Consider the following 115,343-nt stretch of genomic DNA (forward strand, 5'->3'; position numbering starts at 1 on the left):
GTGCCCAAAGGGGCGTCCCGTCCGCCCCGTTCGACCGAGTGCTCGCGAGCGCCGAAGCGATCCACCGGCTGGCCCGTCCGCGCGTTCCGGGGAGCGCGTCGGAGCCGGTGCGGTCCGTGCGGTGGCGGTCACAGCGACCGAGAGTACGGTCGGGACTCGGTCGTCGGCCCCGGCGCGGGGCAATAGTCGCAGGTCAGACGGATGAGACGAGCAAAGCAGCGACTGAAGCGACTGAAGTCTCTCATGTTCATGACGAAGGGCACGCGTGCCCGAGTGCCTTCATGTATCCGAACCTTCAGTCGCTTCAGTCGCTTCGGTCGCTTCGGTCGCTGTGTTGCGCCGGGATCACCTTGTGATGTGCACGTTCTTGTGTTCTGTGCCGTTGTCGGCGGGCCTTCCGGTCCGGGTGCCCCGGGGTCGGGGCCGCTGCTCGGGGTCGGTCCGGGGCCGGTGTTCCTCAGGAACCGGTGCAGCCGCCGTCGACCGGCATCGCGATGCCGGTGACGAAGGACGAGCGGTCGCTGCAGAGCCAGGCCGCCGCCTGTGCCACCTCGGTGGGTGCGGCCATGCGTTTCTGTACGGTCCGTGCGACGAATTCATCCTCCAGCGCCGGGTGGGCGGATATGACCTCGTCCATCATCTCGGTGCGGGTGCCGCCCACGACCAGGGCATTGACCCGGATTCCCCGTTCCCCGTACTCCAGGGCGGCGGCCTTCGTCAGGCCGATGACGGCGTGCTTGGCGGCGACGTACGGCGCGGACGCCCCGGTCGCCTGCAGGCCCGCGACGCTGGAGGTGTTCACGATGGCGCCGCCCGGACCGGACTTCAGCATCACCGGGATCTGTTGGCGCAGGCAGTTCCAGACGCCTCGTAGGTTGACGTCCATGGTGTGCTCGTAGATCTCGTCGCTCAACTCGTGCAGGTCCGTGCCGGCCGTGGCGAAGCCCGCGTTGTTGAAGGCCGCGTGCAGTCCGCCGAACTCGGCGACCGCGGTGTGCACCGCGCGAGCCACGTCGTCGCTCTGCGCCACGTCCCCCGCCACGGCCACGGCTCTGCCTCCCGTCCGCGTGATCTCGGTGACCACGTCGTCCAGGTTCCGCCGTCTTCGTGCCATCAGCACGACCGCGGCCCCCTCGGCGGCGAACAGGCGGGCCGCCGCCGCTCCGATACCGCTGGAGGCGCCGGTGATCATGGCGACCTTGCCGTACAGCATTCCGTGATCGGTACCCATCGTGTGGACTCCTCCGACGCACCCTGGCCCACGGTGCGCGTCGTCTCTCACCGGGTGGCGGGACGGGGCCGTGTCCCGTTTCGCGCAGGTTCCGTCGACGAAACGGAACGGAACCCGAGGGGCTGTCAGTCGCGCCAGACCGTGCCTGCCGCGGCCTCCTCGTCCAGCGACCGCAGCAGTGCGTCGTCGATGGCGGTGAGGGAGCCGACGACGTGGCGCACACCGGTCTCCCGCATCAACTGCCGCTGGAAACTGTGCTCGAAGGGGCTCGGATGCCCGATGAACGGCATGTTCAGGGACTTCGCGGCCTCCGCGACGCGGGCGACGTCGTCGATGACGAGTACCTGGTCGTGACCGAGGCCGAAGAACTCCGTGGCGATCTCGTGGATGCCGGGGCGGAAGGCATCGGTGCAGATGTACCCGGGGGCGTCGAACAGGTCGGCGAACTCGCCGAGAAACGTGTCGAAGTGTTCCTTCCCCAGCCCCCCGTAACACACCGTCTTCAGCCCCAGGGCCCTTGCCCTGCGGACGAGTTCGACGGCGCCCTCGTTGATCCGGACCGGGTGTGCGGTCAGGAACTCCGCCCGTTCCTCGAAGTACCTGGCCATGATGGAGCCGGAGCCGGAGCCGGAGCCGGAGCCGGAGCCGGAGCCGGTTTCGGCTCCGGTGTCGGTGTCGGGACCGAGGATCGAGGCGATCTCCCGTGCCGCGATGTGCCGTGGCTGGGAGAAGATGCGGCGCTCGACATCCGCCGTGTACACGGCGCCCCGACGGGTGAGGAAACCGTGGATCACCGGGCTGAAGGTGTCGTTGAGCAGGACACCGTCGATATTGAGCGCAGCCAGGCGGATCTGCCGAATCTTCGTGACCATGACACTCCTATGCTGACGGCGGGAAGAGGAGAAGTGCCTTGCGAGGACGGCGGTGCGTGTTGCGCGCGGTCGGCGCGCACCGGCCCTGTTCAGTCCTGTGCGGGAACGAGATGCTTCAGGCGGTCGGTGCTCACGTCGGTCCGCATGATGACGCTGGGTACGGCGATGCCCGGCAGCAGCAACTGCCACATGCGTGCGACCCGGTCCCCGAGGTCCTCGCGTCTGCTGACCACCGCGGCGACGGTCTGCATGCCGGTGCACGCCTCGACGACGAACTGGGCGACGGCGTCCGGTTCGACCCCGGGCTGCAACTCGCCCTTGTCGGCGGCGACCACCAGGCAGTCGGCCATGATCTCCGCCCAGCCGCTGTATGGGCTGGAGTCCTGCACGCCGAAGGTCGCCTGCTCGCCGGTCAGTCGCACACCGGCGCGCAGCAGCGGATCCTCCTGGAGCTGCTGCGACCAGATCAGAGTGAAATCGACAAGGCGCTGGAGACCTGTCGATCCCACCCACGGGACGATCGCCTCGGACTGGGCGTTCATCAGCGCCCGGGCCAGCGCCTCCTTCGACTCGAAGTGGTGATACATGGCGCCGGAGGTGACCTCGGCCCGCTTCAGGATCCGGTTGATGCTCGCGCCGGCGAAGCCGAACTCGTCGAACACCTCCGCGGCCGCCCGCAGGATCGTCTCGCGGGTCTGCATGGCCCGCTCCTGCTTCGGCCTGCCCATGACCACCTCCATAAAAAAAAGAGAACGGTCTTTATCGTATAGGCCGTCCTCTTGTCCCGGAAGGGAAACAGGACGGGCCTCGTTTTTTTGCCGTCATCACGTTGTCACCCGTGCCGGCCGGTCTGTGTCGCATGGCTTTGACCTGCGAAGATGGTGTTCTGGTGGCTTGTTCGTGGCCTCTCGGAGGACCAGGGCGGGCGCAGTGGGAGAAGGTCTTGACGAGGCATTCATCACCAAGAGAGCGAAATGAACGTCATGAAACCATTCGTCAGTTGATGCCGTCTTCGTTGGCGCGACGAAGGCCCGCTTCCCCTGCGAAAACCTGTCACGAGGTCATGATCTTCGCGGTACGCCCGGCAGGTGGCTTCCGCCGCCTATGAGGGGAGCAGGGCGGCGGAGCGGGCGTTGTACGCCTGCGCCAGGTCCTCCGCGAGCACGGACTCCGTCCTGGCGCCGAACGCGACGCCGTGGACGGCGCAGCCGATCACCCAGCGTTCGTCCGTGACGTGGACGAGACAGACGCGCCAGACCTCGCCCTCGCTCAGCGCCATCGGGTCCTCGGCGGCCTCCCGGACCGTGGTGAGCGCGCTGCCGAGGTCGGGTACGGAGGCCAGGACCTCGACGGCGGGGGCCGGCGCGTCTGCGGGCCGTGCCACGGGTTCCGGGTCGTAGAGGTAGGCGGAGCACAAGGCGTCGTGACGTCGGTGGACATCGGCGACGGCCGCTTCGAGCGCGTCGAGATCGAGCGGCCCGTGAACCATCCACGCCAGTACGCAGTGTGCCGACGGATCGTCCTCCGGAGCGAGCAGGTGGGCCGTCAGGAAGGCCGCCTGTTCGGGGGTGAGCGGTGCGCCGTCCACCGGCGGGGCCACGGCGACCGGGTGCGTGTGCGGGACGTGTGCGATCGGGCGACCGAGGCGGTCGGCCGGCCCCCTGGCGTCCCGGCAGTGGGCCGTCGTCGTGCCGACGGTCCCCGTCCGGACCGGTTCTCCCGGCGTCTGCGGGAACTCCGGGTTCGACGCCGCCACCGGCAGCGCGCCCAGAGGAACGGCGATCGAGTGCTGAGCGTCGCGTTGTCCGTCTCGCATGCTTCCTCCTCGTACCGCCCCGGGCTGAAGCCGTTCCCGCTCGGCAGATCCTGCTTTCCAAGCGCTTGGCAAGAGGTTGCCACGAGGTGGCGAGGCTTGGCGACAACGGCGGGGCGACTCCCGACGACCGTGGCAAGTCGTTCCCGTGAACAGGAGCTGTGATCAGGAAACGGTCTGTTCGTCGCGCTGGGCAAGCGTCTCGGCGAGAAGTTTCCAGATGTCCGCGGTCAGCTCGATGTTGGACGACTGCTGGGCCTCCCGGGCCAGGGCGCGCATCCGGTCGAGTCCGACGTCCGGGCGCCCGCCCAGTATCAGCAGACGGCTGTCGAGGATCTCCAGCCTCACCCGGTCCCGGTAGGTCAGGCGCGGACCGGTTTTCCGCACCTCGTCCACCAGCACCCGCGCCTTGTCCAACTCGCCTTTCTGGAAGGCGAGTTCAGCCTTGAGGGCGGTCACTTCCTGGGCGAACGAGGGAACCCCGACGTAGACGAGGGCGCTGTCGGCCTGATCGATGCAGCACTTCGCGGCGTCGAGGTCCGGTGGGCTCTTGCGCAGATGCAGTTTGGTCGCCGCGATCCGCAGCCGCAGCCACAGGCGCAGGTCGACGGCGCGGTCGAAGCCGTCCAGCGCGGTGAGGAGCAGCTCCTCCGCCGCGGCGTTGTCGCCCTGGTGCGCGCGGACCGCGGCGGCGGTCCACAGCGCCTCGGCCCACAGCGCGTCCGACCGGCCCTCGGTCATTTCGGTGAGTTCGTCGGCGTGCTGCCGGGCCCGGGTGAGATGTCCCGTCTCCGCCTCCGCCGACACGAGCGCCAGCAGGACGTTGACGACGTCACGGGCGGGGAGGCGGTGCTCGCGCGCCAGCCGGTACGCGGCGGTGGCGGCGTCGGTGGCGGGGGCCGTATCACCGCGTGCGCGCAAGCAGCGGGCGAGCTGCGTGAGGCCGCGGGCCTGAAGGGCGGGAACGGCGAGTTCGTCACCGAGGCGCACCATTTCCTCCAGATACACCCGCTCCCGGCCGTGGTCGTTGTGCCGCTGTCTCCAGCGGGCCAGCATCCACAGGGCCTGCCAGCGCAGCGCGTCACGGCTGTGCGAGCCGTTCAGGGCGCGGTCCAGCGCCTCCAGATTCTCCTCGGTCTCCGCCGAGGCCACATGGGCGAGTGCCTGGGGCAGCGTGTCGGCGGGCTCTTCCTCGAACGTCGAGGGGGACACACCGAGTTGGCGGGCCAGGTGGTCCACGGCCCGGTCGGTGGGGTGCCGGGCCCCCGATTCGAGGCGGGAGAGGTAGCCGGTGGACATCCCGTCGCCCGCGAGTGCCGCCTGGGACAGCCCCCGTTCGAGCCTCAGCTGTCTGAGTCGACGTCCGAACAACGGCTGTTCCCACATGACCGACACCAACTCCTGAACCCGCGTGAGACAACAGGTGACGCCGCCCGGAGGCGACGCCCACCGCCCTGGGGCCGCGTGGCGGCAGTGGGCAAAGTATTGCCGAAAATCGGCGCTCGCGCAGCATGCATGGCGAGTTGTGCAACTGCCTTCTGATTGCCAAGGTGTTGGAAACGATTGCCAAGGTATCGAGAATGAATTGCCAAGGTGCTCCGGAACGGTCGATTTTCCGAATGGGGCAACGAAATGAGACACCTGACGGGGCCGGCCCATGTGAATATTTTGTCCGCCGTGCCGATCCCCGGTCGCTCCGCCCGTTCGGCGCGGGCTGCGAAGGGCGTCCGGGAAATGGTTGCCCGGGGGGCGGTTCGGGGCAGGTTCGCGAGGTTTCCCTCGCCCTGTGGATTTCTTTCCTCGGTCTCGATTCGCGTCCGTATTCGGAGGGTGGGCCGTATGTGGTTCCCCCTCCCGTTCCGGGTATGGGACGGCAGCGCCGGCCGGTCCTTCTCCCGTCATCCGGAACGGAATTCCGGACGGCAGGAGAAGGAGCACTCATTCCGTGACGGCAATCGGGTGCCGATGATGTCGACACGTTCGGGAATGTGCCAGCCTGTCGAAATCTCCGGCCGTCCTCCAGCCGTCCTCCGACCGCCCTCCGGAAGGAATCCGGGGATGACGGATCAGAAGGACGGCGGAACGGGAGAACGGCGGATCCGGAGGGGCCTCAGGTCCCGGTCAGATCGGTCATGCCGGTCTGCGCCGTGAGGACGGGCGTGCCGTTCTGGTGGGCGTCGACCCGCACACCGCGGTCCGTGCGGTCCGCCGGGGACGCGATGGCGGTGCCGTCGATCCAGCAGGGGGAGCCGAACTCCACGTACTGGTGGAAGCGGACGTCCATGAAGGTCGGCGTCTCGGGCGCCGGAGCGGTGGCCAGGGCGTGGCCGGCCTGTCGGACCGCCTCCAGGAGCAGCATGCCCGGCACATGGTCGACGGGGTGGTCGAACAGGACGGGGTGGGACGTGTCGACGCGCAGTTGCCAGTGGCCCTCCCGTCCGGTGGATGTGAGGACGACGTCCTGCGGGCGATGGCGGCCGACCGCGTCGTGGTGCACCGGGGCGGTGGGGGAAGGCGCCCGGCCGTAGGAGCGGGGTATGTCGTCGCCGTGGCCCCGACGCAGCCACTGGTAGACGGCGGGGGCGTGGATGCCGGACCGGGCCGAGGCCACGGCCAGCAGCGTGTTGTCACGGACGGCCTCGATGTCCATCCGTATAGACGAGGGCACCACCCTCTGGCGTCTGATCTCCGAGCAGCGTATGTGGAGTTCGATGTCGGCCGGGGTCGCTCCGGCCCGCATGGCCTCGGGAATCACCCGGTATCGGAAGTGCGACCAGCTGAGCTGGTGTCCGAAGGGCACCCCGTATGCGGCATGGGTGAGCAGCGGAAAGGTCTGCCGCACCGATTCGCAGAGCAGCAGTGGATCGTGAAAGCCGTGTTCGGACGCGTAGAAACTGTGGCTGCGCGGCCACTGGGCGGTGACGACGAAGTGATCGTCACCCATTTTGTGCCAGCCGGTCAGGAACACCTCCGCGAGTGCCGCCCGGTGTACGTACTCCTTGGCGACCGTGGTGGTCAGAGCGGGACGCGGTACGGCAGGACGTTCAGTCGTGATGAGCATGCCTCTCCCCTGGGGCGTGCCGATGTGGAACCTCCGGGCGCCGGGGCCCGTGAAGGTGCTCAGTAAAATAAAGGATGCTCGTTTTGTTTGTCGAGTAGGACGTGTGAATATGGTGTTGAGCAGGGGATTCCCGTGTGGGGGCGGTGAAGGAAGTCCTGCTTCGATCTTGCTTCGTGCGGGAGATTTCCGTACTGCCGTCGGCGATCGTGCGGTCGGTGATTCGGATGGAAGATCCTCTGTCGAATAGCGCGCAGTCGTCCGGGCCGTGTCGGTGATCGTCCCGGCGAATTCGTGGTGACATTTTGGGGACGGGATCACCGTTTAGGGGCTGTCCCGCAGACCGTGCGTCACGCGTATTCCGGCGGAATATCCCACCGGGTGACGCCGCGTCCGGATGCCGTCCGCCCGGACGGACGGACCGGCGGTCGGGGGCGGCGAGGTACGCGGGGGAGCGGCGGCGGGGTGCCGGTTCAGACGGCTTCGTCGGTGGCCGATACGCCCGCGAGAGCCACGCGCCAGACCCGTTCGAAGGACTCGGTGGCGTCGCGCACCTCCTTCGATGCGTTCAACTGGGCTTCGGAGCCGGCCGCCAGGTACTCCACGAGTCTCGTGACGTCGTCCGGCAGTGCGCCCTCCCGCAGTTCCCCATCCCGGGACGCCTTGGCCAGGAGCTCGCGCACGGTGGGGAGCCAGATCTCCGACCACTCCTCGAACGCCTGCCGCTCGCGTGCGAGGCGCACCGCAGACCGTACGAGAGGCTCCTTGTCGATCAGTCGCGTCAGTTCGAGCGTCAGTCTGACGACCGCGCGCAGCGCCGAACCCGGCTCGCTGCCGAGCTTGTCGAGTGCGGCTTCCACCAGTTCGCGACCGCCCTCGTGGACCGCTTCGGCAAGTTCGGCCTTCGATGCGAAGTGGAAGGACAGGGCGCCCATGGAGATGTCGGCCGCTCTGCTGATACGGGCCAGGCTCGTACGCTCGTAGCCGTCCTGGGCGAACTGTCCGGCTGCCGCGTGCACGAGCGCGGCCCGGGTCCGGACGGCCCTCGCTTGTTTGACCATGTTTTCTCCGAAGTCATTCGTGGGGGCGAGCGACGCCGCGGCTCGCGCCTCGCGCCGCGGCCTCCGCGTCGTCAGGTCATGGCGCCCGCGGGGCCCAGCCTGCGTCGGCGGTCCGAGATCTACAACGCGGAGTTGCTGAAGACGTATCGGGCTTCTGCCGGACTCGTTCGGAAATTCCCCGCGACGCCGCGGCTCTGCGTGATCGCGCACGCTCCGGTCTCGCGGCGGTGATCGCCCCGCCGGACGACGGGCGCCATGCCGCGTCCCGGCGCCGCCGCGTGGCAGGCCGGGGCGGGAAGACACCGATGGTCAGGTAAAAAAATCATAGAGATCGCTATGTCAAATGTGGTTCCGGTGGTTTCGGGTGCGATGCCTCCCCGGAGGGTTCCTCATCGAGTCGTCAGCGGGTTCCCGCATGTCTTGAGGGCGTCTGGCCAGGTGAATTGATCACTTCCCGCCAGTTTCGGCCGTCGATCGAGCCCTTGGCGGGGGAGTCTGCCGGAGGTCTCACGGACTTGGCGAAGTCGCAAAGTTGGCTCCGAGGGCTCATAAAACAAAGAGGTCGTTCGCTATTGTTTCTTGATGCTCGTCGTGGTCGTCGGCTGTCGCAAGGAGGGAACGTCATGGTCACGAGTGCCGCCACGCGGTCACGCACTTCGGTGCCTGTGTTCGCCGAGGCCGTCTTCGAGAATCTGCCACGCACCGATCAGCGCAGGTGGGCCCATGTGTACCTGCAGAGCCTGCTGACCACCAACGGGAAGAAGTCGGTCCGCCGTCTCGCCGCCACGGCCTCGCAGTCGCCCACCGCCTCGCAGTCGCTCCACCAGTTCATCAACGCCAGCCCCTGGGACTGGGCGCCGGTACGGGAGGAACTCGCCCGCTGGACCGCCCGGCGCATGACGCCGTCGGCCTACGCGATCGACCTGGCGGTCATCCGCAAGCGCGGCGAGCACTCCTGCGGGGTCCACCGCCGTTTCGTCCCCTCGACCGGACGCTCCGTCACCTGCCAGGTCGGCATCGGTGCCTTCCTCACCGACCGGAATCTTGCGGTGCCCGTCGACTGGCGGCTGATGCTGCCGGGAGCCTGGGTCAAGGACCCGGACCGGCGGCGCCGGACCCGGATCCCGGACGACATCGGCCAACGCCCCCTGGAACAGCACGTTCTCGACCTGGTCGACCATCTGACGCCCGCGAGCGGTGCCGCGTCCGTTCCGGTGCTGGCGGACCTGAGCACCGAACCGGGTGCGGCCGCCCTGGTGCGGGGGCTCGCCCGGCGCAACCGGGACTTCGTCGTGGCGGTGCCGGGCAGTCTGCCGGTCGTGGCGGGGCGTCACCTGCGGCTCACCCCGCACGGCGGTACGGGCGAATCCGGCCTCGTCCTCACCGCGCGGAGCCTGTTCGAGATCGAGACCGGCAGCCTGGCACGTATCGAGACGATCGCTCCCGGGGGCGGGGCTGCCCGCCCGACCACGGTGCTCACCGGCTTCGTCGCTCTGCCCGGTACGGCGCCCGCCCGCAGCGTGCTGCCGCGCCGCACCTACCGCCTGTTCGCCCTACGGGACCAGGCCCGCAGACCGGCTCAACTGTGGCTGACGAACCTGACGCACAGCCGGATGGAGTCCCTGCTGACGATCACCCGGTTACAGGGCCGCACGACGGAGACGGTGCAGCAACTGGAGGACGATTTCGGCCTCGCGGACTTCGAGGGCCGCTCCTTCCCCGGCTGGCACCACCACATGACCCTGGTCTCCGCGGCCTTCGCCTACAGCCGGCTCAACGGATCGGGCCCCGAGCCCGACGAGACCCCCGCCGCGGCCTGAGCCCCGGGCATCCGTGACCGCCCGGGGCGAATGACGGTCCCGGAGCACCCGGGGACGTGGCGACCGCCGGGACGGCGTATCGGCGGGCCGGTCACGACCGCAGGCCCGCGTCGCCCGCCGGTGAGGCCGTGTTCGCCGTTGCCGGGCCCAACGCGCTGATGATCCGGGCCAGGTCGTCCGGGGCGACGGCGAGGTCCCCGGCGGCCAGCATGTGCTCGTGCCACACGTGGTGCTCACCGGCGACCGTCCGCACCGCGCCGCGCCGGACGGTGCCGGGGTCGTCGGGCGACCGACTGTGCGGCAGTGGCAGGAGCCGTTCGCGCCCGTCGCGACGCTGCCGCCTTCGTACGCGGAGCGACCCGGTCCGGCCGGTGCTGCCGACGGCGTACGGAACGGCCCCGGGAGCAACGGAGATCCGCTGCTCCCGGGGCCGGGGCCGGGGCGTGCACGGGAACTCCGCCCGTGGCGGGTGGAGTTCCTCGGGTCAGGCCTGCTTGGACCGGCGGCGGGCCACGACGACGAGGCCGGTGCCCGCGGCGAGTACCACGGCGGTGCCGATGACCAGGGGGATGGTGCCGCTGCTGCCCGTCGACGCGAGGTCACCGCCGGAGCCGGGGGCGCCGGAGGTGCTCTGCGACGGGGCGGGGGCACCCGGCGTCTCGGTCGTCTCGGTCGACTCGGAGGGGCCGGTGGTCGGCGTACCGCTCGCCGAAGGCGGCGTCACGGAGGCGGAGGGCGTGGCCTCGACCGGCGGGGTGGTCTCCGGGCTGCCGCTGGGCTTCGGCGTGACGGGAGGGGTGGTGCCGGTCTCCGGGAGGCAGCCGCTGAACGGGAAGTGGTGCGTCTCGGCGCCGCCCGAGCCGTGCAGCGAGGCGACCCACACCGAGCCGTTGATCGGTGCGGCGGTGCCCAGCTCCAGGTGCGCCCTGGGCGCCAGCACGCTGCCCGGCCAGGCCGCCTTGCTGCTCTTGGTGACCGTGGTGGCCTCGGCGAAGTTCCACAGCAGCCGGGCGCGGACCTTGCCGTCGGCGGCGCTCTGGAGCTTGTCGTCCAGCATGAAGCCGCCGCCGCTGGACAGGAAGAACCCGGTGGTCCCGCCCTTCGTCATGTCGTAGGTTCCGCCGCTGACGTCGACGATCGTGGTCGAGCCCGCCGGGACCTTGAGGAAGACCTCCTTGGCCTGCTCCAGCTGACCGGCGGTCACCTTGAAGATGTTGCGGTCGGAGTCCTTGCCCTCCAGGGTGAGCCTGCCGCCGCTCAGCGTCACCTTGGTGCCCTCGGTCGCCGGCATGGCAGCCAGCGCCGAGGAGTAGGACCGGAGCTTGGCGAACTCGCCGTCGAAGTCGATCAGGTCGGCCTTCTGGCTGAACGTGCCGGAGTGGAGTTCGACCGCACGGTCGCGAACCTTGCCGCCGACGACCGCGTTGCCCTTCATCACCACAGTGGCGGACTTGTCGTTGAGCAGGTCGCCGCGGACGACGAGCGAGGCCCGGTCGGGCAGGGCGTCGACCTCCGCGGCCGTCAGCTCGTTGGCGGCGCTGAAGCCGCCCCGGAAGTCGGCGTTGCCGCCGACGGCCACGGCACCCTCCGCATCGGGGGTGTGGACGTCGTCGCCGAGGACGAACTCACCGTACTTTCCGGCGATACCGAAGGCGTCGGTGGAGCATCCGGCCGAATCGGAGGGCGCGGCAAGTGCTGCCGGAGCAGCGGTGAGGCCGAGTACGAGGGCACCACCGAGCGCGGCGGCTGCGGCGGTTGCGGATATGCGCATGGGGCTTGGTTCTCCCGCGAAGGTGAATGAAAAGATTCTGTGGCGGCTTTGTCCATACTTTTCACACACAAGGACATTGGTCAAGACCAATGCTCGAAGTGCTGATGGGGCGCCAGGAATAAGAGGTTTTGTCTGGTATTGCTCCTGGATGGGGCGTCGAACCCCGCGCCGAACGTCGGCCGCTCGCCCGCTCCTGGTCACCGGCGCGGTCGGATCGACCCGGCCCGGACATGCCTGTCGGTGCCGCCCCTTACACTCGGCACCCGTTGCCACATCATCCGCGCGACGCCGAACCGAAGGACATGCACGTGTTTGAACAGGCTCCCATCTACGCACGACTGGTCGAGGAACAGGGGGACGTTCCCACGCAGGTGCGCCAGGAAGCCGAGAGGATCGAGGACGACCTGCGCAGGACCATGCAGCCGCTGCAGAACCTGTCCGGCCGCACTGCCCCGCAGGGCCGGCAGCCCACCCACCTGATGCCGTGACGGCGCGCGGCGCCCGCCGCCACATGCGCCGGGACCGGCCGTCGCGGACGGCCGGTTGCCGGATCGTGCCCCACGGGCGCCGCCACGGACGTCTTCGCTGTCGGACCCGTCCGCCATGCTCTGCGGCATGAACGAGGACGCCTTCTGGCAGCTCATCGAAGAATGCAGACCTTCGGCCGCGGACCCGGACGGTGATCTGCTCGCGGCCGCTCTGACGGCCCGGCTGGCGAACGGTCCCGTGGCCGACGTGATCGGCTTCGCCGAACAGCTCTCCCGGCTGCTGTTCGAGCTGGATCGCCGGGAATACGGTGACGAGCTGTCCGGCGACGCGTTCCTCTACACCCGAGCGGCCGTCGTCGCCGCAGGCCGCGAGGTGTACGAGGGCGTTCGTCGGGATCCGGAGCTGTTCGTGCCGTTCGCCGAGGACCTCGTCTGGGCGGAGGCGCTGCTCCGGGTGCCCGACAACGCGTACCGGTGCGTCACCGGCGACGCATGGGACCGCGGCACCGCGTACGACTACGAGTCGTACTCCAACAAGGCGGGGTGGACCGAGGGCTGAAGGCCGCTCGGCCGAAACCTCTTCGGCGTTCCGGGTGCAGGCTCCGGGATTCGGTCTCCGCGCCTCGGGTTTCGAGCCCCGAGCTCCGGCGTCGGGATCGGTTCACTCGTTCGGGTGGGGAGTGGCGATGCGGGAGGCGGTTGAGCTTCGAGAGCCGTGCTGCCCACGGCGTCGGCTGCCCATGTCCTCACGAGTCGACTGCGCGGCCTGCTCAAGGGTTCCTGACGGCCGATCGCCGGGTCGGCCGTCAGGGGGAGTGCGGGCGGTGGCGGCGGCAACCGCTCGGCGGACGGCCGGTGTCGTCGGCGCCCGGCACGGCTGCATGTGCCGGGCGCCGTTTCCGGTCCTGCGGGTGAACCGCCCCGTGTGCCGCCGACCCTCAGGAACGGCCCGCCAGCGCGGGCTCGCGCGACACCTCCTTCCGGCAGGTGGGGCAGTGCGTCGCCGCCGTCGCAGGGACGGTGGCGGCAGGGGCCCCGGCCCCGCCACCGGGAAGCGCATCGGGACCGTCGTCACGGGCCGGGGAGGGACCGTCGTCGCGGACCGGTTCGAAGCCGGCCTTCACACTGCGCCGCTCCTTCCACAGGTGATACACGGAGATGGCCATGATGGTGGTGCCGACGGCGTTGGCCACGAAGTGCCACCACACCCGGTACGTCACCAGCCCCGGGCCCGGTTCGAGGGCCCCGAACCAGGTGGACAGGCCGATGGCGCGGCTCGCGCCGAGCGCGACGGACAGGGTGAGGACGACGTGCTCGATGCCGTGGATGCCCTGCATCCACACGCCCATCCTTGCCCACTTGCGGGACGTGAGCTGCCCGCTCGCGCGGCGTGTGATCTGCATGATGCCCACCAGGCCGGCGAGGAACATGAAATTGCCGACGAGGTGCAGGATCTCCATGCCGAGCGACGGCTTGGTCATGTCGATCTGTCCCATGCCCCGGGCCAGACTGTCGCCCCAGGGCGTCATCCAGGCCGGTGAGTTGGGGTGGGCGATCCAGTAGCCGGCCTGCGCCACGTGTTCCTGGAAGTGGCCGAACTGGCCGATGACGCCCAGTGCGACCAGGGCGACGGACACCCGGTACGCCCACGGGCGCACCGGTCCGCGGTTGGCGTAGGCGAGGACGGCCACGGCGGCCCACATCGCCGCGGCCCAGAGAACGAACAGCACGGCGCCTGCCGTGTCCACCGAGGTCACGGTGGTACTCATGCCGGGCATGCCGGGCATGCCCGGCATGCTGGATGTGGAGTGATCCATAGAAGCCTCCTGGAGTGGGAGTGCCCGACGCTAGGAAAGGGGCGTGCGCGTCCACTACTCCTTCTGTGCGGGGTTGCCCGGCCCGTCCGATGCGTGGCCCCCGGCGCGGCCGGTACGGCGGGTTCCGGACGGCCCCGTGCGGGGTGCTGGGGATGCCTGACGTCATGCCAACAACCCTGCGGGCGTGCCGACTTCACGAAGTCGCGGCTTCGTCGACGCGGTGAGCGGATCGGTCCTTTCACGCAACCCGGGCGCGGCTAGGGTGAGCCCATGCTGAGACACACCTACGAGGGGCAGGACTGCTCCCTCGCCCGGACGCTCGAAGTGGTCGGTGAGCGCTGGACGCTGCTCATCGTCCGGTCGGCACTTCTCGGCATCAAACGGTTCGACGGTTTCCTGGAGAGCCTCGACATCGCGCGCAATGTGCTGACCAGCCGTCTGACCAGGCTCGTGGAGCACGGCCTGATGGAGCGGGTGCCGTACCAGGACAAGCCCGTCCGGCACGAATACGTGCTCACGCCTGCGGGCCGCGACCTGACCTGTGCCGTCGTCGCGCTCATGCAGTGGGGCGACCGCAATCTTCCGCACGAGGCGGGGCCGCCGCGGCGGGCCGACCACCTCGGCTGCGACGGCACGGTGCTGGTGGAGATGCGCTGCACCGGGTGCGGGCGGGCCGTCGACGACGCGGAGGTCCACGTACGGCACCTGCGCTGAGGAGCGCGTGACGCCGGGACCGGACGTCCGCGGTGGCGGTGCCGGGGCACCGGCGGTCGTGCGGCGAGGTCCGTGACGGCTGGGCCCGAGGCAGCCACCGAGCACGTGGTGTCGTGCTGTTCCGCGTGCGTGCTGAACCCGTCGCGGCCGGATTCCCTTCGCACATCGGAAGATGCCCGTCTTCTCGCCGCCATCTCACCATGAGCCCTCTGCCGCCCATGGGGGCGGCCCGTGGCTGGAGGCATCGATGGCATCCGTGTGGGGAGCGTTGCGCAGGCTGGTCCTGGCCCCGTCGCTGGACGAGGTGGGCTTCGCGGGGAGGGGGTTCGACCTCGAACCCACCGACGCGACGCGACGCCTGGAAGCCGTGCCGCAGGCCGTGGTGTGCGGCTTCGAGTGGGGAATTTCCGATCGCGATCTCGCGGCGACGGAGCGGCGGCTGTCCATGGTCGACCAGGAGCTCAGGGGTTTCGCCTACGAGGGCGCGACCATGGCCTGCGTCGTCCGGGACGCGATGGGGCCGCGTGGCGGCGATCGCACCAGGGCGCTGCTGGAGGGCGGCGGCAGGCCGCACATCTTCCTCAACTACATCGGCATCGGCTTCGCCATGGCCCGCCTTCCCCGCCCGCTGTGGAAGAAGGCGCTGCCCGTGCTGACCGATGCCGACCTCTATCCCGCCATGAGCTGGCTGGCCGTCGACGGCTACGGCTTCGACCTCGCCTATTTCCACACCGGACGCTGGGTGGGTGAACAGCGGATTCCGGAGCCCTACGCGTTCGAGGGCGACACCGGGTACTTCCCGCGCGCCGTCGACCAGGGCGTCGGGCGTGCGCTGTGGTTCATCCACGGCGGCGGCACGGACCGGGTCGCCGCGGCGGTGCGTGCCTTCGCCGCGGAGCGGCAGGCCGACCTGTGGAGCGGTGTCGGGCTCGCCGCGACCTTCGCCGGCGGTTCCGCCCCCGCCGGGCTGACGTCCCTGCGCACGGCAAGCGGCCACCACGCCGCGCATCTCGCGCAGGGCTCCGCCTTCGCCGCCAAGGGCCGCCACCGCGCCGGGTTCGTCCCGGAACACACCCGGCAGGCCGCGTACGCCCTCACGGGCCTCGACGTGGAATCGGTGGCACGGCTCGCCGACGACTGTGCCCCCGACGGCGCGGCGACCGGAAACGGCCCGGCCTATGAGACCTGGCGCCGGAATATGCGCGAGCGCTTCTTCGTGAATGCTTCTTCGTGAACGTCGTTTGAGCACAACCGAAGTAGACGCCCCTCCGGGCCGCTTCGCTACCTTCGAAAGCAACTCCCGAGAAATGCGGGGAGATCCTCAAGAGGGGCGGTTGATTGAATGTCCACGACGTTTCGTGTGCTGCGGCGTCGCCTGCTCACGCCGAATATTTCGGCGACAAAACTGGAAGTGCGTGGCTTCTACCGGAAGAATCCCGAGGCCCAGGAACTGCTGGAGACAGTCGGCCGGTCGTTCCTCCGGGGATACGGGTACGCCGTCGAGGCGCGTTCGACCGAGGAGGCCGAGGAGTGGCTCGCCTCGGTGCCCCGCGCCTTCCGCGGGTTCGCCTACGAGGGCGCCGCCATGGGAGCGGTCGTCCTGGACGCGCTGCCGGGCCACAAGGGCCGACTGGCGGGGCTGCTGGCCGGTGAGGGCCGCAACCACATCTACATGATCTACGTCGGCATCGGCTGGGCCCTGGCGCGCCTCCCGAAGTTCCTGTGGCCGGACGTGACCCGGACCGACCCGCTGCTGCGCTGGCTCGTCCTCGACGGATACGGCTTCCACCAGGCGTACTTCCACACCGACCGGTACGTCCACGACACCCGCAGACACCCCTTCAGCTGGGCGAACGGTCCCGAGTCGTACGCGGCGCGCGCCATCGACCAGGGGATCGGACGCGCCCTGTGGTTCGTCGGCGGCACCGACACCGACCGGGTGAGCGACCTGATCGCCGCGTACCCGGCCCACCGTCACGCCGACCTGTACGGGGGCGCCGGGCTCGCCGCCACGTACGCCGGGGGAGCGGACCGCGAGGAACTGGAGCACCTCGCGCAGCGGGCCGGGGAGCACCTCGTCCACCTCGGCCAGGGGGCCGCGTTCGCCGCCGAGGCGCGCGAGAGGGCCGGTCTCACCATCGCCTCCACGCATCTCGCCACCGACGTCCTGTGCGGTACCACCCCGCAGCGGGCCGCCCGGGTCTGCACCGACCTGATGCCCGATCCGAAGGACCGCGGAGACGTTCCCGCCTTCGAGTTCTGGCGGCAGGAGATCGCCGCGGCGATAAGGGATCGACGCGATGGAATCGGTGTCGAGGAAAACGACAACACGCTCACCACGAAAGGTGTCGGTCAGTGAGGGAAAAGAATAATTGGGTGCGCCGCAACGTGCCAGGAATTGTTGCCTTCGCTCTCATGGTGGGCGTTTTTGCGGGAGTTCGGCTGCCCTCCGTCTCCGCCCAGGAAAAGCAGGATGTGGCATCCGATTTCGCTTTCGAGGCGATGTCCATAGCCGCGCCGCCGGGATATCCGGTGCAGACCGTCCGCCAGGTCAACAAGGCATACAAGCACATCGAGGCATGGATCTCCTCGGTCGGTTCGGGCATCGCCATGAACGACATCGACGGCGACGGGCTCGCCGACGACCTGTGCGTCACCGATCCCCGGATCGACCAGGTCTACGTGACCCCCGCCCCGACCCGCCCCGGTCGCTACGAGCCGTTCGTCCTCGATCCGGCGCCGCTGCCCAAGAGCTCCACCATGGCCCCGATGGGCTGCGTACCCGGCGACTTCGACGAGGACGGCACCACCGACCTGCTCGTCTACTACTGGGGCCGCACCCCGGTGCTCTTCCTCGCCGACCGGGCCGCGGGCGGGACCATCGGCGACGGCGCCCGCACGCTGTCGGCCGACTCGTTCACCCCGACCGAGCTGGTACCCAACGGCGGCGGGACCCCGTACGACGGACCGCTGTGGAACTCCAACGCGGCCACCGTGGCGGACTTCGACGGCGACGGCCACGACGACATCTTCATCGGCAACTACTTCCCCGACAGCCCCGTCCTGGACCCGGAGAAGGACGGCGGCGTCACCATGAACGACTCCCTGTCCCACGCCATGAACGGCGGCGGGGGCCACTTCTTCCGCTGGACCAGGAACGGGTACGTGGCCACGGGCGACGACACCCTGCCCGCCGACGTGCGTGGTGGCTGGACCCTGGGCGCCGCCGCCACCGACCTCGACGGCGACCACCTGCCCGAGCTGTTCCTGGCCCACGACTTCGGCACGTCCGGGCTGCTGTACAACAAGTCCCGTCCGGGGAAGATCGAGTTCGCCGAGGTCAAGGCCGTCCACAGCCCGCTGGTGCCCAAGTCCAAGGAAATGGGACGCAGCTCCTTCAAGGGCATGGGCGTCGACTTCGGCGACCTGGACAACGACGGCCTGTACGACATGTTCGTCAGCAACATCACCACGTCGTTCGGCATCCAGGAGAGCAACTTCGCCTTCTTCGACACCGCCGACGACAAGCAGGGCGTGCGCGCCGCGCTGAAGAAGGGCGAGGCGCCCTTCCACGACAAGTCCGCCGACCTCGGCGTCGCCTGGTCCGGCTGGGGCTGGGACACCAAGACCGGCGACTTCGACAACAGCGGCGACCTGCAGATCGTCCAGGCGACCGGCTTCGTCAAGGGCAAGACCAACCGCTGGCCCCAGCTCCAGGAACTGGCGACCTCCAACGACGGGCTCGTCAAGCACCCCGGCGCCTGGCCGCACGTCCGCGAGGGCGACGACCTGGCCGGCAACCAGACCCTGCGCTTCTTCGCCAAGCGTGAGAACGGCAGTTACGTGAACATCTCCGATGAGCTCGGCATGGCCGTTCCCATCCCGACCCGCGGCATCGCCACCGGCGACACCGATGGCGACGGACGGCTCGACATGGCCGTGGCCCGACAGTGGGGCGAGCCCGTCTTCTACCGCAACATCGCCGAGAACCCCGGCCACTACCTCGGGCTGGAGCTCACCCACCCGTCGGGTTCGCCCGTCGTCGACGCCCAGGTCACCGTCACACTGCCCGACGGCAGCACGCGCGTCGGCCGCGTCGACGGCGGCGGCGGGCACTCCGGCAAGCGAAGCTTCGACGTGCACATCGGACTCGGCGACGTCGCCGGGCCGGTGAAGGTCGCGATCAGCTGGCGCGACCGCTCCGGAAACGTACACGACCAGGACATGCGACTGAGTTCCGGCCGGCACTGCCTGGAACTCGGCACCGAGGCCAAGGAGATGAAGTGACCGTGTCCGTACAGCAGGCGGCACAGCCCGCTCCCACCCCCGCCCCCACCGGTGCCACCCCGCCCCGCCACGACCCGAAGGTCGTCACGGCACTGCGCCGGTTCGCCATCTCGATCTCGGTGCTCAACATCTTCGGCTACACCGTGCTGGGCTTCGAACAGCCCTGGCTGTGGCCCTTCATCGCCCTGGTCACCGCCTACGCGCTGGAAACCGCCCTCGAAGCGATCAGCGCCCACTTCGACGGGCGCACCGCCCGCTTCCGCGGCAACGGCAAGCGCGGCCTGATCGAGTTCCTCTACCCCGCGCACATCACCGCCCTTGCCGTGAACATGCTGACCTACGTCAATGACAAGGTGTGGGTCATGGTGTTCGGCGTCATCGTCGCCGTCGGCACCAAATGGGTGCTGCGGGCCCCGGTCCGCGGCCGGATGCGCCACTACATGAACCCGTCGAACTTCGGGATCGCCGTCATCCTCGTCCTCTTCCCGTGGGCGAGCATCGCGCCTCCGTACCACTTCACCGAATACGTCGACGGTCCGGTCGACTGGCTGGTCCCGGCGATCATCCTGACTCTCGGCACCATGCTCAACGCCAAGCTCACCAACCGCATGTGGCTGATCGGCGCCTGGGTGATCGGTTACGCGCTCCAGGCCGTCGTCCGCGGCATCCTCTTCGACACCTCCATTCCCGCGGCCCTCGGCATGATGACCGGCGTGGCGTTCGTGCTGTTCACGAACTACATGGTCACCGACCCGGGCACCTCGCCCTCCAAGCCCTTCGCCCAGGTCGCCTTCGGCGGCGGTGTCGCCGCGGCCTACGGCGTCCTGACCGCCGTCCACATCGCCTACGGCATCTTCTTCGCCACCGCGATCGTCTGCCTCATCCGCGGCGGATACCACTGGGCGGTCCACTTCCAGGCCAAGCGCCACGCCGCCGCACAGCCGCCGGCCGCCGCCGCCCCGGTCCCGGCCGCCGCCGTCCCCGTCGACCGGGACAAGGTCGTGGTCACGGTATGAACAGGATCGCCATCGTCGGCATGGCCTGCCGATACCCCGATGCCACCGGTCCCGCCGAACTCTGGGACAACGCGGTCGCCGGACGGCGCGCCTTCCGCCGCCTGCCCGATGTCCGGATGCGCCTCGACGACTACTGGGACGCCGACCCGGCCGCCCCCGACCGGTTCTACGCGCGCACCGCCGCCGTCCTGGAGGGCTACGCGTTCGACCGGGTCGGGCACCGGATCGCCGGCAGCACCTACCGTTCCACCGACCTCACCCACTGGCTCGCCCTCGACACCGCCGCCCGTGCCCTCGCCGACGCCGGATTCCCGGTCGGCGAGGGGCTGCCCCGGGAACGCACCGGCGTCGTCGTGGGCAACACCCTCACCGGGGAGTTCGCCCGCGCCAACGTCATGCGGCTGCGCTGGCCCTACGTGCGACGGGTGATGGCCGCCGCGCTCCGCGGCCAGGACTGGGACGAGAACCGCGTCGCCGACTTCCTCGCCGACGTGGAGACCGCGTACAAGCGTCCCTTCCCCGACATCGACGAGGACTCCCTCGCCGGCGGCCTGTCCAACACCATCGCGGGCCGCATCTGCAACCACTTCGACCTGAACGGCGGCGGCTACACCGTCGACGGGGCGTGCTCCTCGTCGCTCCTGTCCGTCACCACGGCCGCGACCTCGCTGCTCAACGGCGATCTGGACGTGGCCGTCGCCGGCGGCGTCGACCTGTCCATCGACCCGTTCGAGATCATCGGATTCGCCAAGACGGGTGCCCTCGCACGCTCGGAGATGCGCCTGTACGACCGCGGCTCCAACGGCTTCTGGCCGGGCGAGGGCTGCGGCATGGTCGTCCTGATGCGGGAGGAGGACGCGCACGCCGCCAACCACCGCGTCTACGCGACGATCGCGGGCTGGGGCATCTCCTCCGACGGGCAGGGCGGCATCACCCGGCCCGAGATCGGCGGATACCGCCTCGCCCTGCGCCGCGCCTACGCACGGGCGGGTTTCGGCATCGACACCGTGCCGCTGTTCGAGGGCCACGGCACCGGCACCGCCGTCGGCGACGCCACCGAACTCGGCGCCCTGACCCAGGAGCGGGCGGCCGCGGGGTCCACCGGACGGGCCGCCATCAGCTCCATCAAGGGCATGATCGGGCACACCAAGGCCGCCGCCGGGATCGCCGGGCTCATCAAGGCGGCCATGGCCGTCGACAGCCGGACCCTGCCCCCGGCCATCGGCTGCGTGGACCCGCACGACCTGCTCACCGCGGACGACGCCAACCTGCGCGTGCTGCGCAAGGCCGAGGCATGGCCCGACGCCCCGCGCCGGGCGGGCATCACCGCCATGGGCTTCGGCGGCATCAACACCCACGTCGTCCTCGACGCACCCGCCACCCGGCGGCGCACCGCCCCCGACCGCCGCCTGGCGGGCCTTGCCCACTCGCTCCAGGACAGCGAACTCCTGCTGTTCGACGCACTGAACGCGCAGGAACTGCGCGCCCGCGTGCTGGAGGTTGCCGACTTCGCCGGCCGCGTCTCCTACGCCCAGCTCGCCGACCTCGCAGCCACCCTGCGCGGCGAACTGCGCGGCACCGCCCACCGCGCCGCCGCCGTCGTCACCTCGCCCGAGGACGCCGAACGGCAACTGCGCCGACTCGCCGCGGAACTGGAATCCGGCACCACCGACCACCTCCCCGCCGACGGCCGGATCTTCCTCGGTCACACGACGACCCGCGGCCGGATCGGCTTCCTCTTCCCCGGTCAGGGCTCCGGGCGCACCACCGGCGGCGGCGCGCTCGCCCGCCGCTTCCCCGAGGCGGCCGAGGCGTACACCGCGGCGGCACTGCCCACCGGCGGGGACATGGTCGCCACCGATGTCGCCCAGCCGCGCATCGTCACCGGCTCCACCGCCGGGCTGCGCGCACTGGACCTGCTCGGCATCGAGGCCACCGTCGCCCTGGGCCACAGCCTCGGCGAACTCTCCGCCCTGCACTGGGCCGGATCGTTCGACGAGCGGACCCTGCTGGAGGCCGCCCGGGTACGGGGTGCCGCGATGGCGGAGCACAGCGCCTCGGGCACCATGGCGTCGCTGGCGGCCACCGCGGAGCGGGCCGGGGAACTCGTCGACGGGCTCGCCGTCGTCGTCGCCGGTCACAACGGACCGGCGCAGACCGTCGTCGCCGGTCCGGTGGCCGACATCGAGGAAGCCGGGCGGCGTGCCGAGGCGGCGGGGGCCGGCTTCACCCGCCTCGCGGTCTCGCACGCCTTCCACTCACCGCTGGTCGCTCCCGCCGCGGAGTCCTTCGGCGCCTGGCTCGCCGACGCACCCCTCGTACCGCCGCGCGGCCGGGTCGTCTCCACGGTCACCGGGGCGGAACTCGACGGTTCCACCGATCCGAAGGAGCTGCTGCGCCGTCAGATCACCGCGCCCGTCCTGTTCGACCGGGCCGTCCGGGCCGCCGCCGAGCACGTCGACCTGTTCGTCGAGGTCGGACCGGGACGGGTCCTCACCTCGCTCGCCGCCGCGGTCACCGGGGTTCCCGCCGTCGCGCTGGACACCGACGACGAGTCGCTGCGCGGACTGCTGCGGGTCGTCGCCGCCGCGTTCGTCCTGAACGCACCGGTCGCGCACGAGCGACTCTTCCACGAGCGGCTGATCCGGCCGCTGAAGGTCGGCGAGGAGTTCTCCTTCCTCACCAGCCCGTGCGAGCAGGCGCCCGAGATCGTCCTCCCGGCCGCCCGGCCGGGCACGTCCGCGACCACGTCCGCGAATGGGGCCCCGGACGTCACGGACGCGGGAGCCGCGGACGCGGGGGGCGCGGCCGCCGACACCGCGGCCCCCGACGTCCGGGACGCGAGCGCCCTGGACGTGCTGCGCGCCCTGGTCGCCGAACGCGCCGAGCTGCCCGTCGAGCTCGTCGAGGACGGCACCCACCTCCTCGACGACCTCCACATGAGCTCCATCACCGTCGGGCAGATCGTCAACCAGGCGGCCACCGGCCTCGGTATCGCCGCCTCCCGGATCCCCACCAACTTCGCCACCGCCACGGTCGGCCAACTCGCCGAGACACTTGACGCGTTGACGGAGTCGGGGGAGACCGGGACGGAGACCGGCCTGGTCACCGGTGCGGCGCCGTGGGCCCGCCCCTTCGCCGTGGACCTCGACGAGGTCGCCCCGCCCCCGCTCCCCGCCGCCGACGGCACGGGCGGCACCTGGGAGCTGTACGCGCCCGGTCACGTCCCGCACGCCGAACCGCTGCGCCGGGCGCTGGAATCGGCCGGTACCGGCTCCGGGGTGCTGGTGTGCCTGCCGGACGCCTGCGACCGGACGGACGTCGACACCGCGCTCACGGCGGCCAAGGCGGCCGTGACCGGCGACCGCGACCACAGGTTCGTCCTGGTCCAGCACGGGCGGGGCGCCGCCGGGCTCGCCAAGACCCTCCACCTGGAGGCCCCCCACCTGCGCACCACCGTCGTGAACGCACCGCCCGGGGGCGATCTCGTCGAACGCGTCGTGGCCGAGGTCGCGGCCACCACCCGGTTCAGCGAGGTGCACTACGACGCGCGCGGCGTGCGCCGGATACCCACCCTGCGCGTCCTGCCCGTCGCCCCCGAGCGCACCGACAGCCCGCTGGACGCCTCGGACGTGCTCCTGGTGACGGGCGGCGGCAAGGGCATCTCGGCGGAATGCGCCCTCGCCGTCGCCCTGGACAGCGGGGCGCGACTGGCGGTCCTGGGCCGCTCCGATCCGGCCGCCGACCAGGAACTCGCCGACAACCTCCGGCGGATGGCCGACAGCGGCGTCACCGTGCACTACGCGCGGGCCGACGTCACCGACACCGGCCAGGTCGAGCGCGCCGTCGCCGAACTCACCGGCGCCCTGGGCCCCGTCACCGGCCTGCTGCACGGTGCGGGCCGCAACGACCCCGCCGCCCTGACCGCACTGGACGCCGACGCGCTGCGCCGCACCTTCGCCCCCAAGGTCGACGGACTGCGCAACGTGCTCGACACGCTCGACCCCGCCCGGCTCAAGCTGCTGGTCGCCTTCGGCAGCATCATCGGCCGCGCCGGGCTGCGCGGCGAGGCCCACTACGCCACCGCCAACGAGTGGCTCGCCGACCTCGCCGAGGACGTCGCACGGACCCACCCCCACATCCGGGTGCGCTGCATGGAGTGGTCGGTGTGGTCCGGCGTCGGCATGGGGGAGCGGCTCTCGGTCGTCGAGACCCTGACGCGCGAGGGCATCGTCCCGGTCTCGCCCGACCGCGGCGTGGAGATCCTGCTGCGCCTCATCGGCGACCCGGACGCCCCCGTCGTCACCGTCATCAGCGGGCGCACCGAGGGCATCGGCACCGTCCGGCGCGACCTGCCGCCGCTGCCGCTGCTGCGCTTCCTCGGCAACCCGCTGGTGCGTTACCACGGGGTCGAGCTCGTCACCGAGGTCGAGCTGAACGCCGGCACCGACCCGTACCTCGTCGACCACCTCCTCGACGGCAACCTGCTCCTGCCGGCCGTGCTCGGCCTGGAGGCGATGACCCAGGTCGCCTCCGCGCTGCTCGGCACCGAGGACACGCCCGTCATCGAGGACGCCAGGTTCCTGCGGCCCGTGGTCGTCCCGCCGAACGGCAGCACCCGCATCCGGATCGCCGCGACCGTCACCGCCCCCGGCACCGTCGCCGTCGCCGTCCACGCCGAGGACACCGGATTCGCCGCCGAGCACTTCCGCGCCCGGCTGGTGTTCCCCGGCACCCCCGTCGCCGACGGGGCACCGCACCAGGTCGACGCGGACGTGCCGCCCGCCGCCCTGGACCCGGCGGCGGACCTGTACGGGGACGTCCTGTTCCAGGGCCCCCGCTTCCAGCGCCTGCGCCGCTTCCACCGGGCCGCCGCCCGGCACGTCGACGCGGACGTGGCCGTGCGGGGCGGACCGGGCGACTGGTTCGCCGGGTTCCTCCCCGGCACCCTGCTCCTCGCCGATCCCGGCATGCGCGACGCGCTCATGCACGGCAACCAGGTGTGCGTCCCCGACGCCACGCTGCTGCCGTCCGGGGTGGAGCGCATCCAGCCGCTCGGCGCCCGCGGCGACCTGCCCGGCGAACTGCGCTACAGCGCGGTGGAACGCGGCAGGGACGGCGACACGTACGTGTACGACGTCGTGGTCCGGGACGCCGACGGCACACCGGTCGAGCGCTGGGACGGGCTCGTCCTGCACGCCGTGCGCAAGGGCGACGGGGCGGGGCCGTGGGCGGCACCCCTGCTCGGCCCGTACCTCGAACGCGCGCTGGAGGACGTCACCGGGGCGCACGTGTCCGTCGCCGTGCACCCGCACGGCGAGCAGCCCGCCGGATCGGTCGAGGAACGCCGCGCCCACACCCGGACCGCGGCCGCCCAGGCCGTGGGGGCGCCGGTGACGGTGCGCCACCGGCCCGACGGGCGCCCGGAACTGGACTCCGGGCGCCGACTGTCCGCCTCGCACGGTCTCGGGGTGACGGTGGCCGCCGTCGCGGACACGGCCGTCGCCTGCGACGTCGAGGCGGTCTGCATGCGTTCCGCCGACGACTGGGACGCCCTGCTCGGTGAGCACGCCGCTGCCGCCGCGCTCGTCGCCAAGGAGACCGGCGAGGCGCCCGACACCGCGGCCACCCGGGTGTGGAGCGCGGCCGAATGCCTCCGGAAGGCAGGGATCCTCGCGGGCACCCGGCTGACGGTCGAACCGGGCCGCAAGGACGCGTGGGTGGTCCTCACCGCCGGTGACCTGCGGATCGCGACCTTCGTCACGGCGCTGCGCAACGCGCTGGAGCCTGCCGTCTTCGCGTTCCTGACTCTTCCCGAATCGCAAGACGAAGGGCGGTCCTAGACCATGTCGGAAGACTACTTCGAGTACCAGCACACCGTCGGATTCGAGGACACCAACCTCGTCGGCAATGTGTACTACGTCAACTACCTGCGTTGGCAGGGGCGTTGCCGGGAACTCTTCCTCAAGCAGAAGGCGCCCGGCGTCCTCGCCGACATCCAGCACGACCTGAAGCTGTTCACGCTGAAGGTCGACTGCGAGTTCTTCGCCGAGATCACCGCCTTCGACGAACTCTCCATCCGGATGCGCCTGTCCGAACTCGGCCAGACCCAGCTGGAGTTCACCTTCGACTACGTGAAGGTGAACGGGGACGGGGCCGAGACCCTGGTGGCCCGCGGACGCCAGCGCATCGCCTGCATGCGGGGTCCGAACACGGCCACGGTGCCGTCCCTCATCCCCGCAGACCTGGCCCGCGCCCTGGAGCCCTACGCGACGACCGGGCGGCAGCTGACCGGGCGGCCGGCATGAGCGCCCCGCCCGTCCGCCGGGCCGCGGCCCAGCGCCCGCCCGTGCCGGCCCCGCCCTTTCCGGCGGCGCGGCTCGCTGCGCCGGGGGAGGGGGCGGGGGAGGAGCGGCGACTGCGCCGGGCCTTCGGCTCCTTCCCCACAGGGGTGACGGTGGTGACCGTGGGCGGCGCCGTCCCCCGGGGGATGACCGCCAACTCCTTCACCTCCGTCTCCCTCGACCCTCCCCTCGTCCTGGTCTGCGTCGCCAAGGAGGCGCGGATGCGGGGCAGCCTCGCCGCCGCCCCCGATTTCGCCGTCTCGGTGCTCGGGGCGGACCAGGAGCACGTGGCCCGCCACTTCGCCGACCGGTCCCGGCCGCCGGGCGCCGACCAGTTCGACGCCGTCGACTGGTTCCCCGGCCCGGCGACCGGTGCCCCTGTCCTCACCGGTGCGGTGGCGCACTTCGAGTGCCGTGCCTGGCGCTCCTACGACGGCGGCGACCACACCCTCCACGTCGGCAGGGTGCTGTCCTGGCAGGAGGCCCCGGACCGGGACACCCTGCTGTTCCACCGCGGACGCCTCGGCAGCATCGGGCGGCCCGGCCGGAGCCCGGGAGCTGTCGCATGACCGGCCGGGTGGCGTCGCCGCCGCTGTGGGCCCTGCCCGGACTGCTGCGCAAGCTGGCGGTGGACCGGCTCGGGATGATGCGCGACGCCGCCGAACTCGACGACGTCGTACGGGTGTCCATGGGGCCCAAGAAGATGTTCATCCTCAACCACCCCGACCACGCCAAGCACGTCCTCGCGGACAACAGCGACAACTACCACAAGGGCATCGGCCTCGTGCAGGCCCGGCGCATCCTCGGGGACGGGCTGCTCACCAGCGAGGGCGACATCTGGCGCGCCCGGCGCAGGACGGTCCAGCCCGCGTTCAGGCCCGGCCGGATCGTGGCGCAGGCGGGCGTCGTCGCCGAGGAGGCGGCCGCGCTGGTGGCCACGCTGGCGGCGGCCGAGGGCGGGCCACCCGTCGACGTCCTGCACGAGGTCACCGGCCTCACGCTCGGCGTCCTGGGCCGTAGCCTGCTCGACTCCGACCTCTCCGCGCACGACTCGATCGCGCACGCCTTCGAGGCCGTTCAGGACCGGGCGATGTTCGACATGGTCACGCAGGACCTGGTCCCCGACTGGGTCCCGTTGGCCGGGCGGCGCCGCTTCCGCCGCGCCGAGGCGGAACTCTCCCGCGTCGTCGAGGTCCTCGTCGCCCGGCGCGCGGAACGGATGCGTTCCGAGGGGGAGGGCGACGACGCCCTGTCCCGGATGATCGCGGCGGCGTCGCGCGTCGAGGACCCGCGGGCGGGCCGACAGCAGTTGGAGGAGGAGCTCATCACGCTGCTCCTGGCCGGTCACGAGACGACCGCGAGCACCCTCGGCTGGACGCTGCACCTGCTGGAAGGCCATCCCGGCGTACGGGACCGGGTCCGGGAGGAGGCCCGGCGCGTCCTGGAGGACCGGCCGCCCGACGCGGACGACCTGCACCGGCTCACGTACACCACGCAAGTGGTGCAGGAGGCGATGCGGCTCTATCCGCCGGTGTGGATCCTGCCGAGGATCGCCCGGGCCGACGACGTGGTCGGCGGCCACCCGGTGCCGGCCGGTGCCGATGTGCTCGTCTGCCCGTACACCCTGCACCGGCATCCCCGGCTGTGGGAGCACCCCGAGCGGTTCGACCCGGACCGCTTCGACGTGCAGCGGGTGGCGCGCAGGCCGCGCTACGCGTACATCCCGTTCGGTGCGGGTCCGCGCTTCTGCGTCGGCAGCAACCTCGGGATGATGGAGGCGGTGTTCGTGACCGCGCTGGTCACCCGCGACCTGGACCTGCGGGCCACGCCCGGGTACGCGGCGGTCGCCGAACCCATGATGTCGCTGCGCCTGGGCGGCGGTCTTCCGATGACCGTCGCGCGGGCCCGGTAGGACGTCGCACCGCAGGAAGGGGGGAGGGGGCCGGACACCAGTCCGGCGCCCTCCCCACGTCGGTGTGCGTGCGGTTCGCGGATCCCGCACGGTCCCGGCCCGGTCGGCGCCCGGCACGCCGTTCAGCTGGCGATCGCCGCCAGGGCCGCGGTGCGCATGTCGAGCAGGGCCATGAGGACCGGCGGATCCAGCGCGTCGAGCGGGCGCAGGGTGATGTCCGCGGGCAGCAGGAGCGTGTCGGTGTCCGCGGTGACCGGACCGTAGTGGCCGACGGACACGGCCTGGGCGTCGGCCGTTCCGGAGGGGACGTCCTCGGTCCCGTACGGCACGGAGTGGACCAGGAGGTGCCAGGTGCCCTCGGGGATGTCGCGCAGCTCGAAGGAACCGGGGCCGTCCAGGACCAGGCAGCGGGCGGGCCTGCCCTGCGGAACGGGTTTGGGGAAGAGCCCCACGAAGCAGTAGCCCGGTCTGCGGTCCTGGGCGAGGTGTATGCGCCCGCGCAGGACGGTGCCGGTGGGGGAGGCGGCGTCCAGGGCCTCCAGTTCGGAGGCGAAGCCGCCGAGTTCCCGGAACATGCTGGGGGACACCCCCACACAGGACTTGAAGCGGGAACTGAAGGTGCCGACGCTGCTGTAGCCGACCTGACTGCTGATGTCCGCGACACTGAATTCGGTCTCCATGAGGAGTCGTTTCGCCTCCTGGAGGCGCAGCGCGGAGAGGAAACGGCCCGGAGAGGTGCCGGTGACGTCGCGGAAGATCCGGGTGAAGTGGAACTTGCTGAACATGGCGGTGCGCGCCATGTCGTCGATGGTGATTTCCTGGCCCAGGTTGACGTGCATGTCGTCGATAACCCGGCGTACGGCCCGCTCGATGGAAGTGGTGGTCACCGTGTCTCCTGGTTGATGGATGGTTGTCGATGTCGGGATTCCGAAGTCGATTTCGGTCCCGGGGCGGCGGACCGATCGCTGAACCGTCGTCGGGACAAATCCTCGGCGAACCTTTTCCAGGTGTCGGAACATTGCAGGGCGAGTTCCGCCACCGTGTCGGTGCTGTGGGACGGTACGGCTGCTGCCAGGCTTCGCCAGGCATCGTCCGTCACGAAATGTGTGTGGATCCAGCGGACGAATGCGCGGCCGTTCTCGGAATGCCGGAGCGAGGGGTCGCCGGCGAGTTTGCGCAGTGTCTCGAACGAGGCCCGGGTGCGGGCCGGGTGCACCGGGGGCTCCGGCCTCCGTGGCGAATTCGGTCCGGCCCGGGGCGTGGACGCGGGAGGCGACGCGGAGGCGGTGGAGGGGGCGGAGCCGGTGGAGGGGGCGGTGAGGGCCGGTGCGGTCCGGGGGGCGGAGCGGCGGCCTGCCGGTACCGGGGTCTCGCCGCGCAGCAGTCGCTGACGTACGTCGTGAGCCGTGCCCAGGGACAGCCCGGTCCGGGCGACGACGGTGCGCAGCGGCAGCCCGGGGCTGTTGGTGAGGAGTTCCGCGGCGTGCAGGCGCTCGGCGGTGCGGTCCAGGGGGTGGGCCCTGCCGTCGCTGCCCACGCGCACGTTCACGCGCGGAGAATCCCCGGTTGAACGACGCACCGCCGCCACGGTCTTCGCGTCGAGGCCGACGCACGAGGAGATGGCGCGGTCCGACAGCTTCGGATGGGAGGCGAGGATGCGGACGGCCGCGGCCTTGCGCTCGGTCCCCGACAGCGGCAGGCCGTGCGTCACATTGGCGGCGACCGCCCTGAGGAAGAGTTCCGCCTCGGCCCCGTCGAAATACTGCACGTCGACGGTCTCCCGTCCGAGGATGCCGGCCGCCGCAATCCTGTGCATTCCGTCGATCACCCGTCGGGTGGAGCGGTGGACGAGAATGGGGGGCAGCGTCTCGTATATCTCGCAGAGTCGTTGCACATGGTCGCTGTCCAGGCCGTTGAGGCGCGGTGAATCCGCGGGGAGAAGGCTGTCGACCCTGACCCTGTCGATGAAATGGGCGGGTAACTGAAGGGTTCTGTCGGTGTTTTCCAACGTTCTCCCCCGTGTGTTCAAGGCGGCCTGTCCAGTTGTCCCGAATTCCGCGTCGGAACGTCTGATTGCGCGTTCTCTCTACACGTTCGAAGGAAGCGTACCGGCCGCTCCGTTTCTTCTTGAAACTCTGCGCACACGATGTTTCGACTCCGGTTAGTTGCTTGAAAAGACTCACTGTGTTCGCTGAACCCACCTGCTCAGTTGCTTGAAAAGACTCGGCGGTCCTAGCTTTCTTACGTGCCGATCGGCACCCCACGAATCCCACCCACGGAGGCCGAGTTGCCCGACAACGACGTAACCGAGGAATCGCGGAACGACGAGCGGTCGGAATCGCGGAACGGCGAACCGGAGGCCCGGACGGACCGTGCGGACGAGCGGGAGACGTGGACGCTGGAGGCGTACGCGGACACCATCGTCCCGGGGGAGAAGCGGTGGCCCGGCGACCGGGCCGTCGCCGGTGCCGTCGAGGGCGGCGGGGCCGTCGCGGCCGGGGCGCTGGAACTGCTGCGCTGGGATGCCACCGGGATCTCCGAGGGGCTCGGCGACCTCGCCCGCCTGGTCAACGACCACGCCGAGGTCTACGCCATGGAGAACGGCCTCGACCTGGACGGGGACGTCCCGCCCTTCGTCGCCCTGGACTTCGCCGACCGCACCGCGCTCATCCAGCGGCTGACCCGGCCCGGCCACCCCGAGAAGGACTTCTGGGTCCTGCTGTCCCTCTTCTGCAACATGGCCTTCGACTCGGCCGCCCACCTGCACACCGCCGAGGCGTTGCGGGACGGGCACCCGGGACTCGCCGCGATGGGCATCACGCAGCCCGACGCGGACGGGCTCTGGCGCTTCGATTCCTTCGGCTACGGCCGTCCCCTCGCCCGCCTGCACCCCGCCACCACGCCCTCAGGGAGCCCGGAATGAGCAGCACCACCGTCGAACGCACCGACGTCCTGGTGATCGGCAGCGGCTTCGGCGGCGCGATCGCCGCCTACCACCTGGCCGCCGGGGGCGCGAAGGTCACCGTCCTGGAGCGCGGACCATGGCTGAGGAGCCAGGACTTCGAGCACGACTACAAGCTCGGCTCCTCCTACACCAGGGCCTTCGACTTCGTCGTCGGCGACGGGATGAGCGTCCTGGGCGGAAACTGCGTCGGCGGCGGCAGCGTCGTCTACTTCGCCGCGATGCCCCGGGCCCCCCGCTTCGTCTTCGACCGGCGCGGCAGCATCGGCCGCCGGATGTGGCCCGCGGCGGTCAGCCGGGACACCCTCGATCCCTGGTACGACCGCATCGAGGAGTCGCTCTCGGTCACCAAGCAGCAGTGGAGCGACGTCAGTTACGCCGGCGGGCTGTGGGCGGCGGCCTGCGACCACGCGGGTCGCACCGCCAACCCGCTCGCCGTGGCCATCGACAACTCCAGGTGCACCAACTGCAACTGGATGATGGCCGGCTGCCGCTTCGGGGCCAAGCAGTCGCTGACCGTCAACTACCTGCCCGCGGCCGTCGCCCACGGCGCCGAGATCCGCCCCCTGCACGAGGTGCAGTACCTCGCACGCACCTCGGACGGCGACTACCGGGTGCACTACGACATCGTCGACGACGAGGACTACCGCCTCCGGTCCGGCAGCGGCGTCATCGAGGCGAAGATCGTGGTCATGGCCGCCGGGGCCGGGGCCACCCCCGTGATCCTCCAGCGCAGCGAGGCCACGCTCGGCGCCATGCCGCACGCCGTCGGCCGCTACTTCTCCGGCAACGGGGAGCGCCTCAACACGGCCATCCTCAACGAGGACAAGGTCGCCGAACTCCTCGGCCTGAGCCGCGGGGACGGCCTCGCCTACGCGGCCAACCAGATCGGCAAGGGCCCCACCGTCGCCAGCTGGGACCGCCTGGACGGATCGCTCCCCGAGTACTCCCGCTACTCGCTGGAACAGCTCTACTTCCCGCCCGGCCTCGGCACGATCCTGGCCCAGGTGCCCGACGCCCACGGCCCCTCCTGGTTCGGGACGGAGAAGAAGGAGATCCTCAAGCGCTGGAAGTCCTGGCTGACCATCTTCTCGATGACCGAGGACGACAACGAGGGCATCTTCGGACCGCCGCCGGCCACCGGCAACGCCCACCGCATCTCGCAGCAGATGCTCGGCCGCGGCACCCTCAGGTACGTGCCCACCGCGAACACCCTGCACGGCTGGGCCCAGTCGGACGCCGAGGTCAAGGAGATCATGGAGAAGGACGGGCTGGCCCGGGTCATGCCGTGGACCAACGACCTGGTCGGTGCGTACACCGTGCACCCGCTGGCGTCCTGCCGGATGGGGGACGACCCGCACACCTCGGCCCTCGACGACCGCAACGAACTCCGCGACCACCCGGGCATCTTCGTCACCGACGGCTCCGCGGTCCCCGGCGCGCTCACCGTGAACCCGGCCATGACCATCGCCGCCCTCGCGGAACGCGCCATCCCCGGCATCGTCAACGCCGCCCGCAGCAGGGGAGTGGACGTCACCTACGGCGCCCCCGCGCCCGACGGCTCGCGCAACGGCCGCCGCAGGGTCCTGCCCCTGGTCCCGGCCCTGACCGGCTCCTGATCGCGGATCAGTTCATTCCGCACACGCCGACGAGTGAGTTGCTTCACAAAACCAGCAGTCCGCGAGCGGCCCCCGCCGACCGCCCCACACCCCAGGAGGTGACCTCCATGCGCACCCTGATCAGAGCGGCCCTGCGCCAGTCCACGGGCGACATCCGCCATATCACCCCCGTCGCCCCGGCCGCCGCCCACGGACCCGTCGCCCGCGTCTACCACGAGGCCGAGCGCGACTTCGGCCTCCTCGCACCGCCCCTGGTCCTGCACTCGCCCGCCCCCGCGGCGCTCGCGGCGAGCTGGCTGCTGCTGCGCGAGACGCTCCTGGCACCCGGCCACGTCGACCGCGCACTCAAGGAGACCGTCGCCACCGCCGTCTCGCGGGCCAACACCTGCCCGTACTGCGTCGAGATCCACCAGGCGAAACTCGACACGCTGCCCACCGCCGACGACGGCGGACGGGCCGGGGTCCTCGCCTGGTTCGACGGCGAACCCGGCAGCGTCGCCGACCGCGACATCCCCGAACTGGCCGGTGTCGCCACCACCTTCCACTACCTCAACCGCATGGTCGCGCTGTTCCTGCCCGCCTCGCCGCTGCCCCGGCAGGCCCCGCAGGCCGTCCGCGACCCGATGCTGCGCATGGTCGCCCGGTCCATGCGCCCCACGACCCCCGGCCCGCTCCGGCCCGCCGCCTCCCTCGACCTGCTGCCCCCGGCCCCGCTCCCCGCCGACCTCGCCTGGGCCGCGGGACATCCCGCCGTCGCCGGAGCCCTGGCACGGTCCGCCGCCGCACTCGACGCCGCCGTCGCCCCATGGCTGACGGAACCCGTCAGGAACACCGTGGACCGGCACATCGAACGGTACGACGGCACCGCCCCCGGGCCGGGCCGCGCCTGGCTCACCGAGGCGCTCGCCGCACCGGCTCCGGACCGACTGCCGCCGGGGCAGGGCCCGGTGGCCGCCCTCGCCCTGCTGACCGCCCTCGCCCCGTACCGGATCACGGACGACGACGTCCGGGCCTTCCGCACCGTGCGCCCCACCGACCGCGACCTCGTCGCACTCACCTCATGGGCCGCGCTGCGCGCCGCCCGCCACCTCGGGACCCGCCTCGCCACACCCGCCCACCAGGCCGCTTCGTCGAACGGCCCGACCACCAGGAGCTGACCATGACCGTCACCACGACCACCGTCCACGGCCACGACCTCGCCCGCGCGCTCGACGCCGTCCTCAAGGACCTCACGGCCGACATCGAGGAGACCGCACGACTCGTCCAGGACCTCGACGAAGCCGCCTGGGCCACCCCGACGCCCGCCCCCGGCTGGAGCATCGCCGACCAGATCGCCCACCTGACCTTCATCTTCCACCTGGCGGGCACCGCCGCATCCGACCCGGAGGCATTCAAGACCATCGCCGCGGGCGCGGCCCACGACTTCGCCGGATCGGTCGACGCCGCGCTGGAGCAGTTCAACGCCTTCCCGCCCGCCGTGCTGCTGGCCCGGTTCCGGGCCCTGGGCGACGCGTCCGTCGCGGCCCTCGCCTCCGTCCCCGCGGACCGGGTCGTCCCGTGGCTGGTCAACCCGCTGCCGCCGGCCGTGCTCGCCTCCGCCGGAATCATGGAGCTCTTCGGCCACGGCCAGGACATCGCCGACGCGCTCGGCGTGCGGCGCGAACCGACCGAGCGGCTGCGGCACCTCGTCCGCTTCGCCGTCCTCACCCGCGACTTCGGCTACCTCTCCCACGGCCTGACCCCGCCGGCCGAGCCGTTCCGCTTCGAACTCACCGCCCCCTCCGGCGAGATCTGGGCCTTCGGCCCCGAGGACGCCGCACAGCGCATCACCGGCCCCGCCCACGACTTCTGCCTGCTGGTCACCCGGCGGCGCCACCGGGACGACCTCGCCCTCACCGCGACCGGCACCGATGCCGACCACTGGCTCGGCATCGCCCAGGCCTACCGCGGCCCCGCGGGCGAGGGACGCACGCCCGGCCGGTTCGCCCCCCACCACTGATGTCCCGACGGAGACGGGCCGCCGAGACGCACTCGCGGCGACACACCGCGGCACGCGCACGACATCGGCCCCGTCCCCGAGGCCCACCAGGAGGAGCGACCATGACCAGCCCCACCGCCCCGCGCACCGCGACCGTGATCGGATGCGGCACCCGCGGCCTGGCCGTCGCGTTCGCGCTGCGCGGGGCCGGGGCCCAGGTGCAGCTGCTCGACAGGGATCCACGCGTCGTCGCCCGCGCCCAGGAACTCGGCGCCGGCAGCCTCTGGCTGCCGGGCCTCCCGGCGGCCGACGTGGTCGTGGTCGCCACCCCGGCCGCCACCGTCGTCGACGTCCTGTACGAAGCACAGGCGCGGGGCCTCGGCCGCGCGTACACCGACATCGCCGCGACGGACACCAAGGAGGCCGTCGCCGCCGAGGCGCGGTTGCGGGGCTGCGACCTCCTCGGCTACGTACCGGGCAACCCGCTGATCGACCCGGGGCACGTACCCCACCGGCCCACCACGGCCGCGAACGGCCCGTTCACCGGCCGGATCTGGATCCTGTGCCCGTACCAGGACGCGGACCCGACGGCCACCGCGGCGGTCGACGCCCTCGTACGGCTCTGCGGGGCCCACCGGCGCGATCTCACCCCCGCGCAGCACGACCGCGCCGTCGCCGCCCTCACACACACGCCGACTCCGGGCGTCGCCGCGCCCGCCGGGTGCCCGTCGGGGCCGCTTCGACCCGCACGATCCGGCCCCGACGGGCGGGCCGGAACAGCTGAGCAACCGCGGAGATGACCTCTCTCCGGGGCCGCTCGGACCATGAAACGCGAATCGCCCGCCAGCGCCTTGGCGGGGTGGCGACGGGGGAGGCCCCCGTCGCAGGCTCACCGGGATGAGGTGCTGAGCAGTGACCATCGACATCGCACAGAGCAACGCACGCAGCGTTGCGACCATCTACAACTCCGCCGTCGCCGCCTTCGCGATCTCCGCGGCATGGGAGATCGGGGCCCTCGACGAGCTGTACCGCGACCGCGTGCTCGACACCGCGGACTTCGCCGAGCGCAACGACCTGGACGTGCCGGCGACGACGGGACTCTTCCGGGCCATGGCCTCCGTCGGACTCGTACGGCGCGAGAACACCACCGTCACCGCCCTGCCCCGCTTCGACACGATGTACCGCAACAAATCGTTCTTCCACTGGCTGGGCCGGGGCAGCGCCGAACTGTTCCAGCAGATCCCGCGCGTGCTGCTCAACGGGAACCGCCAGGGCGACTACTACCGCCGCGACCCGGCCGCGATCGCCTTCGCCTGCCGGGAGATCGACGAGGTCACCTACGCCCCGACCTTCTGGAACGCGGTGGAGAACCTCGACTTCCCGGTCACACGCGTCGCCGACCTGGGCTGCGGCAGCGGCGGACGCCTCATGGACGTCCTGCGGCGCTTCCCCGCCGCCTCCGGCGTCGGCGTCGACATCGCCGCGCCCTCCCTCGACGTCGCCCGCAAGGAGGCCGCCGAGGCCGGGCTCTCGGACCGCACCGAGTTCGTCCGGGGCGACGTGCTGCGCCTGGCACCGCACCCCGGCTTCGACGAGGTCGAGCTCGTCACCTGCTTCATGATGGGCCACGACTTCTGGCCCCGGGACAGATGTGTGGCCACGCTGCGACGCCTGCGGGAGGTCTTCCCGGCGGCGAGGCGCCTGCTGATCGGGGACGCCACGCGCACCTCCATCCCCGACACCGACCTGCCCGTCTTCACCCTCGGCTTCGAACTCGGGCACGATCTGATGGGCACCTTCCTGCCCCGCATCGACGACTGGGAGTCGGTCTTCGAGGAGGGCGGCTGGGAGCTGATCCGCACCAACAGGATCGAGCTGACGGTCGGCGAGGTCATCTTCGAACTCGCCTGACGGCACCGGCCCGTCGGTGCACGCCCCGGCACGCACACGGACCGCGCGCACCCGCCCGGCCGGTCCCCGGCCGGGCACCGCACCCCTCACCCGGCCCTCCGACCCCAGGAGTCCTGATGAGCACCCTCGTGACCGCAGTGGCCGCCGCCCTCGCCGCCGACGGCGTACGGCACGCCTTCGGGCTCGTCGGCGGGGGCAACGTCCTCGCCACCGCCGCCCTCACCGCGTCCGGCGTCCACTACACCGCCGCCCGCCACGAGGGCGGCGCGATGGGCATGGCCGACGCCTACTTCCGGGCGACGGGCGAGGTCGCCGTGTGCACCACCACGCACGGACCCGGCATCGCCAACACGGTCACCGCGCTGGCCGAGGCCGCCAAGAACCGCAGCGCCGTGCTGGTGCTCAGCGGGGACGCGCCCCTCGCCGGACCACGACCGCACGACATCGACCAGAGCGCCCTGGTCACCGCCCTCGGCGTGCCCGTCGTACGGCTCACCGACCCCGGCACGGCCGCGACCCGGACCCGTGCCGCGCTGGCCGTCGCGCGGTCGCGGCAGTGCCCCGTCGTCGTCCTCCTGCCGAACGATCTCCTCGGCACGCGGGCCGACGCCGCCACGCCCCACGAACCGCCGCCGCTCGCGTCCGCCGCTCCCCGAACCCCCGCGGAGCACGAGACCGAGCGGCTCGCGACCCTGCTCGCCGCGGCGCGGCGGCCGCTCCTGCTGGCGGGCGCCGGGGCCTGGCGCAGCGGAGCGGGCAAGGTGCTGCGGGACCTGGGCGACCGGATCGGCGCCCTCTACACAACGACGGTCATGGCCCACGGGCTGTTCGACGACAGCCCCTGGTCGCTGGGCATCTGCGGCGGCTTCTCCGCCCCCGGCCCGGCCGAACTGATCGGGCGGGCCGACCTGGTGCTGGCCTTCGGCACGAGCCTGGACGCCTTCACCCTGCACGGCGGCCGACTGCTCGACCCGGCGGCCACCGTCGTCCGCGTCGACCTCGCCGACGCACCCGCGCACCCCCGCGTGGACGTCGCCGTGAGAGGCGACGCCGCGACCGTCGCCGCACGGCTCCTCGACGCGATCGACCGCCTCGGAGATCCCGTGTCCTGCACACCCGGTACCGGATGGCGCTCCGCGAGGACCCGGGCCCTCGCGTCCGCCGGCTGGTACGACGTCCCGTACGAGGACGCCGGGACGGCGGACCGTATCGACCCGCGCACGCTCTCCCGCGCGCTCGCCCCCCTGCTCCCCGCGGAACACACCCTCGTTCTCGACGGCGGCCACTTCATCGGCTGGCCCGTCATGTACTGGTCCGTGCCCGACCCCGCCGCCATGGTGTTCACCGGCGCCGCGTTCCAGAGCATCGGGCTGGGACTCCCCGGCGCCGTCGGGGCCGCGGTCGGACGGCCCGACCGGGTGACGGTCGCCGCGCTCGGCGACGGAGGTGCGCTGATGGGCCTGCCCGAACTCGACACCCTGGTACGCACGGGCCGTTCCTGTCTGGTGGTGGTCTACGACGACGGCTCGTACGGCTTCGAGGAGCACATGTACGTACCGCGCGGGGCGGACCGCTCCACCATGAGCTTCGCGGACACCGACTTCGCCGGTCTCGCCCGCGCCCTGGGCGCCGCCGCGGTCACCGTCCGCGAGACGGCCGACCTCGCAGCCGTCACCGCCTGGCGAGAGCGGGACTGCCCCGGCACCCTGCTGCTCGACTGCAAGATCGTGCGCCGGGTGATCGCCCCCTACCTGGCCGACCTCCTCGCCGGCCACTGACCCGGGCGCGCAGCCGTACCCGTCGGCGGGCGATCCCGTGGGTCCAGGAGGGACGGCGCCGCGCCCGGTGCCCATCGAGCACAGCCGCGGTACCGGACGGGTCGGGAACTGACATGCCATCAATTCCCAAGCGCAGCTGAGTTCTTGCGCGGCTGCCGATAGCCTGGCACGAGAAGAGGCGGAGCGGACATCGGTTCCCCGAGCCGGGGTCGTGGGCCCGGCACGTTGGCGGTCCCGCCCGGCGTCGTGGCATCGGCTCCACGAGGCTTCGAGCAGGCGCGCAGGAGCCCTCCGATCCGCCGCGGCACGAAAGGAGCGCGCGATGCCGAGTCCGGCATGGCCGGCCGATCCGGCGTCGGCGTGGGCGGAATCGAGGTCCGCGCCGCGCACCATCGCCCGGACTCGCCCCGTGCCACGTCTCGACACGGCCGAGGACGTCGGCGCGCACCTGCAGTCAGCCGTCCTCAGCACATGGGGCCCGCCGATCGTCGTGCTCGTTCTCGATCTCGGCTTCATCTGGCTTCTGGCCACCCACCCGAACGACGTCCCGGAGTTCTTCGCGGCTCGGGCCAACCCGGCGGTCCTGTGGTCGGTCGCCGTGCTCGGGCTTGTCGTGGCACCGGTGTTGTGGTGGCTGCTGCGCCTGGGGGCGGGTGTCCAGCTGGCGCACGAGTGCGAGCAGGTCATGCGGGCCGGGGTGCTCTGCGATGTGTTCGCGTCGCCGCTGTCCTGGTCCAGTGGCGACGGGGAGACGGACACCCGGATCCTCATCGACGCCACCGTGCCCGACGATCGGGCCGCGCGGATTCTCGCGGCCCTCACCCTCTGCGCGAGCCGGCCCGGCGCGGAACATGCTTTCGGTCCTGAACCCGGCTGGACCCTGTACATCGCCGTGACCTCCGCCGAACTGTTCGGCGACGAGGCCGCAGGAGGCTACCTCGTACGCGATCTGTCCGCATCGCCCGGCGAGTGGGCGTTGCTGATCCCCGAGGAGGAACCGGAATACCCCGGCCATCCCTTCGGGCGCTGCCGAACGGCTCGCGTCACGGACCCACCGCTGAGTGCGTGGGACCGCATGTGAGAGAGCGGCGTCCGCCCCTCCGCCACCCGTGGACCCGACGGCCCGGAGCCTGCTCCGCAGCAGGCGCCGCGCAGCAGGTGAGCGGTCGTGGTGCGGCGACGGCCGACGACGAACCGCGCCCCGGACGTGAGGCCCCGGTCTCCGGCAGACGTCCTGACTGGCTCGACGGCCGCGGAACCCGTCCGGGGGCTCCGCGGCCGTCTCCGTGCTCGGTGACGTACCGTCAGTCGCCGAGCAGGTTCTTGCGTCCCTCGCGCAGGGCGTCGAACGACGACAGGTCGGGCACCGTCCAGCCGTCGAGGTCGTACTCCGACAGGCACTGGTCGACCAGTGCCTTGTAGTCGTCCATCTGGCCGCTCGCGGTCTGCGCGAACAGCAGCTCGGCACGGGTGTTCTCGTGGTTCCCGGCGTAATTGCGCTCGTACAGCTCGTGCCGACCGCCGAACTCGCTGCCCACCGCGTCCCACAGCAACTTGAGCACCTTGACCCGCTCGACGGAGCCGATGCCGTTCGATCCCCGGACGTACTTGTCGAGATAGGGCCGGATCTCCGGGTTCTTGAAGTCGTCGGCGCTGGAGTTGAGATAGATCAGCCCGCTCGCCACGTCCTGCTGAATGATCTCCTTGACCCGCGGATACCCGATCTGCATGAACCAGCGGTACGCCATGCCGTACTGCGGGTTGGGCAGCACGGCACCGCCCCGCCACTCGACGGGGTTGCGGGCCGCGGCGTCCGAGAGCCCCCAGAACAGGTTCCGCCACGCAAGCACCTCGCCCAGCCGGGTCTGCACCCCGCGGAAGTCCTGCGTGCCGGTGATCTCCAGCGCCTTGGCCAGGGCCCCCGCGATGAACTCCAGCTTCACCGCCAGCCGGGTGCAGCCGTGGAAGGTGAACCGCTCCATGAAGCCGGAGTGCGAGGAGAACATCTGGATCTTCGCCATGTCCCCGTAGACGAAGACGTCCTCCCACGGGATGAGGACCTTGTCCATGACGAGGATCGTGTCGTTCTCGTCCAGGCGCGAGGACAGCGGGTAGTCGAACGGGCTGCCCATCACCGCGGATGTGGCGGTGTACGAGGGGCGGCAGATCAGCTTCACCCCGGGCGCGCCGGTCGGCACCGTCGCCACCAGCGCGAACTCCTTCTTCTTGACCGGCAGCCCGTAGTGCGCGATGAAGTTGTGGTGGGTGAGCGCGGACCCGGTGGCCACCACCTTCGCGCCGCTCACCACCAGACCCGCGTCGGTCTCCTTCTCCACGTGCACGAAGACATCCGCCACCTCGTCCGGCGGCAGACTCCGGTCCACCGGCGGGTGCACGATCGCGTGGTTCCAGTAGAGGACCTTCTCCTGCGACTCGCGGTACCAGCGGGCGGCGTTCTCCTCGAACGGCGCGTAGAAGTCGGCGTTCGCGCCGAGCGTGCCGAGGAACGCCGCCTTGTAGTCGGGGCTGCGCCCCATCCAGCCGTAGCTCATGCGCGACCAGGCCGCGATCGCCTGCTGGTCGGCGACCAGGTCCTCGGCGCTGCGCGGGGTGGTGAAGAAGCGGTGGGTGAAGCCCCCGCTGCCGGTGTCGGTCCGGGTGGTGAGCACGTCGCGGGTCGCCGGGTCGTGCAGGGAGTCGTAGAGCCGCGCGGTCATCCGCACCGGGTTGTGGAAGGCGGGGTGCGCGGTGACGTCCTTGACCCGTTCGCCGTACAGGAAGACCTGCCGGTCGTCACGGAGGCTCTCGACGTACTCGTCACCGGTGAGCGGCCGACTGCCCGGAACCCGGGCGTTCCCGTCGTCGGCGGAGCGGTGCTGGTCGGTCATGTGCCCCTCTTCCCTGAAGTCCTCGAAGTCCGGAGAACCGGCCGTGCACACCTGCCACGGACGGGTCGGGCATGCGGTGCCACCGGCCGGTCGCGCGTGCGGTGCCACCGGCCGGTCGCGTGTGTGTGGTGTGCGGGCCGGGAACACACGGCCGGTCCACCGCGACCCGGTCGGGAACGTGCCGCGAACCCGCTGCGGTCCGGCCCGGGACCCGATGTGCCGACCGGGCACTCCGGCGTGTCTGCAGACCGGCCGGACAGCCATCGTGACAGTCGACGGACAGCCGGGTCTTCTCCTCACGTGCCACACCTCACGGAGGGCCGAGTCGGCCGACCGGGCCGACGGGCGACCGTTTCGGCAGTCATGCGGACCTGCCCGGGAGCTCGCCAACATCGCAATCCAAAAGGTGCCCCGCCCCGCCTGCCGGTGTGACGGTCTCTCCAGCACGGCCCGCTCTGTCCCGTGACGTCCAGGAGGACACCGATGCTCACCGCCGACATCCCCACCCGTGCCCAACTCGTGCAGCGTGCCGCTGAGTTGGCGCCGTTGCTGAAGAAGAACGCCGCGCAGGCGGAGCAGGACCGGCGGCTTCAGGACGAGACGATCGAAGCCCTGGGCGAGGCGGGCCTCTTCAAGCTCCGCGTCCCCAAGCGCTACGGCGGATACGAGGCCGACACCCGCACCCTCGTCGACGTGGCGGCCGAGCTGGGGCGCGCCGACGGCGCCGCCGCCTGGACCACCGCCGTGTACTGGATTCCCACCTGGATGGCCTGCCTGTTCCCCGACGGCGTCCAGGAGGAGGTGTTCGCCACCCCCGACGTCCGCATCTGCGGCACCCTCAGTCCCTCGGCACTGGCCACGCCCGCCCCGGGCGGCATCACCGTCAACGGGAAGTGGGGCTTCATCAGCGGCGCCCACCACAGCCACTGGCAGGAGGTCATCGCCGTCCTCCAGGGGCCGGACGGACCCCCGCAGCCGGTCATGGCCCTCGTCCCCATCGGCGACCTGCGGCTGATCGACGACTGGGACACCTCGGGCCTGTGCGGTACGGGCAGCGTCAGCACGGTCGCCCAGGACCTCTTCGTGCCGCAGGAGCGGGTGCTGCCGCTCGGCGCGATCCTCCAGGGACAGGGCGCCTCGGAGCTCAACGCGGACGCGCCGGTCTACCGTTCTCCGCTGCTGCCCGTCGCCTCCGCCTCGTCCGTCGGCACCGCCCTCGGCCTCGCGCGGGCCGCCAGGGACGCCTTCTTCGAGCGGCTGCCCGGCCGCACGATCACCTACACCGCCTACGCCCAGCAGGCCGAGGCGCCGCTCACCCACCACCAGGTCGCCGAAGCCGCCTTCAGGACCGACCGGGCGGAGTTCCACGCACACCGCCTGACCTCCCTCGTCGACGGCAAGGGCGAGGCCGGGGAGGAGTGGTCGCTGGAGGAACGGGCCCGCGCCCGCGCCGACCTGGGCGCGGTGTGCAAGCTCGCCAAGGAGGCGGTGGACCTGCTGGCCTCCGCGAGCGGTGGGTCCTCCATCTACCGGGACGTACCCATCCAGCGCATCGTCCGCGACATCCAGGCCATCAACCTGCACGCCCTGATGAACCCGAGCACCAACACCGAGCTGTACGGCCGTGTCCTGTGCGGGCAGGAGCCCAACACCCTCTACATCTGACCGGCCGTCAGGGGCGGGCGTCGGATCCTGTCACGGCAGCCGGCCGCGAGCACCGGAACGAATCCGGGCCCAATCCTCGTCACAAACCCGAATGTAAATCTCGAAACGGGTACGAAAGCAAGCCTGTACGCAAGCACGAACGCAAACCTGAGTACAACCCTGAGCACAACCCTGAACACAACCCTGAACACAAACCCGTACGCGAACCCGGAAGTAAACCTTGTCGCAAACCTCACCGCAAACACAGGCGTAAACATCGCCACAAACATCGCCACAAACATTGCCGCAAACAAGTACACAAACCTTGATCCGATCCCGGGAACAGCCCCGCGACCAACCCCGAACGAGGAGCAGACCACCATGACCACACAGACCGCCCCCGACCCCGCTGCCGCCGTCGAGATCCCGGCCGAGGACAAGGCGGCCGTGGCCGCCCTGCCCGGTCGCATCGTCGCCGCCTGGGCCGCACACGACGCCGACGCGTTCGCCGAGGTCTTCACCCCCGACGGGACCATGATCCTTCCCGGTTTCTTCGAGCAGGGCCGGGATGCCATCCGGACCTTCATGGCGAACGCCTTCGCCGGTCCGTTCAAGGGCACCCGGGTCACCGGCACCCCGGTCGACATCCGCTTCGCCGACGCCGAGTCCGGCATCCTCATCACCCGCGGCGGCATCCTCGCCCCCGGTGAGACCGAGCCGAGCCCCGAGCGCGCCGTCCACGCCTCCTGGGTCGTGGTCAAGCGCGGCGGCCAGTGGCTGCTCGCCGCGTACCAGAACAGCCCGCGCGACACAGCCTGACCCCGTTCCGACACCCACACGAATCGAAGGAGGTGACCGCGATGGCCGTCCCGACCGGCGACCGCGCGGTGGTACTCGGCGGCAGCATGGCCGGCCTGCTGGCCGCACGGGTGCTCGCCGACACATATCGCGATGTCGTCATCGTGGAGCGCGACGACATGTCCCCCGGCGCGGAAGCCCGTCGGGGCGTGCCCCAGGGCCGGCACGTCCACGGCCTGCTCGCCCGGGGCCAGCAGATACTCGACGAACTGTTCCCCGGATTCACCGAGGACGCCGTCGCCGCCGGCATTCCCACCGGCGACCTGGGCGAACTGCGCTGGTACTTCAACGGCCGCCGCCTGCGACCGTCCACCACCGGCCTGGTCTGCGTCTCGGCGACCCGGCCCCTCCTGGAGAGCCGGGTACGGGCACGCGTCGCCGAGATCCAGAACGTCACCTTCACGGACCTGCACGACATCGTCGGCCCGGTCACCGACGACGCCCGCACCACCGTGACGGGGGTCAGGGTGCGGAGCCGTCGGCCCGGGGCGGAGGAACGCGTCCTGGAGGCCGACCTCGTGGTCGATGCCACCGGCCGTGCCTCGCGCACCCCGGTCTGGCTGGAGGAACTCGGCTACGCGCGCCCCGAGGAGGAGCGCATCCAGATCGACCTCAGCTACACGACCCGGCGGTTCCGCCTGCCCGACCCGTCGGTGCTGCACGGCGACCTCTCCATCAATCCGGTGTCCTCGCCCAGTCACCCGCGCGGGGCGTTCCTCTCCCGCATCGAGGACGGCCTGATCGTGGTGTCCCTCACCGGGGTGCTGGGCGACAGCGCGCCCGCCGAACTCGAAGGCTTCCTCGCCTGGACGAAGACCCTGCCGGTGAGCGACATCCACGACGTCCTGCAGGATGCCGAACCGGTCGGCGACGGTACGGTCTTCCGCTACCCGGCGAGCGTGCGGCGCCGCTACGAGCAACTCGACCGGTTCCCGGGCCGGTTCCTGGTACTGGGGGACGCGGCGTGCAGCTTCAACCCGGTCTACGGGCAGGGCATGACGGTCTCCGCGCTGGAGGCCCTCGTGCTCCGCACCCACCTGCGTCGCGGACCGGTGCCGGACCCGGCGGCGTTCCTCGGTGACATCGCCCGGGTCGTCGACGTGCCGTGGGACTTCTCGGCCGGTGCCGACCTCGGCTTCCCGGAGGTGGAGGGACGCCGCACGGCCAAGGTCCGGATGGGTGGTGCCTACATGGCCCGGCTCCAGGCGGCGGCCGTCCACGACGGGGAGGTCACCGGCACCTTCATGAAGGTGGCCGGCCTCGTCGAGCCCCCGCAGGCGCTGATGAGCCCGCGCATGATGTTCCGGGTGATGCGCGGTTCGCGGCAGAGCCGCCCGGCACTCGTCGCCTCCTGACACCGCACCTCGCCCATGGCACGGGGCCGGGACGCCCGACCGGTCCCGGCCCCGTGCCCGCACCCGGATGCGCCCCGGATGCGCCCCGGATACGCGTCGAATGCGTGCTGAATACGCGCGTGAGCGGCAATGAGCCGGTCTCGCGGCACCGACGTCCGCCCGTTCCCACTCGGGCGGTACTCCGCGTACCCCGCGTAACCTCGCTCCTGTGCCAGCCTCCCGCCTGTATCGCGTCGCCGTCCTCGTGCTCGAGGGCGCGAAACCGCTCGATGTCGGAATTCCCGCGCAGGTCTTCTCGACCCGCGCGAGCATGCCGTACGAGGTGCGGGTGTGCGGGGCGGCGCCCGGCCTCGTGACCGGCGGCGACGGCCTGTCGTACGGCGTCGCCCACGGCCTCGACGCACTGGCGTGGGCTGACATCGTCTTCGTCCCCGGCTACCGGAATCCGGACCGCGACGACCCCCCGCGGGCCGTCCTGGACGCACTGGGCGCCGCCCATGCCCGGGGCGCGCGGCTCGCCGCCATCTCGACGGGCGCCTTCGCGCTCGCCGCCACGGGTCTGCTCGACGGCAAACGCGCCACGACGCACTGGCACTACACCCGGGCGCTGGTGGCACGGCATCCGCTCGTGCGGGTCGACGAGAACGTGCTGTTCGTCGACGAGGGCAGTGTGCTGACCTCGGCCGGCGCCGCCTCGGGCATCGACCTGTGCCTGCACATCCTGCGCGGCGACCTCGGAGTCGCCGCGTCGAACCACGCCGCCCGGCGCCTCGTCGCGGCCCCCTACCGCAGCGGCGGTCAGGCGCAGTACGTGCCGCGCAGCGTGCCCGAGCCACTCGGCGAACGGTTCGCCGCCACCCGCGAGTGGGCGCTCCACCGGCTCGACGAGCACCTCACCCTCGAAGCGCTCGCCCGGCATGCGGCGGTGTCGCCGCGCACGTTCTCGCGGCGGTTCGTCGAGGACACGGGATACACGCCGATGCAATGGGTCATGCGCGCCCGCGTCGACCTGGCCCGCGAACTGCTCGAACGGTCGCAGCGGAACGTCGAGCAGATCGCCACCGACGTCGGTCTCGGTACCGGTGCCAATCTGCGGTTGCACTTCCAGCGGATCCTCGGCACGACGCCGACCGAGTACCGGCGCACCTTCACCCAGGGGGAATAGTCCGCTGCCCGGTGGCGGGATCCTTGTGAACCGTGGCGATCATGCCGCTGTCGCAGACGGGTGCGGCACGGGACATTGGTGGCGAACCGAAGGGACACCATTCATGACTCGCATCGCCATCAACGGATTCGGCCGCATCGGACGCAACGTGTTCCGCGCGCTGCTGGAGCGCGACAGCGACCTCGAAATCGTCGCCGTCAACGACCTCACGGAGCCCGTCGCCCTCGCGCGGCTGCTCGCCTACGACACGACGGCCGGCCGTCTCGGTCGCCCGGTGACCGTCGACGGGAACGCCCTCGTCGTGGACGGCCGACGCGTCACGGTGCTCGCCGAGCGCGAACCGGCGCAGCTGCCGTGGGCCGAGCTCGGTGTGGACATCGTGCTTGAGGCGACCGGCCGCTTCACCTCGGCCGAGGCCGCCCGCGGTCATCTCGACGCGGGTGCGAAGAAGGTGCTCGTCAGCGCTCCGTCCGACGGTGCCGACGTCACGCTCGCGTTCGGGGTGAACACGGATGCGTACAACCCTGATGCGCACACCATCGTCTCGAACGCCTCGTGCACGACCAACGCGCTGGCGCCGCTGGCAGCGGTGCTCGACGACCTCGCCGGCATCGAGCACGGCTTCATGACGACGGTGCACGCCTACACGCAGGAGCAGAACCTGCACGACGGTCCGCACCGTGACGCCCGCCGGGCCCGCGCCGCCGCCGTCAACATCGTGCCGACCACGACGGGCGCCGCCAAGGCGATCGGCCTCGTGCTGCCGAACCTCGACGGCAGGCTGTCGGGCGACTCGATCCGCGTGCCGGTCCCGGTGGGCTCGATCGTCGAACTCAACACCACGGTCAGCCGCGACGTGACGCGCGACGAGGTGCTGGCCGCCTACCGCGTCGCTGCCGAGGGGCCGCTCGCCGGTGTACTCGAGTACTCGGACGACCCGCTCGTGTCGGCCGACATCACGGGCAATCCGGCTTCGTCGATCTTCGACTCGGCCCTCACCCGGGTCGACGGGCGCCACATCAAGGTGGTTGCCTGGTACGACAACGAGTGGGGCTTCTCGAACCGCGTGATCGATACGCTCGAACTCCTCGCCTCCCACTGACCTGCCGCCGGGACGCGATCCGCCCTTCGGCGACCGCGCCGCCCGGCACCACCTGCGAGCGCTCCCGTCGGCCAGTCGGCCCGACCGGGGCGCTCGGTCATGAGGCATGGGGAGCATGAGGGAGTCCGCTCCCTCATGCTCCCCATGCCGTTGCTCGTGTCCGGCGCCGACGGCACCGGGCGCCATCCCCGTTCCCGCCTCCCGCGAGGGCGGGCGCCTGTCTGATGGTGCGACAGCGGCCGTACTCGGGCTCGTTCGTCACGGTGTGCTTGTCGCCGCGGTGCGAGGGTCCTGCCCTCGACGAACTCGATGACGGCCAAGTCGCCCGTCGGGTCCGCGACCGCCCCGTACGCGCGGTCGCTGTGGCCGGTGTACTACCGACAGCTCGGCGAGATCACACGGCGCGTCCACGATGTCCACGGCCCTGCTTTCGGCCCCGTCACCGGCCCCACCTAAGACAGTTGGAGCGAGGCGGTCGTGGCTTCCCTGGAGGACATCGCCACTGACCTGGGCAGTGTCGGCCTCGACGCATCAGATGTACGCAAAGTCATTGCGGCAGCACACCTAGAGCGCCACCGCCTCGGCGATTCGGTCGGAGTCCGGGACAGCTACGACGCGCTCGCGGGCATCCTGGCTGCCGTGGTCTGAAATCTGGCCCGACCGTCAGCAGCCGTCGCCCATCGCGGCCCGAACGGCGGACGGGCCGCTGAAGTCCTTGGCGAGGGCATCCATGACGACCTCGTCGCATACCTCGCCCAGCCAGTACCCGGCCTCGCGCAACGTTCCGGCCGTGTGGAAGCCGGCCTTCTCGTAGGCGCGGATGCCTGCGCGGTTCGGAGCGAGGACCTTGAGCCAGACCATCCGCAGGTTGGTGATGTGGAAGGCGTAGTCGAGGGTGAGTCGGGTCGCTGCGGTGCCGAGTCCGCAGCCGCGGACTTCGGAAGCAAGCATGATCACGTACTCGGCGGTCCGTACGGAATGGTCCGGCAGGAGCGTGGCGACGCCGGCAGGTGTCGGGGTGTCGGTGCTCAGGTCGTAGATGGTGAAGCGGATGTTCTCACCGCGGAGCTGGTGAGCCATGCCCTCGGTGCGGGCTTCGAGGGACTCGGGACTCTGCCGGCCGTAGCCGACGAGGAGGGCGGGGTCCTGTTCCCAGCACCAGTACGTTTCGACAAGGTCGGCGCGGTAGGGGCCCAGACCGCAGGCGTCGGCGCGGATCCACAGGGTCGGCTCAATGCTGGTGCTGATGACGGCCTCCGATGGTGAGGGCGGGCGTGTAGGCGAGCGTCGAGGTTGGCTCGGCGACGGGGGTGCCGTCCTCAGTCTCCACCCAGGCATGCAGGCGTACGGGGTCCGGCGCGACGCCGTGGCACCAGGTGACGGACAACCGCCGCGCGGCGAGGAGGACAACGGCGGCGGTGGACTCCTCCAGGCAGGCGGTTCGGGCCGGGGAATACCAGCACGTATGCCGTACGGCGAGGACCGCGGCCGTCGCTTCAGCGAGGGTGGCCGGTCGGCGGCACGCCGACGCGGCGGCGTTCAGCATGGTGATGAGGCGTTGCATCGTGCATCTCGCGGGCCCCAGGGGCTTGATGGTGAGTACGGATGCCAGAGCGGCGGCTGCGAGGGTGCTGTGGCGATGAGGGCTCCGGGGCCGGCTGACACCGGCGGGGTGCTCGGCCCCTCCCCAGCTCGGTGCCGCGGGCGAGGCCACGATGGGGGCGTCCCAGGGTGTGGCAGTGGCCGTCGGAATCAGGAACCCGGAGGTCAGGAGCTTCGTGGTCAGGGTGGCGGCCGCGGGGTTCAGCCGACCGGTTCGAGCGGCTGCCGTCCAGTGGGCTGCGGCCGCCGGGAAGAGGCACTGAACATCGTTGGAGCGGTAGTCGATCAGGACCAGGACGTGCCCGAAGTCCAGGGCTCGGACGTGGCACGGAGCGGTGACGAATCGAGGCAGGTCAGCACGGGGATGCTCCGATGGTTGCGTGGTCCACGCCGGGCTCACGGCGGTGTGATGGGAGTGCAGCCACGCCTCGGCGCTCAGCGCTTGTTCCATCGTCGCCAGGGACATCGGGATGCCGATGGCGGCCTGGCGGAGGTGGCGCCGGAAGCGGGCCGGCTCAAGAAGTCCGAGGGTAGCGAGGTGGCCGTCGGCCAGATCCATGAGCGCCGGCAGATTGGCGCGCATTCCGGCGTAGTGGTCGGCGTTGAAGCTGCCCTTGCTGCTGCGACGGGCGACGGCGGGCGGGAGCAGGTGCTCCATCGCACGGCCGAGGACGGGCTTGTAGGCGTGGACCGCCGGGCGGTGCTCGATCGGAGTACGCAGGACAGTGTCGACGACGCGCGGGTCGAGGAAGGGATTGTGCAGGGTGATGCCGTGTGCGGCGGCGAGTTCGGCGTCGGCGGCAGCAGTGCGGGCAACCTCGCGGATCTCGTCGATGAGGACCCGTACCGACGTGTCCAGGCCGAGCAGCGGGTCCGCGGTGTCGATCGCCTCGTCGGCCGCGTCGAGCAGCAGCTGTCGGGCGGCGGGCGTGGCCCAGTCGGGCAGCGGCAAGGGGGCGAACCAGGCCACGTTGCCTCGGCCGTCACCCTGGTGTCTTTCTCCGGCGACGACGCGAGCCAGGTTCTGCAGCGCGCCGAGGCGACTGCTGCGGGCCAGCGACGCGGCGTCGTGCAGAAGCGGGATGACGGAGGTGTGCCGCAGTCGTGCCCAGCCGAGGCTCTCGCTCACCGTGCGCCGCCACTTGCGGTGACGCAGGAGGTCAGCGAGGTGCGCGGGCGGCTGGAACAGGATGCTGTCGCCGCCGTCCCCGGTCAAATGGCACTGACTGCCCAGGCGTTGACGCATCCAGTCCAGCTGCCGGGCCAGGCGGGCACGGGTGAGCGTCGAGGGCGCGGGCTCCTCGGTCGGGGGGACAGCGGTGATCTCGGTGTACGGCAGGTGCTCTGCGGTCAGGGGCAGGAGATGGTGGCGGATCCGGCGGCGGTGTGCGGAGGCGGCCAGTCTGGCGTAGCGCAGGTCGGCCCCGTTCCCGTCGCCTTCGGGGTGGATCGTGATCGCGTTCAAGGTACGGGACGCGGGCAGGGAAACCGCGGCCAGGACGGCGATGCTGGTGGAGTCCAGTCCTCCCGACAGGTCGCATGACAGGACCGGGTCCCCGTTCACCCGCAAGGCCACCGCCTCGGTCAAGACCGTGCGCAAACGGTGGTGCGGGACGCCGGCGACCGGGCCGGGGCGCCAGCGGGCCGTGGCCTGCAGTCGGCTGCCGTCGGCAGGGAGCTCGATCCGGCTCCCCGGGGCCAGCTGCTCGATGCCTGTGAAGAAGGTCCTCGCACCGGCCAGTGCCGGTACCGACGGAGTAAGGACAGAGCAGGCGAGCCGCTGCGTGTCGACGAGCGGCTCGGTGAGGCCGGCGAGGACTCGCGCGGAGGTCGACCAGGCCCAACCGCCCTGCCAGGGCGTCACGTAGAGAGGGAACGCAGAGGCTGGGTCGGTGTGCAGCACAGCGCGGTCCGGGTGCTCCTCGATGACCGCGTATACGCCGGGCCATCGCCAGGTGATGTCGGTCGGCAGCTCGGCGTCGGACAGACGACTCAGTTCGAGGTCGGTGGCCCCGCAGTGCCCCAGGACCAACACGCGCCGGTGTCCGTCGCTGGACGTCATACAGCGAGCTGGGGAGTCTCCGATCTTCCAGGTCGACGAGGCGGGGCTCATGTGTTCGGCGCCCACGGGATGCATGCGCACGACTCGAGTGGTGCTGAAGCCTCCGTAGATCACGATCGTCTCCAGGCCGGTTGCAGGGGCGTGGTGGCGCGGCTGTCGAGGCCGCACCACCACAACTGGGGGATCAGCAGTTGTAGGCCCGTCGCTTGTCCTCGCTCTGGCCCCGGCCCTGGCCCTCGGTCAGCTTGGCGGTGCCGCCGACCTCGACCGGCAGCAGTTCGTCTTCGAAGACCGTCGTCTCGGTGCTGAGCAGGCTGTTCATGGTCATTCCTCTCGGAGTGCGAACGGATGGTCGCGCCGTCCAGCGACCCGCTTCGACGCACACGCCACCGGTGGATTCGCCGGAGCGGGCGCACGCCTTCTGTTCGCGGTGGACGGCGCGTGTCCAGAACACCGCGGGTCCGCCCTTGGCAGCGAGCGCGCGCCCGTTGGGCGCACGCCATTTGCGCATCACGCACACGGCCTCGACGTGCAGTTGCCGCCCGGCTACCGTGAGTTGGTTGCCGTCTGGTTCGGCCGGGGGTCGCGATGCGCACACATGCACCGAACTGGGGATCGCCCAGAGCACGGGCACTCATCGACGCGGGCGACGTCGGCGGCCTGATCCGTTGGGCACGCACTGAGCTCGGATGGCGTCAGGCCGACCTGGGCAAGGCGACGGGCTACTCGGCCTCGGCGGTCTCCCGTCTGGAGACTGGACACCGCAGCGCCACCGACCTCGACATGATCCGAAACTTCGCGCAGGTGCTGTTCATCCCTGCAAGCGCACTTGCCGCAGTTCTGCGCGTAACACCTGCTTCGCGCCACGAAAACCGGGTCGCGACCGCACAGCGTGTGACTCTTCATGCCGCCGCGAAGGTGGATGCCGCCGGGCTCAACACCCCTGTGCAGGCTGCGACGTTCGCGCAGATGCTTTGCACCGTGGCGTATGCGGCCGCGCTGGCCGACGACCGCGACCGCGCCTTGGAAATGATCAGCGAGGCCGAACGCGCCGTGAAGCTCCTTCCCGGCCAACAAGAATCCCCGCAGACATTCAGTGTGACGCCGGCGTCAGTCGCCCTGTACAAGGTCGGAGTCCTGTGGGGGCTCGGCGATGCCGGCGCGGCCGTCCGCGCGGGCAGGAACCTCCACCCTGGTCAGTTCCCCACCGCCGAACGCCGGGGCCGGCTGCACACGGACATGGCGCGGGCCTGGTGGCAGTGGGGCAAGCCGGAGGAGACGGCGGTTGCCCTGCTCTCCGCTCACCGGGAAGCGCCCGCAGAAGTCCGGGACCGTCCCAGCATGCGCGCCCTCGTCGCCGAGCTCACTGAACGCCACCCACGCACCAGCACCGTCCGCCAGCTGGCTGCGGCCGTGCACACGCGGAGTGTCTGAGTACCGCTGCCATGATTCCCGCGCCCAGGTCGACCGCAGAGGCAGTCACGGCCGCAGGGCCGAAGGCACTGCGGCAGATCTCCGCGATCTCCTGGGCGGTCAGTGACTGCTGGAACGCTCCGAGGCGCGCTCAACCGGCTGGAAATCCATGCCCGCGGCAACGCCCGCCGCCCGCCGACCGCAGCCCGCGTCGAAGACATCCGAGACCGCCTCCGCGATCCGGCCGTGGCCCGCGGCATCCTCGACCTCAACGGCCTGCACGCCCGGGTCCGGCAGGTCGTGCTCGGCACTCCCGGGGCCCGGGAGCTGATCGGCAATCTGGTCTCCTACGCGATGCTCCCGGCTGGTCCTCAGGGCGCTGCGATCGGGTGCGTCGGCGGAAGGACCGGGCGTGCGGCCTGGCCGAGATTCTTGGCCACCGCCTTCGTGAGCTGAAGCGGGAGGTCGAGATCGAGCACCTCCACGCCCACCTGCCTCGGGTTCTGAAGTCGGGCGGGGGCGACACGAGGAAGGGGATGGCGTGGGCGCCTTCCCGGCATCAAGGCGAAGCCCTCACCACGTGGCCTCGGTGCCGTCGCGTACTGCGGTGGAAGCGATGTACTTCGAGGCGCCGGCGTATTACTGGCCTCAGCCCGCTGATCTGCCGGCGGTCAATGCTGGCCTGCGACAGCTCGCCGAACGGGGCCGGAGGCTTTCCGGGCGGGTCCGCCTTGAGTGATGCGCTCGCGGTGGAATGCCGTTGTCAAGCGGTGGCGAAGCGGTCGGGACCAGGGCACTCGCGGTCACGGGTCCGGATCGAACCGCCACCCCATCCCACTCCCGGTCTTCGGTGCCGTCGTCCTCGTCGAGATTCAGCAGCGCGTCCAGAACGTCCTCGCGCCCGGCTTCCCACCCCATGCCGTGACCGCCGTCCGACAGGGCGTGCCTTTTGCGAAGAATGGAGAATAATACAGCAGATTGCGAAGATTGCGAGCTCTCCGGCAGGCGCGCCTACCTCGCTCGACAGTCACGAAACGTTAGCAATGGATACGTAACGTGACCCCGCTTGCTGTTGGTGAAGTCTGCCCTGCTGGGGCCAGGCGGGTCATCTCATGAACTGAGAGGTAGTCGATGACTGTCGAGACGCACCCGTCAGAGACCGCGGCGGCACAGAATCAGGCGCAGGAGCAGCTCAGCCTCGGTACCGCGGCTGCGCGGAACCTCGCCACCACCACCAAGTCCGAGCCCCAGATGCAGGGGATCAGCTCGCGCTGGCTGCTGCGGAAGCTGCCGTGGGTCAATGTCCCGGGTGGTGCCTACCGGGTCAACCGGCGCCTGACGTTCACGGTCGGGGACGGAAAGGTGTCGTTCGAGAAGAACGGGTCCAAGGTGCGCGTCATCCCGCAGGAGCTGGCCGAACTGCCCCTGCTGCAAGGGTTCGACGACGGCCCGGCACTGGGCGCGCTGGCCGACAAGTTCGTCCAGAAGGAATTCGACCCCGGCCAGGTGATCGTGGAGGAGGGCCGCAAGGCCGATCACGTCTACCTGATCGTGCACGGCAGGGTCGACAAGGTGAGGCCCGCGAAGTACGAGGGCGAGTCCGTCGTGGGCCGGCTCTCCGACGGCGACAGCTTCGGCGGCAACGTGCTTGCGGGGGCGGACGGCAAGTGGGACTTCACCGCCCGCACACTGACCGCGACCACCGTCCTGGCGCTGCCGCACAGCGCGTACAAGACGGTCGCCGGCCAGCACGAGGCGCTGCGGTCGTACGTCCTCAAGCGCAGCACCGATGCGCAGAAGCCGACGAACAAGGCGGGTGAAGCCGCCATCGAGTTCCTGTCGAGCCACCAGGGCGAGCCGATCCTGCCGACCACCTTCGCGGACTACGAACTCGACCCGCGCGAGTACGAGTTGAGCGTGGCGCAAACGGTGCTGAAGGTGCACAGCCGGGTGGCCGACCTCTACAACCAGCCGATGAACCAGACGCAGCAGCAGTTGCGCCTGACCATCGAGGCGTTGCGCGAGCGGCAGGAGAAGGAGATGATCAACAACCCCGAGTTCGGGCTGCTCCACAACACCGACTTCGACCAGCGCATCCCGACCCACTCCGGCCCGCCCACCCCGGACGACCTCGACGACCTGTTGAGCATGCGCCGCGGTACCAAGTTCATCTTCGCCCACCCGCGTGCCATCGCCGCCTTCGGCAAGGAGTGCAACAAGCGGGGCATCGCCCTCAGCAGCGCCGACGTCGACGGCCACCACATCCCCGCCTGGCGAGGCGTGCCGATCCTGCCGTGCGGCAAGATCCCGGTCTCGGACCACCAGACCTCGTCGATCATCGCCATGCGTACGGGGGAGGACAACGAGGGCGTCATCGGCCTCCACCAGACCGGACTGCCCGACGAGGTCGAGCCCGGACTCAACGTCCGGTTCATGGGAATCGACGAGAGGGCGATCATCTCCTACCTCGTCAGCACCTACTACTCGGCCGCCGTCCTGGTCCCGGACGCGATCGGCATCCTCGAGAACGTCGAGGTGCATCCGCGTGACTGAGAACTCGGCCGGGCGAGCGAAGGAGGGCTGAAACGATGTCGTTGCCGTCCCGGGTGTTCGCCGCCCCCACCACGCACGAGATGACGGACCTGGTGAGCGGCCTGCGGTCCGACCCGGCACCTCCCGGGGAACAGGACCTGCCCGCCCCGCCGCCGGAACCGACGGCCGCGTGGCCGACACCCTCGGTGGAGCGGGCGACGGCGTGGCTCCCCGGCGGTCCGACCGGCCTCGGCACATCGGCGGCCAGGGCGCTCCTCCCACCGGGAGCGGGCCACAGCCGGCCCACGCCGCCCCCCGGGGGGCGGCCTCGCGCCGGTGACCCGATCCCGGGCCTGTACTGCCCACCCGCCGTACCGGCCGACCCGGCCAAGATCGCCGAGGTGGACCGGCGACTCGAAGCCTGGGCCCGAGAGCTCGACCTGTTCCCCCCCGAATGGGCGGGCGACTTCGCCGGATTCCAGGTCGGCCGCGCGGTCGTCCTCCAGCACCCGGCGGCAGCCGACCTGGAGCGCCTCGTCGTCGCGGGCAAACTGCTGGTCGCGGAGAACGTCGTCGACGACTGCTACTGCGAGGACTACGGCGGATCCCCCATCGGTCTGGGCAGTCGGCTCGTCATCGCGCAGAGTGCCCTGGACCCCGTGCACACCGCGGACGGCTATCAGCAGCAATGGCACGAGGGGCTGGACGCCGACGCCCCACTGCGCTCCTACGCCGGTGCGGTCCGTGCCTTCCGGGACATCGCCACTCCCAGCCAGGTCACCCGGTTCATCCACGACGCCGCACGCCTGCACCTGGGGTACCTCGGCGAGGCAGCCTGGGCCCAGACCCGCACCACCCCACCGGTGTGGCAGTACCTGGTGATGCGGCAGTTCAACAACTTCCGCCCCTGCCTGTCCATCGTGGACGCCGTGGACGGCTACGAACTGCCCGAGCCGTTCTACTCCCGGCCCGAGGTCCAGCGCGTCACCGCGCTGGCCTGCAACGCCACCACGCTCGTCAACGACCTGTACTCCTTCACCAAGGAGATGGCCATCGACGAGTACCACCTGAACCTTCCCACGGTGATCGCCGCCGAGGAGGGGCGCGGCCTCAAGGACGCATACCTGAAGGCCATCGACATCCACAACGAGATCATGCACGCCTTCGAGGACGAATCCCTCGTCCTGGCCGCCGAGAACCCGGTCGTGGCCCGCTACACCACCGGGCTCGCCGCATGGGTCGCCGGCAACCACGAATGGCACCACACCAACACGTACCGCTACTCCCTGCCCAACTACTGGTGAGAGAAGACACCGCATGACCACCACAGCGCACCGCGCCGACGCGGCAGCAGCCCCGGCCATCAGCCACTACCAGGAGTCCGTGGCCGACTACTGGAACCGCGAGGAGAACCCCGTCAACCTTCGGCTGGGCGAGGTCGACGGCTTCTACCACCACCACTACGGCGTCGGCGATGTCGACTGGTCGGTCCTGCAAGGGCCCCAGCACACCCGCGACGAGCGCATCATCACCGAACTGCACCGCCTGGAGAGCGCGCAGGCCGATCTCCTCGCCGACCACCTCGGTGCCATCACCTCCGACGACCGGCTCCTGGACTCCGGCTGCGGCCGGGGCGGTGGCAGCCTGGTTGCCCACAAGCGGTTCAACTGCCACGTCGACGGGATCTCCATCTCCGAGACCCAGGTGGCCTTCGCCACCGCGCAGGCCGAGAAGCACGGCGTGCACGACAGGGTGCGGTTCCACCTCAAGAACATGCTCGACACCGGATTCGGCACCGGCTCGTTCCGCGCCATCTGGAACAACGAGTCCACGATGTACGTCGACCTGTCGACGCTGTTCGCCGAATACGCCCGGCTCCTCACACGCGGCGGACGATACGTCACCATCACCGGCTGCTACAACGACACGTATGGGCTGCCGTCCCGCGAGGTCTCGACGATCAATGCCCACTACATCTGCGACATCCATCCCCGCTCCGCCTACTTCAGGGAGATGGCGAACAACCGGCTCGTGCCGATCAGCGTGGTGGACCTCACCGCGGCGACCATCCCTTACTGGGAGCTGCGCGCCCAGTCCTCCCTGGCCACCGGCATCGAGGACACCTTCCTGACCGCGTACAAGAACGGCAGCTTCCAGTACCTGCTGATCGCCGCCGACCGGATCTGACCCATCGATCGCGTGCGGGACGCACCTCGGACACCCGGGCATGCGTCCCGCAGCGCGCCCGCACCGACAGACCCCACAGGAGAGTGCGTTTCCCATGGATCCCGAACCGGAACAGTGGGTCCCGGACCTGCTCGCCAAAAGGAAGCACCACAACACTGCCGGTTGCTTCTTCGGTACGGCCTCCGGCGGGGAAGACGCGCACGACCAACTCCCGGACGCACCCGAGCCGGTCGACGGACCTCTCGACAGCGCCGCCTGCGAACGGTCTCGTCCCCGCCTCGGCCGGCCGACCGGCGAAACACCCCGCGGCTGACATCCGGCACAGGGAGCGGCCGAGCACCGGGTCGGAGCGGGTGGGGCGTTGGCGGAAGGTGTCGCCGACGGTGCCCGCCCGTGGTGTCCGACTGCGGCGTCAGCGTCCGTTCGACGATGTCCGACGCAGGTTCTCGACCAACTCCAGCAGGGTGGTGTGTGTCGGCCGGTCGGCCGCCACGAGCAGCCCGCCCGCACCGGTGTGCAACGGCTGGCCGTAGATGCCGGTCACCACACAGCCGGCGGCTTCGCACAGGGCGATCCCGGCCGCGAAGTGCACGCTGTCGCGCAGGTCGCCGTCGGTGACGTAGGCGGCCCTCCGTCCGGCGGCCACCCACGCCACCGCCAGCGTGGTGGACACGACGCGCGGCCGGAAGTTCTCGGCGAACCCGGGAGCGGTGAAGAGGTCGGCCGCCCGGAACTCCGGAGCGTTGGGGAACGGCGGGTCGAGGTTCACGTCCACCAGCCGGGAAACGGGCGACGGCACCAACTCCTCGTCCACGTCACCGTTCCGGAGCCGTGAGCGTTCGCCGTCGGTCCAGAGGACCTCGCCGCCGAACGGGTCGGCGGTCGCGGCGGCGACAGTCCTCGACCCCACCCGCAGCGCCACGTTCACCCCGACCAGCATGGTGCGCACGGCGTAGTTCAGGGTGCCGCACAACGGATCGACGAGCCACCTGCGCTCCGCGTCCCGCGCACCGATGTGTCCGCTCTCCTCGCCCGTCATGGCGTCGTCGGGGCGAGCGGCGCGCAGCACGTCGAGGATGGCCCGCTCGGCCGCGAGGTCCGCGGCCGTCGCGAAGTCACCGGCGGACTTCTCGAACCGTGCCAGGGAAGCCCCGTACATCTCGCGGACGACGGCGGCTCCGGCCCGTGCCGCGGTCACGGCCAGCTGAGCATCGGTCTGTGGCGTCGTCGTCTGCATCCGTGCAGCGTAGTCGGGCAGGTCTGGTGCCGGGGGGCAGGGGCCGGATCAACTCGGCTCATGAGCATGCAGGTTGGTTGCGTCGACGGTCCGGCGCTGCGCGCGCACGCCACGCTCGCCGAGCCGGCCGGGACACTCGGCGCCCGGCCGGAAAACGCACGGGACGTCGACGAGGGCGTGTCGGTGGCGGAGGAACCGCACGACGAGGTGTTCGGCCGGACCTTCGTCGTCACCGATCCCGACGGCAACCTCATCCGGGTCTCCCCTGTGGACTGATCGGGCGCTCCGGAACCCGGCAACGCACCCGCGACCGGCCCCTCGCCTGCGGAAACCCGGTTTCGGTGTGGTGGGCGGCGATATTACCGTGGCGCGGTGACAACTCAGGTGATCGTGTTGAACGGCGGATCCAGTTCCGGCAAGTCCGGAATCGCCAGGTGTCTGCAGGCGGTTCTGCCGGGCCCGTGGCTCACTCTCGGCGTCGATACGCTGATCGAGGCGATGCCCGCGGCCATGCAGATGTCAGAGGCGGGCATCGGCCTCGCCGCGGACGGCGAGGTGAGTGTGGGGCCGGAGTTCCGGGCGTTGGAAGCCGCCTGGATGGCGGGGGTCGCGACGATGGCCCGTACCGGTGCCGGGGTCGTCGTCGACGATGTCTTCCTCGGCGGACCGGAATCCCAGCGGAGATGGCGGAAGGCGCTCGACGGGCTGGACGTGCTGTGGGTCGGGGTCAGGTGCGAGAGCGAGGTCGCCGTCGGCCGGGAGATCGCCCGGGGCGACCGGATCGCGGGGATGGCGGAGTCGCAGGCGGAGTCCGTCCATCGGGGCGTGTGCTACGACCTGGAGGTGGACACCACACGCACCGAGTCCCTGGAGTGCGCGCGAACCATCGCCGCCCGGGTCGGGTGAACCGACCGGCGGAGCCGACCGCCCGCTCCCCTCAGGGCCCGAGGTCTCGGCCGGGAGCACGAGCACCGTGCGCTCGTGCTCCCCGTGCCGTACGGGCCGGGTCGCGCGCTGCCCCGTGCGGACGCTCAGGTCGCCGAGGCGCCCGCCGCCACCCGTGAGGTGAGGCGCACGGGCAGGCTGCGGTGGCCGTTCATGATGAAGGTGGGCAGCGGTTGGAGGTCGGCCCGGTCGACGGCCAGCGCGAGGTCCGGGAAGCGCTCGAAGAGGCGGGAGAGGCCCGTCGTGGCGACGAGTCGCGCGATGCCCGCGCCCATGCAGTAGTGCGGGCCGAGGCCGAAGGTCAGGTGCTCCTTGTTCGCGCGGGTGAGGTCGAAGGTGTCCGGGGAGTCCGGGTGCAGGCCCGGGTCGCGGCCCACCGCGCTGTAGTTGACGAGAATCGGGTCGCCCTTCGGGATCGTCACACCGCCCAGTTCGATGTCCTCGGCCGCGTACCGCAGCGGCAGGTGCACCAGCGGCGATTCGACCCGCAGGGTCTCGTCGATGACGTCGTCCCAGGTGGCGCGGCCGGAGCGGACAAGTTCCAGCTGGTGCGGGTTGCTCAGCAGGGCGGTGATGGCGTTGTCGAAGAAGTTGATCGTGGTCTCGGAGCCCGCACCCAGGATCGCGAAGATGGTGTCGGTCAGCTCGTCCTCCGACAACCGCGAACCGTCCTCGTCGCGGGCCGCCACCAGGTCGCTGGTGATGTCCTCGCCCGGCTCCCGCCGCTTGTCGGCGATCAGCTCGGCCATCGCCCCGCGCCAGCCGGCCAGGACCGCCTGTGCCTGCTCCGGGGTGGCTGTGGTGTCCACCATCGCGTCGATGACCTTCGCGGTCTTCGCGCGGGCCTCCTCCGGCATGCCGATCAGGTCGGCGACCAGACGGGCCGGCAGCGGGTAGGCGAAACGCTCGCGCAGGTCGACGACCTCGCCCGGCTCCACCGCCGCCAGGGCGTCGAGCAACTGCTCGGTGAGTTCCTCGACCCGCGGGCGGAACGCCTCGGTGCGGCGCGGGGTGAACGCGTTGCCGACCAGCTTGCGCAGCCGGACGTGGTTCTTGCCGTAGGCGGTGACCATGTTGTCCATGGCGACCCAGCTGATCAGCTCCCAGTCCGGGGGGATCTCGCCGTTGACGAAGGCCGGCCAGTGGTTGCGGGCGCTCTTGGTGACCCTCGGATCGGTCAGCACCTTCCTGATCTCGTCGTGACCGTTGAGGGACCAGGCGACGATGCCCCCGGGCAGTTCCACCCGGGCGGCGGGGCCCTGCGCGCGCAGGGTGGCGGCCTCGCCGTGGATGTCGCGTCCGGTGGTGTCGAGGGCGAACGGGCAGCGTTGCTCCATGGAGGTATCCGTCTTCTCTTCAAAGGGGAGGGCGGGGCTTTCGGAGGGGCGGGGCGGTGCGCGAGGTACGGGGCGGGGTGGGGCGGTGGTCAGGGCGCGGCGAAGTGGGCCCGGGCCAGTTCGCGGTTGGCGAGCATCGAGAGGAACACGCCGTTCCCGGCGTGGCTGTGCAGCATCGACAGATCGCGCCACACCCGTTCGATGCGGTGGCCGCTGCGTACGGAGCTGGAGCCCGCGGTCGGGAAGAGCTGCCCCTCGACCGCCCGCCAGCACAGGCGCACGGCCTCGCGGCTGATGGTGGCGAGCCGCAGTTCCTCCTCGCGGGTGAAGGCGGCGGCCTCCTTCAGGCACAGCTCCTGCCACTGGCGCACCGCGTCGCGCATGGCCGCCTCGGCGGTCGCGATCAGGCCGGTGGCCTCGCCGTAGCGGAACTGGTAGTCGGGGTCCTCGGTGCGCGACACGATGGGGAAGAACGAGGTGGTCCGGGTGCGCATCAGCTCCTCGTACGCGTCCAGCGCGCCCCTGGCCATGCCGGTGGCGAGCGCGCCGAGTTCGAGCAGCATGAAGCTGAGCGGGCCGCCGCCGTACTCGGCCCCGTGCAGGCGCCGCCCCGGTGTGTCGTCGGTGAGGGCGATCTGGCTGAGGTGGCCGCCCAGTGTGCGGTGGCCGGGCACCCGGGCGTTGTCGATGCGCAGGCTGTGCGAGCCGCTGCCCCTGAGACCGAGCTGGTCGCCCCAGTCGTCGAGGCGCTCGAACTGGTCGCGGGAGACGACGAACAGCATCGGCGCGGGGGGCAGGCCCTCGCCCTGCGGCACCAGTGTGTGGCCGATGAAGTGCGTGGCGTAGGGGGCACCGGAGCAGTAGTTCCAGGTGCCGTCGAGGATCCAGCCGCCCTCGCCGTCCGGCTCGGCGCTGCCCGCCGGAGCGACGGTCGCCGGGCAGATGAACTCCCCGGCGGCGAACAGCTCGTCCTGGGCACGCTCGTCGAACAGGGTGCCCGCGACCAGTGCGTGCGCGGCGCCGAACAGGTACATCCAGCCGGTCGACGGGCAGCCCCGGGCCAGGGCGCCGGCCACCCGCAGGAAGGTGTCCGGCCCGAACTCGTAGCCGCCGTGGCGGCGCGGTACGAGGATGCGGTAGAAGCCGGCCCGGGAGAACGCCTCGTGCGTGTCCCGGGCGTAGAAGCCGCGCTGCTCGGTCTCGGCCTGTCGCTCGACGAGGGTCGCGGCCAGCGCCTCGGCACGGGCCACGACCTCGTCCGGCGTGAGGCCGGGTTCCGGGGGTGCAGTGCCGGTGGCGGGGGTGTCGGCCAGGGTGGTGGTCATCGTGGATCGTTCCCCTTTCTCGCGGGTGGTTCGACGTGCCGGGGGCCGGGGCCCGCGGCACGTCCGGGACGAGGGAGCGGCAGCGCGCTCAGAGATCGGCGAGCGCGGTGCCGGGTGCCTCGGCGAGGCGGCGCAGCAGGGTGCGGAACTCGTCGACGAGACCGACGGCGGTCGCCTCGTCGAACCGGTTGCGGTCGAACTTGAGGCTTCCGGCGAGCTCGCCGCCCGGCAGCACGTCCATCGCCCACAGCCCGCCGTCCGGAATGGCCGAACTGACCTCCTGGGAACGGACCCTGCGGCGGATCTCGGTGAATCGCGCGCCCGCCACGGTGCGGTCGTCCAGCGGGAACGGCGACTGCAGGACCTCGAACGCGACGACGGCGAGGAACCCGTCCGCGAACGGTGCCAGCAGCGCCGGGCTGTCCTCGGCGATCCGCGCGAACGGGATTTCGTGCTCGTACGCCCCCAGGCACGCGGCACGCGCCCGGTCGAGGACATCGGCGAGCGTGGCGCACTGTGTGGTGTCGATCCGGATCGGCACGAAGTTGAAGAACGGTCCCACGGAGTCCATGAAGCGCTCCTCGGAGCGGCCCGAGGAGAACGTCGGGAAGACCACGTCCGTGACGCCGGTGCGACGGCGCAGCAGCACGCTGTACGCGGCGGACAGCACCATGAACGGGGTGCTGCGGGTGGCCTTCGCGAAGTCGACGACGCCGCGCGACAGCTCCGCGTCGAACACGAACCGGTGCACGCCGTAGGCGCTGGGCACCTCCTCCCGCGGCCGGTCGGTGGTGACACCGGTGATCTGCGCACCGGCCAGCCGGTCGCGCCAGTACGCGCGCTCGCGGTCCGTGCGCGCTCCGTCGGCCTGCTCCAGCTGCCGGCGGGCGAACTCCTGGTACTGGGGCGCCGGGGACGTCACCGGCTGCCCGTCCCCGGCCCGGACCTGGTACGCGTCGGCCAGGTCCCGCATGATCACCTGGAGCGACCAGGCGTCGGTGGCCGTGTGGTGGGTGACCAGCACCAGCACGCCGTCGTTCGCGTCGAACCGTCCCAACACGGCCCGGACGTGCGGGAGCCGGGTGACGGAGAACGGGGTGGCGTCCAGGTCGTTGAGGAACGCCTCGGCGCGTTCCTCGCGCGTACCGCCGTCGTCCGGCACGTCCACCACCCGCAGCTCGGCAGGTGCCGGGGGATGCACCACCTGGTGGCCGCCGTCCGCGTCGGCGAGCACCGACGTGCGCAGGATCTCGTGCCGCGCCACGACGTCGTCGAGAGCGGCCCGCAGGGTGTCCGCGTCCACGGTGCCGGTGACCCGCCAGCCGCAGACGAGGATGTGCCGGTGGCCGAACGCGCCGTCCGTGGCGCCCTTGTCGAAGCCGCGCAGGAATTCCTGGTTGTAGGAGAGCGGGATGCGACCGCCCGGCTCGTTCGACTCCGGCCGCACATCAGTGATGGTCACGGCAGACCAGTCCTTTCTCATTCGGTGACCGGTCCGGCATGCCGACCGGGGATGGTGCCGCGCCCGGCCGGGCACGGCGGAGGGACGGAGGGACGTAGGGGCGGATGGGCCGTACGGTTCAGCGGGTGGCGGTCATCGCCAACTCATCGATACGGACGCCGAGTTCGTTGACCGTGGGGTGGTTGAACACCTCGCCGACCGAGATCTCCACGCCGAACTCCGCCTCGACCCGGGAGACCAGGCGCATCGCCTGGAGGGACTGCCCGCCCAGGTCGAAGAAGTTGTCGTCGACGCCGATCGACGGCACGCCCAGGACCCCGGCGAAGACCCGGCACAGGCGCCGGAGCCGCTCACCGCCCGCCTCGTCGCCCGTCGGGCCGTCCCCGGCGGAGGGTCCGGCCGGGGTGGGCTCGGGGAGCGCGGAACGGTCGAGCTTGCCGTTGGGGGTCAGCGGCAGTTCGGGCAGCTCCACGAGGACGTCCGGGACCATGTACTCGGGCAGGATCTCGCCCAGTGCGGCGCGCAGGGCGCGCACGTCGCAGCCGGGGGTGCGCGCGACGACGTACCCGGTCAGCCGTTTGTCCCCGGGGCGGGGTTCACGGACGACGGCCGCGGCGTGCGCCACCTCGGGCAGCGCGGCGAGCGCGTGCTCCACCGCGGCCGGTTCCACCCGGTAGCCCCGGATCTTGACCTGGTCCCCGGACCGCCCGGCGAATTCGAGGAGCCCTGCCGCGTTGCGCCGCATGAGGTCGCCGGTGCGGTACAGGCGGTCGTGCGGGCCGCCCGCGGGGTCGGCGACGAAGCGTTCCGCGGTCAGATCCGGACGCCGGTGGTAGCCGGCCGCCAGCCGGTCGCCGCCGATGCAGAGTTCGCCCACCTCGCCGTCGGCAACCGGCACGAGCCGTTCGTCGAGCAGGCGGGCGTCGACACCGTCGAGGGGCAGGCCGACGGGGACGCCCTGGGCCAGATCATCGGCGCGGGTCAGGGCCGCCTGGGCGGCGAACGAGGAGACCTCCGTCGCCCCGTACATGGCACGTACCACCAGCCCCGGGCAGGCGTCGAGCACTCGCAGGACCGCGGTCGGGGCGATCACATCGCCGCCGGTGAGCACCTCGGACAGGGAGGCGAAGCTCTCCGGGGCCTCCTCCGCGAAGACCCGGAACAGGCCCGCCGTCAGATGGACCGCAGTGATCCTCTCCCGGACGAACAGGTCGCGCAGTGTGCGCAGGTCGAGATCGCCGGGCGGGGCGACGACCAGCCGCCCGCCGCGCAGCAGCGGCACCCACAGCTCGTACGTCGAGACCCCGAAGGCGTACGGCGCCACGGACAGGACGCACCGGTGCCCCCCGCCGTCCCAGCAGGAGTCGGCGGCGAGTCCCAGCACGCCGCGGTGCGTGACCGCGACGCCCTTGGGTTCCCCGGTGGAGCCCGAGGTGTGGATGACGTGGACGATCGCGTCACCCTCCACGACCACCCCCGGATCGCCGTCCGGCAGCGAGCCGAGCGCCTCGTCGCGGGCCGGGTCCAGTGTCCTCGTCCCCAACGCCTCGGCCCGCTCGCGCATCACGGCATCCGTGAGCACCAGGGGGCCGCCCGCGTTCCGAACGATCAGGCGCATCTGCTCCGCCGGGTACGCGGCGTGCAGCGGCAGGTAGCAGGCGCCCGCCTTGACGACGGCGAGGATCGACACGACGACGTCCGCCGAGCGTTCCATCAGGACCGCGACGGGTTCCTGCGGACGCACGCCCAGGTCGAGCAGCCGGTGCGCCAGCCGGTTGGCCCGCGCGTCGAGCTGCCGGTAGGTGAGCGACGTCCCGCCCGACGACAGCGCGACGGCGTCGGGCGTGCGGCGCGCCTGTTCGGCGAAGCGCTGCTGCACCGAGGTGGCGACCTCGGAATTCGTGGAGACCATCGCGTCCGTCCAATCCGCTCGGCCGTGGCCGCGTGCGCGGGCGAGAGCCCGGGCGCGGCGCACCCTTGGGTCTGGCGTCACGTTCACAGAGGCCGGACGGGCGTCGCATCTCCTGGATTGCCGTGCGGGGAGGCGGGCCGCCGTGACCTGGGCCTCGGGCGCGGGGGTCCGGGACGCCCACTTCCAGATCGGGAAGTCGGGGACGCGGTCGTCGCGCTCCGACGCGGTCGCGGAAGCCGCCTGACGCCGCTCGCCGATCCGCCCCTGTCGCCCCCCGGGGCGTCAGATGTTCCGGTGGTAGCGGCAGTACGGGTCGTCGCATGAGGCGGGGACTTCCCACCGGGGGCCGATCCGGTGCAGCAGCCCCCGCTCCGGGGGCTGTGCGGGCAGGGAGCAGATGACGTCGGTCGGCGTGTACACCGGCCGGGCGTCCTCCTCAAGGTGTTCGGGGTCGGTGAAGCAGAACTCGATCCGGCGGTCCCACGGAGGCGTGATACGGGGGTTCGGCAGACCGTTGCCGCCGGGGGCGAGGCGCCACTGGGTGCCGAAGGCCCGGTTGTGGACCTCGCCGAGGTACCAGGCGGCCACCGTGATGTCTGCCTCGCCGGCCTTCTCGCGTGCCCGCGCCGGGCTCGCGTACACGGCGCGGACCATCGCCTCCAGCCGGGCCAGGGAATCGACGGTGAAGTCCCACGGTCCCCACCCTTCCCGATGCCGCTTCCACGTCCCGAACGCCTGCTCCTGGGCGTGCAGCCACGCCGTCAGGGCCGGGTTGTGGGCCGCTTCCTCCTCGGCCCGCTCCTCCTCGCGCAGGTACGCGGTGTACTCCTCGGGGCCCATGTCGCGGGGATCTGTCCATGTCATGGGGCGCGAGCCTAGCCCCCGCCCCGCGCGACGGCCGCGCGGCCGGGTGTGTGCGGGGTGTGACGATCCGGTGGAACAGGGGAGTTGACGGGCACGCCGCGCCAAATACCTTATGTGTAGGGCGACTTGAGATCCTAGTGTGGGCTTTTGCTCGCACGGCACCGATCGACCACGGGGGCCCGTGGTGTCGCGCGGAGCGATGTGCTGATCCGGGCCCTCCGGGGGGTTTCGCGTGACCGAAGCGATCCGTTCCCACCGGCGAAGCTGGTGGGCAAGAACCGCAATAGCCATGGCCTGTGCCGGGGCGTTGTCCCTGACCGGTCTGCCGTCGCTGACGGCCGCGAACGCGGCGCCGAAGGGCCTCAAGCCCGGTAAACGCTGCGACGAGATGTTCAGCGACCTCTACGACTTCACCGACGTCGTGGAAGGCGCCATGCCCGACGACGGCTTCGAACGCAAGGAGTCCGACTGGGACAAGTTCGACTATGTCAACGGGCAGAAGCAGTGGGACGGCCTGAGGGAACCCACCCAGGCCGAGCTGGACGAGATCACCGACGACCCCGGCGACTACAAGAAGGGCGACAAGCGCCGCGTCTGGGCCTACTGGAAGCGGGCCAAGGAAACCAGCCGGTGGAAGGGCGCGTCCTTCACCGACTACCGGGACGACTTCTACATTCCCCAGGGCGGTCACGACCCGCGCGGCCGTGCCTACATGGCAAAGATCGTCCACGACCGCGGTCTCGTCGGGCCGGACTGGATCTGCGAGAAGGAGATCGAGGTCTACGACCCCGACACCAAGAAGACCTATGTGCGGCGCCTGGACGCGTACAACACGCGCACCGGTGAGGTCGTCGAGGGCAAGTCGAACGACAAGCCCGACCGCACGCAGCGTCCCAAGGACGTCGCCATGCTCAAGGACCCCGCCCACAAGGGCAAGAGCCTGACCTACGCCTACGGTCAGGAGCCCAAGGGCGGCGCCAGGAACCATGACGCGGAGCTGCGGAAGATCGCCCCGGACCGGGTGAAGAAGGTCTACTACCGGTCCGACCCCGTCGAGAAGGCACCCAAGGGCACCCAGAACGCGCCCACTCGCCGCGCCGACCCCTACATGAACGCCAAGCCCGGCACCTCCACCGGCTCGCGCGGCGGCGGCAACGACCTCATCAACAAGTCCGCGCCCACCCCCGAGGACATGAAGAAGCGGCTGGAGCGGATCGGGAAGATCCCCAGCATGGACCGGGGCATGAAGGGGCCGGGCGGCGTCGACTTCACCACGATGGACCTCCAGTACGTCGGAAAGCCCGTCAAGGGCCGGGGCCTGGACTACTCGTTCGCCGCGAACGAAGCCTCCGAGGGCCAGGAGATGGGCTGGGGCGGCAAGGCCCGCGCCCAGTTGATCTCGGATTCGTTCTTCACCTGGCTGGCCCTCACCCCGGACAAGTTCTGGGTCAATCTGAACCCGGACGAGCCCGGCAGGGTCACGGACACCAAACTCGGCAGGACCGACGCCGGCCGTGTCCTGCTGGAGGCCGACCTGGAGATGAAGCACGACTTCGCCGAAGCCGTGAACCCCGACAAGCACGCCGGGGCCAAGCGGTACTGGGACACCGCACCGCGCCGCAACGGGATCCCGTGCTTCCCCGGCGTGCGCATGTGGATCAGCCCCGAGACGGCGAAGGTCCGCGAGCAGGACGGCGGCATCTACATCCTGGACGCACCCCTCAAGGTGGACGTCCAGTGGCTCGACGTCGACTACACGGTGCCCGGCAGCACCGAGTGCAAGGACCTGTCCGACGCCGAGAAGAAGGCCATCGAGCGGAGCATCGGCACCAACGTCATGCCCGTCGTCGAAGAGCGCATCAACAAGGACCGGGACTACGCCGATCTGCGCGCCGTCTACACCGCCCGCGTCGCCGCCGAATACATCCGCCGGCAGGACGCCGAGAAGCCCACCGACTACCACGACATCATCAACAGTGATGACGCCTCCGCATGGCCGCTGCGCGCACCGAACCAGGACTGGACCCGCGAAGGCGTCTGGAACCGGTACATGAAGAGCATCCGCGAAGGCATCGAGTGGTTCGAGCTCCGCTACGGCGGCAAGGTCTACAACCAGGGCGTGGGCGGCGTCGACTTCTCCAAGCAGCCGAAGCGGAACGTCTCCAAGGCCGAGTTCCGCCTCGAACACCCCCACCGGCCCCGCCAGACCCGGACCTCGGTCCAGACCGTCACCAACGACAGCGGCACCGATGACCTGCTCCTCCTCGGCGGCAACAGTGCGGGCGGCAACGACGAAGGCGGCACCGAGCCCACCCCGACGCCGACCCCGACGGACACCGGCAAGCCGACGGACCCCCCGTCGTCACCGGCCCCGGACCCCACCACCCCCGGCCCCGGTGACACCGGCAAGCCGATCCCGCCGGCCAACGAGCCGGACCCGGACGGCGGCCTCGCCGACACCGGTTCCGACACCCCCGTCGGCCTCATCGCAGGCGTCGCCGCCGCCCTCGCGGCCGCCGGTGGCGCCCTGATGTGGTGGATGCGCCGCCGCAGGGCCGCCCAGGAGTAGCCCGACCGCACCGGCGAGACGACCGGAAGGGCCCCGTCCGAGGACGGGGCCCTTCACGCGTCATCCTGCCCGCCGCCGTCCTCGGCGCGATCCGTCGGGCACCGGCCATCGACGACCCCGGCCGATCACCGCCCGTGGCCGCGGCGGGGCGGGGATCGCCCGCCGGGCGGCTCAGTCGATCCGTAGTCCCTTCAGGAACCACGCCTCCGCGGCCCGGACGCGGGTCTCGCACTGCGCGCGGTCGGCGCCCGCGATGACGAAGGCGGCGAGGAAGTCGCCCGAGTGGCATGCCTCGCCGATCTCGTCGCCGATTCCGGCGAAGCAGTGGTACTTCACGACCCCGTCGGGCAGGGTCTTTGGGTCCGGCAGGGCGCGCAGCCGGCCCGGGCGGCGGGTGAACAGCAACTGGCTCGCGAGCCGGTCGGGTTCGCGGCGGTGTGTGGGTCCCACCGGCAGTCCGAGCTGGCGGCGCACCGGGTACTCGGCCGGGTCGAAGCCGAACATCGCCCGCTGGACGTCGCGGACCCCGGCGCCGCCCGCCCGGCAGGCGGCCTCGCAGAGCACCAGATCGCCGTCCGGCGTGACGAAGACCTCGATGTGGAAGGCGAAGTCGGTGCCCCCGCCGAACGCGTCGAGAAGCCGTTCCGCGAACGCCTTCAGCCGGTGCGCCAGGGGGTCGGACGCGTCCAGGGCGATGTCGACGCGGCCCTTGCGGTCCGTGTAGTCGGCCAGGACGTACTGGTACATGGACGGCCACAGGGTGGTGATGCCGCCGTCGAGGACCGTCCCGTCGACGTGGCACATCCTGCCCTCGACGTACGCCTCCGCGAGCCAGGCGGGCTCCCCGGCGTCGTCGGTCGGCTCGGCCCCCTCGCACCAGTGCGCGTACTCCTGCTCGGTGCGCAGGATGCGCAGCCCGATCGAGCCGGCGCCGCGGCGCGGCTTGACCACCACGGGGAGCCCGTGTTCGGCGACGAAGGCGTCGAGGTCGTCCGTGCTGCCGAGCAGTGCGTGCGGGGCGACCGCGATCCCGGCGGCCGTCGCGGTCCGCTTCATCACCCACTTGTCGCGGTAGGGCACGGCGGACTCCGGCTGCTGGCCGGGCAGGCCGAAGCGGCGGCGCAGCAGTGCGGCGCGCTCGATGTCGTTCTCCTGGCAGGCGACGATGTCGCTCACCCCGTACCGCTCGACGAGTTCGGCGGCGCGTCGTGCGACGTGCGCGCCGTGGTCGTAGTCGTCGAGCGCCTCGGCGTGGACGTAGGGTGCGTGGGTGGGCAACTCCTCTTCGTTCAGCTTGAGTTGTTCGGCGGAGGCGAGGAGGACGAGGTCCGTGTCGAGCCCGTCGAGCCACTTCTCGTACGGATTGGCCCGCAGGGAGCCGCGGTGCAGAACGAGCGTGGTCATGCCGATTCCCCTTCGTTCCAGATGCTGACGTAGCGCTCGCCCGTGTCGGGCAGCAGGGTGACGACGGTGCGGCCCGCCAGTTCGGGGCGGCGGGCCACCAGCGTCGCGCCGTACACCGCGGCGCCCGAGGACAGTCCGGCGAAGATGCCCTGGTGCCGGGTGAGGCGGCGGGCGGTCTCCAGGGCCGCCTCGTCCGGGCAGGTGACGACCTCGTCGATCAGGGACACGTCGGTGGTGGGGGAGACGAAGCCGCCGTTGAGGCCGGGGATGCGGTGCCGGCCGCCGAACCCCTGCGACAGGACGGGCGAGTTCTCCGGTTCGACGGCGACCACGGTCAGGTCCGGGTTGTGTTCCTTGAGGCGGCGGCCCGCACCCGTCAGGGTGCCCCCGGTGCCGACGCCGCAGACCAGGACATCGACCCGGCCGCCGGTGTCGGCCCAGATCTCCGGGCCGGTCGTCTCGTAGTGGGCGCGCACGTTGTCGGCGTTCTCGTGCTGGCGGCTGTACCAGGAACCGGGTGTGGACCGTTCGATCCGTTCGGCCTCGGCGATGGCGGCGGCGAGCCCGTCCGCGCTGGGCGTCTGCACGATCACGGCACCCAGGGCGCGCAGCAGGCCCACCCGTTCCGGGGTGGCGCTGTCGGGGAGCACCACGATGCACCGGTGGCCGCGGGTTGCTGCCATCGCGGCGAGGGCGATGCCGGTGTTGCCGGAGGTGGCCTCGATGACGGTGCCGCCCGGCGGGAGGTCACCGCGCTCCTCGGCCCCCCGCAGCATGTACAGGGCGGCCCGGTCCTTGCTGGACGCGTACGGGTTGTGCGACTCCAGCTTCGCCAGGACGTCCACGGAGGCGTCGACACCGGGCAGGGCGAGCCGGACGAGCGGGGTGTTCCCGATGAGTTCGTGCAGGTCGTTCGCGATGCGGCGGTGCGGGGCGAGTGTGGTCATGGCGGGCCTTCTGTGCGGGGCGGATGGGGCTGCCGGAAGGGGTCACCAGGAGCCGGCCGACGCGAGCAGGCGCACGGGATCCGGCGCGTTCTCGTCGTGGGGCTCGCGGATGACCGACGGCGGGGCGTGGACGCGCGCCCCCGGGCGCACGTCGCGGGTCACGGTGGCCATGGCGCCGATCAGGGCGTCGTCGCCGATGGTGACCGCGCCCAGGACGGTCGCGTTGGCACCCAGGACGACGCGGTCGCCGACCACCGGGTGGCGGCGGGCGCCCGGCGGGCGGCCGTTGTCCCTCCACCAGCCGACGGCACCCAGCGTCACCTGGTGGAAGAGTGTGACGTCGTCGCCGATGCGGGCGGTCTCGCCGATGACGACGCCGGAGCCGTGGTCGATGAAGACCCGCCTGCCGATGACGGCGCCCGGGTGGATCTCCACACCGGTGCGGCGGCGGGCGCGGCGGGCGACGGCGCGTGCGGTCAGGCGGTGGCCGCGCCGGTGCAGCCGGTGCGCGATCCGGTGTGCCCACAGGGCGGGGAGCGCGGGGTGCCACAGGCCCTCGAACCGGGTGCGGACCGAGGGGTCCCGTTCGACGACGACGTCCAGATCCTCGCGCAGGGTGCGCAGCAGACCGTGCGGTTCGGGCATGTCCATCGACTCCTGGGAACGGTCGGGTACGGGCCGTCAGAGCCTGTCGGGTGGCCATCGATCGGAAAGCGGACGCGGCATGGTGCGTGCGATTCCAAGGCGCCGGGAGGGCCCAGTAGCGGAGCTACTCGGTCATGTCGGCAACGCCGGAAGCGTGCGTGCCAGGACGTGGCCGCCCGGTCAGAGGTCACCCGACAGGCTCTCAGGCCGCGACGGGCCGCGGCGGTCCGGCGGGCCCCGGTGCCTCGGCGCCGTCCCGGGTCCGGGCCGGGTCGGGCACCCCGGGGGCGTCGTCCCGGGTCCCGGCGGCCCCGCTCACCTCGATCCGAATGGTCTGCCGGGTCAGGCGCTCGCACAGCTCGACCGCCGCGTCGGTGTCCTCGGCGCGCACCGCGACGAAGCCCGGCCGGTCCCAGTTGTCCCGCAGCGGGCGGATGGTGTCCCCGGGGCGCGCGTTCAGCTGGAGGGCCAGCACGTCCGGTCGGGCGCGGACATCGTCGACCCCCTCGACGGCGGTGACGGTGCCGGGGTCGCTCAGCACGAAACGGGTACAGGCCGCGCCCACCGGCCGCGGCGGTTCGGTCAGTGGCGCCACGTTGCCGAGCGGCCAGGCCGCCGCGCAGGCGGCCATGTTGATGCCGTAGGCGGCCTCCACCAGCTCGATGATCTGTCCGCCGCCGAGCCGGTTGTGGGACTCGATGACGATCGGGCCGCGCCCGCCGAGCCTGATCTCGGTGTGGCTGGGGCCGTCGGTGACCCCCATGACGGTGAGGAAGTCCGTCACCGCGTCGGCGATCAGCCGGTGGGTGTCCGGGGCGAGGCGGGCGGGCACGGCGTGGCCGAGCTCCGCGAAGTGGCGCTCGTCGACCAGTTTCTCGGTGACCGCCACGACCACGTGGCGCCCGGCGAAACCGAACGCCTCGACGCTGAACTCCGGCCCGTCGATGTACTCCTCCATGAGGAAGCCGTCGACCCGGAAGAGGGTCGAGCCGCGGTCGGTGCGCCGGCCGAGCAGTTCCCCGATCCGCCGCCACACCCGGTCGAGGTCGCCGGGGTTCTCTGCGCGGATCAGCCCGAAACCGGCCGTGGTGCCGGTCGGCTTGACGATGAACGGGTATCCGGCGCGGGCGCCGAACGCGTCCAGCGAAGCGCGGTCGGTGACCCGGGCGTGGTCGACGGTGGGGTGCCCGCGGTCGGCCAGGTGCGCGCGCATCAGTGCCTTGTCCCGCATGCGGCGGCTCACCTCGCCGCGCCGCCCGTCGCCGAATCCGAAGTGGTCGATGAGCCGGGCCGCCGGGGTGAGACCGCCCTCGGTCAGCGAGAGCACCACGTCGAAGCCGTACAGGGCGCGGGCCGTCTCGGCGAACGGCAGCACGATGTCGTAGTCCGTGTAGTCGATCATCAGCAGCACGTCGGCGGTCGCGGTCTGATACGGGGTGATCTTGTCGGGGTGCTGGAGGAACACCACGCGCACGCCCTGTTCCTTGACGTGGCGCAGATGCGCGTCGATGCCGCCCACGAGCAGCAGGGTCCGGGTGTCGCTCATCGGAGGCTTCCTTCGGGGGCGAGGGCGGGTGGGACATCGGCGGTCGTGTCGCGCACGGCGGTCCTGATCCCGTCACGGACGGCGGCGATGCGCGCGGCGGCCTGCTCGGGGGTGTCGCCGTCGACGACCACATATCCGTGCCGGGTGGCGGAGCTGACGGTCGGGGGCAGTTCGTCGCCCGTGGACCAGGGGAAGTGCAGGGAGTGGACGTGGGGGAGCACGGCGGCCTCCGACACCCCGGACACCGAGTCCAGGACGCCGGCCGGGAAGCCGAAGAAACCGATCGCCGCGGTGCGCCCGGGAACGGGCGCGGTCAGGGGCTCGCCCGCGAGGGCGCGGAAGACCCATGCCTCGATGTCGAAGCCCGAGGCGACGTCCACCAGCAGCGGGATGCGGTCCCCGCCCAGCCGGGCCTGCGACTCCACGACCCGGGGACCGTGCGGGGTGAGGATCACCTCGGTGTGGGCCGGACCGAACCGGTGGCCCGCCAGGTCGAGCACCGACACGGTGAGGTCGCGCAGGGCCGCGGCGTCGGCCTCGGGCAGCGGTGCCGGGAAGACGTGCCCGCTCTCCACGAAGTACGGGGCGCCGCCGGTCTCCTTCGCCGTGATCCCGATGACGTGGTGGACGCCGTCCGCGCTCAGCGTCTCCACGCTGTACTCCGGGCCCTCCAGGTATTCCTCGACGACGTAGGGCCCGCGGTGGCCGTCGCGTTCGACCCGTGCGCTCCACTCCAGGAGGTCGTCGGGCCGCCGGATCAGCGCGATGCCCCGGCTGCCGGCCAGCCGGGTGGGCTTCACCACGACGGGCAGCGTGAAGTCGTCCAGCACGTCGGCGGCCCGCGCCGCGTCGGCGACCTCGCGGGCCCGTACGACGGACAGCCCCGCCCCGTTGAGCAGACGGCGCAGCGCCGCCTTGTCGTTGAGACCGCGCACCGCCCGTGCCGGATTGGGGGCGAGCCCCAGCGCCTCGGCGGTCTCGGCCACCGGAACCATGGTGTCCTCGCTGCCCAGGTGCAGCACGAGGTCGATGCCGTGCCTGCGGGCCGTGTCGGCGATCAGCTCGCCGAGCGCGGCGCAGTCGCCGAAGTCGGCGAGGATCAGCTCCTCGGAGTGCTCCTCGACCTGGTCGAGGTAGGCGCGCTCGCGCAACGCCGGGTCCCACACGGACCAGACCCGGAACCCCGCCTGCACGGCCTTGCGGACCAGTTGGTGGTACGGCATCACCATGAGCAGTCTTCGGGGGGCGGATGCGGATGTCATGACGTGGTCCCTTCCGGGTCGTGGGCTCTGCGGCGAGTGGTGCTCATGCCGCGGTCACCGGCTCGGCGGCGGCCTTCTCCAGGGCCCGCCGTTCGTCGCGCACCCGCAGCAGGGAGCGGAAGACGAGGAGCGCGCCCACGCCCCACACGCCGTACAGCGCGCTCATGCCCAGGGGCGACAGGAAGGCGCCGACGGTGACGCAGGCCGACCCGATGAGCAGGCCGATCCGGGCGTTCAGCCCGTAGGCGGCCATGTACTTGGTGCGGGCGGCCGGGTCGACGAGATCGGCGAGGATGGCCTGCTTGACCGGGACGTTGGCCAGCTCGCCCAGGGTGAGTGCGACGGCGGCGGCGATCAGCAGCCAGCCGGTGTTGCTGACCGCCCAGACCATGTATCCGGCGGTGAACACCGCGATGCCCGCGTACAGCCGGGCCCGGTCCGACAGTTTGCCGAACATCTTGCCCGCGAACAGGGCGAGCCCCACCACCAGCGCGGTGTTGACGGCACGCAGGATGCCGAGCATCTCGACGCCGTTGACGCGCGGCGCCCAGGAACCGACGGCGGCCAGCGTCTGCGCGGGGAACTCGTCGGCGAGCCGCACCGCGATGTAGTAGCCGATCTGCACCTCGATGGCGCGCATCAGCACGGCCGCGGTGAGCAGCCGCAGGAACACCCGGTCGCGGGCGACCGCCAGATAGCCGCGGAGCATCGCGAGGACGCCGGTGGCGGCCTCCCTGGTTCCCTCCGGCGCGCTCTCGGTCACCCAGCGCCACATCACGGCGGTCGTGGCCACGCACAGGACGGTGGCGGCGGTCAGCAGCTCGAAGAAGTAGCCCTCGTAGAAGAAACCGCCGATGAGCGCGCCGAAGGTGAACGCCAGGTTGATCGACCAGTAGTTGATCGTGTAGACGAGCGTGCGGTTCTCCGGCGCCGAGACATCGATGATCATGGCGTCGGCGGCGGGGGTCGCCATGTTGGACGCGCAGGTGTTCAGCAGGAACAGGGCGAACGTCGCCCACCCGGAGCCCCACCAGGGCGAATTGGCGAGCGCGAGCAGGGCGAACGTGACCGCCGCCGCGGCCTCGCCCAGGACCAGCAGCGGGCGTCGGCCGTGCACGTCCGCCAGATGGCCGCCGAGGAAGTTGGACGCGATCCCGGCGGCACCCACCACCAGCGTCATGACCCCCGCGGTGGCCGGGCCGTACAGCTTCGCCAGATGGATGACCAGCAGGGGCATCAGCATGATGCCGAGCAGGCGCTGGACGAAGCCCACGCCGAGCCTCAACTTGATGTTGGGATGCAGCTCGCGGAATTTCACCGAAGTCTCCTGGGAGTCGGTTTCTGGCATCCATGGGCAGGACACGAAGGGCGGGACGAGCGCACAGGACGTGCAGGTTCAACGAGCTGATCACGCCATTTCCCGAGCGGGCAAGGAAAAATCCCTGCCGGGTGCGACTTTCGCAAGTCGTGCCGACCGCTGCGTGACAACCCCCCTGCCCCTGCTGCGAGTTGGTGAAGTTGCCGTGCCGGAATCCGTACGGTTGCCGCCCTGCGGCGCCCATGGTTGGCTCAGCGAGTCCCGGCCATTACAGGGCAGTATTTGGGACATCGAAATCCCCACGTGGAAGGAAAATTCCCCGTGCCCGCATTCGACATAAGGAAAGTCGGCGGAAAGATCGGTGCCGAGGTCACGGGAATCGACCTGGGCAGTGAAATGAGCGAATCCGTTTTCCGGCAGATCCACGAAGCGTTTCTCGCGCACAAGGTGCTCTTCTTCCGGGACCAGGACATCACCGACGCCGATCAGCTGGCGTTCGCCGGCCGCTTCGGCCCGCTCACGCACACGCACCCCCTGATGCGTACCGTCGACGGGGAGCCCCAGGTGATTCCCGTGGACGGCGAGGACCAACGCGCCGACCACTGGCACACCGACATCAGCTTCACCGGGACGCCGTCGCTCGGCACCACACTGCGCAGCGTCGTCCTGCCGCCCCACGGCGGAGACACCCTCGTCGCCAACGGCGCCGCCGGCTACCGCGACCTGCCCGCCGAACTCCGCGACGTCGCCGACCGTCTGTGGGCCGTGCACACCAACCACGCCGAACAGCCACAGCTGGGCACCGAACGCGGCGAACAGGTGCGCCGGGCCTTCCTCGCCAAGCGCTACGAGGCCGCCCACCCGGTGGTACGGGTGCACCCGGAGTCCGGCGAACCGAGCCTGTTCCTCGGCGGGTTCGCCCAGCGTCTGGTCGGTATGGACCTGCGGCAGTCCCGGCCCATCCTCGACGTCCTGCAGTCCTACGTCCGCCGCCCGGAGAACACCGCGCGCTGGAGCTGGCGCCCGGGGGACGTCCTCATCTTCGACAACCGCAACACCCAGCACTACGCGGTCAACGACTACGGCCGCCACCAACGCGTCCTGCACCGGGTCTCCATCACCGGGGACGTCCCGTACGGGCTGGACGGCAAGACCGGCTACGTCATCGAGGAGGGCGAGTGAGCATGCCGTCGAACCCCCATCGGCCGGCCGACTTCGCTGCTCGGCTGCGCGCCCGCCGACGCCTGGTGGGCTACTGGATCGCCTGCGACAACCCCGTCGGCACCGAGCGGATCGCCCGGCTCGGCTACGACTACATCGGGGTCGACGGCCAGCACGGAGTCATCCACCAGCCCGGCTGGCAGACCGCGATGCTCGCCGTCGACGCCGGGGGCCGTTCGGCGGGACTCATCCGCGTACCGGCACCCGACCCCGTCGCGATCGGCACCGCCCTGGACACCGGCGCCCACGGGGTCGTCGTCCCCATGGTCGAAACCGCCCGGCAGGCCCTGGACGCCGTGCGCGCCTGCCGCCACTGGCCCGCGGGCACCCGCAGCCTGGCCGGACCCGTCCGCGCCGAACTGCGCCTGGGCTCCGCCCCCGCCGAGATCGACGGGAGGGTCGCCTGCATCGTCATGATCGAGACGGCCGCCGCGCTCGACGAACTGGAGGCCATCTGCGAGACCCCCGGCCTCGACGCCGTCTACATCGGGCCCGCCGACCTGTCGATCGCCCTCGGCGCGTCCCACTTCGGCGACCCGGCCGTCGCGGGCGCCCTGGAGGACGCCCTCAAGGCCGTGACCGACGCCGCCGAGCGGGCCGGCATCGCCTGCGGCATCCACTGCCTCGACGGGGCGGGCGCGGCCCGCCGTCTGGACGAGGGCTTCACCTTCGCCACCGTCTCCAGCGACATCACCCACCTGCAACAGGCCGCCGCCGAGCACCTCGCCGCGGCGGGCGGCCCGGACACCGCCTGACCGGGCACGGCCGGACACACGCCCGATGCGGCGACGGCCCGCACGGCCCGGACCGGGGATGGTCCGCGGACGGCACCGGACCGGTGACGGTCCACATCGACGGCGGCCACCACCCACGCGACAACCACCGGGAACGACAAAGGAGTTGGGAACCGTGACCACCGAAGCCGCTCCGGTCCGCGCGCGGGCCCGCCGCGCCGTGGCCGAGTCCGTCGACGACCTCGTGGGAAACACCCCGCTGCTCCGGCTCCACCCGCACGGAATGTCCCCGCGGGTCCGGCTCCTGGCCAAGCTGGAAATGTTCAACCCGCTCGCCAGCGTCAAGGACCGCGCCGCGCTGTACATGCTGCGCCGCGCCGAGGCCGACGGACTGGTACCCGCCACCGGCGGCACCGTCGTCGAGTGCTCCTCCGGCAGCACCGGCATCTCACTGGCCGCGCTGTGCGCCGCCCGCGGCCACCGCTGCGTCATCGTGATGCCGGACAATGCCACCGAGGAACGCGTGCTGCTGCTGCGTTCGTTGGGCGCCGAGGTCGTCCTCGTGCCCCATCGGGACGGCCTGCCGGCCGCCTGGCTGCACGCCGAGCGACTGCAACGCGACACCCCCGGCTCATGGCTGGCCCACCAGGACCGCAACCCCGACAACGTCCGCGCGCACGAGGAGACCACCGGCCCCGAGATCTGGGACGCCACCGGCGGCGACATCGACGTCCTGGTCTGCGGCGTGGGCACCGGAGGCACCCTCACCGGCCTCGCCCGCCACCTCAAGCACCGCCGCCCCGGCCTGCACGTCGTCGCGGTGGAACCGGCGACCTCGGCCGTGCTCTCCGGCGGCGAACCGGGCCCGCACAACATCCCCGGCATCGGCGCCGGATACGTCTCCGACATCACCGACGTCCACCTCATCGACGAGGTCGTGGCCGTCACCGACGAGGACGCCGCCGAGGCCGCCCGCGCCGTCACCGCCACGACCGGGCTCCCCGTCGGCATCTCCTCCGGCGCGGCAGTCCACGCCTGCCGCGTCGTCGCGGACCGCATCGCCGAGCGGTCACCCACCATCGTCACGGTGCTGCCCGACACCGGGGAGCGCTACCTCTCGCTCTCCCGCGCCTGACCCGCGGCGCCGACCTCTTCCCCTCCCCGAAACCCCTCGAACCTGACCCGCAGCGAAGGACAGGCTGGCATGTGCCGGATCCACGGCTACTTCCACACCACCGCGACCCCGCACGAGATGCGCACGGTCGCCGCGCTCCAGCGCCACGGCGGCCCCGACAGCACCGGGGCGCACCACACGCCTCACGGCGGCGTGGGCAACAACCGGCTCGCGGTCATGGGCCTCGACGGCGGCCGGCAGCCGTACCACGCCGACGACCGCGTCCAGATCGTGTTCAACGGCGAGATCTACAACCACGACCACCTGCGCCGACGGCTGGAACAGCGCGGCCACACCTTCCCCGACCGCTGCGACGGCACCATCCTGCCCGCCCTGTACGCCGAGTACGGCGACGCCCTCACCGACCACATCGACGGGATGTACGCGCTCGCCGTCCTGGACCGCCGCGCCGAACCCCGGCTGCTCCTGGCCACCGACCACCTCGGTATGAAGCCGCTGTACTACCGCTTCGACCCGGCGACCCGTGCCCTGCACTTCTCCTCCGAGATCCCCGCCCTGCTCGGCTTCGACGCCGTGCGCGCAGGCGTCCGGACCTCCGGGCTCGACGCCTTCCTCGCCCTGAAGACCCCCTTCGGCGAGCAGACCATGTTCCACGGCATCCGGGCCCTGCCACCCGCCACCACCCTGGTCTGCCCCTACGGCGGGACCCCGCGCCTGATGCGCCGACCCGCCCCCGCCCCGGCCCCGCACCCCTGCGGCGACCCCCGGGAACTGCGCCGCACCCTCCACGACGAGGTGGGCCGCCTGCTGGTCGCGGACGTGCCCGTCGCCGTGATCACCTCCGGCGGACTGGACTCCGGCCTCGTCACCGCGCTCGCCGCCCGCCACCGCCCCCTGCACTCCTTCAACATCGCCTACCGAGGCCGATGGCCCTTCGACGAACGGCACTTCGCCCGCGAGACCGCCGAACACGCCGGAACCGTCCACCACCAGATCGAGGCCGACCCGGCAGGGTTCCCCGACCTGATCGAGGACACCGTCCGGCACCTGGGCCAGCCGAACGCCGACCCCATCGCCCTCAGCACCCACGTCCTGTTCCGGGCGGTGCGCGAGGCAGGCTTCAAGGTCGCCCTGACCGGCGACGCCGCCGACGAGGTCTTCGGCGGCTACGACCGCATGCGGACGGCCGCCGAGGCCGCCGCCGCGGGCGCCGACTGGACCGGCCGCTACCTCGACGCCCTGGCCGTGCTGCCCGCCGCCCGTCGCACCACCCTCTACACCGACGCCTACCGCCACCACGTACGCACCGTCGACCCGCTGCCGCCCGGTGCCCGCCACGACCTGGTCCACGGCCCCGGCACCGCCCTGGACCGCATCACCCGCTTCGAACTCGCCCACCGGCTGCCCGCCTACCACCTGCGTCGCGTCGACCACCTGAGCATGGCCCACTCCGTGGAGGCCAGGCTCCCGTTCTGCCAGCCCCGCGTCGTCGCCGCGGGCCGCGCCCTGCACGACCACCAGCGCATCCACGACGGTCAGGTCAAACGCACCCTGTACGCCGCCGCCGAGGGCCTGGTGCCGCACAGCGTCCTCACCCGGCCCAAGCAGCCCTTCACCCTGCCTGTCACCGCCATGCTCGCCCCCGGCACCCCGCTGTGGCAGTACACCCGCGACCACCTCACCCCCGCACGGCTGCGGGAGGGCGGGGCACTGCGGCCCGAGGCCGTCCAGGCGCTGTTCACCGCCCAGGCCGAACGCCCCGACGACACCACCGCCCTGACCCTGTGGGCGCTCCTCGTCCACGAGGTGTGGCGCGACACGTTCCACCGCAGGCGCACGGAACCCCCCGCCCCCGTCGGCGCCACCGCCGCCCCGCCGTCCCTCAGATCGGCGGTGCCCGCGTGATCGGCCACCTCGCCCACGCCACCGGCAGCCCCTGCCCGACCTGCGTGCTCGACGCGCAGCGGCTGCCCGACGACGAACCGCGCCTGCTCCAGCACCTCGCGGAGATCCGCCGCTACCTCGACGCGGCAGGCGGCTCGCACGTCCTCAAACTCGCCCTGGTGAAACCCTCCCCGCACCCGATGTTCGACCTCGACTACCGCTTCGTGCAGGCCCTGCCCGACGCCCCCGACCACTTCGAACTGCGCGGCTCCTGCGGGCACTCCATCCTCGCCGCGGTCACCGCCGCCGCCCGCGCGGGCATGCTGCCCCGCCTCACCGCCCGCACCCGGGTGCGGGTGCGGGTCCTCAACAACGGCGACAGCGTCGTGCTGGAGGCGGTCCGCGTCGAGGACGGCCGGGCGACGTTCACCGTCCAGTTCGTCCAACCGCGCCCCGTCCCCTTCGCCGACCTGCTGATGACCGGTGAAACCGTCACCCGGCTGGACATCGGCGGGCAGCGGGTCCCCGTCTCCCTGGTCTCCTCCGGCAACGCCTACGCCTTCGTCGACGCCCGCGCCCTCGGGATCGACGCCGCCGCGCCCCTCTTCGACTCCGACGGCGGCCTGCTGGACCGGCTGCGCCGCATCCGCGACGCCGCGGCCCACCGGCTCGGCCGGGCGCCCGGCGGTGCCTTCCCCAAGGTCGCCGCGATCCTTCCCGACGACCGCGCCGCGATCGCGGCCCGCGCGGTCTCCGTGCCCGACTGGCACCCCACCATCGCCCTGACCGGCGCGGTCTGCCTCGGCACCGCCGTCCGCATCCCGCACACCATCCCCTGGCACATCGCCCGGGAGAGCGGCGCCACCGACGGCCCCGTCGACATCCGCACCCCCGGGGGCCGGACCACCGTCACCTCGGTCACCTGCGGGAGCGGCACCGACGGCGCCCTGATGTGGGCGACCGTCGCCGACAAGCACGTCAGCTTCCAGGGCTCCTTCGTCATCGACCCGCTACGGCATCTGCAATTCGAGGAGGTGGCCCAATGCCTGGCACTGTCGACGGCCGCGTGAGCACCCGCATCACGCCCGAACTGCGGGCACGGCTGCGCGAGTCCGCCGAACGCACCGACAACACCGCGACACCCGACCACGGTGCACTCGCCGAACTGCGCCGCTCCGGACTGCTGGCCACCGCCGTGCCCCACGCGTACGGCGGCGCGGGCGGCACCGCCACCGACGTCAACCGGGTGGTGGAACAGCTCGCCGAGGTCAACCCCTCCGTCGCGATCATCGCCTTCCAGCACTTCGCGGTGAGTGCCCGTATCACCGAATGGGGCACCTCCGAACAGCACGCCCGGCTGCTGCCCGCCCTCGCCGACGGCAGTTGCCTCGCCGCCTCCTCGTGGAGCGAGACGGGGGCGGGAGCCGCCAAGCAGAACCTCTCCTCGACCGCCGTCCGGCAGCCCGACGGCACCTGGCGGATCGACGCGGCCAAGTCCTTCACCACCGGGGCCGGCATCGCCGACCTGTACCTCCTGCTGGTACGCACCGGGCCCGCACCGGCGACGGAGAGCGGCGGCTACGGGGCCCCCGGCCAGACCTTCTTCCTGGTCCCCGCCGACATCCCCGGCATCACCCCCGACCCGGGCCTCGACCTCGTCGGGATGCGCGGCTCCGCCACGGGCCTGCTCTCCTTCGACGGCTGCGTGGTCGACGACGGCGCCCGCCTCGGACCGCCCGGCCACGCCGCCACCATCATCTCCGGGGTGCGCGCCGGCGGCGCCAGCCTCGGCGCGGTGTCCGTCGGCATCGGCAGGGCCGCCCTGAACCTGGCCCTCGACCACGCCCAGCGCCGCGACCTGCTCGGCCTGCCCGCGGTACGCCGAAGCCTCACCGACCTCGCCACCCGCCTGGAGTCCGCCCGCGGCATCGTCGAACTGGCTGGTGCCCGCACCACCGAGGACCCCGGGCTGACGACCCTGCACAGCAAGGTCCACGCCGCCGAGACCGCCGAGGAGATCTGCCTCCGGGCGGCCAGGATGCTCGGCTCCGCCGGATACCTCGCCGCCACCCCCCTCAACCGGCTGCTCGCCGACGCCCGGGGCATCTCCCTCATGGGACCGACCAACGACCTGTGCCGAGACATCCTGGCGGCGTCATGGCCGAGCTGACCCGCCCCGGCCCGGCCCCCGACCTCGTCGTCACCGGCCGCCGCATCGTCACCCCCACCGGCGTCCGGGCCGGACACCTGACCATCCGCGACGGCCGCATCACCGGCGTCCACGACCACGACGACCACGCGCCGGTACCCGCCGGCACCCCACGCATCGACGCCGGCGACCGCTACGTGCTGCCCGGTCTGATCGACTCCCACGTCCACTTCCGCACCCCCGGACTCATCCACAAGGAAGACTGGGAACACGGCAGCCGCGCCGCGGTGCGCGGCGGCGTCACCACTGTCATCGACATGCCCAACACCGTCCCGCCCACCCTCGACGAGCAGGACGTCCTCGACAAGGCGGCCCTGGTGCACGGCCACTCCCTGGTCGACCACGCCTTCCACATCGGCGTCCACCCGGACCGCCCGGAAGCCCTCAAAGGACTCGACCCGCACATCGCCACCAGCGCCAAGATCTTCATGGCGGGCCACCACACCGCACCCACCGTGATCCGCGACGCCGAACAGCTCCGCCGCGCCTTCGCCGCCGCCGCCGATGCCGACGTGCAACTCGTCCTGCACGCCGAGGACGACAACGTCTTCGCCCTCCTCGACGGCTGGCGCGGCGAACCCGACGCCTACCGCGACTACGCCGCCCACCGTCCCCGCAGCGCCGGAATCATCGCCGTCTCCAAGGTCATCGAACTGGTCAGGGTGCACGGCACCCGCGCCCACATCCTGCACCTGTCCAGCGCCGAGGAAGCCGACCTGGTGTGCGCGGCACAGGCGGCCGGACTTCCCGTCACCTTCGAAGTCACCGGCCACCACCTGTCGTTCACCGACCACGACACCCGCCGCCTCGGCGCCCGTACCCGCCTCTCCCCGTCCATCCGCACCCAGCAGGACCAGGACCGGCTGTGGGAGGCGGTGTACACCGGCCAGGTCACCACCCTCGGCAGCGACCACGCGCCGCACACCGTCGAGGAGAAGACCCGCACCGTCAGCCAGTCCCCGCCCGGGCTGCCCGGGGTGCAGGAACTCGCCGTGGCCGTCTGGACCGGCATGCGCCGCCGCCGCCCGCAGGAACACCCCGACATCGCCATCACCCGGCTCGTGCGCCACCTCGCCGAGGCACCCGCCGACCTGTTCCGGCTACCCGGCAAGGGGCGGCTGCGCCCGGGGGCCGACGCCGACCTCGTCCTCTTCGACGCCGACGTGCACTGGATGCTGTCCGCCCACGACGTGCAGAGCAAGTGCGGCTGGTCCGCGTACGAGGGCTGGACCCTCACCGGCCGGGTCGACCGCACCCTGCGCGCCGGACGCACCGTCCACGACCGCGCCCGCGGCACCTACGGCGCCTACGACGGACGCCGCCTGACCCCCGGCGGCCCCGTCGCAGCCCCCGCCCGCGAGCCGATCCCGACCGGAGCCTGACATGTCCGACACGCACTCGATCGTCGTCGCGGGCGGCGGCATCGGCGGCCTCGCCGCGGCCGCGGCCCTGGCCGGACACGGCATGCGCGTCACCGTCGTCGAACGCGCCGCCGTCGTCGCCGGGGCCGGGGCGGGGCTGATGCTCCAACCCAACGGCGTCCGCGCCCTCGACGCCATCGGCACCGGCCTCGGCCGCCGTGTCCGCGCGGCGGGCAACGTCCTCGCCCCCGACGCGATCCGCATCCTGATGGACGCGGACGGCACCGTCCTGGCCCGCGAGCGGCTCGACGGCGGCCCCGAGCACGACGCCCCGCACCTCCCGATCCTGCGCACCGCCCTGCACGACGCCCTGCTGAAGGAGGCCGTCGAACGCGGAGCCACCCTGCAACTGGCCACCGCCGTCGTCGGCTGCACCACCGCACCCGACGCCGTGCACGTCCGCCTCTCCGACGACACCACCTTCGCCGCGGACGCACTGATCGCCGCCGACGGCATCAACTCCCGTATCCGGCACCGGATGCTCGGCGACGGCCCACCCGCCTACCGCGGCTACACCTCCGTCCGGGGACACGCCCCCGACACCCACCTGGGAACGCACTCGCACGTCGTCAACGGCCGCGGCGTCCAACTCTTCATCGCCCCGGTCGGCGACGGCCACCTCTACTGGACCGCGAAGATCACCGCCGAGGCCGGGGCATGGCCCGCGAAGGGCCCGGCCCGGGCTCTCGACGACCTCACCGGCGCACTGAGCCACTGGTACGCACCCGTCGCACGGACCCTCGCCGACACCGACCCCCGCGACGTCGTCGTCACCGACATCCACGACCGGGACCCCGCACTGCGCTGGACCGACGGCCGGGTGACCCTGCTCGGCGACGCCGCACACCCCATGGTCCCCGCCCTCGGACAGGGGGCCAACACGGCACTGGAGGACGCCGTCGTCCTCGCCGACACGCTCGCCGGACCCGAGGACGTCCCCGAAGCACTCCTCGACTACCAACGCGAACGCCTGCCCCGCACCAGCGCCGTCGTGCTCCTCTCGCGCGGCCAGGGCGAACTCGACCAGGGCGCCGACGCACGGCGCGAACACCTCCGCAACACCCGCATGCGAACCAGCGGACGCAAGGACGAAGGCATCGGCGACATCCTCGGATGGCGGCCCCCCGACCGGGCAGCCGCCTGACGGCTCCCCACCCACCCGACAACTCCGGAAGGTGCAGCAACCATGCCCACACCCCACATAGTCCTGGTCAGCGGATCGCTGCGCCCCGGGTCGACCAGCGACCGCGTCGCCCAGTGGTGTGCGCGACGCTGCGCCGAGCGGGGCGCGACGACCTCCGTGCTCGCCGGCGCCGACATCGACTTCCCGGCCTACCGGCCGGGACTGGCCGCCACCCACCCCCCGGTCGCGGCCTACCTGGACGAACTGCGCCGCTGCGACGGCGTGGTGCTCGTCTCGCCCACGTACCACGCCACGCTCTCTGGGCTGTTGAAGAACGCCCTCGACTACGTCAACGACATCGACGGCCCCCTGCCCTACCTGGAAGGACGCCCGATCGGCTGCGTCGCCGTCGGCTCCGGCGCCCAGGGCGCGGTCTCCACCCTCACCACCCTGCGCACGATCAGCCACGCCCTGCGGGCCTGGCCCACCCCGCTCGCCGCCGCCGTCACCAGTGCCCCCGCCCCGCTGCCGCCCGGCGCGTCCGCCACCTCCCCGGACGACGAACGCCTGGTGGACATCGTCGGCCAAGTGCTGTGGATGGCCCGCATCCGCGCCGCCGCCCACCCCTCGGACACCATCCGCGCCGCTGCCTGACCACGACCCGCCACCCCGTTCCGCGCCGCCCGGCGCCACCCCGTCACCGCACCCGTCACGTCACCCGTCACCGCACCCGTCGCACCGCCCGGAGGCACCCCGATGACCGACACGCCGCCCCACGACACCCCGGCCGACATCGGTACGATCTGGCGCGACGCCAACGTCCGCTCCGGCCCCTCCCTGCACAGCCCGGTCGTCGAACTGCTGCTCCCGGACGGCACCACCCGCCACCGGGCGGAGGGCTGGACACGCGGTGACGAGGTCGTCGAGGGCGAGAACCCGGTGGGCGAGATCGTGAGCGACGTCTGGTTCCGGCTCGGCGACCACCGCTGGTGCAGTGCCGTCAACTACGACCCGGCCCACCTCGCGACACTCCTCGGCGACCACGCACCCGTGGTGCGGCCGGAATCCTGAGATCTGTCCGTCCCGCAGGAACGAGGCGGGGCCCGTCCGGCGGATCCCGCCGAACAGGCCCCGGTCCCGAGGGGCAATCCGCTCGCCCCGTAACGACCTGGGGATCTCGTCGTGATCCGCACCTCGCCCTCGACGGACACCCGGGCAGTACGCCCTACTTCGGTGCCTGGAAGCCGCCGATCTCCTGTTCGAGCAATTCGGCCAGCCGCAGCGGGGTGCGGTCCTCGAACATCGGACCGATGATCTGCACCCCCACCGGCAGACCCTCGGGCGACCGGCCCGCCGGCACAGCGGTGGCGGGGAGACCGGGCATGGTGGCCAGACCGGCCCAGACGAGCTGGTCGAAGTACGGATACTCGACGCCGTCGATGTCGATCCGACGTTGCATCAGATCGGGGTCGTGGTCGTGCGGGAACGCGGGAGTGGGCGTGATGGGACACACCACGGCGTCGAACTCGGCGAAGAACTGCCGCCAGCCATGGCGGTGGAGCTCGCGAAGGTTGTTCGCCTCGATCCAGTCGCGGTGGCTGAACACCATGCCGCGCAGCCGCGCCGCATCGAGACTCCGGTCGTCCGCGCTCAGTCCGGCGGCGCGGGCCTGCAACTGCTCGTACGCGTCGACGGGAAAACGTGCAACGGAGCCCGAGAACAGGAACTTCGTGTAGAGCACCGCCGCTTCGGTCAGATCGGGCAGCAGCGGACTGTCCCGCTCGACGCGGGCACCGCCGTCGACGAGCGCGTCGGCCACCCGACCCACGCCCGCCCGCACGGCGGACCCGGTCGGAATGAGCGGATGCTCGTCGAGGACCAGGACCCGGAAGTCGCGGAGCCGCTCGTGGCGCGCGGCAGGCAGCGTCACGTCGTGCGCCACACCGAGCGTCAGCGGGTCCGGTCCGGCCATGACGTCGAGCAGGAGAGCGAGGTCGCGAGCGGTGCGCGCCATCGGACCGACGACGGCGAGGTCGTGCTCGACCGGCAGGGCCGGCCCGAGCGGCGGGACCATACCGCGGCTCGCCGCCAGCCCGACTGTCGGCTTGTGGGCGTAGATGCCGCAGAAATGCGCGGGGGTGCGCAATGAACCGGCGAGGTCGGAGCCGATGGACAGCGCGCCGAATCCGGACGCCAGGGCCGCCGCCGAGCCGCCGGAGGATCCGCCCGACGTACGACGGTGGTCCCACGGGTTGTTGGTGGTGCCGTAGATCTCGTTGAAGCTCTGTATGTCTTGCAGCCCCAAGGGCACATTGGTCTTCCCGAGCACCACCGCGCCTGCGGCCCTGAGCCGCGACACCTGCACCGCGTCCTCGGCGGGCAGGTAGTCCCGGTGCCGTGGCATGCCCCAGGTCGTGGGCAACCCGGCGATGTCGTAGGACTCCTTGACCGTCACCGGAATGCCCAGCAGCGGCCGGTCCTCACCGCGGGCGCGCGCCCGGTCGGCATCGCGCGCGGCGGCCCGTGCACGGTCGAAGTCCGACACACAGATCGCGTTGATCGCATCGTCGTCCCGTTCAATACGGGCGATCGCCTCGTCGGTCAGTTCCGCCGAAGTCACTTCACCGGCACGCAGAGCAGCCGCGAGTTGTTCGGCCGTCCGAAAATTCCACTCCATGAATCCGACCGTACGGGCCCGTGGATGGGGGCACGAAATGCCGCTTCGCACAACGGGGTGGATGTCTCCGTACCGATCCGCCCGGCGGTCCTCGAACCGATGGTGGTAGTGCTGGTGGGACTCGTCCGGTCCGCGGGTGTCAGCCCTCAGCAGCAGGCGGCCTCCGTGTACGGGACCGGAGATGTTCCCGTACACGGAGGCTCTCGCCGGGCACCGGGCCCGGCCGGACCCGCGGATAGCTCAGCCGAGGTAGAAGTTCTTCAGCTCGGGCGCGAGGGCCGCGGGGTCCACGGCGATGTCCTGGTCGGGCAGCGCGTGGTGGCTGCTCTCGGGCAGCGCGTCGGCGAGCGCGCGCGCCGAGGCGTGCAGCCAGGGGGCCGCGTTGCCGCCGTAGACGACGAACACGGGAACCTTCACCGCGTCGAGGCCGGTCGGCAGCGCGAGGTCGTCACCGAGGATCGTGGTGTCGTACGGCAGCGTGTGGGCCAGCGCTTCGAGGCCCTGCCAGAACGGCGCGAACCGCATCTGGGCGACCCCCTCGGCCGGGGCGCCCATGCCCTTGGTCATGAAGAGCTCCACCGCGTCGCCACGGCGGTCGGCGTCGGTCAGCTCCTTGAGCTGCTGGGTGAATCCGGCCGGCGGGCGCGGGCCGTCCTCGCCGACGACGAACGGCGGGTCGTAGAGGGCCACCTTGGTGATGCCCTCGACACCGCTCGCGACGGCCCTGAGGGCCAGCGCACCGCCCGCGGACAGACCGAAGACCCTCGCCGAACCGCCGGCCTCGGCGACGAGCGCCGCGAGGTCCTCGATCTCGCGCTCGACCGCGTACTCGGCGGCGTCGCCGCTGTCCCCGCGACCGCGGCGGTCGTAGTTGTAGACGGTGAAGTGGGCGGACAGCTCCTGCGCCAGCTGGGACATCGTCGGGTGAGCGCGCTCGCTGAACGACCCACCGATCAGGATGAGCGGCTCCCCCTCGCCGGACCGGTCGTAGGCGATCGCGGTTCCGTCGGCGGACTGGACTGTGTTCATTGTTCTCCTGAGACTCAAGGCCGTGTGCGAACGCGGACGTTCTGTCCTGACCCGTCCAGCCTGCAATGCGTCACGGAGCGTCCGCATCTTCAGAATTGCTGCGTCGCTCGCGCCCCGGCGGAGGCGCGCCGTTCCCGGGTGACTGAGCAATCCAGAAGATGCAGCAATCCAGAAGATGCCTCGGCGAAGTCGGTGTGTGAGGCTGGACGGGCTGGTCCGAACCAGAGGAAGTAGGGATAACCATGGGGAAGTTCGCGCCCGTCGAGGAGTATGTGGCAGGTCTCGCCACCGGCCCGCTGCGCGACATCGTCGAAAAGCTGCTGCCGGTCATCGACGCGGCGCTGCCCGACGCCAACTCGGCGGTCTACCACCAGGCGCCCACCTGGAGCGTCGGCGAGGCACCCGGCAAGGGGCCGGTCTGCTACGTGAGGGCGTACTCGAAGTACGTGACCTTCGGGTTCTGGCGCGGCCAGGAGCTCAAGGACCCGTCCGAGCGCCTTCAGCCCGGCGCGCGCAACATGGGGCAGGTCAAGCTGACGTCCGTCGACGAGATCGACGAGCAGCTCTTCACCGACTGGCTGAAGCAGGCGGGCGAGCTGGAGGTCGCGGAGCTCGCGAAGTCCTGACGCCTCGCATGCGACGGCGTTCGCGACACCACGGGGGCCCGGAAGCCCGATGACGGCTTCCGGGCCCCCGTGCGTCACGCGACGCGGGGGCTACCGGCCCGCCGCGGTGTGCTCGGGGACGGCGGTCTCCTGACGACCGTGCCCGTCGGGCCGGGGCCGGGCTGCCGGAACCGTCTGCGGGGCGGTGCCCTGTCGGCGCTCCGTCCACCGTCCCACCGCGTTCAGGACGGGGCGCTCGACGACGTAGTGGCTGATCGAGGCGATGAGGACGGTGCCGATGACGACGGCGGTGATCAGCTCGGGGAAGCCGATCGTGCCGCGCAGCTTGTCCATCAGCGCCGGAGTGGTGCCGAAGATGTTGCCGCTCTCGAACCAGAAGTACATGACCGCGAAGTGCCACAGGTAGATGCCGTAGGAGATGCGGCCGAGGTAGCGCGTCACCGGGTTGTCGACGATCGCGTCGATGGTGCGGGACCTCGCCTCCGGAACGGTCAGCGGCATCACCAGCAGGTAGGAGAAGGCCAGCAGCAGGAAGTACTGGACGACGGCGAGCTTCAGCTGCTCGTAGTCGCCGTAGCCGGGGCGCCCGAACGGCTGCGCGCAGTTGATGGCGTACACGACGAGTGCGCCGAACCACAACACGTTGGGCCGCCGGGCGGCGAAGCGGTACAGGGCGGGCTTCCGGTCGGGGTCGATCTCGGCACGTACGTGGACGACGGCCATCGCCATGCCGAGCGCGAACGCCCCGCCCACGGCGAGCGGCCACCAGTACTCCTTCGGGAAGGGCCCCATGACCGGCCGGTGGATGTAGTACGTCCACGCGGCGGAACCGATCACCATGAGCACCGGCGGGATCATCATCCGGCGCACCTTGCGCGCCGGGTCGGACACCCCCCGGGCCAGCCAGTGCATCACCACGGCGAGCAGCGGCAGCGCCAGGTAGTACTGCATCTCGGCGGGCACGGTCCAGGCGGGGTCCATGCCGGGTATCCACGTGTAGTCGTACACCTGGAGCATCAGGATCGGACGCAGTACGTACCAGACGCCGTCGATGGAGTCGTAGTTGATCAGGAACACGCAGGCCAGCGACAGCAGGATGTAGGCCGGCCACAGTCTGGCCAGTCGTTTCAGCAGGAAGGGGCCGACCGCGGGCCGTCGGGTGCCCCGGAGCGTCCAACGGGCGAAGGGGCGGTACAGCAGCATGCCGGAGAGCACGAAGAACGGACCGAGGACGATCGGCCGCAGCCCGGCCAGCAGGACGGCGAGCTTCTCGTTGCCCGGAGGAACGGTGTAGGCACCCATGACGCCCGCCGTGAAGGAGACGTGCACGGCGGTCACCGCGAGCGCGCACAGTGCGCGGACGCCGTCCAGCCGCCCGACACGTCTTGATCTCTGGGCCGGTGCGACGGCCCCATTGGCATTGACCACGGAGAGCTCCTCTGTTCGATGGCCCGTTCAGGATCGGCGTGGCTCAATTCCGCGGCATCCTCTGGATTGCGCTGTTGGCCGGTGAATGGCCACCCATGACAAAGGAGTTGTTCGGGAGGCACGGGAAAAGATGCGCCCACCGGCGGGCGGGGCGATCATGCCGCGGGGACCTGCGGAAGAGGGGGCCTGCGGAAGAGAACAACGGATCGCCGAACGGCGGCACTCGCCGTTCGCACGGGCCCGCGGGCGCGCGAGGCGCAGGGAAATCCCGGCATCGGGAAACTGCGGGGGCTCGCATCAGGATTCGGAGGGGGCCCGAGAAACGACGCGTACGGGAAACACGAGGGCCCGGTGCCGAGTCCCCGAAGGAACCCGGCACCGGGCGGGCCGCCTGGTGCTCGCTACCGCTTACGAGAAGGAGATGTTCTGGGAACCTCCGTCACCCGCGTCGCTGCCCAGACCCACGGCGCAGGTCCGCGTCTTGCAGTCCACGGTGCCCCACGGCTTGGCGTCCGCCCCGGTGACGGCGTCGAACTTCGCCAGCACCTTGACCTGCGCGGTCACCTTGCCGGAGGCGTCGGCGGCGATGTCCACCGAGGTGGCCGGGTTGCAGGCGGCCACGTTCGCATCGACGTACGAGCACTGCCCCACGTGGTACACGGTGCCCGGGGTCAGGCCCGTGGCCGTCAGGGTCACCGTGGTGCCGTCGGACAGGCCGCTCGCGGGGGTCACCGAGACCGCGGGGGCGGCCATGGCGGAGGACTGCAGACCCACCGCGAGACCGATCGCGACGGCGGCGGTGGCACCTGCGCGGGCAATGAGGCCGGCCTTGGTCTTCACGCTCATGTCTTTACTCCGTTTCGCAGAGGGGGAAGGAACTCGAAGTTCCGGAAAACCGTTCGCCATGAACGCTAATGACTTGGCTAAGTCGCTTTCATCTTCCAGATTGCGCTGGACGAAAGGCCGTTGGTGATGGCCAAAAGCGTCGCATGCCCCGGAAGACAGCACGTATGAAGATGTGCCGGGACTTTCGCACGCGAGAGGCTCCGACGAGGGCTGTTGCGAAATACCGGGCGGGTGCGCGAGGCGCCGGCCAGGGATTACGGGACAGTTCCCAGCCGAATGTGGAGTGCCGGGTGCGACTGAGGGTTGGCCCGACGACGAAAGCTGAGGAAGCATGACTGTTGCCGATCCGCCCAGGGCCGGGCGGAAGGAGTGGCTGGGGCTCGCGGTCCTCTCCCTGCCCACCCTGCTCGTGGCCCTCGACGTCTTCGTACTGCTGCTGGCGCTGCCGCATCTGGCGGTGGACCTCCACGCGGACAGCACCCAGCAGCTGTGGATCATGGATATCTACGGCTTCATGGTCGTCGGTTTCCTGGTCACCATGGGCACCCTCGGCGACCGCATCGGCCGCCGCAAACTGCTCCTCATCGGTGCCGCCGCCTTCGGCGCGGCCTCGGTGCTCGCCGCGTTCGCCACGAGTCCCGCCATGCTGATCACCGCGCGCGTCGCGCTGGGCATCGCCGGTGCGACGCTGACGCCGTCGACGCTCGCGCTGATCAGCAGCCTCTTCAAGGACCCCAAGCAGCGGGCGATGGCGATCAGCCTCTGGGCCAGCCTCTTCCCGCTGGGCGCCATCATCGGCCCGATCATCGGCGGTGTGATGCTTGAGCACTTCTGGTGGGGGTCGGTGTTCCTGCTCGGTGTGCCCGCCATGGTGCTGCTGCTCGTGGCCGGTCCGAAGCTGCTGCCGGAGTACCGCAACGAGGACGCGGGCAGGCTCGACCCCCTCAGCGTCGTGCTCACCCTCGGCTCCAGCGTGCCCGTCATCTACGGCATCAAGGAGCTGGCCCGCAACGGCTGGGAGCCGGTTCCGGTGATCTCCCTGGTCGTCGGCCTGGCACTCGGGGTGGCGTTCGTCCGCCGCCAGCGCTCGCTCAGCGAACCGCTGCTCGACGTCGGTCTCTTCGCGCACAGCCGGTTCAGCGCGGCGCTCGTCGGCATGCTCGCCAACAGCGTGGTCGGTGGCACGGTCATGCTCCTGATGACCCAGTACTTCCAGTCGGTGCAGGGGATGTCCCCGCTCAAGGCGGCACTCGGCCTGATGCCGAGCATGGTCCTGGCCACCGTGGGCTTCATGGTGACGCCGATCCTGGCGCGCAGGATCCGTCCCGCCTACGTGGTCGGCGGCGGACTGGTCGGTGTGGTCGCGGTGCTGCTGGTGTTCGCGAACATGGGTACCGGGTCCGGGACGGCCGTGCTGATCGCGGGCTTCGCCCTCTTCTCGTTCTTCGGTACCCCGGTGGTGGCGCTCGGCACCAACCTGGTCGTCGAGGTCGTCCCGCCGGAGAAGGCGGGATCGGCCGGTTCGATGTCGCAGCTGGGCAACGAGTTCGGCGCCGCCCTCGGGGTCGCGACACTGGGCACCCTGGGGCTCGCCGTCTACCGGAACGAGATCGCCGACACGGTGCCGGCGGGGATTCCCGCCGCGGCGGCCGACGCGGTCCGCGACAGTGTGGCCGGAGCCTCGGGCGCGGCGGCGAACCTCCCCGACAAGGTCGCCGCCACCTTGTCGGACCCGGTCCGAGAGGCGTTCACGGCCGGACTGCACAGCGTGACGGCCGTCGGCGCGGTCCTGATCGCCGCGGCCGGCATCGCCTTCGTGCTGCTGCTGAAGCACGTGCCGCCGATCGGCCAGGCGGAGCAGGACACGGAGCCGGGCGAGGCCGCCGCGCCGCAGGACACCGCATCGCAGGACGCCATGTCCCGGGGCACCGGCTCCCAGGACAGCGGCTCCCGGGGCACCGGCTCCCAGGACACCGGCTCCCAGGACACCGGCTCCCAGGACACCGGCTCCCAGGGCAGCGAAGGGGTGGGAGCGCCCGGCCGGGCGTGACCGGCCCCGGCTGCATTCGCCGACCAAGGGCCCCCGACCGGTGACACGCCCAGTGAGCGCACCGGTCGGGGGCCCTTGCGGTCACTTCCGGGAGCAGCGGGAGTCAGCTGCCCGAGGGATTCGGGTGCCTGCTTGCGGAGAAGGCCGGAGGGGGCGCGATCGGGCGAAGAGCGCGACGTACCGAGGGGAGGTGGGGCGGTGCCGCGGAAGGCGGCACGGGACGACGCCGCACGGACCCGCTTCGTGATCACACTTCCCGAGCTGCCGGTGAATCGGCGCAGACCGGCGCCACGGCACCCGCGGTCAGCAGCAAAGCGGTAGGCGCCGCCGCCAAGAGGCGGGCACGTCTCATTCTTTCCAACCCTTCTTTCGACACGACTGGTCACACGTTGTCCGAAAGAATCCGGCAGAGCCGGAAGGGCTGTCACGGCATCCTGGTGTCGCTGTTGCGACAGGTCTCAACAGCGACACCACCGCGTCCCGGGCTCGCGCACCATCCGCTACGACGACGTCGGGGCCGGGGACATGGCCGCTGCGGCGCCGGCCCGAGGCCGACGAACCGGACCCGGATGCTCGCCGACCGGGACGACGAGGGCGAGGCGGCCGTGCCGCCGACCTCGCCCTTCCTCGATGCCCGGTCTACGCCCCGTCCCGACGCCGCCCCCGCAGAGATGTCGAGGCCAAACCGGTGACTGCGGCGACGCAGCCGAGGACAGCGCACAGCACGATCGCACTCCTGGTGCCGGCCGCGTTCGCGAGCCAGCCCAGCACGTTGTTCGCCACCACCAGCGCCAAGCTCTGAACGAGCGTCAGCAGCGACTGGACCCGGGCCAGGTGCGTGTCCGGGGCACCGGCCAGGACCAGCGGGCCCACGTGACACGCGAACATGCCCGATCCCGCGCCGACGACCGCTGCCGCGGCAACGGCTGCGGCAGGGGCCGGAGCCGCCGCGAGTCCGGCGAGTCCCACCGCGGCGAGCGCCAGGCCCAGGCTCGTGCCCACGCCGATCCGGCGCATGGGGCCCAGGCGGGCGGCCAGCAGCGCGGCCAGGAGTATTCCGACACCCTGCCCTGCGGCGACCAGGCCCGCCGCTCCCGGCCCCCAGCCGTTGGAACGAGCCAGCAGCGGGCTGAGCAGGGAAACCGCCGGCAACAGCCCCGCCGCAGCCGCCGCCGTCAGCAGCAGGGCGGGCCGGAGGACGGGATCCGTGGCCGCGAGCTTCACCCCGTCGGCGATCCCCGCAAGCAGGCGCTCCGCGCGAGCGGGCCGCTCCGCCTCGGCCGCCGGACGCACCCACACCATGACGGCAAGGACGGCGGCGAAGCTGCCCGCGTCGACCAGGGCCGCCCCGCTCAGGCCCGCCGTCGCCACCAGCACCGCCCCCAGTGGGGCCCCGAGCAGGGAGGCCACCTGGCCACCGGCCTGCCGCAGGGCCATCGCCCGGGGCAGTTGTTCCTTGCTCACCAGGCGACGCGGCATGGATCCCGTCGCCGGGAGACAGAACGCATCGACGGTTCCGATCACAACGGCGAACCCGAGCAGCAGCCATGGCGGCGTCCCCCAGACTCGGGCCGCCACGGCCAGGGCGAGTACAGCCACGAGCATCGCCACATCGCCGGTGATCATCACACGGCGCGCGCCGAAGCGGTCACCCACCGCCCCGCCCAGCAACAGGAGCACGGTCCGCGGCAGTGTGATCGCGGTCAGCACCAGAGCGGCCATCTGACCGCCGTGGGCGCCTGCCGCCCAGCCGAGGGCGAAGTAGAGGGCTGCGTCACCGAGCAGAGAGGCTTGGGTCCCCGCGAGCCATAGGCGATACGGCCGGGGAAGAGCTGTTCGCGGGGGAGGGGAGACAACGGGTTCCGTGGTGCCAAGTGATGCCATGGCCGCCGACCATAGGACCCTCGACTTGGTCGAGAGCCAGTGACGATCCATCAGCAGATGCCGGACGATGCTCGGCACGCCCGCGCGGCCGCACGTGCACATGCGGCCGCACCCCCGTCTGCACTCATCGGAAAGCCGCCCGGCAAACGTTGCTCGATACGGCACGAGGGTCACGTCGGGCCCCTTCGCGTCGGCCGGGGTCGGTGTCGTGATCGACCCGGCGCACGCCGATCCGGCGTCTGCCGATCCGGCGTCTGCGCCGGGCGGGGCGAGACCCGTATTCGGCCTCGCCCACCACCTCACGCCGCGGTCAGACGCCCAGACCCTCCAGCACGACCGCGCCCGGCAGCTCGGCGAACACCTTGCCCGGCACCAGCAGTTTGCCGCGCCGCCGACCGCTGCCGACCAGGACGTAGGGCAGGCCGACGACGGCCGCGTCCACCAACAGGGGCCATTCGGCGGGCAATCCGATGGGGGTGACGCCGCCGTGCTCCATGCCGGCCTCGCCCGTCGCCGTCTCCATCGGGGCGAACGATGCCTTGCGGGCGCCAAGTTGGCGACGGGCCACGCCGTTGACGTCGACGCGGGTGGTGGACAGGACCAGGCACGCGGCGAGCGTGGTCTCGCCGCCACGCTTGCCGGCGACCACCACGCAGTTCGCCGACCGCTCGGTCAGGTCGCTGCCGTAGTGCTCCAGGAAGACGGCGGTGTCGGCCCAGCGCGGGTCGGTGTCGACGTAGAGGACCTGGTCGGCGGGGATGTCGGCCTGCCAGTTCCGTACGGCGTCGGCCACCGGGGCGGTCAGTTCGTCCAGGCAGTCAGGGGCCGGGGTCGCGGTCTCGAAGTTTCCGATGGGTGCGCGCATGGCCGCACGCTAACAACGAGCCCGGCCCGAGCGCAGAGCCGTCTCACCGTCCGGCCGGCGCGGAGACGGTCGTCATCATCCGGCTGTCGTCGGGCGGACGGTGTGGTTGTCCGCCGGGGGATGAACCGGGGAACACGGCCCGGAGTGCCGATTCCGGCCTTGCCGCGTCGGGGCGCGGCGAGCTCGCGGGGTGTCCGGCAGCCTTGTGTGTGCGCGGGGGCTCTGCTCCACGGCTCGGAGTCGGCCGTCCCGGTTTCGCGCTCACCGGTGTTCGTGTACTGCTCGACCACTGCTTCGGTGACGGCGTCGGCAAGGCGCACTCCTGTCGGCCGGGCCGCGAACGCCGCCGCGATACGTGCCTCCCGGTCCGCGGTGACGGCGGAGACGATCGCCAGCTCGCGGCCGGCGAAGTAGTTGTTGTAGGTGCGCGGCGAGACCCCGGCCGCCTCGGCGATGTCCTCGACTCGCACCTGGTCCGGTCCGCGCTCCACGGCCGGGCACAGGGCCGCCTCGCGCAGCGCCTCGCGCGTGGCCCGTTTCTTCCGCTCCCGCAGCCCAGGGGGTGGCCCGGTCGGCGGCGACACCACCGGGCCCGAGCTCGTCGGTGCCGCTGCCTGGCCCGACTCGCCCTCGATGAATGACACCGCGTCAGCGCGCGAGCCGCGACCGGCGTATGAGGGCGTTTCTGTCGGATCGTCCCGGGGCGCGGGACTTGGTGTGTATGTGATGCCGATGCGCCGGTGGCACGGGCCCGTGCCACCGGCACCCGGTCAGGGGCGCAGGATCAACCGGATCGGGTCGCCGGTCCTGCTCTCCAGCCGCTCCACCGCCTCGGCGGCCTTCGCCAGCGGGAGTTCACCGCTGATCGACCCGGAGAAGTCCAGTCGGCCGCCCTGGAGCAGGGACAGCAGCTGCGGCAGCGCGACCGGCATGTCCGAGCCGTAGTGGCCGAGGATCTGCTGCTGGAGGTAGCTGAAACGGGTGCCGTCGGTGATGGTCAGCGGCTTGTCGGTCAGGCCCACGAGAACCAGCCGGCCCTTGGGAGCGAGCACCGACAGTGCCTGCTCGCGGACGGCCGGGACGCCGGCGAAGTCGAAGGCGGCGGCGAGACCGGTCCCACCGGTCGCGCCGCCGATCCGCTCGCGCAGAGCCGGGTCGGCGGGGTCGAGCGCCAGGTCGGCGCCCTGGGCCAGGGCGCGCTCGCGCGCGGTGGGGTTGGGATCGATCGCGATGACGGGGCACGCGCCGATGGCCCGCAGCAACTGGACGGCGTGGACCCCGAGTCCGCCGACGCCCCAGACACCAACGGCCTCGGCGGGCTTCACGGCACCCGTGTCGGTGATCGCGCCCCACGGTGTGGAGACCGCGTCCGGGATGATCGCGCCCTGGTCGAAGGGGATGGCCGCGGGCAGTTCCGTGAGGGCGTCCTCGGCGGAGAGTGCGTACTCGGCCCAGCCGCCGTCGTAGTCCACGCCGCGGGTGTACGTGACGCCGTCGCGGACCTCGCCGGCGTACAGCACGACCCGCTGACCCGGGGTCCAGCGGGTGACACCCGGACCGGTCTCCGCGATGGTGCCGGACACCTCGTGGCCCAGGGTGACCGTGTCGCCGCGCAGCAGCAGCGGTGTGAGGGTGCCGTCGATCAGGTGGACGTCCGACAGGCAGACGCCCGCAGCCTCCACCTTCACCAGGACCTGGCCGGGGCCGGGTGTCGGCTGCGCCACCTCCTCGATCCGCAGCGTGCGGCTGGGTATGTGCAGCCGGGCGGCGAGCATCTGCTCCATGACATGGCCTCCTTGACGCGGCAGCGACCCCGGGGCCGCGAGCCCCTTAACGCAAGTCGCCTTGCAATGGAACCTACGCCCGCTCTCCGAGTAAAGCAAGTGGCCCTGCGTTAGGGTGGAGCCATGGCCTCGTCCGACCAGAACGCACCGCCCTTGCGCCGCCGAGGGGCCCGCATGCACTCCGCCGTTCTCGCCGCCACCGTGGACGTCCTGACGGAACGCGGGCTCGCCGGTACCACCGTCGGTGCCGTCGCCCGCGCCGCCGGTGTCCACGAGACCTCCGTCTACCGACGGTGGGGGACCCGCGAGAAGCTGATCCTGGAAGCGCTGACCGAGCAGGTCGACGCGGCGATGCCGGTGCCGGACACCGGACACGTCCACGACGACCTCACCGCCTACTTCGGCATGCTGGCGCGGCTGCTCGCGACGGCGCAGGGCGAGGCGCTGCTCCGGCTGAGCGCCGAACGCGACGACACCCTGCCGGACAGCCGCCTCCCCTACTGGACCGAGCGCCTCGAACGCGGCGCCGTCATGGTCCGCCGGGGCATCGAGCGCGGCGAACTCGCACCGGACACGGACCCCGGCCTCGTCGTCGAGATCATCAGCGGCGCCCTGTTCACCCGCGCGCTCATCAGCGGCGCCCCGCTCGACGAGAACCTCGCCGCGCGACTCGTCGCCCTCGCCCTCACCGGCGCGCTCCCGCGGCCTCCGGCCGGCACCTGACCCGGTCCCGGGATCGGCTCCCGACCCGGCCCGAAGCGGGTGACCCGGCCCGAAGCGGTCCCGAAGCGGTCTGATTGCCGTCGTCGGTGCGTCGACTGCCCGTTTGTCGGCCGCCCGCCCGCCCGCCCGTCGGGCCGGCTGTCACCTGGCCGCCCGTGAGGCATTTGGTGCGTGCGACGTCCGGTGCGTGCGATCGTCGGGCGAAGGGTCGTTCTCGCACGTGGGGTACGCGCGGAGGACGTACCGGCCGGGCGTGTGCGGGTCCCCGGACATACGAAGTCCGGCCCCGTCCGCTCACGCGGCGGGACCGGACACGGAATTTTCACCCCCTTCGAATTCCCGGGGAAACGGTCGGCCCGGAGCGTGCGGCGGGACCGACCGGGTACCTCGCACAGCCGTCCCCACCGCCGTGCGTCCGGCCGGTCGCCCCCGCCCCGGTCACTCGGAGGGCAGCTTGATCGACAGTTTGTGATGGAACTCGTCGCGCGGGTCGTAGCGCCTCTTGACCTGCTGCAAGCGCGCGTAGTTCTCCTTGTAGTACAGCGTGTACCAGGGAACTCCGGAGGTGTTCCACCGCGAGTCGGCGAGGTCGGCGTCGGGGTAGTTGATGTATGAGCCGTCGTTGATCTCATTGGGCACGGGGACGCCCCCGGTCTCCGCGTACACGTCGCCGTAGAACTTCCGCAGCTTGCCGATGTGGGTGGCGTCCTCGGCCTCGTTCGCCCAGGCCCCCATGAAGGCCGCCTTCATGATCGAGTCGCGCTGCGCGATCGCCGTCGCGTCGGAGTCGACCGTGTTCACCCGGCCGCCGTACCCGATCAGGATGAAGTGGTACGGGTTGTGCTCGCCCCCCGTCGTCAGGTGGCGGTAGACCGTCGCCAACTGCTCCCGCTTGTAGCCCTTGCGCAGGTACGCCGCCTTGATCTTGATGCGGCGCACGTCCTGGCTGCCGATGTCGCCGTAGTTCGGATAGGCGGAGAAGTACAGCCAGGGCTTGACCGACTCGTGGCGCATCGGCTCGATGCCGACACCCTCGCACACCGCGTCGAAGTACCCCTGGATCACGTCCGCCCCGCCCGGGACGGCCTCGTCGACCATGGCGCCGATCGACAGGATGCCGGCGTCGCGGTGCGACGCGTAGAAGAACGCCATGATCTGGGCGCCCGGCGCGCCGGGTGCGCTGTTGCGTTCGAACCAGTCGCCGACGTTGCCGACGATCCGGGCGAAGTCCTGCTCGGAGACCTGGTCCCACGGCCACGCCAGGTTCACGGTGCGCCAGGTGCCCGGCGCCTTCGGCAGCAGTTCGGCCGGGTCCGAGGAGGTGGCACCGGGGGAGCGGACCCAGTAACGGGTGACGACGCCGAAGCTCCCGCCGCCCGCGCCGGTGTGCGCCCACCACAGGTCATGGTGCGGGTCGGAGGGGTCGTCGGTGGCGACGACAGCACGGGCTCGGCCGTCCTCGTCGACGACCACGACCTCCACGGCGCTGATGTAGTCGACGACCGAGCCGAGCCGCCGCGACAGCGGGCCGAAGCCTCCGCCGACGAAGTGCCCGCCCACACCGACCTCGGTGCACTCGCCCGCCGGGAGCGTCACGTTCCAGCCCTTGAACAGCACGCGGTAGACGTGGCCGAGCGTCGCACCGGCCTCGATCGCGAACGCGCGCCGGGCGGGGTCGAAGAACACCCGGGTCATCTCCGACATGTCCAGCAGCACACCACCGTCCGTGGACGCGGCCCCCTCGAACCCGTGCCCGCCGCTGCGCACGGTCATCCGCCGACCCTCGGCGACAGCCCTGTTCACGGCGTCGACGACCTGATCGGTGGTGTTCACCACGCACACGTAGTCGAGGTTGCCGACGAACCGGTGGTTGCTGCCCCGCCGCAGGCTCTCGTACCTCGGGTCGTCCGAGGCGATGACGGACGCGCCGACCACCCCGGCGTACGCCTGGTCGGCATCGTCGGCGCTGCCGTTTCCGGCAGTTCGCCCGGCCTGGGATTCCCGGAACTCCACAGCGGTCACGTTGCTACCTCCAGGGCATGTGGCGGCGACGCCACAGTTCGATTGGTCGTGGTCGTGGTCGTGGTCATGAGTGTGGGTGTGGGTGTGGGTGTGGTCGTCGGTGCGGGCGGCGGGTGTGACCGATGCCGTGTCCGTGTTCCAGCCGGCATCGACGCGATGTGGAGAAGCCTGCCTTCGGGACGAACCCGATGTCTTCTCCCCGCGTGCTGTGTAGCGCGGATCGTGTGCACCGGGCGTCACGGGCGCCGGGTGCCCGGCGCCCGTGATGTGTTGTGCTGCCCGGGACGGCGCCGGGCACGGACGGCGCCGGGCACGGACGGTGTACGGGGTCCGCGTCGGCGCGGGAACACCGCAATCCAGGAGAGGACCGGCGAAGGCCCCGAGTGCCACCATCACAACCGCATCCCCCGAGTCCTGCTGGTTCACGGTGGTACTCGGCACCGGACCGATGACCGAGTACAGGAGGCGTGGCGTGAAGGTTGGCTTGGAACTTGGAGAGTTCGCGTGGGAGGGCGGTCCCGCCCGGATGGGCGAGACGGTCGCCGGAATAGCCCGCACCGCCGACGACGCCGGTTTCTCCCTCATCGGGGTCGGCGACCATCTCTGGCAGGGACCCCACGCAGGCGGCCCCGAGCAGCCGGTGCTCGAATGCTTCACCACGCTCGGCGTCATCGCCGCGCACACGAAGCGTGTGCTGCTCGCCCCGATCGTGGCCGGGGTCCACTTCCGTGAACCGGCCGTGCTGGCCAAGATGGTGACCACGCTCGACGTGCTGTCCGGCGGCAGGGCGATGCTGGGCATCGGCGCCGGCTGGTACGAGGACGAGGCCGTCGGCATGGGGATCGCGTACCCCTCGACGGCGGAGCGTTTCGAGCGGGTCGAGGAGGCCATCCGGATCTGCCTGCGTCTGTGGCACGGCGAGCGGGGCGACGAGCAGCCCTTCGAGGGCGAGCACTACCGCCTGGAACGTCCGTTGAACGTTCCGCAGAGCCTGACCCGCCCGCATCCGCCGATCCTCATCGGAGGCGGCGGAGAGCAGAAGACCCTGCGCCTCGTCGCCCGCTACGCCGACGCCTGCAACCTCTTTCCGTCGCCCGACCTGGCCGACAAGTTGGACGTGCTGCGCAGGCACTGCGACACCGAGGGCCGTGACTACGACGCCATCGAGAAGACCGTCATCCTCCCCGTCGACGTCATCGGCGACGGTGCCAAGGCCGATGAACTCGCCGCGCTGCTGAGGCAATTGTCGGGCCTCGGCATCCGGACTGCGATAGGCATCCTCTCGGGTCCCGAGCCCCTGCGACAGGTCGAGATCATCGGCGAGAAGGTGATTCCCGCGGTGGCCGACGCGTAGCGCCACCGATCGCCGTGTCCGACCCCTTTTGTGCCGGACCACGCCGGCGCCCGGCCGCACCCCCCTTCCGGCCGGTCGTCGTATCCAGCCGTGGTTGCGGCATGTGTCAGTGCCCGTGGAGCGACGTTTCCACGGGCACTGACGCATGCCGGGAACCGCGCAATCTGGAAGTTGTCCGCGTGAATGAACGCTCGGGACGATGAAGCACTGCCTGCCCCCGCACATCACCGTGGGGGTGCACAACGTCCCCATGCATAAGGAGAGTTCCCCCATGCGAGCGTGGCTCGATCGAGGGGTCGCCGTACCCGGCGGCCGTCGTGGAAAGTGGCTGGTCCTCGCGGCCTGGCTGATCGCTGCCATGGCGCTCGGCGCACTGGCGGGCAAGCTGGGCGAAGTCCAGGACACCAGCGCCAACGCCTTCCTCCCGCGCGGGGCCGAATCCGCGCAGGTCAACACGGAGCTGGAGAAGTTCCGCACCGACGACCTGCTTCCGGCGGTCGCCGTGTACAGCACCGAGGGCGCCCTCACCGACGAGGTCCGGCAGAAGGTCGACGCCGACCGCACCGCCTTCGCGGAGATCGCCGTGAAGGGCCAGCAGGTGCCGCCGGCCGTCGCCTCCGACGACGGCAAGGCGCTCATGCTCGTCGTGCCGCTGTCGGGCAAGGACCAGGCCGTACTCGCCGAGAAGGTCGACGAACTGCGCAGCGTCGCCGCCGCGCACGCGCCGCCGGGCCTCGACACCGAGGTCGGCGGCCCGGGAGGCGCCACGGCGGACGCGTTCAACGTGTTCGACACGCTCGACGGCACTCTGATGATGGCGACCGGCCTGATCGTCATCATCCTGCTGCTGCTCACCTACCGCAGCCCGGTGTTGTGGCTGGTTCCGGTCCTTGCCGTCGGGTTCGCCTCCGTGCTGACCCAGGCCGGGACCTACCTGTTCGCCAAGTACGCCGGGCTCCAGGTCGACCCGCAGAGCTCCGGCGTCCTCATGGTGCTGGTCTTCGGCATCGGCACGGACTACGCACTGCTGCTCATCGCCCGCTACCGCGAGGAACTCCACCGCCACGAGGACCGGCACGAGGCGATGAAGATCGCCCTGCGCCGCTCCGGACCGGCGATCCTCGCCTCCGCGGGCACCATCACGGTCGGCCTTGCCTGCCTCGGCTTCGCCGACATCAACTCCTCCCGCTCCATGGGCCTGGTCGGCGTCATCGGCGTCATCTGCGGCTTCCTCGCGATGATCAGCGCCCTCCCGGCGCTGCTCGTCATCTGCGGACGCTGGGTGTTCTGGCCGCTCGTGCCGCGCCACGGCACCCCGGTGCACAAGTCCCGCACGGTCTGGGAGCGCATCGGCAGCTCTGTGGCCGCTCACCCCCGCCGCTCCTGGCTGCTGTCGCTGGCCGTCACCGCTGTGCTCGCGGTCAGTGCCTTCGGCCTCGACATGGGCCTCGCCCAGACCGGCTGGTTCCAGAACAAGTCGGAGTCCGTCGTCGCTCAGGAGAAGCTGTCCGCGCACTTCCCGTCCGGCGCGGGCGACCCGGCGGTCATCATCGCGAAGACGGCGGACGCGGACCGGGTGACGAAGGCGGCCGAGGGCACGAAGGGTGTCTCCGACGTCAAGGTCGTCGGCCGCACCCCGGACGGCGACCGCACCCAGCTGTCCGCGGTGCTTCCGGGCGCACCGGACAGCGACGCCGCGAAGGACGCCGTCAAGAACCTGCGCGAACGCACCGACGCTCTGGTCGGTGGCACCGCCGCCCAGGCACTGGACAAGCAGCTCGCCACCGAACGCGACCTGTCGGTCGTCGTCCCGCTCGTCCTGCTCGTCGTGCTGATCGTGCTGATCTGGCTGCTGAGGGCCCTCGTCGCGCCGGTACTGCTGCTCGCGACCGTGGTCGTCTCCTACTTCGCCGCCCTCGGCGCCGCGAACCTCTACTTCGAGCACGTCATGGACTACTCCGGGGTGGACTGGACGATCCCGTTGCTCGGCTTCGTGTTCCTCGTCGCGCTCGGCATCGACTACAACATCTTCCTCATGCACCGCGTGAAGGAGGAGGCATCCCTGCACGGCCACCGGCAGGGCGTGCTGACCGGCCTCAGCAGCACCGGCGGTGTGATCACCTCGGCCGGTCTCGTGCTTGCCGCGACCTTCGCCGTCTTCGCCGGGCTGCCGCTGGTGTCCATGGCGCAGATGGGTGTGGTCGTCGGCATCGGCATCCTGATCGACACGTTCCTGGTCCGTACCGTTCTCGTTCCGGCTCTGGCGCTCGACCTGGGCCGCCGGTTCTGGTGGCCGGGCGTGCTGTCCAAGGCCACCGCGGATCCGTCCACGGCCCAGGCCCCGTCCACGGACGAGCCGGGGCGAGACCTGGAACGTGTCTGAGGCCCGGTGCTCCCCGTCATGACGGGGTGATCTCGCGCTCCGGGGCGCGGCGGAACACGCCGTGACCCGGAGCGCGCCCGTGCCTCGGAGTGCCCGGCCCGAGTTCGCGGGTTTCCTGCCCGGCCAGGGCCTACGGGTGTCCTGACCGGCCCGAGTCCGTTGGTGTCCTGTCCGGCCAGGGCCCACGGGTGTCCTGACCGGCCCGGATCCGTTGGCGTTCTGCCCGGTCAGCGCACCAGGTCGGACAGCGGAACCCGCGCCGCATCCGTCGCGGACCGTGACAGGTACAGCGCGGTGTGAAAGTACCCGTCGCTCTCCTTGCCACGCGGATCCTCACCCGCCGCGGTGACCGCCTCGACCGCGTACCGCTGCTCCTGCGCACCGGTGAAGCGGCGCTGCGCGAAGGTACGTCCGGTGGCCTTCTCGGTCACCAGGCCGAACTCCTCCAGACAGTCGGCAATGGGCCGGTAGGAGCCCGTGCGCAGGGCGAACGCGGCCACCCATACCGGGCCGCGCGCATTCTCCAGGAGCGGCCGGAAGGTGCGCGGGGACAGGAAGCTCGTCCCGCCGGTGATGGTGATCAGACGGGTATGGCGTACGGCCCGGCACAGGTCCGGGCCGGCCGGCCCGGACTCCAGGTTCTCGGCGAACGCCTCGTCCAGCAGACCCACCGCGCGAGCGTAGGCGATGGCACGCGGGGCGGCGTCGAGCCCGATGACGGGGACCGCGTCGGGACGCCGATGGGCTGCGTAGAACTCCCTGTCCCAATCGATCAGTTCGGCGGTGGTCAGGGCGGCGGCCCGCGCGGATGTGTAGTGGTCGTGCAGATCGTCCCAGGTGAGGTGGTGGTTGAGCAGCGCGGCGTTGAAACCGTACGAGCAGCAGATGTCCAGCACCGTCATCGGCGGGCCCGGTGCGTCCGTCGCGTTCCCGCAGGCGTCGAGCACACGTCGGAAGACGTCCTGCGCATGGTGCGGGGTCCGGTACTCCCAGGGCCCCAGCACACGGAAGTACGCTCGTGGGTCCGGCTGGTCGTAGATGTCGTCGAACGGGGTCATACCTCCGTCGGTGGCCTCGGCGTCTTCCGGGGAACCGTCGACTGCGGGCGGGCCTGAGTGCTTGGACTGTGCAGGAGCCATGGCGTGTCCCTTCTGTTCGATTCGAACCCGGTTCACGGACAGAGTCAACGCCGATCACCGCAATCCGGGAACAGGGCGGGCACGAAACCGGCCGGGCCGAGAACCGGGCGTCGGGCCCGCCTCCGATGCGGCGGAGTGGCGACGGCGGAGAAGGCCGCGGCAGAAGGGGCGGCGCGGCGGAAGGGGCGGCGCGGCGGAAGGGGCGACGGCGGAACTGCGCAGGACGCGGCGCAGGCAATGGACGCGCGAGTGACGTGCGCGGGATGTGCGGAGGCCGAGGCTGCGCGGAGGCATAGGAAGCGGAGACAGCGGAGGCGTAGGAAGCGGAGGCATAGGAAAAGGCAAGGACATCGCTCTCGCTCTCCTTGCCTCTCTCAACGTATAGCGCACTGGGGGGCTTGCGGCAAGACCCTCGTTGTGCCGCAAAATCGGCGGCCGAAAGCTGGAATCTGCAGGCATGGGAGCCGCGAAGTGCGAGTGCTGTTGACGACTTGGGGATCGCGCGGAGATGTCGAACCGCTGGTGGGACTGGCGGTGGCACTGCGCGAAAACGGCGCGCAGGTACGGGTGTGCGCACCGCCGGACGAGGAGTTCGTGGCACTGCTGGCGCGTGTCGGTGTGCCGCTGGTGCCGCTCGGTCCGACGGTGCACTCGGTGGTCGCCGGTACGAGGCCACCGACGGCGGAAGACGCGTTCCGACTCGCCTCCGAGCTGGTCGCGGCCCGGTTCGACACCCTCACCGCGGCGGCGGAGGGATGTGATGCGCTGGTGGCGACCGGCCTGATGCCGGCCGGTGCACGGGACGTCGCCGAGAAGCTCGGCCTCTGCTACGTGCTCGCGTGTTTCCACACCCTCGGACTGCCGTCGCGGCATTTCGCTCCGGGAAGGCGGCCGGGCAAGCAGTCACCACAGGGCGAGACGGACAACCGGACCCTGTGGAAGCAGGACGCCCAGCGGGTGAACGCCCTGTACGGCGAGGCGCTCAACCGCCATCGGGCGGCGATCGGCCTGCTGCCGGTGGACAACGTCCGCGACCACGTCTTCACCGACCGGCCGTGGCTGGCGGCGGACCCGCTGCTCTGGCCGTCGCAGGGCATGACAGACCTCGACGTCGTGCAGACCGGGGCGTGGATCCTGCCCGACGACCGTCCGCTCCCGAAGAAGCTGGAGGAATTCCTGGACGCGGGCGCACCACCGGTATACGTGGGCTTCGGCAGCATGGCTTCGCACGCCCCGAAGGACATCGCCCGGGTGGCCATCGAAGCGGGCCGTGCGTGCGGCCGCCGCGTACTTCTCGCCCGCGGCTGGGCGGGTCTGGCCCCGATCGACGACGCCGACGACTGCTTCGTCGTCGGCGAGGTCAACCAGCAGGCAGTGTTCCGCCGGGTGGCCGCAGTCGTGCACCACGGCGGCGCAGGCACCACGACGACGGCCGCCCGGGCCGGTGCGCCCCAGGTGGTGGTCCCCCAGATCGCGGACCAGCCGTACTGGGCCGCCCGCGTGGCCGAACTGGGCATCGGCGTGGCACACGACGGCCCGAAGCCGACTGTCGACTCCCTGTCCGCCACACTCACGACGGCCCTGACGCCGGAGACACGCGCACGAGCGGTGGCCGTGGCCGAGACCATCCGCACCGACGGGGCAACGGTGGCCGCGAAGCTGCTGCTCGACGGGCTCGACGGGCTCGACGGGCTCGACGGGCTCGACGGGGTCGATGGGGAGGAACCACCCGTGTCCGCGTAGATCACGCGAAACCTGGATGACACATGCCGCACGCCGGACCGCGGGCACCGGACCGATCCCGGACCCTGGACCGATCCCGGACCCTGGACCGGGCTCGGACGTGGGGCCCGAGGTCCGGCAAGCGACGGTGTCCGCCCCGGGACCACTTGGTCGGGTGTTCCCACTCCGGAGCCCCGGGAGGGACCGGAGCCCCGGGAGGGAGACGTACCGGTAGCGCACTCCAGAAGATGGGCCGCCACCGCTGTTGCGCGACGATGAGACGCCCGAGGGCCACGGGCCGGGCCGTGCCCGCTCATGAGGGAGGACATGCCGTGTTGGGCGACGAGGACGGGACGGCCGCCGCACTGTGGTCGATGGCGGGCCTGGGCACCCCGATGGCCGTACGGGTGGCCGCGACACTGCGGATCGCCGACCACATCGTGGAGGGACGCGACACCGCTCGGGAGGTCGCGCAGGCGGTCGGCGCGCACCCCGACGCACTCGACCGGCTACTGCGCTACCTCGTCGTGCGCGGCGTTCTGGACCGTGACGACACCACCGGCCGCTACGCCCTCACGGCCCTGGGACAACCCCTCCGTGACGATCATCCGGCCGGAATCCGGGCCTGGTTCGACATCGAGCACGGCGGGCGCGGCGAGTTGTCGTTCGTCGAGCTGCTGCACAGTGTGCGCACCGGCGAGGCCGCGTTCCCGGTGCGTTACGGACGCTCCTACTGGGAGGACCTGACTGCCGACCCCGACCGCGCCGCCTCCTTCAACAAACTCCTCGGCGACGACGTCGCGTCCCGCGCGCCCGGCGTCGTCGCCGGTTTCGACTGGGCCTCGCTCGGTCACGTCGTCGACGTCGGCGGTGGTGACGGGTCCTTGCTGACCGCCCTGCTCCGGGCCCACCCGGGCCTGCGCGGGACGGTGGTGGACCTTCCGGATGCCGCGCGTACGGCGAAAGCGGCCTTCACCGCGTCCGGCCTGGGAGACCGGGCCGATGCCGTCTCGGGCAGCTTCTTCGACCCGCTGCCCCCGGGCGCCGACGGCTATCTGCTCTCGCTGATCCTGCACGACTGGGACGACGAGGCGGCCATCGCCATCCTGCGGCGCTGCCGCGAGGCCGCCGGGCCCACCGGCTCGGTGTTCGTCATCGAGTCGATCGGCCCGGACGGTGATGCCCCGCACACCGGAATGGACCTGCGCATGCTGTGCGTCTACGGCGCCGGGGAACGAGGCATCGCCGAGTTCTCCGCGCTGGCCGGGACGGCCGGGCTCCAGGTCGTGGCAGTCCACCCCGCGGGCCCGTCCGCGATCATCCAACTTGTCGCCGCCTGAGCAAGGCTGCCTGAACGCAGCAGCATGAACGCAACCGCTCGAAGGCCAACCGTCCGGAGGCCGCCGTCCGAACACGGCCAAGCGTCCGGAGGCCGCCGTTCGAACAACGCTGCCCGAAGACGACCGCCCGGTAGCCGCACTCGAACACAGCCGCCCGGCACCGCGCCCCACAACCACCGCACCCCGTAACCACCCCGCACCGCAAGCACTCCGCAATTACCCGCACCGCAGCATCCCAGCGCCTGCACTGCAAGCACCCCACAACCACCCCACAACCACCCCACAACCACCTCGCAACCACCCCGCACCGCAACCCCGTACGAGCCGCGCACGCCACTCAGAGGAGACCTCCATGGCCGGGCCGGTCCCGTCGCCGACCGAGACGTTCACCGCCCTGGGCACCCCCGACGGACGCCAGGACCCCTACCCCCTGTACGAGGCGATCAGGGCTCACGGGAACATCGCACGGCTCAAGCCCGGCCGGCTGATCGTGACCGGCTACGAGGAATGCGCCCGCGCCCTGCGCGACCCCCGGCTGCACGTCCAGGACGCCAGTAGCTACGACGCCGCCAAACCCGGTTGGCGGGCTCACTCCTCCCTGCGCGCGTTCACCAACTCCATGCTCTACAGCAACCCGCCCGACCACACACGACTGCGGAACCTGGTCGGCTTCGCGTTCAGCCCGCCACGGATACGCGAACTGCGCACTGTCGTCGAGGAGATGACCGATCGTCTGCTCGACCGCATGGCCGGTCTCGGCGCGGGTGGCGCCCCCGTGGACCTCGTCGCGGAGTTCGCCTCACGGTTGCCGGTCGCCGTCATCAGCACCATGCTCGGCTTCCCCGAGGAGGACCAGGTCTGGTTCCGGGACATGGCATCGGCCATCGCCGTCGCCACGGACGGTTTCAGCGATCCCGGCGCGCTGCACCGGGCCGACGCCGCGATGGACGATCTGAGCGCCTATTTCGCCTCGCTCGTCGACCACCGTCGCCGCCACCCGGCCGATGATCTCGTCACCCTCATCGCCGCCACTCACGGCACCGAACCGGGCAGGCTCAGCCGGGACGAGTTGATGGGCACCCTGATGGTGCTGCTCACCGCAGGTTTCGAGACGACCAGCTTTCTCGTCGGCCACGGCGTCCTGCTCGCCCTGGACCATCCCGAGTACGCACAACGCCTGTGCTCCGAGCGGGACTTCGCCGACCCCTATGTCGAGGAGATCCTGCGCTACGAGCCTCCCGTGCACGTCACGAGCCGTCGGGCCGCCGCCGACACCGACCTGCTCGGCACCCCCGTACCGGCCGGCACCGGACTCGTCCTCGTCCTGGCGGCGGCCAACCGGGACGCCCGCCGCTACGCCGACCCGGGCCGCTTCGACCCGGACCGCCCGGCCGGGCAGCCGCTGAGTTTCGGCGCGGGTGCGCACTACTGCCTCGGCGCACCGCTGGCACGCCTCGAAGCGGGGATCGCCCTGCCCCGGCTGATCCGCCGCTTCCCGGATCTGGCCTGCGTCGAGCCGCCCGTCTACCGCGACCGCTGGGTAGTGCGCGGCCTCGACACCCTCCCCGTCGCTCTCGGTACGTCCGTCGTCGCCCCCGTCGCCAGGACCGCCCCGTCTCCGTAGCCGTCGCCCATACGCACCGTCCCCGTCTCCCCACTGGCCGCCTCCCGGGACCCCCGTGTGCCGGCCCCGCATCCATCCCGTGGCCCGGCGCGGCCCGTACGCACCGAACCACCTTGCGCCGCCGCCTCCCCCTCTCCGAACGGACCCGCGCCGGACCGGAGCCGGCCCCACACCGGCCCCACACCGGCCCCACACCGGACCCGCGTCGGGGCCGCCTCGGACCCGCGTCGAGGCCGCGCCGGACCCGCGCCGGAATCCCCGTATCCCGAAGGCAGCCCCGCCCGTGTCGAGGCTGCCTTCTTCGCGTCGCCCGCGCATCCTCGGAACTGCCCCGTTCCCATACTCGGGTTCCGAACGCCGCACAGCATTTACGGAGATGCGTCCGAATACCCCATGCCATGACGATTTCGGAAAGTCGACGGGCCACCAAGGGCGGGCGAACGACACGACGCTGACGGGCCACGGGACGCAGACGCTCCACACGACGCAGACGGGCCACGGGACGCAGACGCTCCGCGGAACACGGGGAGTGTGCCGGACCGGCGGACGACCGTCCCCCGCACGTCGGTGCGCGTCGGCCGTCCTCACTGCCGGAACCGTGTCGGTCCGCGGCCGACGCCGCCGACCGCGGCCGATTCCTTCGAAGGAGACATCTCGTGACAGCAGCACTGAAGATCCTCGCGATCAACGGATCCGAACGGGACGGCAACACCGCCGAAGTCCTGCGGCACGCCGCCCGGACCGCCGCGGCCCGCGGCGTCGACTTCGAGACCGTCGACCTCCGTTCCGTCCGGATGGAACGCTGCGGCCCCTGCGGCGACTGCAACGACCGCACGGTGCCCTGCGCACTTGCGGACGACGTGCCCGGTGTGGTGCGGAAGATGATCGATGCGGACGGCATCGTCTTCGCCGCGCCCGTGCACGGCTTCGGCACCGCCAGCCTGATGCAGACCTTCATCGAACGCGCCGGGGTCGGCTTTCTACGCTTCGACCGGCCGCTGACGAACAAGGTCGCCGGCGTCATCTCCGTCGCCCGCCGCTACAGCTCCGGCGAGGTTTGGGCCCAACTCACGGTGAACGCCCTGCTCAACCGCATGATCGTGGTCGGCAGTGGATTCCCCGCGACCGTGCACGCCCTGCACCGCGGGGATGCCGCCAAGGACGACGAGGGCCTCAAGAACGTCTCCCGCATGGTCGAGCGGATGACCGACATGATGGAACTGCTCGACGAGCACCGACGACTGACGGGCCGCGAGAACACCCTGGCGGCCCACGAGGTCAACGAACGGGTCGGCCTCGCCCTCAACGAGGTCAACGCACAGGTCGGTCTCCCCCTCGACGCGTTGCAGGCGCAGTCGTGAGCACCGCACCCGCACCCGCACGGACCGTGCCCACACCCGTGCCCGCCGCACCCGCACGGACCGTGCCCACACCCGTGCCCGCCGCACCCGCACGGACCGTGCCCACACCCGTGCCCGCCGCACCCACACCTGCCGCGCCCGCCTCCCGCCACGACGCCGCCCCGCAGGACTTCCCCGACACCTACCGGCGCCTCAGCCGCGCCTACCACGACTCGGCCCTGACGGATGCCGAACTGGCCCGCTGGCACCGTGAACGGCTGACCGCCGTACTGCGCCACGTCACGGAACGCTCCCCGTTCTACCGGCGGCACCTGGCTGGTGTGGACATCGACCGGGTGACCCCGCAGAACCTGTCGTCGCTGCCGTTCACCACCAAGGACGATCTCCGCCGGGAGATGCACGACGTGCTCTCCGGCACCCTCGCCGAGGCGAGCATCTACTACGAGACGAACGGAACCACCGGCACCGCCACCCCCTGCCCGCGCGGCCCGAGGGACATCGTGACGTCCAACGCGGCTGTCGAGGAGTCGTGGCGGCGTCTCTTCCGCGCCCGTTTCGGGGACCGCATGCCGGTCATCGGGCTCATGGGGCCGTCCGAACTGTACGCGTTCGGGGACGTGTTCACCGCTGTGGCGGCCTCGCTCGGAGCCTGCCACGTCAAAATCTGGCCGGAGTCGCCCAGGGTCGGTTTCCGCAAGGCGCTGCGCCTGATCGAGGAGCTCGGCGTCGAGGTCCTGGTCTGCGCCCCGGCGCTGTGCCTGAGCCTGGCCAAGGCCGCCCGGCACTACGGCGTCGACCTCTCCAGGCTGCCGGTGAAGTTGTTCCTGGTGCTCGGCGAGATATGCACCCCGCAATTCGCGGCCAACGTGTCCTCCGTGTGGCCGCACGCCGTGGTCCGTCCCGCGCTGTACGGCTCCCAGGAGGCGTTGTGCATCGCGACCGGCACCGATGCCGGCGCACTCCATCTCTCCGGCCTCAACTACCTCGCCGAGCTTGTCGATCCCGACACCGGCACCCCCCTCGCCGTACCGGCCGGCAATCACCCCCACGAGGGCGAACTGGTCCTGACCATGCTGATCGACGGCATCAAACCGCTGATCCGCTACCGCACCGGCGACCTGGTACGTCTCACCCCCGCATCACCCGGATCGGCCCTGCCCGGCCCGGTCGTCGAGGTCGTCGGCCGCGCCGCCGACCGCATCCCGCTAGGAGACACCCTGCTGCGGCCCGCCGAACTCGAAGCCGCCGTGCTGGAACGCGTACGGGGCTGTCTGGGCTACCAGGTCGTCATCGACCATGCCCCCGACGGCGCCGACACCGTCACCGTGCACATGGACCTGACCGCCGACGCCGACCGCACCGCCGTCGCCGGGGCCGTCGCCACCGAGTTGCGGGAACGCACCGGTGCCCACGTCGACATCGCCGTCGACACCGACATCGACCCGGTGACCCACACCGGCTCGTTCGTCAGCTGGAAGGCGGCCCGGGTCCTCGACAAACGCTGCGCACCCGACAGCGCCGCACGGACTGCCCGGCGGATCGCGCACCGCTACGCAATCACCACGTGAACCGAGGAACGAAAGAACGAGAGAACCGAGGAACGAAAGAACGGAAGAACCAAAGGACCAAAGAACCAAAGGACCGAAGGACGAAGAACGAAGGACCGAGCGATGACTGACCGGATTCCCGCACCGGCCGGGGTGCACGTCACCACGCACACGCACAGCCTGCCCCCCATCCCGATGCTTCCCGCTTACCAGGCCCTGGCCGAACGCTTCGGCCCCGACCAGGTCTACCTCCTCGAATCCACGGCGGGCCCGGTCCGCGACCGCAGGTACCAGTTCGTCGGCTTCGGCGCACTGCTGACCCTCTCCGTCACGGACGGGGAGGTACACGTCGCGGGCCTGCCCGCACTGTGCCAACTCCTGCTGGATCGAGCCGAATCCCTGCTCGTCGCCCCGTCCCTCGCATCCGATGGCGGCGGCGACAGTGCCAGCGGCAGCGGCAGCAGCAGTGCCAGTGCCAGTGCCAGCGACACCGAGCACCGGCTGCGGCTGCGCACTCCCCAGGACCTGTGGCCACTGCTGCGCACCGCACAGGCGACGTTCGACGCGCAGGGCTCGGCCGACCGGTTCCGATTCGGCTTCCTCGGCTACTTCGGCTACGACACCGTCCGCTACATCGAGGAACTGCCCCGTCTCATCGACCGTCGGCCCGCGCTGCCGGACGTACAAATCGTCCTGCATCAGGGCTGCGTCATCTCCGACCTGGAACAGCACACCACCGATCTCGTCCTCCACGAGTCCGCGCACTGGCGACCTCTCGACGAGGGCGCGCTCGCCTGCCTCCTGCGCCGGTCCGAGCACACCCACCCCGAACCCTCCGACGACGCCTTCCCCGACGCCTTCCCCGATTCATTCCTCGACTCGCTACCCGAGGCCACCGTCATCGACGACACCGAGCCCGAGGTGTTCGCCGCCGACGTCGAGCGCTGCCTGAAGCACATCGCCGTCGGGGACATCTACCAGGTCCAGATCGGCCACGAACTGGCCATCCGGTCCGCCGCCGACCCGGTCGACGTCTATCGGCGCCTGCGACGACGCAACGCGTCGCCGTACATGTACCTGGCCGGTATCGGCGGGCAGCGTGTCATCGGCGCCAGCCCCGAACTGTTCGTACGGGTCGAGGGCAACACCGTCACCATGCGCCCGATCGCCGGCACCCTG

The 115,343-nt window shown here is 71.3% G+C and carries 92 protein-coding genes and 2 pseudogenes (1 of these 94 running past the window's edge); 56 read left to right on the top strand and 38 right to left on the bottom strand.

The annotated features are described in order from the left end of the window. Window positions 1-457: 457 nt before the first annotated feature. From ACFC79_RS15935 to ACFC79_RS15965, 7 genes are all read right to left on the bottom strand, one after another. Entirely contained in the window at window positions 458-1,231 is a 774-nt protein-coding gene (locus tag ACFC79_RS15935; protein WP_376240315.1) for an SDR family NAD(P)-dependent oxidoreductase, read from the bottom strand. Between the two features lie 125 nt (window positions 1,232-1,356). Then, entirely contained in the window at window positions 1,357-2,103 is a 747-nt protein-coding gene (locus ACFC79_RS15940) for an HAD family phosphatase (protein WP_376240317.1), read from the bottom strand. 89 nt (window positions 2,104-2,192) lie between these two features. Continuing rightward, complete coding sequence (locus ACFC79_RS15945; RefSeq protein WP_376240320.1) at window positions 2,193-2,831, bottom strand: ScbR family autoregulator-binding transcription factor; 639 nt, start codon at window positions 2,829-2,831, stop codon at window positions 2,193-2,195. Window positions 2,832-3,205: 374 nt separating this feature from the next. Continuing rightward, a complete protein-coding gene (locus ACFC79_RS15950) occupies window positions 3,206-3,919 on the bottom strand; it encodes a condensation domain-containing protein (RefSeq protein WP_376240322.1) in 714 nt (237 codons plus the stop codon). A 162-nt stretch (window positions 3,920-4,081) separates the two neighbouring features. Further along, on the bottom strand, window positions 4,082-5,302 hold the full coding sequence (locus tag ACFC79_RS15955; RefSeq protein WP_376240324.1) for a helix-turn-helix domain-containing protein: 1,221 nt from the start codon (window positions 5,300-5,302) through the stop codon (window positions 4,082-4,084). 724 nt (window positions 5,303-6,026) lie between these two features. Next, entirely contained in the window at window positions 6,027-6,977 is a 951-nt protein-coding gene (locus ACFC79_RS15960) for a ScbA/BarX family gamma-butyrolactone biosynthesis protein (RefSeq protein ID WP_376240327.1), read from the bottom strand. Between the two features lie 470 nt (window positions 6,978-7,447). Continuing rightward, window positions 7,448-8,035 carry a TetR family transcriptional regulator gene (locus tag ACFC79_RS15965; RefSeq protein WP_376240330.1) on the bottom strand — a complete coding sequence of 196 codons (588 nt, stop codon included), beginning with the start codon at window positions 8,033-8,035 and terminating at the stop codon, window positions 7,448-7,450. Between the two features lie 623 nt (window positions 8,036-8,658). Between ACFC79_RS15965 and ACFC79_RS15970 the strand changes: the two genes are divergently transcribed. Further along, window positions 8,659-9,855: an IS701 family transposase gene (locus tag ACFC79_RS15970; protein WP_376240333.1), complete on the top strand. Its 1,197-nt coding sequence runs from the start codon at window positions 8,659-8,661 to the stop codon at window positions 9,853-9,855. Window positions 9,856-9,946: 91 nt separating this feature from the next. Here the strand turns inward: ACFC79_RS15970 and ACFC79_RS15975 are convergent, their stop codons facing one another. Together ACFC79_RS15975 and ACFC79_RS15980 are read right to left on the bottom strand one after the other, a co-directional pair. Further along, window positions 9,947-10,081, bottom strand: coding sequence for a hypothetical protein (locus ACFC79_RS15975; RefSeq protein WP_376240336.1), 135 nt, complete (start codon window positions 10,079-10,081; stop codon window positions 9,947-9,949). A gap of 258 nt (window positions 10,082-10,339) precedes the next feature. Further along, complete coding sequence (locus ACFC79_RS15980) at window positions 10,340-11,626, bottom strand: choice-of-anchor A family protein (RefSeq protein WP_376240338.1); 1,287 nt, start codon at window positions 11,624-11,626, stop codon at window positions 10,340-10,342. 308 nt (window positions 11,627-11,934) lie between these two features. Between ACFC79_RS15980 and ACFC79_RS15985 the strand changes: the two genes are divergently transcribed. After that, a complete protein-coding gene (locus ACFC79_RS15985) occupies window positions 11,935-12,114 on the top strand; it encodes a hypothetical protein (RefSeq protein ID WP_376240340.1) in 180 nt (59 codons plus the stop codon). Window positions 12,115-12,241: 127 nt separating this feature from the next. Next, entirely contained in the window at window positions 12,242-12,673 is a 432-nt protein-coding gene (locus ACFC79_RS15990) for a DUF4240 domain-containing protein (RefSeq protein ID WP_376240342.1), read from the top strand. Between the two features lie 379 nt (window positions 12,674-13,052). Here the strand turns inward: ACFC79_RS15990 and ACFC79_RS15995 are convergent, their stop codons facing one another. Next, a complete protein-coding gene (locus ACFC79_RS15995) occupies window positions 13,053-13,901 on the bottom strand; it encodes a DUF6008 family protein (RefSeq protein ID WP_376240651.1) in 849 nt (282 codons plus the stop codon). 300 nt (window positions 13,902-14,201) lie between these two features. Here ACFC79_RS15995 and ACFC79_RS16000 point away from each other — a divergent pair, with 300 nt between their 5' ends. From ACFC79_RS16000 to ACFC79_RS16040, 9 genes are all read left to right on the top strand, one after another. Next, window positions 14,202-14,645 (top strand): winged helix-turn-helix transcriptional regulator, encoded by a 444-nt coding sequence (locus tag ACFC79_RS16000; protein ID WP_376240343.1) that lies wholly within the window; start codon window positions 14,202-14,204, stop codon window positions 14,643-14,645. Window positions 14,646-14,892: 247 nt separating this feature from the next. After that, on the top strand, window positions 14,893-15,879 hold the full coding sequence (locus tag ACFC79_RS16005; RefSeq protein ID WP_376240345.1) for a DUF1702 family protein: 987 nt from the start codon (window positions 14,893-14,895) through the stop codon (window positions 15,877-15,879). A gap of 108 nt (window positions 15,880-15,987) precedes the next feature. Then, window positions 15,988-17,004 (top strand): DUF1702 family protein, encoded by a 1,017-nt coding sequence (locus ACFC79_RS16010; protein ID WP_376240347.1) that lies wholly within the window; start codon window positions 15,988-15,990, stop codon window positions 17,002-17,004. A 56-nt stretch (window positions 17,005-17,060) separates the two neighbouring features. Beyond that, entirely contained in the window at window positions 17,061-18,932 is a 1,872-nt protein-coding gene (locus tag ACFC79_RS16015; protein WP_376240349.1) for a CRTAC1 family protein, read from the top strand. Then, window positions 18,929-19,948: an enediyne biosynthesis protein gene (locus ACFC79_RS16020; protein ID WP_376240350.1), complete on the top strand. Its 1,020-nt coding sequence runs from the start codon at window positions 18,929-18,931 to the stop codon at window positions 19,946-19,948. The genes ACFC79_RS16015 and ACFC79_RS16020 overlap by 4 nt, the downstream gene beginning before the upstream one ends. Next, on the top strand, window positions 19,945-25,791 hold the full coding sequence (locus ACFC79_RS16025; RefSeq protein ID WP_376240353.1) for an SDR family NAD(P)-dependent oxidoreductase: 5,847 nt from the start codon (window positions 19,945-19,947) through the stop codon (window positions 25,789-25,791). The genes ACFC79_RS16020 and ACFC79_RS16025 overlap by 4 nt, the downstream gene beginning before the upstream one ends. A gap of 3 nt (window positions 25,792-25,794) precedes the next feature. Then, on the top strand, window positions 25,795-26,256 hold the full coding sequence (locus tag ACFC79_RS16030; protein ID WP_376240356.1) for an acyl-CoA thioesterase: 462 nt from the start codon (window positions 25,795-25,797) through the stop codon (window positions 26,254-26,256). Further along, window positions 26,253-26,861, top strand: a complete 609-nt coding sequence (locus tag ACFC79_RS16035) for a flavin reductase family protein (protein ID WP_376240359.1) — start codon at window positions 26,253-26,255, stop codon at window positions 26,859-26,861. Before ACFC79_RS16030 ends, ACFC79_RS16035 begins: the two co-directional genes overlap by 4 nt. Then, complete coding sequence (locus ACFC79_RS16040) at window positions 26,858-28,204, top strand: cytochrome P450 (RefSeq protein ID WP_376240362.1); 1,347 nt, start codon at window positions 26,858-26,860, stop codon at window positions 28,202-28,204. The genes ACFC79_RS16035 and ACFC79_RS16040 overlap by 4 nt, the downstream gene beginning before the upstream one ends. Before the next feature lie 122 nt (window positions 28,205-28,326). Here the strand turns inward: ACFC79_RS16040 and ACFC79_RS16045 are convergent, their stop codons facing one another. Continuing rightward, window positions 28,327-29,091, bottom strand: coding sequence for a helix-turn-helix transcriptional regulator (locus tag ACFC79_RS16045; RefSeq protein WP_376240364.1), 765 nt, complete (start codon window positions 29,089-29,091; stop codon window positions 28,327-28,329). Beyond that, window positions 29,088-30,212 (bottom strand): transcriptional regulator, encoded by a 1,125-nt coding sequence (locus tag ACFC79_RS16050; RefSeq protein WP_376240366.1) that lies wholly within the window; start codon window positions 30,210-30,212, stop codon window positions 29,088-29,090. The genes ACFC79_RS16045 and ACFC79_RS16050 overlap by 4 nt, the downstream gene beginning before the upstream one ends. Window positions 30,213-30,491: 279 nt before the next feature. Between ACFC79_RS16050 and ACFC79_RS16055 the strand changes: the two genes are divergently transcribed. The 8 genes from ACFC79_RS16055 to ACFC79_RS16090 all read left to right on the top strand — a co-directional run bounded on the left by ACFC79_RS16055 (window position 30,492) and on the right by ACFC79_RS16090 (window position 39,533). Then, entirely contained in the window at window positions 30,492-31,127 is a 636-nt protein-coding gene (locus ACFC79_RS16055; protein ID WP_376240369.1) for a DUF5987 family protein, read from the top strand. Further along, window positions 31,124-32,785, top strand: coding sequence for an FAD-dependent oxidoreductase (locus ACFC79_RS16060; RefSeq protein WP_376240371.1), 1,662 nt, complete (start codon window positions 31,124-31,126; stop codon window positions 32,783-32,785). The genes ACFC79_RS16055 and ACFC79_RS16060 overlap by 4 nt, the downstream gene beginning before the upstream one ends. A 107-nt stretch (window positions 32,786-32,892) precedes the next feature. Then, window positions 32,893-33,942, top strand: a complete 1,050-nt coding sequence (locus tag ACFC79_RS16065) for a carboxymuconolactone decarboxylase family protein (RefSeq protein ID WP_376240374.1) — start codon at window positions 32,893-32,895, stop codon at window positions 33,940-33,942. Between the two features lie 2 nt (window positions 33,943-33,944). Continuing rightward, a complete protein-coding gene (locus ACFC79_RS16070) occupies window positions 33,945-34,784 on the top strand; it encodes a TIGR03084 family metal-binding protein (protein WP_376240377.1) in 840 nt (279 codons plus the stop codon). A gap of 101 nt (window positions 34,785-34,885) precedes the next feature. After that, the gene (locus ACFC79_RS16075) at window positions 34,886-35,563 is read left to right on the top strand and encodes a prephenate dehydrogenase/arogenate dehydrogenase family protein (RefSeq protein WP_376240380.1); all 678 of its coding nucleotides are present in this window, start codon (window positions 34,886-34,888) and stop codon (window positions 35,561-35,563) included. Between the two features lie 112 nt (window positions 35,564-35,675). Then, window positions 35,676-36,674, top strand: coding sequence for a class I SAM-dependent methyltransferase (locus tag ACFC79_RS16080; protein ID WP_376240382.1), 999 nt, complete (start codon window positions 35,676-35,678; stop codon window positions 36,672-36,674). A 116-nt stretch (window positions 36,675-36,790) separates the two neighbouring features. After that, a complete protein-coding gene (locus tag ACFC79_RS16085) occupies window positions 36,791-38,452 on the top strand; it encodes a thiamine pyrophosphate-binding protein (protein WP_376240385.1) in 1,662 nt (553 codons plus the stop codon). A 322-nt stretch (window positions 38,453-38,774) separates the two neighbouring features. Continuing rightward, complete coding sequence (locus ACFC79_RS16090) at window positions 38,775-39,533, top strand: hypothetical protein (RefSeq protein ID WP_376240388.1); 759 nt, start codon at window positions 38,775-38,777, stop codon at window positions 39,531-39,533. A gap of 223 nt (window positions 39,534-39,756) precedes the next feature. Here ACFC79_RS16090 and ACFC79_RS16095 read toward each other — a convergent pair whose 3' ends face one another. Next, the gene (locus ACFC79_RS16095) at window positions 39,757-41,340 is read right to left on the bottom strand and encodes a 4-hydroxyphenylacetate 3-hydroxylase family protein (RefSeq protein WP_376240390.1); all 1,584 of its coding nucleotides are present in this window, start codon (window positions 41,338-41,340) and stop codon (window positions 39,757-39,759) included. A gap of 483 nt (window positions 41,341-41,823) precedes the next feature. Between ACFC79_RS16095 and ACFC79_RS16100 the strand changes: the two genes are divergently transcribed. The 7 genes from ACFC79_RS16100 to ACFC79_RS16130 all read left to right on the top strand — a co-directional run bounded on the left by ACFC79_RS16100 (window position 41,824) and on the right by ACFC79_RS16130 (window position 48,112). Beyond that, window positions 41,824-43,005 (top strand): acyl-CoA dehydrogenase family protein, encoded by a 1,182-nt coding sequence (locus tag ACFC79_RS16100; RefSeq protein ID WP_376240392.1) that lies wholly within the window; start codon window positions 41,824-41,826, stop codon window positions 43,003-43,005. A 360-nt stretch (window positions 43,006-43,365) separates the two neighbouring features. Beyond that, on the top strand, window positions 43,366-43,803 hold the full coding sequence (locus ACFC79_RS16105) for an SgcJ/EcaC family oxidoreductase (RefSeq protein WP_376240394.1): 438 nt from the start codon (window positions 43,366-43,368) through the stop codon (window positions 43,801-43,803). Window positions 43,804-43,844: 41 nt separating this feature from the next. Further along, window positions 43,845-45,197, top strand: a complete 1,353-nt coding sequence (locus tag ACFC79_RS16110) for an FAD-dependent oxidoreductase (RefSeq protein ID WP_376240396.1) — start codon at window positions 43,845-43,847, stop codon at window positions 45,195-45,197. Window positions 45,198-45,405: 208 nt separating this feature from the next. Further along, on the top strand, window positions 45,406-46,362 hold the full coding sequence (locus ACFC79_RS16115) for a GlxA family transcriptional regulator (protein WP_376240397.1): 957 nt from the start codon (window positions 45,406-45,408) through the stop codon (window positions 46,360-46,362). Between the two features lie 103 nt (window positions 46,363-46,465). Further along, complete coding sequence (gene gap / locus ACFC79_RS16120; RefSeq protein ID WP_376240400.1) at window positions 46,466-47,464, top strand: type I glyceraldehyde-3-phosphate dehydrogenase; 999 nt, start codon at window positions 46,466-46,468, stop codon at window positions 47,462-47,464. A gap of 309 nt (window positions 47,465-47,773) precedes the next feature. Continuing rightward, window positions 47,774-47,920: a hypothetical protein gene (locus ACFC79_RS16125; protein ID WP_376240402.1), complete on the top strand. Its 147-nt coding sequence runs from the start codon at window positions 47,774-47,776 to the stop codon at window positions 47,918-47,920. 21 nt (window positions 47,921-47,941) lie between these two features. Next, window positions 47,942-48,112: a hypothetical protein gene (locus ACFC79_RS16130; RefSeq protein WP_376240404.1), complete on the top strand. Its 171-nt coding sequence runs from the start codon at window positions 47,942-47,944 to the stop codon at window positions 48,110-48,112. 15 nt (window positions 48,113-48,127) lie between these two features. Here ACFC79_RS16130 and ACFC79_RS16135 read toward each other — a convergent pair whose 3' ends face one another. The 3 genes from ACFC79_RS16135 to ACFC79_RS16145 are packed head-to-tail and all read right to left on the bottom strand — an operon-like array spanning window position 48,128 to window position 51,450. After that, window positions 48,128-48,802, bottom strand: coding sequence for a GNAT family N-acetyltransferase (locus ACFC79_RS16135; protein ID WP_376240406.1), 675 nt, complete (start codon window positions 48,800-48,802; stop codon window positions 48,128-48,130). After that, window positions 48,696-51,302: a lasso peptide biosynthesis B2 protein gene (locus ACFC79_RS16140; protein WP_376240408.1), complete on the bottom strand. Its 2,607-nt coding sequence runs from the start codon at window positions 51,300-51,302 to the stop codon at window positions 48,696-48,698. The genes ACFC79_RS16135 and ACFC79_RS16140 overlap by 107 nt, the downstream gene beginning before the upstream one ends. A gap of 10 nt (window positions 51,303-51,312) precedes the next feature. Continuing rightward, the gene (locus tag ACFC79_RS16145; RefSeq protein ID WP_376240411.1) at window positions 51,313-51,450 is read right to left on the bottom strand and encodes an albusnodin family lasso peptide; all 138 of its coding nucleotides are present in this window, start codon (window positions 51,448-51,450) and stop codon (window positions 51,313-51,315) included. A 266-nt stretch (window positions 51,451-51,716) separates the two neighbouring features. Between ACFC79_RS16145 and ACFC79_RS16150 the strand changes: the two genes are divergently transcribed. The 5 genes from ACFC79_RS16150 to ACFC79_RS16170 all read left to right on the top strand — a co-directional run bounded on the left by ACFC79_RS16150 (window position 51,717) and on the right by ACFC79_RS16170 (window position 57,260). Next, window positions 51,717-52,562 (top strand): helix-turn-helix domain-containing protein, encoded by an 846-nt coding sequence (locus ACFC79_RS16150; RefSeq protein WP_376240413.1) that lies wholly within the window; start codon window positions 51,717-51,719, stop codon window positions 52,560-52,562. A 102-nt stretch (window positions 52,563-52,664) separates the two neighbouring features. Further along, window positions 52,665-52,997, top strand: coding sequence for a hypothetical protein (locus ACFC79_RS16155; protein ID WP_376240415.1), 333 nt, complete (start codon window positions 52,665-52,667; stop codon window positions 52,995-52,997). Window positions 52,998-53,672: 675 nt separating this feature from the next. Beyond that, window positions 53,673-55,094, top strand: coding sequence for a family 2B encapsulin nanocompartment shell protein (locus ACFC79_RS16160; protein ID WP_376240418.1), 1,422 nt, complete (start codon window positions 53,673-53,675; stop codon window positions 55,092-55,094). A 35-nt stretch (window positions 55,095-55,129) separates the two neighbouring features. Continuing rightward, the gene (locus ACFC79_RS16165) at window positions 55,130-56,377 is read left to right on the top strand and encodes a family 2 encapsulin nanocompartment cargo protein terpene cyclase (RefSeq protein ID WP_376240420.1); all 1,248 of its coding nucleotides are present in this window, start codon (window positions 55,130-55,132) and stop codon (window positions 56,375-56,377) included. A 13-nt stretch (window positions 56,378-56,390) separates the two neighbouring features. Continuing rightward, on the top strand, window positions 56,391-57,260 hold the full coding sequence (locus ACFC79_RS16170) for a geranyl diphosphate 2-C-methyltransferase (RefSeq protein ID WP_376240423.1): 870 nt from the start codon (window positions 56,391-56,393) through the stop codon (window positions 57,258-57,260). A gap of 412 nt (window positions 57,261-57,672) precedes the next feature. Here ACFC79_RS16170 and ACFC79_RS16175 read toward each other — a convergent pair whose 3' ends face one another. After that, window positions 57,673-58,497, bottom strand: coding sequence for an inositol monophosphatase family protein (locus ACFC79_RS16175; protein WP_376240425.1), 825 nt, complete (start codon window positions 58,495-58,497; stop codon window positions 57,673-57,675). A gap of 171 nt (window positions 58,498-58,668) precedes the next feature. Between ACFC79_RS16175 and ACFC79_RS16180 the strand changes: the two are divergent. Continuing rightward, a pseudogene (locus tag ACFC79_RS16180) lies at window positions 58,669-58,773 on the top strand (VOC family protein); the annotation flags it as partial. Window positions 58,774-58,869: 96 nt separating this feature from the next. Further along, window positions 58,870-59,403 (top strand): chloramphenicol phosphotransferase CPT, encoded by a 534-nt coding sequence (gene cpt / locus ACFC79_RS16185; RefSeq protein WP_376240426.1) that lies wholly within the window; start codon window positions 58,870-58,872, stop codon window positions 59,401-59,403. Between the two features lie 125 nt (window positions 59,404-59,528). Here the strand turns inward: cpt and ACFC79_RS16190 are convergent, their stop codons facing one another. The 5 genes from ACFC79_RS16190 to ACFC79_RS16210 form a co-directional block, all read right to left on the bottom strand. Next, complete coding sequence (locus ACFC79_RS16190; protein WP_376240427.1) at window positions 59,529-60,779, bottom strand: cytochrome P450; 1,251 nt, start codon at window positions 60,777-60,779, stop codon at window positions 59,529-59,531. Between the two features lie 89 nt (window positions 60,780-60,868). Next, a complete protein-coding gene (locus tag ACFC79_RS16195) occupies window positions 60,869-62,104 on the bottom strand; it encodes an acyl-CoA dehydrogenase family protein (RefSeq protein WP_376240429.1) in 1,236 nt (411 codons plus the stop codon). An 88-nt stretch (window positions 62,105-62,192) separates the two neighbouring features. Beyond that, entirely contained in the window at window positions 62,193-63,566 is a 1,374-nt protein-coding gene (locus ACFC79_RS16200; RefSeq protein ID WP_376240431.1) for a condensation domain-containing protein, read from the bottom strand. Between the two features lie 118 nt (window positions 63,567-63,684). Further along, window positions 63,685-65,478 carry a non-ribosomal peptide synthetase gene (locus ACFC79_RS16205; RefSeq protein WP_376240433.1) on the bottom strand — a complete coding sequence of 598 codons (1,794 nt, stop codon included), beginning with the start codon at window positions 65,476-65,478 and terminating at the stop codon, window positions 63,685-63,687. Between the two features lie 282 nt (window positions 65,479-65,760). Continuing rightward, window positions 65,761-66,342 (bottom strand): hypothetical protein, encoded by a 582-nt coding sequence (locus ACFC79_RS16210; RefSeq protein WP_376240435.1) that lies wholly within the window; start codon window positions 66,340-66,342, stop codon window positions 65,761-65,763. A 232-nt stretch (window positions 66,343-66,574) separates the two neighbouring features. Between ACFC79_RS16210 and ACFC79_RS16215 the strand changes: the two genes are divergently transcribed. Beyond that, on the top strand, window positions 66,575-68,911 hold the full coding sequence (locus ACFC79_RS16215) for a hypothetical protein (protein WP_376240436.1): 2,337 nt from the start codon (window positions 66,575-66,577) through the stop codon (window positions 68,909-68,911). A 171-nt stretch (window positions 68,912-69,082) separates the two neighbouring features. Here ACFC79_RS16215 and ACFC79_RS16220 read toward each other — a convergent pair whose 3' ends face one another. The 6 genes from ACFC79_RS16220 to ACFC79_RS16245 form a co-directional block, all read right to left on the bottom strand. After that, window positions 69,083-70,315: an ATP-grasp domain-containing protein gene (locus ACFC79_RS16220; protein ID WP_376240439.1), complete on the bottom strand. Its 1,233-nt coding sequence runs from the start codon at window positions 70,313-70,315 to the stop codon at window positions 69,083-69,085. Beyond that, a complete protein-coding gene (locus tag ACFC79_RS16225) occupies window positions 70,312-71,262 on the bottom strand; it encodes a PLP-dependent cysteine synthase family protein (RefSeq protein ID WP_376240440.1) in 951 nt (316 codons plus the stop codon). Before ACFC79_RS16225 ends, ACFC79_RS16220 begins: the two co-directional genes overlap by 4 nt. A 42-nt stretch (window positions 71,263-71,304) precedes the next feature. Beyond that, window positions 71,305-71,907, bottom strand: a complete 603-nt coding sequence (gene epsC / locus ACFC79_RS16230) for a serine O-acetyltransferase EpsC (protein ID WP_376240442.1) — start codon at window positions 71,905-71,907, stop codon at window positions 71,305-71,307. Between the two features lie 202 nt (window positions 71,908-72,109). Beyond that, the gene (locus ACFC79_RS16235) at window positions 72,110-73,453 is read right to left on the bottom strand and encodes an ATP-grasp domain-containing protein (RefSeq protein ID WP_376240444.1); all 1,344 of its coding nucleotides are present in this window, start codon (window positions 73,451-73,453) and stop codon (window positions 72,110-72,112) included. Continuing rightward, window positions 73,450-74,715 (bottom strand): ATP-grasp domain-containing protein, encoded by a 1,266-nt coding sequence (locus ACFC79_RS16240; RefSeq protein ID WP_376240446.1) that lies wholly within the window; start codon window positions 74,713-74,715, stop codon window positions 73,450-73,452. Before ACFC79_RS16240 ends, ACFC79_RS16235 begins: the two co-directional genes overlap by 4 nt. A gap of 43 nt (window positions 74,716-74,758) precedes the next feature. Continuing rightward, complete coding sequence (locus ACFC79_RS16245) at window positions 74,759-76,033, bottom strand: MFS transporter (RefSeq protein ID WP_376240447.1); 1,275 nt, start codon at window positions 76,031-76,033, stop codon at window positions 74,759-74,761. 321 nt (window positions 76,034-76,354) lie between these two features. On the opposite strand from ACFC79_RS16245, the gene ACFC79_RS16250 reads away from it, so the two are divergent. The 10 genes from ACFC79_RS16250 to ACFC79_RS16295 all read left to right on the top strand — a co-directional run bounded on the left by ACFC79_RS16250 (window position 76,355) and on the right by ACFC79_RS16295 (window position 86,831). Next, a complete protein-coding gene (locus tag ACFC79_RS16250) occupies window positions 76,355-77,215 on the top strand; it encodes a TauD/TfdA dioxygenase family protein (RefSeq protein WP_376240450.1) in 861 nt (286 codons plus the stop codon). A 2-nt stretch (window positions 77,216-77,217) separates the two neighbouring features. Then, the gene (locus ACFC79_RS16255; RefSeq protein ID WP_376240453.1) at window positions 77,218-78,009 is read left to right on the top strand and encodes an HpcH/HpaI aldolase/citrate lyase family protein; all 792 of its coding nucleotides are present in this window, start codon (window positions 77,218-77,220) and stop codon (window positions 78,007-78,009) included. A gap of 154 nt (window positions 78,010-78,163) precedes the next feature. Further along, window positions 78,164-79,123, top strand: coding sequence for a PLP-dependent cysteine synthase family protein (locus ACFC79_RS16260; RefSeq protein WP_376240455.1), 960 nt, complete (start codon window positions 78,164-78,166; stop codon window positions 79,121-79,123). Between the two features lie 69 nt (window positions 79,124-79,192). Beyond that, window positions 79,193-81,028, top strand: a complete 1,836-nt coding sequence (gene asnB, locus ACFC79_RS16265) for an asparagine synthase (glutamine-hydrolyzing) (RefSeq protein WP_376240458.1) — start codon at window positions 79,193-79,195, stop codon at window positions 81,026-81,028. Next, window positions 81,025-82,077, top strand: a complete 1,053-nt coding sequence (locus ACFC79_RS16270) for a PrpF domain-containing protein (protein WP_376240460.1) — start codon at window positions 81,025-81,027, stop codon at window positions 82,075-82,077. Before asnB ends, ACFC79_RS16270 begins: the two co-directional genes overlap by 4 nt. Beyond that, window positions 82,050-83,177, top strand: coding sequence for an acyl-CoA dehydrogenase family protein (locus tag ACFC79_RS16275; RefSeq protein WP_376240463.1), 1,128 nt, complete (start codon window positions 82,050-82,052; stop codon window positions 83,175-83,177). Before ACFC79_RS16270 ends, ACFC79_RS16275 begins: the two co-directional genes overlap by 28 nt. Beyond that, entirely contained in the window at window positions 83,165-84,598 is a 1,434-nt protein-coding gene (locus ACFC79_RS16280) for a dihydroorotase family protein (RefSeq protein WP_376240466.1), read from the top strand. Before ACFC79_RS16275 ends, ACFC79_RS16280 begins: the two co-directional genes overlap by 13 nt. Window position 84,599: 1 nt before the next feature. Beyond that, window positions 84,600-85,781 carry an FAD-dependent monooxygenase gene (locus ACFC79_RS16285; RefSeq protein ID WP_376240468.1) on the top strand — a complete coding sequence of 394 codons (1,182 nt, stop codon included), beginning with the start codon at window positions 84,600-84,602 and terminating at the stop codon, window positions 85,779-85,781. A gap of 42 nt (window positions 85,782-85,823) precedes the next feature. Then, window positions 85,824-86,414, top strand: coding sequence for an NADPH-dependent FMN reductase (locus ACFC79_RS16290; RefSeq protein WP_376240470.1), 591 nt, complete (start codon window positions 85,824-85,826; stop codon window positions 86,412-86,414). Between the two features lie 102 nt (window positions 86,415-86,516). Further along, a complete protein-coding gene (locus tag ACFC79_RS16295; RefSeq protein ID WP_376240473.1) occupies window positions 86,517-86,831 on the top strand; it encodes a hypothetical protein in 315 nt (104 codons plus the stop codon). 154 nt (window positions 86,832-86,985) lie between these two features. Here the strand turns inward: ACFC79_RS16295 and ACFC79_RS16300 are convergent, their stop codons facing one another. Next, a complete protein-coding gene (locus tag ACFC79_RS16300; RefSeq protein WP_376240475.1) occupies window positions 86,986-88,437 on the bottom strand; it encodes an amidase in 1,452 nt (483 codons plus the stop codon). A 240-nt stretch (window positions 88,438-88,677) separates the two neighbouring features. After that, a complete protein-coding gene (locus ACFC79_RS16305; protein ID WP_376240478.1) occupies window positions 88,678-89,466 on the bottom strand; it encodes an alpha/beta fold hydrolase in 789 nt (262 codons plus the stop codon). 242 nt (window positions 89,467-89,708) lie between these two features. Between ACFC79_RS16305 and ACFC79_RS16310 the strand changes: the two genes are divergently transcribed. Further along, entirely contained in the window at window positions 89,709-90,092 is a 384-nt protein-coding gene (locus tag ACFC79_RS16310) for a DUF1801 domain-containing protein (protein WP_376240480.1), read from the top strand. A 90-nt stretch (window positions 90,093-90,182) separates the two neighbouring features. Here the strand turns inward: ACFC79_RS16310 and ACFC79_RS16315 are convergent, their stop codons facing one another. Beyond that, complete coding sequence (locus ACFC79_RS16315) at window positions 90,183-91,520, bottom strand: acyltransferase family protein (RefSeq protein WP_376240483.1); 1,338 nt, start codon at window positions 91,518-91,520, stop codon at window positions 90,183-90,185. A gap of 408 nt (window positions 91,521-91,928) precedes the next feature. Beyond that, complete coding sequence (locus ACFC79_RS16320; RefSeq protein WP_376240486.1) at window positions 91,929-92,366, bottom strand: enediyne antibiotic chromoprotein; 438 nt, start codon at window positions 92,364-92,366, stop codon at window positions 91,929-91,931. Between the two features lie 331 nt (window positions 92,367-92,697). Here ACFC79_RS16320 and ACFC79_RS16325 point away from each other — a divergent pair, with 331 nt between their 5' ends. After that, complete coding sequence (locus tag ACFC79_RS16325) at window positions 92,698-94,416, top strand: MFS transporter (protein WP_376240488.1); 1,719 nt, start codon at window positions 92,698-92,700, stop codon at window positions 94,414-94,416. A 639-nt stretch (window positions 94,417-95,055) separates the two neighbouring features. Here the strand turns inward: ACFC79_RS16325 and ACFC79_RS16330 are convergent. The 4 genes and pseudogenes from ACFC79_RS16330 to ACFC79_RS16345 form a co-directional block, all read right to left on the bottom strand. Next, window positions 95,056-96,300 (bottom strand): MFS transporter, encoded by a 1,245-nt coding sequence (locus ACFC79_RS16330; RefSeq protein ID WP_376240490.1) that lies wholly within the window; start codon window positions 96,298-96,300, stop codon window positions 95,056-95,058. 310 nt (window positions 96,301-96,610) lie between these two features. Then, entirely contained in the window at window positions 96,611-97,165 is a 555-nt protein-coding gene (locus ACFC79_RS16335) for a YbaK/EbsC family protein (protein ID WP_376240493.1), read from the bottom strand. Window positions 97,166-97,419: 254 nt separating this feature from the next. Further along, window positions 97,420-97,749 (bottom strand): annotated as a pseudogene (locus tag ACFC79_RS16340) (TetR/AcrR family transcriptional regulator); the annotation flags it as partial. Window positions 97,750-97,935: 186 nt separating this feature from the next. Then, a complete protein-coding gene (locus tag ACFC79_RS16345; protein WP_376240495.1) occupies window positions 97,936-98,949 on the bottom strand; it encodes a zinc-binding dehydrogenase in 1,014 nt (337 codons plus the stop codon). Window positions 98,950-99,123: 174 nt separating this feature from the next. Here ACFC79_RS16345 and ACFC79_RS16350 point away from each other — a divergent pair, with 174 nt between their 5' ends. After that, window positions 99,124-99,672: a TetR/AcrR family transcriptional regulator gene (locus tag ACFC79_RS16350; RefSeq protein WP_376240497.1), complete on the top strand. Its 549-nt coding sequence runs from the start codon at window positions 99,124-99,126 to the stop codon at window positions 99,670-99,672. 438 nt (window positions 99,673-100,110) lie between these two features. Here ACFC79_RS16350 and ACFC79_RS16355 read toward each other — a convergent pair whose 3' ends face one another. Beyond that, window positions 100,111-101,694: an FAD-binding oxidoreductase gene (locus ACFC79_RS16355; RefSeq protein WP_376240500.1), complete on the bottom strand. Its 1,584-nt coding sequence runs from the start codon at window positions 101,692-101,694 to the stop codon at window positions 100,111-100,113. A 472-nt stretch (window positions 101,695-102,166) separates the two neighbouring features. On the opposite strand from ACFC79_RS16355, the gene ACFC79_RS16360 reads away from it, so the two are divergent. Both ACFC79_RS16360 and ACFC79_RS16365 read left to right on the top strand, forming a co-directional pair. Beyond that, window positions 102,167-103,048 (top strand): LLM class F420-dependent oxidoreductase, encoded by an 882-nt coding sequence (locus ACFC79_RS16360; protein WP_376240503.1) that lies wholly within the window; start codon window positions 102,167-102,169, stop codon window positions 103,046-103,048. Between the two features lie 271 nt (window positions 103,049-103,319). Beyond that, window positions 103,320-105,431, top strand: coding sequence for an MMPL family transporter (locus ACFC79_RS16365; RefSeq protein WP_376240506.1), 2,112 nt, complete (start codon window positions 103,320-103,322; stop codon window positions 105,429-105,431). Window positions 105,432-105,658: 227 nt separating this feature from the next. Here ACFC79_RS16365 and ACFC79_RS16370 read toward each other — a convergent pair whose 3' ends face one another. Further along, the gene (locus ACFC79_RS16370; RefSeq protein ID WP_376240509.1) at window positions 105,659-106,570 is read right to left on the bottom strand and encodes a hypothetical protein; all 912 of its coding nucleotides are present in this window, start codon (window positions 106,568-106,570) and stop codon (window positions 105,659-105,661) included. A gap of 471 nt (window positions 106,571-107,041) precedes the next feature. Between ACFC79_RS16370 and ACFC79_RS16375 the strand changes: the two genes are divergently transcribed. The 6 genes from ACFC79_RS16375 to ACFC79_RS16400 all read left to right on the top strand — a co-directional run. Then, window positions 107,042-108,313, top strand: coding sequence for a glycosyltransferase (locus tag ACFC79_RS16375; RefSeq protein ID WP_376240511.1), 1,272 nt, complete (start codon window positions 107,042-107,044; stop codon window positions 108,311-108,313). 314 nt (window positions 108,314-108,627) lie between these two features. Next, a complete protein-coding gene (locus ACFC79_RS16380; protein ID WP_376240653.1) occupies window positions 108,628-109,632 on the top strand; it encodes a methyltransferase in 1,005 nt (334 codons plus the stop codon). Between the two features lie 352 nt (window positions 109,633-109,984). Further along, complete coding sequence (locus tag ACFC79_RS16385; protein WP_376240514.1) at window positions 109,985-111,256, top strand: cytochrome P450; 1,272 nt, start codon at window positions 109,985-109,987, stop codon at window positions 111,254-111,256. 656 nt (window positions 111,257-111,912) lie between these two features. Beyond that, window positions 111,913-112,617, top strand: coding sequence for a flavodoxin family protein (locus tag ACFC79_RS16390; RefSeq protein WP_376240516.1), 705 nt, complete (start codon window positions 111,913-111,915; stop codon window positions 112,615-112,617). Next, window positions 112,614-114,185, top strand: a complete 1,572-nt coding sequence (locus tag ACFC79_RS16395) for a phenylacetate--CoA ligase family protein (RefSeq protein WP_376240519.1) — start codon at window positions 112,614-112,616, stop codon at window positions 114,183-114,185. The genes ACFC79_RS16390 and ACFC79_RS16395 overlap by 4 nt, the downstream gene beginning before the upstream one ends. Before the next feature lie 102 nt (window positions 114,186-114,287). After that, window positions 114,288-115,343: the 5' portion of an anthranilate synthase component I family protein gene (locus ACFC79_RS16400; RefSeq protein ID WP_376240522.1), read on the top strand. Its footprint extends 537 nt past the window's final position; 1,056 of the gene's 1,593 nt are visible here — the first part of the coding sequence; the start codon lies at window positions 114,288-114,290; its stop codon lies off the right edge, out of view.

The organism is Streptomyces sp. NPDC056061 (assembly GCF_042266885.1).
In the GTDB taxonomy this organism is placed as follows: domain Bacteria; phylum Actinomycetota; class Actinomycetes; order Streptomycetales; family Streptomycetaceae; genus Streptomyces.

What these genes read in the sequence shown, in the direction of transcription:
- ACFC79_RS15935 (WP_376240315.1), bottom strand. Translation starts at nt 1,231, where the DNA reads ATGGGTACCGATCACGGAATGCTGTACGGCAAGGTCGCCATGATCACC.
- ACFC79_RS15940 (WP_376240317.1), bottom strand. Translation starts at nt 2,103, where the DNA reads ATGGTCACGAAGATTCGGCAGATCCGCCTGGCTGCGCTCAATATCGAC.
- ACFC79_RS15945 (WP_376240320.1), bottom strand. Translation starts at nt 2,831, where the DNA reads ATGGGCAGGCCGAAGCAGGAGCGGGCCATGCAGACCCGCGAGACGATC.
- ACFC79_RS15950 (WP_376240322.1), bottom strand. Translation starts at nt 3,919, where the DNA reads ATGCGAGACGGACAACGCGACGCTCAGCACTCGATCGCCGTTCCTCTG.
- ACFC79_RS15955 (WP_376240324.1), bottom strand. Translation starts at nt 5,302, where the DNA reads ATGTGGGAACAGCCGTTGTTCGGACGTCGACTCAGACAGCTGAGGCTC.
- ACFC79_RS15960 (WP_376240327.1), bottom strand. Translation starts at nt 6,977, where the DNA reads ATGCTCATCACGACTGAACGTCCTGCCGTACCGCGTCCCGCTCTGACC.
- ACFC79_RS15965 (WP_376240330.1), bottom strand. Translation starts at nt 8,035, where the DNA reads ATGGTCAAACAAGCGAGGGCCGTCCGGACCCGGGCCGCGCTCGTGCAC.
- ACFC79_RS15970 (WP_376240333.1), top strand. Translation starts at nt 8,659, where the DNA reads ATGGTCACGAGTGCCGCCACGCGGTCACGCACTTCGGTGCCTGTGTTC.
- ACFC79_RS15980 (WP_376240338.1), bottom strand. Translation starts at nt 11,626, where the DNA reads ATGCGCATATCCGCAACCGCCGCAGCCGCCGCGCTCGGTGGTGCCCTC.
- ACFC79_RS15990 (WP_376240342.1), top strand. Translation starts at nt 12,242, where the DNA reads ATGAACGAGGACGCCTTCTGGCAGCTCATCGAAGAATGCAGACCTTCG.
- ACFC79_RS15995 (WP_376240651.1), bottom strand. Translation starts at nt 13,901, where the DNA reads ATGCCCGGCATGCCCGGCATGAGTACCACCGTGACCTCGGTGGACACG.
- ACFC79_RS16000 (WP_376240343.1), top strand. Translation starts at nt 14,202, where the DNA reads ATGCTGAGACACACCTACGAGGGGCAGGACTGCTCCCTCGCCCGGACG.
- ACFC79_RS16005 (WP_376240345.1), top strand. Translation starts at nt 14,893, where the DNA reads ATGGCATCCGTGTGGGGAGCGTTGCGCAGGCTGGTCCTGGCCCCGTCG.
- ACFC79_RS16010 (WP_376240347.1), top strand. Translation starts at nt 15,988, where the DNA reads ATGTCCACGACGTTTCGTGTGCTGCGGCGTCGCCTGCTCACGCCGAAT.
- ACFC79_RS16015 (WP_376240349.1), top strand. Translation starts at nt 17,061, where the DNA reads ATGGTGGGCGTTTTTGCGGGAGTTCGGCTGCCCTCCGTCTCCGCCCAG.
- ACFC79_RS16025 (WP_376240353.1), top strand. Translation starts at nt 19,945, where the DNA reads ATGAACAGGATCGCCATCGTCGGCATGGCCTGCCGATACCCCGATGCC.
- ACFC79_RS16030 (WP_376240356.1), top strand. Translation starts at nt 25,795, where the DNA reads ATGTCGGAAGACTACTTCGAGTACCAGCACACCGTCGGATTCGAGGAC.
- ACFC79_RS16035 (WP_376240359.1), top strand. Translation starts at nt 26,253, where the DNA reads ATGAGCGCCCCGCCCGTCCGCCGGGCCGCGGCCCAGCGCCCGCCCGTG.
- ACFC79_RS16040 (WP_376240362.1), top strand. Translation starts at nt 26,858, where the DNA reads ATGACCGGCCGGGTGGCGTCGCCGCCGCTGTGGGCCCTGCCCGGACTG.
- ACFC79_RS16060 (WP_376240371.1), top strand. Translation starts at nt 31,124, where the DNA reads ATGAGCAGCACCACCGTCGAACGCACCGACGTCCTGGTGATCGGCAGC.
- ACFC79_RS16065 (WP_376240374.1), top strand. Translation starts at nt 32,893, where the DNA reads ATGCGCACCCTGATCAGAGCGGCCCTGCGCCAGTCCACGGGCGACATC.
- ACFC79_RS16070 (WP_376240377.1), top strand. Translation starts at nt 33,945, where the DNA reads ATGACCGTCACCACGACCACCGTCCACGGCCACGACCTCGCCCGCGCG.
- ACFC79_RS16075 (WP_376240380.1), top strand. Translation starts at nt 34,886, where the DNA reads ATGACCAGCCCCACCGCCCCGCGCACCGCGACCGTGATCGGATGCGGC.
- ACFC79_RS16085 (WP_376240385.1), top strand. Translation starts at nt 36,791, where the DNA reads ATGAGCACCCTCGTGACCGCAGTGGCCGCCGCCCTCGCCGCCGACGGC.
- ACFC79_RS16090 (WP_376240388.1), top strand. Translation starts at nt 38,775, where the DNA reads ATGCCGAGTCCGGCATGGCCGGCCGATCCGGCGTCGGCGTGGGCGGAA.
- ACFC79_RS16095 (WP_376240390.1), bottom strand. Translation starts at nt 41,340, where the DNA reads ATGACCGACCAGCACCGCTCCGCCGACGACGGGAACGCCCGGGTTCCG.
- ACFC79_RS16100 (WP_376240392.1), top strand. Translation starts at nt 41,824, where the DNA reads ATGCTCACCGCCGACATCCCCACCCGTGCCCAACTCGTGCAGCGTGCC.
- ACFC79_RS16105 (WP_376240394.1), top strand. Translation starts at nt 43,366, where the DNA reads ATGACCACACAGACCGCCCCCGACCCCGCTGCCGCCGTCGAGATCCCG.
- ACFC79_RS16110 (WP_376240396.1), top strand. Translation starts at nt 43,845, where the DNA reads ATGGCCGTCCCGACCGGCGACCGCGCGGTGGTACTCGGCGGCAGCATG.
- gap (WP_376240400.1), top strand. Translation starts at nt 46,466, where the DNA reads ATGACTCGCATCGCCATCAACGGATTCGGCCGCATCGGACGCAACGTG.
- ACFC79_RS16125 (WP_376240402.1), top strand. Translation starts at nt 47,774, where the DNA reads ATGACGGCCAAGTCGCCCGTCGGGTCCGCGACCGCCCCGTACGCGCGG.
- ACFC79_RS16135 (WP_376240406.1), bottom strand. Translation starts at nt 48,802, where the DNA reads ATGCCTGGGTGGAGACTGAGGACGGCACCCCCGTCGCCGAGCCAACCT.
- ACFC79_RS16145 (WP_376240411.1), bottom strand. Translation starts at nt 51,450, where the DNA reads ATGAACAGCCTGCTCAGCACCGAGACGACGGTCTTCGAAGACGAACTG.
- ACFC79_RS16150 (WP_376240413.1), top strand. Translation starts at nt 51,717, where the DNA reads ATGCGCACACATGCACCGAACTGGGGATCGCCCAGAGCACGGGCACTC.
- ACFC79_RS16160 (WP_376240418.1), top strand. Translation starts at nt 53,673, where the DNA reads ATGACTGTCGAGACGCACCCGTCAGAGACCGCGGCGGCACAGAATCAG.
- ACFC79_RS16165 (WP_376240420.1), top strand. Translation starts at nt 55,130, where the DNA reads ATGTCGTTGCCGTCCCGGGTGTTCGCCGCCCCCACCACGCACGAGATG.
- ACFC79_RS16170 (WP_376240423.1), top strand. Translation starts at nt 56,391, where the DNA reads ATGACCACCACAGCGCACCGCGCCGACGCGGCAGCAGCCCCGGCCATC.
- ACFC79_RS16175 (WP_376240425.1), bottom strand. Translation starts at nt 58,497, where the DNA reads ATGCAGACGACGACGCCACAGACCGATGCTCAGCTGGCCGTGACCGCG.
- ACFC79_RS16190 (WP_376240427.1), bottom strand. Translation starts at nt 60,779, where the DNA reads ATGGAGCAACGCTGCCCGTTCGCCCTCGACACCACCGGACGCGACATC.
- ACFC79_RS16195 (WP_376240429.1), bottom strand. Translation starts at nt 62,104, where the DNA reads ATGACCACCACCCTGGCCGACACCCCCGCCACCGGCACTGCACCCCCG.
- ACFC79_RS16205 (WP_376240433.1), bottom strand. Translation starts at nt 65,478, where the DNA reads ATGGTCTCCACGAATTCCGAGGTCGCCACCTCGGTGCAGCAGCGCTTC.
- ACFC79_RS16210 (WP_376240435.1), bottom strand. Translation starts at nt 66,342, where the DNA reads ATGACATGGACAGATCCCCGCGACATGGGCCCCGAGGAGTACACCGCG.
- ACFC79_RS16220 (WP_376240439.1), bottom strand. Translation starts at nt 70,315, where the DNA reads ATGACCACGCTCGTTCTGCACCGCGGCTCCCTGCGGGCCAATCCGTAC.
- ACFC79_RS16225 (WP_376240440.1), bottom strand. Translation starts at nt 71,262, where the DNA reads ATGACCACACTCGCCCCGCACCGCCGCATCGCGAACGACCTGCACGAA.
- epsC (WP_376240442.1), bottom strand. Translation starts at nt 71,907, where the DNA reads ATGCCCGAACCGCACGGTCTGCTGCGCACCCTGCGCGAGGATCTGGAC.
- ACFC79_RS16235 (WP_376240444.1), bottom strand. Translation starts at nt 73,453, where the DNA reads ATGAGCGACACCCGGACCCTGCTGCTCGTGGGCGGCATCGACGCGCAT.
- ACFC79_RS16240 (WP_376240446.1), bottom strand. Translation starts at nt 74,715, where the DNA reads ATGACATCCGCATCCGCCCCCCGAAGACTGCTCATGGTGATGCCGTAC.
- ACFC79_RS16255 (WP_376240453.1), top strand. Translation starts at nt 77,218, where the DNA reads ATGCCGTCGAACCCCCATCGGCCGGCCGACTTCGCTGCTCGGCTGCGC.
- asnB (WP_376240458.1), top strand. Translation starts at nt 79,193, where the DNA reads ATGTGCCGGATCCACGGCTACTTCCACACCACCGCGACCCCGCACGAG.
- ACFC79_RS16275 (WP_376240463.1), top strand. Translation starts at nt 82,050, where the DNA reads ATGCCTGGCACTGTCGACGGCCGCGTGAGCACCCGCATCACGCCCGAA.
- ACFC79_RS16280 (WP_376240466.1), top strand. Translation starts at nt 83,165, where the DNA reads ATGGCCGAGCTGACCCGCCCCGGCCCGGCCCCCGACCTCGTCGTCACC.
- ACFC79_RS16285 (WP_376240468.1), top strand. Translation starts at nt 84,600, where the DNA reads ATGTCCGACACGCACTCGATCGTCGTCGCGGGCGGCGGCATCGGCGGC.
- ACFC79_RS16290 (WP_376240470.1), top strand. Translation starts at nt 85,824, where the DNA reads ATGCCCACACCCCACATAGTCCTGGTCAGCGGATCGCTGCGCCCCGGG.
- ACFC79_RS16295 (WP_376240473.1), top strand. Translation starts at nt 86,517, where the DNA reads ATGACCGACACGCCGCCCCACGACACCCCGGCCGACATCGGTACGATC.
- ACFC79_RS16300 (WP_376240475.1), bottom strand. Translation starts at nt 88,437, where the DNA reads ATGGAGTGGAATTTTCGGACGGCCGAACAACTCGCGGCTGCTCTGCGT.
- ACFC79_RS16305 (WP_376240478.1), bottom strand. Translation starts at nt 89,466, where the DNA reads ATGAACACAGTCCAGTCCGCCGACGGAACCGCGATCGCCTACGACCGG.
- ACFC79_RS16310 (WP_376240480.1), top strand. Translation starts at nt 89,709, where the DNA reads ATGGGGAAGTTCGCGCCCGTCGAGGAGTATGTGGCAGGTCTCGCCACC.
- ACFC79_RS16320 (WP_376240486.1), bottom strand. Translation starts at nt 92,366, where the DNA reads ATGAGCGTGAAGACCAAGGCCGGCCTCATTGCCCGCGCAGGTGCCACC.
- ACFC79_RS16325 (WP_376240488.1), top strand. Translation starts at nt 92,698, where the DNA reads ATGACTGTTGCCGATCCGCCCAGGGCCGGGCGGAAGGAGTGGCTGGGG.
- ACFC79_RS16330 (WP_376240490.1), bottom strand. Translation starts at nt 96,300, where the DNA reads ATGGCATCACTTGGCACCACGGAACCCGTTGTCTCCCCTCCCCCGCGA.
- ACFC79_RS16335 (WP_376240493.1), bottom strand. Translation starts at nt 97,165, where the DNA reads ATGCGCGCACCCATCGGAAACTTCGAGACCGCGACCCCGGCCCCTGAC.
- ACFC79_RS16345 (WP_376240495.1), bottom strand. Translation starts at nt 98,949, where the DNA reads ATGGAGCAGATGCTCGCCGCCCGGCTGCACATACCCAGCCGCACGCTG.
- ACFC79_RS16350 (WP_376240497.1), top strand. Translation starts at nt 99,124, where the DNA reads ATGCACTCCGCCGTTCTCGCCGCCACCGTGGACGTCCTGACGGAACGC.
- ACFC79_RS16365 (WP_376240506.1), top strand. Translation starts at nt 103,320, where the DNA reads ATGCGAGCGTGGCTCGATCGAGGGGTCGCCGTACCCGGCGGCCGTCGT.
- ACFC79_RS16370 (WP_376240509.1), bottom strand. Translation starts at nt 106,570, where the DNA reads ATGGCTCCTGCACAGTCCAAGCACTCAGGCCCGCCCGCAGTCGACGGT.
- ACFC79_RS16385 (WP_376240514.1), top strand. Translation starts at nt 109,985, where the DNA reads ATGGCCGGGCCGGTCCCGTCGCCGACCGAGACGTTCACCGCCCTGGGC.